This is a genomic window from Sphingomonas sp. Leaf30, assembly GCF_001422525.1.
Lineage (GTDB): Bacteria > Pseudomonadota > Alphaproteobacteria > Sphingomonadales > Sphingomonadaceae > Sphingomonas > Sphingomonas aerolata.
Genome location: NZ_LMKZ01000018.1, coordinates 310,786 through 419,987, shown reverse-complemented (window position 1 = coordinate 419,987; position 109,202 = coordinate 310,786). Strand labels below are relative to the sequence as shown.

The 109,202-nt window shown below is 68.4% G+C and carries 101 protein-coding genes (1 of these 101 running past the window's edge); 59 read left to right on the top strand and 42 right to left on the bottom strand.

The genetic code is table 11. From position 1 onward, the window contains the following. Nucleotides 1-91: 91 nt before the first annotated feature. The 6 genes from ASE89_RS15655 to ASE89_RS15630 all read right to left on the bottom strand — a co-directional run bounded on the left by ASE89_RS15655 (nucleotide 92) and on the right by ASE89_RS15630 (nucleotide 5,920). Nucleotides 92-553, bottom strand: coding sequence for an SUF system Fe-S cluster assembly protein (locus tag ASE89_RS15655; protein WP_031395029.1), 462 nt, complete (start codon nucleotides 551-553; stop codon nucleotides 92-94). Beyond that, nucleotides 550-1,758: a cysteine desulfurase gene (locus tag ASE89_RS15650; RefSeq protein ID WP_197979426.1), complete on the bottom strand. Its 1,209-nt coding sequence runs from the start codon at nucleotides 1,756-1,758 to the stop codon at nucleotides 550-552. Before ASE89_RS15650 ends, ASE89_RS15655 begins: the two co-directional genes overlap by 4 nt. A gap of 2 nt (nucleotides 1,759-1,760) precedes the next feature. Next, a complete protein-coding gene (locus tag ASE89_RS15645) occupies nucleotides 1,761-2,837 on the bottom strand; it encodes a SufD family Fe-S cluster assembly protein (protein WP_056680770.1) in 1,077 nt (358 codons plus the stop codon). Between the two features lie 199 nt (nucleotides 2,838-3,036). Continuing rightward, complete coding sequence (gene sufC / locus ASE89_RS15640) at nucleotides 3,037-3,780, bottom strand: Fe-S cluster assembly ATPase SufC (RefSeq protein WP_056679531.1); 744 nt, start codon at nucleotides 3,778-3,780, stop codon at nucleotides 3,037-3,039. 96 nt (nucleotides 3,781-3,876) lie between these two features. Further along, nucleotides 3,877-5,367 (bottom strand): Fe-S cluster assembly protein SufB, encoded by a 1,491-nt coding sequence (gene sufB / locus ASE89_RS15635; RefSeq protein ID WP_056680768.1) that lies wholly within the window; start codon nucleotides 5,365-5,367, stop codon nucleotides 3,877-3,879. A gap of 124 nt (nucleotides 5,368-5,491) precedes the next feature. Continuing rightward, nucleotides 5,492-5,920: an SUF system Fe-S cluster assembly regulator gene (locus ASE89_RS15630; protein WP_031441060.1), complete on the bottom strand. Its 429-nt coding sequence runs from the start codon at nucleotides 5,918-5,920 to the stop codon at nucleotides 5,492-5,494. Nucleotides 5,921-6,155: 235 nt separating this feature from the next. On the opposite strand from ASE89_RS15630, the gene ASE89_RS15625 reads away from it, so the two are divergent. The 3 genes from ASE89_RS15625 (at nucleotide 6,156) to ASE89_RS15615 (ending at nucleotide 11,003) form a co-directional block, all read left to right on the top strand. Further along, nucleotides 6,156-7,187 (top strand): quinone-dependent dihydroorotate dehydrogenase, encoded by a 1,032-nt coding sequence (locus ASE89_RS15625; RefSeq protein ID WP_056679526.1) that lies wholly within the window; start codon nucleotides 6,156-6,158, stop codon nucleotides 7,185-7,187. Between the two features lie 91 nt (nucleotides 7,188-7,278). After that, the gene (ggt, locus tag ASE89_RS15620) at nucleotides 7,279-9,027 is read left to right on the top strand and encodes a gamma-glutamyltransferase (protein WP_056680765.1); all 1,749 of its coding nucleotides are present in this window, start codon (nucleotides 7,279-7,281) and stop codon (nucleotides 9,025-9,027) included. Between the two features lie 185 nt (nucleotides 9,028-9,212). After that, nucleotides 9,213-11,003: an AMP-dependent synthetase/ligase gene (locus ASE89_RS15615; RefSeq protein WP_056679524.1), complete on the top strand. Its 1,791-nt coding sequence runs from the start codon at nucleotides 9,213-9,215 to the stop codon at nucleotides 11,001-11,003. 35 nt (nucleotides 11,004-11,038) lie between these two features. Here ASE89_RS15615 and ASE89_RS15610 read toward each other — a convergent pair whose 3' ends face one another. After that, nucleotides 11,039-11,524 (bottom strand): hypothetical protein, encoded by a 486-nt coding sequence (locus tag ASE89_RS15610; RefSeq protein WP_056679521.1) that lies wholly within the window; start codon nucleotides 11,522-11,524, stop codon nucleotides 11,039-11,041. Nucleotides 11,525-11,675: 151 nt separating this feature from the next. Continuing rightward, entirely contained in the window at nucleotides 11,676-14,645 is a 2,970-nt protein-coding gene (locus tag ASE89_RS15605; protein ID WP_056679518.1) for a M16 family metallopeptidase, read from the bottom strand. Between the two features lie 153 nt (nucleotides 14,646-14,798). On the opposite strand from ASE89_RS15605, the gene ASE89_RS15600 reads away from it, so the two are divergent. From ASE89_RS15600 to ASE89_RS15545, 12 genes are all read left to right on the top strand, one after another. Continuing rightward, nucleotides 14,799-15,677 (top strand): aspartyl/asparaginyl beta-hydroxylase domain-containing protein, encoded by an 879-nt coding sequence (locus tag ASE89_RS15600; protein WP_082451592.1) that lies wholly within the window; start codon nucleotides 14,799-14,801, stop codon nucleotides 15,675-15,677. 89 nt (nucleotides 15,678-15,766) lie between these two features. After that, nucleotides 15,767-16,339: a NifU family protein gene (locus ASE89_RS15595; RefSeq protein WP_031396534.1), complete on the top strand. Its 573-nt coding sequence runs from the start codon at nucleotides 15,767-15,769 to the stop codon at nucleotides 16,337-16,339. Then, complete coding sequence (locus ASE89_RS15590; protein WP_056679515.1) at nucleotides 16,339-16,938, top strand: malonic semialdehyde reductase; 600 nt, start codon at nucleotides 16,339-16,341, stop codon at nucleotides 16,936-16,938. Before ASE89_RS15595 ends, ASE89_RS15590 begins: the two co-directional genes overlap by 1 nt. Before the next feature lie 39 nt (nucleotides 16,939-16,977). Beyond that, a complete protein-coding gene (gene tsaB / locus ASE89_RS15585; RefSeq protein ID WP_056409152.1) occupies nucleotides 16,978-17,610 on the top strand; it encodes a tRNA (adenosine(37)-N6)-threonylcarbamoyltransferase complex dimerization subunit type 1 TsaB in 633 nt (210 codons plus the stop codon). Further along, complete coding sequence (locus ASE89_RS15580; RefSeq protein WP_056679513.1) at nucleotides 17,610-18,119, top strand: GNAT family N-acetyltransferase; 510 nt, start codon at nucleotides 17,610-17,612, stop codon at nucleotides 18,117-18,119. The genes tsaB and ASE89_RS15580 overlap by 1 nt, the downstream gene beginning before the upstream one ends. A 75-nt stretch (nucleotides 18,120-18,194) precedes the next feature. Beyond that, nucleotides 18,195-18,617 (top strand): Fur family transcriptional regulator, encoded by a 423-nt coding sequence (locus ASE89_RS15575; protein WP_031394622.1) that lies wholly within the window; start codon nucleotides 18,195-18,197, stop codon nucleotides 18,615-18,617. Nucleotides 18,618-18,810: 193 nt separating this feature from the next. Next, nucleotides 18,811-19,335, top strand: a complete 525-nt coding sequence (locus tag ASE89_RS15570) for a lysophospholipid acyltransferase family protein (RefSeq protein WP_236701821.1) — start codon at nucleotides 18,811-18,813, stop codon at nucleotides 19,333-19,335. A 286-nt stretch (nucleotides 19,336-19,621) separates the two neighbouring features. Further along, a complete protein-coding gene (gene miaB / locus ASE89_RS15565) occupies nucleotides 19,622-20,941 on the top strand; it encodes a tRNA (N6-isopentenyl adenosine(37)-C2)-methylthiotransferase MiaB (RefSeq protein WP_082451590.1) in 1,320 nt (439 codons plus the stop codon). Between the two features lie 419 nt (nucleotides 20,942-21,360). Then, nucleotides 21,361-22,365, top strand: a complete 1,005-nt coding sequence (locus ASE89_RS15560) for a PhoH family protein (RefSeq protein WP_056409148.1) — start codon at nucleotides 21,361-21,363, stop codon at nucleotides 22,363-22,365. Nucleotides 22,366-22,488: 123 nt separating this feature from the next. Further along, nucleotides 22,489-22,998 (top strand): rRNA maturation RNase YbeY, encoded by a 510-nt coding sequence (gene ybeY, locus ASE89_RS15555; protein ID WP_031438936.1) that lies wholly within the window; start codon nucleotides 22,489-22,491, stop codon nucleotides 22,996-22,998. Between the two features lie 8 nt (nucleotides 22,999-23,006). Then, nucleotides 23,007-23,906, top strand: a complete 900-nt coding sequence (locus tag ASE89_RS15550) for a hemolysin family protein (RefSeq protein WP_031393856.1) — start codon at nucleotides 23,007-23,009, stop codon at nucleotides 23,904-23,906. Between the two features lie 215 nt (nucleotides 23,907-24,121). Beyond that, complete coding sequence (locus ASE89_RS15545; protein WP_056679508.1) at nucleotides 24,122-25,447, top strand: PQQ-dependent sugar dehydrogenase; 1,326 nt, start codon at nucleotides 24,122-24,124, stop codon at nucleotides 25,445-25,447. A 123-nt stretch (nucleotides 25,448-25,570) separates the two neighbouring features. Here ASE89_RS15545 and ASE89_RS15540 read toward each other — a convergent pair whose 3' ends face one another. Continuing rightward, nucleotides 25,571-25,873, bottom strand: coding sequence for a polyhydroxyalkanoic acid system family protein (locus ASE89_RS15540; RefSeq protein ID WP_031438938.1), 303 nt, complete (start codon nucleotides 25,871-25,873; stop codon nucleotides 25,571-25,573). A 10-nt stretch (nucleotides 25,874-25,883) separates the two neighbouring features. Continuing rightward, complete coding sequence (locus tag ASE89_RS15535; protein ID WP_056680756.1) at nucleotides 25,884-26,303, bottom strand: VOC family protein; 420 nt, start codon at nucleotides 26,301-26,303, stop codon at nucleotides 25,884-25,886. 353 nt (nucleotides 26,304-26,656) lie between these two features. Between ASE89_RS15535 and lnt the strand changes: the two genes are divergently transcribed. Further along, nucleotides 26,657-28,216 (top strand): apolipoprotein N-acyltransferase, encoded by a 1,560-nt coding sequence (gene lnt, locus ASE89_RS15530; protein ID WP_056679505.1) that lies wholly within the window; start codon nucleotides 26,657-26,659, stop codon nucleotides 28,214-28,216. Between the two features lie 72 nt (nucleotides 28,217-28,288). Further along, entirely contained in the window at nucleotides 28,289-29,530 is a 1,242-nt protein-coding gene (gene metK, locus ASE89_RS15525) for a methionine adenosyltransferase (RefSeq protein ID WP_056679503.1), read from the top strand. A gap of 90 nt (nucleotides 29,531-29,620) precedes the next feature. Here the strand turns inward: metK and ASE89_RS15520 are convergent, their stop codons facing one another. The 4 genes from ASE89_RS15520 to ASE89_RS15505 all read right to left on the bottom strand — a co-directional run bounded on the left by ASE89_RS15520 (nucleotide 29,621) and on the right by ASE89_RS15505 (nucleotide 32,657). Further along, nucleotides 29,621-30,733, bottom strand: a complete 1,113-nt coding sequence (locus tag ASE89_RS15520) for an AI-2E family transporter (protein WP_056680752.1) — start codon at nucleotides 30,731-30,733, stop codon at nucleotides 29,621-29,623. Nucleotides 30,734-30,822: 89 nt separating this feature from the next. Beyond that, complete coding sequence (locus ASE89_RS15515) at nucleotides 30,823-31,107, bottom strand: hypothetical protein (protein ID WP_042466252.1); 285 nt, start codon at nucleotides 31,105-31,107, stop codon at nucleotides 30,823-30,825. A 33-nt stretch (nucleotides 31,108-31,140) separates the two neighbouring features. Continuing rightward, entirely contained in the window at nucleotides 31,141-31,809 is a 669-nt protein-coding gene (locus ASE89_RS15510) for a phosphatase PAP2 family protein (protein WP_168427697.1), read from the bottom strand. Nucleotides 31,810-31,811: 2 nt separating this feature from the next. Further along, the gene (locus ASE89_RS15505) at nucleotides 31,812-32,657 is read right to left on the bottom strand and encodes a formate/nitrite transporter family protein (RefSeq protein WP_056679489.1); all 846 of its coding nucleotides are present in this window, start codon (nucleotides 32,655-32,657) and stop codon (nucleotides 31,812-31,814) included. A 65-nt stretch (nucleotides 32,658-32,722) separates the two neighbouring features. On the opposite strand from ASE89_RS15505, the gene trmB reads away from it, so the two are divergent. Further along, the gene (gene trmB / locus ASE89_RS15500; RefSeq protein WP_056679486.1) at nucleotides 32,723-33,403 is read left to right on the top strand and encodes a tRNA (guanosine(46)-N7)-methyltransferase TrmB; all 681 of its coding nucleotides are present in this window, start codon (nucleotides 32,723-32,725) and stop codon (nucleotides 33,401-33,403) included. On the opposite strand, the gene ASE89_RS15495 is transcribed toward trmB, so the two are convergent. After that, nucleotides 33,400-34,488 carry a GNAT family N-acetyltransferase gene (locus tag ASE89_RS15495; RefSeq protein WP_056679480.1) on the bottom strand — a complete coding sequence of 363 codons (1,089 nt, stop codon included), beginning with the start codon at nucleotides 34,486-34,488 and terminating at the stop codon, nucleotides 33,400-33,402. The two genes, trmB and ASE89_RS15495, sit on opposite strands and share 4 nt — an antisense overlap. A gap of 122 nt (nucleotides 34,489-34,610) precedes the next feature. Between ASE89_RS15495 and ASE89_RS15490 the strand changes: the two genes are divergently transcribed. The 4 genes from ASE89_RS15490 to ASE89_RS15475 all read left to right on the top strand — a co-directional run bounded on the left by ASE89_RS15490 (nucleotide 34,611) and on the right by ASE89_RS15475 (nucleotide 37,628). After that, on the top strand, nucleotides 34,611-35,087 hold the full coding sequence (locus ASE89_RS15490; protein WP_031440529.1) for a DUF2721 domain-containing protein: 477 nt from the start codon (nucleotides 34,611-34,613) through the stop codon (nucleotides 35,085-35,087). Then, nucleotides 35,084-35,497, top strand: coding sequence for a DUF4345 domain-containing protein (locus tag ASE89_RS15485; RefSeq protein WP_056679477.1), 414 nt, complete (start codon nucleotides 35,084-35,086; stop codon nucleotides 35,495-35,497). Before ASE89_RS15490 ends, ASE89_RS15485 begins: the two co-directional genes overlap by 4 nt. Before the next feature lie 39 nt (nucleotides 35,498-35,536). After that, nucleotides 35,537-36,733, top strand: coding sequence for a thiolase family protein (locus tag ASE89_RS15480; RefSeq protein ID WP_056679475.1), 1,197 nt, complete (start codon nucleotides 35,537-35,539; stop codon nucleotides 36,731-36,733). Between the two features lie 223 nt (nucleotides 36,734-36,956). Next, the gene (locus ASE89_RS15475; RefSeq protein ID WP_056679474.1) at nucleotides 36,957-37,628 is read left to right on the top strand and encodes a peptidylprolyl isomerase; all 672 of its coding nucleotides are present in this window, start codon (nucleotides 36,957-36,959) and stop codon (nucleotides 37,626-37,628) included. A 19-nt stretch (nucleotides 37,629-37,647) separates the two neighbouring features. Here ASE89_RS15475 and ASE89_RS15470 read toward each other — a convergent pair whose 3' ends face one another. The 3 genes from ASE89_RS15470 to ASE89_RS15460 form a co-directional block, all read right to left on the bottom strand. Next, on the bottom strand, nucleotides 37,648-39,000 hold the full coding sequence (locus ASE89_RS15470; RefSeq protein ID WP_056679473.1) for a dihydrolipoamide acetyltransferase family protein: 1,353 nt from the start codon (nucleotides 38,998-39,000) through the stop codon (nucleotides 37,648-37,650). 103 nt (nucleotides 39,001-39,103) lie between these two features. Next, complete coding sequence (locus ASE89_RS15465) at nucleotides 39,104-40,111, bottom strand: alpha-ketoacid dehydrogenase subunit beta (RefSeq protein WP_031394420.1); 1,008 nt, start codon at nucleotides 40,109-40,111, stop codon at nucleotides 39,104-39,106. 56 nt (nucleotides 40,112-40,167) lie between these two features. Then, nucleotides 40,168-41,475: a thiamine pyrophosphate-dependent enzyme gene (locus ASE89_RS15460; protein ID WP_056680749.1), complete on the bottom strand. Its 1,308-nt coding sequence runs from the start codon at nucleotides 41,473-41,475 to the stop codon at nucleotides 40,168-40,170. Between the two features lie 206 nt (nucleotides 41,476-41,681). Between ASE89_RS15460 and ASE89_RS15455 the strand changes: the two genes are divergently transcribed. After that, entirely contained in the window at nucleotides 41,682-42,029 is a 348-nt protein-coding gene (locus tag ASE89_RS15455) for an MmcQ/YjbR family DNA-binding protein (RefSeq protein WP_056680748.1), read from the top strand. A gap of 12 nt (nucleotides 42,030-42,041) precedes the next feature. Here the strand turns inward: ASE89_RS15455 and ASE89_RS15450 are convergent, their stop codons facing one another. Beyond that, nucleotides 42,042-43,058, bottom strand: a complete 1,017-nt coding sequence (locus ASE89_RS15450; RefSeq protein WP_056679470.1) for a fumarylacetoacetate hydrolase family protein — start codon at nucleotides 43,056-43,058, stop codon at nucleotides 42,042-42,044. 157 nt (nucleotides 43,059-43,215) lie between these two features. On the opposite strand from ASE89_RS15450, the gene gloB reads away from it, so the two are divergent. The 13 genes from gloB (at nucleotide 43,216) to ASE89_RS15385 (ending at nucleotide 60,558) form a co-directional block, all read left to right on the top strand. After that, nucleotides 43,216-43,959, top strand: coding sequence for a hydroxyacylglutathione hydrolase (gene gloB / locus ASE89_RS15445; RefSeq protein WP_443024352.1), 744 nt, complete (start codon nucleotides 43,216-43,218; stop codon nucleotides 43,957-43,959). A gap of 41 nt (nucleotides 43,960-44,000) precedes the next feature. Continuing rightward, nucleotides 44,001-44,417 (top strand): hypothetical protein, encoded by a 417-nt coding sequence (locus ASE89_RS15440; protein ID WP_052380848.1) that lies wholly within the window; start codon nucleotides 44,001-44,003, stop codon nucleotides 44,415-44,417. A 2-nt stretch (nucleotides 44,418-44,419) separates the two neighbouring features. Then, nucleotides 44,420-44,782 carry a hypothetical protein gene (locus tag ASE89_RS15435; RefSeq protein ID WP_056679464.1) on the top strand — a complete coding sequence of 121 codons (363 nt, stop codon included), beginning with the start codon at nucleotides 44,420-44,422 and terminating at the stop codon, nucleotides 44,780-44,782. 135 nt (nucleotides 44,783-44,917) lie between these two features. Then, complete coding sequence (locus ASE89_RS15430; RefSeq protein WP_056679461.1) at nucleotides 44,918-47,095, top strand: TonB-dependent receptor domain-containing protein; 2,178 nt, start codon at nucleotides 44,918-44,920, stop codon at nucleotides 47,093-47,095. A gap of 211 nt (nucleotides 47,096-47,306) precedes the next feature. Further along, nucleotides 47,307-47,930, top strand: coding sequence for a glutathione S-transferase (locus tag ASE89_RS15425; protein ID WP_056679459.1), 624 nt, complete (start codon nucleotides 47,307-47,309; stop codon nucleotides 47,928-47,930). Between the two features lie 149 nt (nucleotides 47,931-48,079). Beyond that, a complete protein-coding gene (locus ASE89_RS15420; protein ID WP_443024351.1) occupies nucleotides 48,080-50,413 on the top strand; it encodes a TonB-dependent receptor in 2,334 nt (777 codons plus the stop codon). Between the two features lie 110 nt (nucleotides 50,414-50,523). Next, nucleotides 50,524-51,642 (top strand): DUF47 family protein, encoded by a 1,119-nt coding sequence (locus ASE89_RS15415; RefSeq protein ID WP_056679450.1) that lies wholly within the window; start codon nucleotides 50,524-50,526, stop codon nucleotides 51,640-51,642. A 195-nt stretch (nucleotides 51,643-51,837) separates the two neighbouring features. Then, the gene (locus ASE89_RS15410; RefSeq protein ID WP_031394897.1) at nucleotides 51,838-52,836 is read left to right on the top strand and encodes an inorganic phosphate transporter; all 999 of its coding nucleotides are present in this window, start codon (nucleotides 51,838-51,840) and stop codon (nucleotides 52,834-52,836) included. A gap of 76 nt (nucleotides 52,837-52,912) precedes the next feature. Continuing rightward, nucleotides 52,913-55,585 (top strand): EAL domain-containing protein, encoded by a 2,673-nt coding sequence (locus ASE89_RS15405; RefSeq protein ID WP_056679447.1) that lies wholly within the window; start codon nucleotides 52,913-52,915, stop codon nucleotides 55,583-55,585. Nucleotides 55,586-55,992: 407 nt separating this feature from the next. Beyond that, a complete protein-coding gene (locus ASE89_RS15400; RefSeq protein WP_434556488.1) occupies nucleotides 55,993-57,879 on the top strand; it encodes a ribonucleoside-diphosphate reductase subunit alpha in 1,887 nt (628 codons plus the stop codon). A gap of 182 nt (nucleotides 57,880-58,061) precedes the next feature. Next, nucleotides 58,062-58,820, top strand: a complete 759-nt coding sequence (locus tag ASE89_RS15395; RefSeq protein ID WP_330219063.1) for a hypothetical protein — start codon at nucleotides 58,062-58,064, stop codon at nucleotides 58,818-58,820. After that, nucleotides 58,817-59,986, top strand: a complete 1,170-nt coding sequence (locus ASE89_RS15390; protein WP_082451588.1) for a M48 family metallopeptidase — start codon at nucleotides 58,817-58,819, stop codon at nucleotides 59,984-59,986. Before ASE89_RS15395 ends, ASE89_RS15390 begins: the two co-directional genes overlap by 4 nt. Then, nucleotides 59,986-60,558, top strand: coding sequence for a hypothetical protein (locus ASE89_RS15385; protein WP_056679436.1), 573 nt, complete (start codon nucleotides 59,986-59,988; stop codon nucleotides 60,556-60,558). Before ASE89_RS15390 ends, ASE89_RS15385 begins: the two co-directional genes overlap by 1 nt. Here the strand turns inward: ASE89_RS15385 and ASE89_RS15380 are convergent. From ASE89_RS15380 to ASE89_RS15360, 5 genes are all read right to left on the bottom strand, one after another. Then, nucleotides 60,555-62,786, bottom strand: coding sequence for a hybrid sensor histidine kinase/response regulator (locus ASE89_RS15380; protein WP_056679433.1), 2,232 nt, complete (start codon nucleotides 62,784-62,786; stop codon nucleotides 60,555-60,557). The two genes, ASE89_RS15385 and ASE89_RS15380, sit on opposite strands and share 4 nt — an antisense overlap. A 127-nt stretch (nucleotides 62,787-62,913) precedes the next feature. Continuing rightward, nucleotides 62,914-64,587, bottom strand: a complete 1,674-nt coding sequence (locus ASE89_RS15375; RefSeq protein ID WP_168427695.1) for a response regulator — start codon at nucleotides 64,585-64,587, stop codon at nucleotides 62,914-62,916. 13 nt (nucleotides 64,588-64,600) lie between these two features. Next, the gene (locus ASE89_RS15370; protein ID WP_056680741.1) at nucleotides 64,601-66,109 is read right to left on the bottom strand and encodes an ATPase domain-containing protein; all 1,509 of its coding nucleotides are present in this window, start codon (nucleotides 66,107-66,109) and stop codon (nucleotides 64,601-64,603) included. A gap of 171 nt (nucleotides 66,110-66,280) precedes the next feature. Continuing rightward, nucleotides 66,281-68,089 carry a DUF885 domain-containing protein gene (locus tag ASE89_RS15365; protein ID WP_056679428.1) on the bottom strand — a complete coding sequence of 603 codons (1,809 nt, stop codon included), beginning with the start codon at nucleotides 68,087-68,089 and terminating at the stop codon, nucleotides 66,281-66,283. Nucleotides 68,090-68,175: 86 nt separating this feature from the next. Continuing rightward, complete coding sequence (locus tag ASE89_RS15360) at nucleotides 68,176-68,379, bottom strand: DUF5818 domain-containing protein (RefSeq protein WP_031440577.1); 204 nt, start codon at nucleotides 68,377-68,379, stop codon at nucleotides 68,176-68,178. 176 nt (nucleotides 68,380-68,555) lie between these two features. On the opposite strand from ASE89_RS15360, the gene nhaA reads away from it, so the two are divergent. Next, entirely contained in the window at nucleotides 68,556-69,944 is a 1,389-nt protein-coding gene (gene nhaA / locus ASE89_RS15355; RefSeq protein ID WP_056679424.1) for a Na+/H+ antiporter NhaA, read from the top strand. A gap of 63 nt (nucleotides 69,945-70,007) precedes the next feature. Next, nucleotides 70,008-70,319: a hypothetical protein gene (locus ASE89_RS15350; RefSeq protein ID WP_042467039.1), complete on the top strand. Its 312-nt coding sequence runs from the start codon at nucleotides 70,008-70,010 to the stop codon at nucleotides 70,317-70,319. A gap of 461 nt (nucleotides 70,320-70,780) precedes the next feature. On the opposite strand, the gene ASE89_RS15345 is transcribed toward ASE89_RS15350, so the two are convergent. Next, complete coding sequence (locus ASE89_RS15345; RefSeq protein WP_031396615.1) at nucleotides 70,781-71,029, bottom strand: DUF2171 domain-containing protein; 249 nt, start codon at nucleotides 71,027-71,029, stop codon at nucleotides 70,781-70,783. Nucleotides 71,030-71,085: 56 nt separating this feature from the next. On the opposite strand from ASE89_RS15345, the gene ASE89_RS15340 reads away from it, so the two are divergent. The 5 genes from ASE89_RS15340 to ASE89_RS15320 all read left to right on the top strand — a co-directional run bounded on the left by ASE89_RS15340 (nucleotide 71,086) and on the right by ASE89_RS15320 (nucleotide 73,412). After that, entirely contained in the window at nucleotides 71,086-71,289 is a 204-nt protein-coding gene (locus ASE89_RS15340) for a hypothetical protein (RefSeq protein ID WP_031396614.1), read from the top strand. Next, the gene (locus ASE89_RS15335; RefSeq protein WP_031396613.1) at nucleotides 71,286-71,549 is read left to right on the top strand and encodes a hypothetical protein; all 264 of its coding nucleotides are present in this window, start codon (nucleotides 71,286-71,288) and stop codon (nucleotides 71,547-71,549) included. The genes ASE89_RS15340 and ASE89_RS15335 overlap by 4 nt, the downstream gene beginning before the upstream one ends. 45 nt (nucleotides 71,550-71,594) lie before the next feature. Next, nucleotides 71,595-72,650 carry a ribonucleotide-diphosphate reductase subunit beta gene (locus ASE89_RS15330; RefSeq protein WP_056409090.1) on the top strand — a complete coding sequence of 352 codons (1,056 nt, stop codon included), beginning with the start codon at nucleotides 71,595-71,597 and terminating at the stop codon, nucleotides 72,648-72,650. A gap of 205 nt (nucleotides 72,651-72,855) precedes the next feature. Further along, nucleotides 72,856-73,170: a type II toxin-antitoxin system RelE/ParE family toxin gene (locus ASE89_RS15325; protein ID WP_056679421.1), complete on the top strand. Its 315-nt coding sequence runs from the start codon at nucleotides 72,856-72,858 to the stop codon at nucleotides 73,168-73,170. Next, complete coding sequence (locus ASE89_RS15320) at nucleotides 73,170-73,412, top strand: helix-turn-helix domain-containing transcriptional regulator (protein ID WP_056679418.1); 243 nt, start codon at nucleotides 73,170-73,172, stop codon at nucleotides 73,410-73,412. Before ASE89_RS15325 ends, ASE89_RS15320 begins: the two co-directional genes overlap by 1 nt. 138 nt (nucleotides 73,413-73,550) lie before the next feature. On the opposite strand, the gene ASE89_RS21295 is transcribed toward ASE89_RS15320, so the two are convergent. The 5 genes from ASE89_RS21295 to ASE89_RS15295 all read right to left on the bottom strand — a co-directional run bounded on the left by ASE89_RS21295 (nucleotide 73,551) and on the right by ASE89_RS15295 (nucleotide 77,841). Further along, the gene (locus ASE89_RS21295) at nucleotides 73,551-74,315 is read right to left on the bottom strand and encodes a thermonuclease family protein (RefSeq protein WP_236701820.1); all 765 of its coding nucleotides are present in this window, start codon (nucleotides 74,313-74,315) and stop codon (nucleotides 73,551-73,553) included. Nucleotides 74,316-74,547: 232 nt separating this feature from the next. After that, nucleotides 74,548-75,213 carry an outer membrane protein gene (locus ASE89_RS15310; protein WP_031394478.1) on the bottom strand — a complete coding sequence of 222 codons (666 nt, stop codon included), beginning with the start codon at nucleotides 75,211-75,213 and terminating at the stop codon, nucleotides 74,548-74,550. Nucleotides 75,214-75,478: 265 nt separating this feature from the next. Continuing rightward, on the bottom strand, nucleotides 75,479-76,102 hold the full coding sequence (locus tag ASE89_RS15305) for a hypothetical protein (protein WP_056679415.1): 624 nt from the start codon (nucleotides 76,100-76,102) through the stop codon (nucleotides 75,479-75,481). 74 nt (nucleotides 76,103-76,176) lie between these two features. Continuing rightward, nucleotides 76,177-76,509 (bottom strand): hypothetical protein, encoded by a 333-nt coding sequence (locus ASE89_RS15300; RefSeq protein WP_056679412.1) that lies wholly within the window; start codon nucleotides 76,507-76,509, stop codon nucleotides 76,177-76,179. A gap of 72 nt (nucleotides 76,510-76,581) precedes the next feature. Further along, nucleotides 76,582-77,841 (bottom strand): multidrug effflux MFS transporter, encoded by a 1,260-nt coding sequence (locus ASE89_RS15295; protein ID WP_056679409.1) that lies wholly within the window; start codon nucleotides 77,839-77,841, stop codon nucleotides 76,582-76,584. 141 nt (nucleotides 77,842-77,982) lie between these two features. On the opposite strand from ASE89_RS15295, the gene ASE89_RS15290 reads away from it, so the two are divergent. Next, a complete protein-coding gene (locus ASE89_RS15290; protein ID WP_056679406.1) occupies nucleotides 77,983-78,939 on the top strand; it encodes an isopenicillin N synthase family dioxygenase in 957 nt (318 codons plus the stop codon). Between the two features lie 274 nt (nucleotides 78,940-79,213). Here ASE89_RS15290 and ASE89_RS15285 read toward each other — a convergent pair whose 3' ends face one another. The 5 genes from ASE89_RS15285 to hflK all read right to left on the bottom strand — a co-directional run bounded on the left by ASE89_RS15285 (nucleotide 79,214) and on the right by hflK (nucleotide 86,306). Beyond that, nucleotides 79,214-80,446: a M20 metallopeptidase family protein gene (locus tag ASE89_RS15285; protein ID WP_056679403.1), complete on the bottom strand. Its 1,233-nt coding sequence runs from the start codon at nucleotides 80,444-80,446 to the stop codon at nucleotides 79,214-79,216. Nucleotides 80,447-80,839: 393 nt separating this feature from the next. Then, nucleotides 80,840-82,489 carry a helicase HerA-like domain-containing protein gene (locus ASE89_RS15280; RefSeq protein ID WP_056679400.1) on the bottom strand — a complete coding sequence of 550 codons (1,650 nt, stop codon included), beginning with the start codon at nucleotides 82,487-82,489 and terminating at the stop codon, nucleotides 80,840-80,842. A 110-nt stretch (nucleotides 82,490-82,599) separates the two neighbouring features. Next, the gene (locus tag ASE89_RS15275; protein WP_031439387.1) at nucleotides 82,600-84,165 is read right to left on the bottom strand and encodes a Do family serine endopeptidase; all 1,566 of its coding nucleotides are present in this window, start codon (nucleotides 84,163-84,165) and stop codon (nucleotides 82,600-82,602) included. 105 nt (nucleotides 84,166-84,270) lie between these two features. Further along, complete coding sequence (hflC, locus tag ASE89_RS15270) at nucleotides 84,271-85,137, bottom strand: protease modulator HflC (RefSeq protein ID WP_037530602.1); 867 nt, start codon at nucleotides 85,135-85,137, stop codon at nucleotides 84,271-84,273. Next, nucleotides 85,134-86,306, bottom strand: a complete 1,173-nt coding sequence (gene hflK / locus ASE89_RS15265; RefSeq protein WP_056679397.1) for a protease modulator HflK — start codon at nucleotides 86,304-86,306, stop codon at nucleotides 85,134-85,136. The genes hflC and hflK overlap by 4 nt, the downstream gene beginning before the upstream one ends. Before the next feature lie 69 nt (nucleotides 86,307-86,375). Between hflK and ASE89_RS15260 the strand changes: the two genes are divergently transcribed. From ASE89_RS15260 to ASE89_RS15245, 4 genes are all read left to right on the top strand, one after another. Continuing rightward, a complete protein-coding gene (locus ASE89_RS15260; protein WP_056680738.1) occupies nucleotides 86,376-87,326 on the top strand; it encodes an Mrp/NBP35 family ATP-binding protein in 951 nt (316 codons plus the stop codon). 140 nt (nucleotides 87,327-87,466) lie between these two features. Then, complete coding sequence (locus tag ASE89_RS15255; RefSeq protein ID WP_056680735.1) at nucleotides 87,467-87,910, top strand: CoA-binding protein; 444 nt, start codon at nucleotides 87,467-87,469, stop codon at nucleotides 87,908-87,910. Nucleotides 87,911-87,986: 76 nt separating this feature from the next. Next, nucleotides 87,987-88,325, top strand: a complete 339-nt coding sequence (locus ASE89_RS15250) for a hypothetical protein (protein ID WP_056679394.1) — start codon at nucleotides 87,987-87,989, stop codon at nucleotides 88,323-88,325. 120 nt (nucleotides 88,326-88,445) lie between these two features. Further along, nucleotides 88,446-88,901 carry a hypothetical protein gene (locus ASE89_RS15245; protein ID WP_156363516.1) on the top strand — a complete coding sequence of 152 codons (456 nt, stop codon included), beginning with the start codon at nucleotides 88,446-88,448 and terminating at the stop codon, nucleotides 88,899-88,901. 121 nt (nucleotides 88,902-89,022) lie between these two features. Here the strand turns inward: ASE89_RS15245 and ASE89_RS15240 are convergent, their stop codons facing one another. Beyond that, on the bottom strand, nucleotides 89,023-90,312 hold the full coding sequence (locus ASE89_RS15240) for a homoserine dehydrogenase (protein WP_056679392.1): 1,290 nt from the start codon (nucleotides 90,310-90,312) through the stop codon (nucleotides 89,023-89,025). 98 nt (nucleotides 90,313-90,410) lie between these two features. Between ASE89_RS15240 and ASE89_RS15235 the strand changes: the two genes are divergently transcribed. Next, on the top strand, nucleotides 90,411-93,158 hold the full coding sequence (locus ASE89_RS15235; protein ID WP_056680729.1) for a [protein-PII] uridylyltransferase: 2,748 nt from the start codon (nucleotides 90,411-90,413) through the stop codon (nucleotides 93,156-93,158). A gap of 163 nt (nucleotides 93,159-93,321) precedes the next feature. On the opposite strand, the gene ASE89_RS15230 is transcribed toward ASE89_RS15235, so the two are convergent. From ASE89_RS15230 to ASE89_RS15215, 4 genes are all read right to left on the bottom strand, one after another. After that, the gene (locus ASE89_RS15230; RefSeq protein ID WP_056679389.1) at nucleotides 93,322-96,141 is read right to left on the bottom strand and encodes a TonB-dependent receptor; all 2,820 of its coding nucleotides are present in this window, start codon (nucleotides 96,139-96,141) and stop codon (nucleotides 93,322-93,324) included. Between the two features lie 333 nt (nucleotides 96,142-96,474). Continuing rightward, nucleotides 96,475-97,005 carry a translation initiation factor IF-3 gene (infC, locus tag ASE89_RS15225; RefSeq protein ID WP_031396176.1) on the bottom strand — a complete coding sequence of 177 codons (531 nt, stop codon included), beginning with the start codon at nucleotides 97,003-97,005 and terminating at the stop codon, nucleotides 96,475-96,477. 99 nt (nucleotides 97,006-97,104) lie between these two features. Beyond that, nucleotides 97,105-99,096: a threonine--tRNA ligase gene (thrS, locus tag ASE89_RS15220; RefSeq protein WP_056679386.1), complete on the bottom strand. Its 1,992-nt coding sequence runs from the start codon at nucleotides 99,094-99,096 to the stop codon at nucleotides 97,105-97,107. 215 nt (nucleotides 99,097-99,311) lie between these two features. Then, nucleotides 99,312-100,127 (bottom strand): LD-carboxypeptidase, encoded by an 816-nt coding sequence (locus ASE89_RS15215; protein WP_056679383.1) that lies wholly within the window; start codon nucleotides 100,125-100,127, stop codon nucleotides 99,312-99,314. A gap of 48 nt (nucleotides 100,128-100,175) precedes the next feature. Here ASE89_RS15215 and ASE89_RS15210 point away from each other — a divergent pair, with 48 nt between their 5' ends. The 7 genes from ASE89_RS15210 (at nucleotide 100,176) to ASE89_RS15180 (ending at nucleotide 105,177) form a co-directional block, all read left to right on the top strand. Then, a complete protein-coding gene (locus tag ASE89_RS15210) occupies nucleotides 100,176-101,600 on the top strand; it encodes a UDP-N-acetylmuramate--L-alanine ligase (RefSeq protein WP_056679380.1) in 1,425 nt (474 codons plus the stop codon). Between the two features lie 35 nt (nucleotides 101,601-101,635). Further along, nucleotides 101,636-101,890, top strand: coding sequence for a DUF6356 family protein (locus ASE89_RS15205; protein WP_031441081.1), 255 nt, complete (start codon nucleotides 101,636-101,638; stop codon nucleotides 101,888-101,890). Nucleotides 101,891-102,303: 413 nt separating this feature from the next. Next, nucleotides 102,304-102,711: a hypothetical protein gene (locus tag ASE89_RS15200; protein WP_056679377.1), complete on the top strand. Its 408-nt coding sequence runs from the start codon at nucleotides 102,304-102,306 to the stop codon at nucleotides 102,709-102,711. Further along, complete coding sequence (locus ASE89_RS15195) at nucleotides 102,708-102,911, top strand: helix-turn-helix transcriptional regulator (protein WP_031394295.1); 204 nt, start codon at nucleotides 102,708-102,710, stop codon at nucleotides 102,909-102,911. Before ASE89_RS15200 ends, ASE89_RS15195 begins: the two co-directional genes overlap by 4 nt. 38 nt (nucleotides 102,912-102,949) lie before the next feature. Then, nucleotides 102,950-103,687 (top strand): alpha/beta fold hydrolase, encoded by a 738-nt coding sequence (locus ASE89_RS15190; RefSeq protein ID WP_031441083.1) that lies wholly within the window; start codon nucleotides 102,950-102,952, stop codon nucleotides 103,685-103,687. After that, nucleotides 103,684-104,481 (top strand): hypothetical protein, encoded by a 798-nt coding sequence (locus ASE89_RS15185; RefSeq protein ID WP_330219062.1) that lies wholly within the window; start codon nucleotides 103,684-103,686, stop codon nucleotides 104,479-104,481. Before ASE89_RS15190 ends, ASE89_RS15185 begins: the two co-directional genes overlap by 4 nt. A 282-nt stretch (nucleotides 104,482-104,763) precedes the next feature. Further along, complete coding sequence (locus ASE89_RS15180) at nucleotides 104,764-105,177, top strand: VOC family protein (RefSeq protein WP_037531709.1); 414 nt, start codon at nucleotides 104,764-104,766, stop codon at nucleotides 105,175-105,177. A 27-nt stretch (nucleotides 105,178-105,204) separates the two neighbouring features. Here ASE89_RS15180 and ASE89_RS15175 read toward each other — a convergent pair whose 3' ends face one another. After that, nucleotides 105,205-105,465, bottom strand: a complete 261-nt coding sequence (locus ASE89_RS15175) for a DUF6894 family protein (RefSeq protein ID WP_056409046.1) — start codon at nucleotides 105,463-105,465, stop codon at nucleotides 105,205-105,207. A gap of 299 nt (nucleotides 105,466-105,764) precedes the next feature. Between ASE89_RS15175 and ASE89_RS15170 the strand changes: the two genes are divergently transcribed. The 3 genes from ASE89_RS15170 (at nucleotide 105,765) to ASE89_RS15160 (ending at nucleotide 108,516) form a co-directional block, all read left to right on the top strand. Next, complete coding sequence (locus ASE89_RS15170; protein WP_235188324.1) at nucleotides 105,765-106,505, top strand: Crp/Fnr family transcriptional regulator; 741 nt, start codon at nucleotides 105,765-105,767, stop codon at nucleotides 106,503-106,505. A 253-nt stretch (nucleotides 106,506-106,758) separates the two neighbouring features. After that, the gene (locus ASE89_RS15165; protein WP_056679374.1) at nucleotides 106,759-108,192 is read left to right on the top strand and encodes a DEAD/DEAH box helicase; all 1,434 of its coding nucleotides are present in this window, start codon (nucleotides 106,759-106,761) and stop codon (nucleotides 108,190-108,192) included. 57 nt (nucleotides 108,193-108,249) lie between these two features. Then, a complete protein-coding gene (locus ASE89_RS15160; RefSeq protein ID WP_056679371.1) occupies nucleotides 108,250-108,516 on the top strand; it encodes a hypothetical protein in 267 nt (88 codons plus the stop codon). A gap of 231 nt (nucleotides 108,517-108,747) precedes the next feature. Here the strand turns inward: ASE89_RS15160 and hslU are convergent, their stop codons facing one another. Further along, nucleotides 108,748-109,202 carry the 3' end of an ATP-dependent protease ATPase subunit HslU gene (gene hslU, locus ASE89_RS15155; RefSeq protein ID WP_031393589.1) on the bottom strand. The gene runs 841 nt beyond the window's last position, so 455 of the gene's 1,296 nt are visible here — the last part of the coding sequence; the start codon falls outside the window, past its right edge; it ends in the stop codon at nucleotides 108,748-108,750.

Below are 109,202 nucleotides of genomic sequence, written 5' to 3'. Positions count from 1 at the left end.
GGGGGGGGGGGGGGGGGGCCGCCCGACCGGATCGCGCGCTCGCGGTGAGGCCCCACCCCCGTCCCCTCCCCTGAAGGGGAGGGGCAAGTCGTCACAGCATGCCCAATTCGAGCTTCGCCTCGTCGGACATCTTCTGCGGATCCCATGCCGGATCCCACACCAGATTTACCTCGGCCACCCCGACACCCGGCACCGCACCGACGCGCATCTCGACCTCCATCGGCATCGATTCCGCGACCGGACAGTTCGGCGTGGTCAGCGTCATCGTGACGACCGCATGCCCGTCCTCGGTCACCTCGACGCCGTAGATCAGCCCCAGGTCATAGATGTTCACCGGGATCTCGGGGTCGTAAATGTCCTTCAGCGCGTCGATGATCGCGTCATAGACCGCGCCACCCGGTTCGCCGGGCGAGTCCACCTGCGGCTTCTGCGCCAGGAACCCGGCAAGATAGTCGCGCTTGCGCTCCGCATCGCCGTCGGTGTCGAGCACGACACGCGCCTTGGGCGGCGACTGCACCGCCTCGACTTCCTCGATCTCGAACCGATCGCTCATCCAAATATCCTCGTTACTCGCGCGATACCGCGCACCAGCGCATCCACGTCTGCAGGGCCGTTATAGACACCGAAGCTCGCCCTGGCCGTCGCCTCCACGCCCAGCATCTCCATCAGCGGCTGAGCGCAGTGATGGCCCGCCCGGATCGCGACGCGCTCTTCGTCCAATATGGTGCCGATGTCGTGCGGATGAACCCCTTCGATCGTGAACGAGACGATCCCGGCCGAGTCCGCAGGCCCGTAGAGCCGCACCGAATTGATCCCCGACAGCGCCTCGCGCGTCGCGGTCACCAGCGCGGTCTCGTGCGCATGGATCGCCGCCAGCCCGATGCTCTCGACATAGTCGATCGCCGCATGCAGCCCGAGCGCGCCGACGATATGCGGCGTCCCCGCCTCGAACCGTCCCGGCGCCGGCGCATAGGTGGTCTTGGCGAACGACACCTTGTCGATCATCGACCCACCACCCTGATAGGGCGGCATCGCCTCGAGCAGCTCGGGCTTTGCCCACAGCACGCCGATCCCGGTCGGGCCGTACAGCTTGTGGCCCGAGAACACGTAGAAATCGCAGCCGATCGCAGACACGTCGACCGCGATCCGCGGCACCGACTGGCAGCCGTCGAGCAGGATCTTCGCACCCACCGAGTGCGCGATTTCCGTCGCACGCTTCGCGTCGAGCACCGAGCCGAGCACGTTCGACACATGGCCGAGCGCGACCAGCTTGTGCGCGGGCGTGATCATCCGCTCCATCGCATCGAGATCGATGCAATGGTCCGCGGTCAGCGGCAGCACGTCGATCGCGACACCGCGCGCCTCGGCGATCATCTGCCACGGCACGATGTTCGAATGATGCTCGAGCATCGACAGCAGGATGCGGTCGCCCGCCTTCAGCTGGGTCCCCGCCCAGCAGGTCGCGACCAGGTTGATCGCCTCGGTCGCGCCGCGCACGAACACGATCTCGTCGGGCGATCCCGCACCGATGAACCGCGCCACCGCCCCCCGCGCCGCCTCGTACGCGACCGTCATGTCGGCCGAGCGCTGGTAAACGCCGCGGTGCACGGTCGCATAGGTCTCGCCATAAGCGCGGGTGATCGCGTCGACCACAGCTTGCGGCTTCTGCGCGGTGGCGGCGGTATCGAGATAGGCCCAGCCGTCGGGGATAGCCGGGAAGTCCGACACCCGGTCGAGCGGGCGCGTTTCGAGCGTCAGGGTCACAGCGCTGCCTCCAGCCACGCATCCGCGTCCGCGACAAACGCATCGCGCACCGTCTCGTCCGCGATCTGCGCGAACGCGTCGCCGACGAACGCGCGCGTCAGCAACGCCTGCGCCTTGGCATGCGGGATGCCGCGGCTCTGCATGTAGAACAGCGCGCGCTGGTCGAGTTCGCCGACCGTCGCACCGTGCGCGCACTTCACGTCGTCGGCGAAGATCTCGAGCTCGGGCTTCAGATTGACCGTCGCGGTCCGTTTGAGCAGCAGCCCGCGCAGCGACTGGACGCCGTCGGTCTTCTGCGCATCGCGCGCCACCTCGACGCGCGCCGCAAGGCTCGCGGTCGACGTATCCGCCGCGACCGCGCGCCAGATCTGCTTGCTCTGCCCGTTCAGCGCGGCATGTCGCACCGACAGCGCGCATTCCTGCCGCTGGTCGCGCCGCGTCAGCAAAGCGCCGCCATATTCGGCAAACGCATCGTCGCCCGACACGGTGATCGCGCCATCGATCCGCGTCCCCGCATCGCCCGCGCCGAGCATCGTCACGATCAGGCTCGCCCCCGCACCGACATCCGCCTCGTCGCGCACCGACACGAAGCCCGCGGTCTGCAGCAACCGCACCGCGCGCGTCAGCTTCGCGCCCGCGCCCAGCGTCATCCGCGTCGACCGGTTCGACCAGCCGGTCCCGACATAGGTCTCGACCACCGACGCCTGAGCGCCGTCCGCGAGCACGATCTCGGCGGGAACATGGTTCTCGCCCCCGGTCGCGATATGGACGATCTGGATCAGCTCGGCCGAAGCGTGCGCCTCGACGCGTAACGACCAGCCATGGCCGGTCGTCCGCGCGCCCAGCACATGCGTGCCACCCTCGAGCGGCGCGATCGCGACATGCCGAAGATCGCTGCGACCTTCATCCAGCACGCCATCGACGAACACCGCCCGCGCGCCCTCAAGCTCGAGGAACCACGCGCCCGCCGGCGCCTCACCCCGCGGCAACCCCGCCGCCGCCGCAATCGCCGCCGGATCACCCCAGCGCCACGACTCCTCGCGCGTGGAGGGAAGCTCCATAACCGCGGCCATCATACGCTCCTCGAGAAGAAGATGGGTTCACGCGGAGGCGCGGAGAAGCGGAGAAGAAGGGAGGCCTTGCCCGCAAGGGCCCTAAACTCCCGGCCCGTAAAGACCCGCGGGAGCACAGCCGAAGCGACACCACCTCCGCGCCTCCGCGCCTCCGCGCGAACCAGACTTCTTCTATCTGCGCCTGCGGCACGAAGGGAGATCATGCGGCGATCCCCACATAGCCTTCGCTCTCGAGCTGCTGCGCGAGTTCCTTGCCGCCCGAGCGGACGATCCGCCCGTCGGCGAGCACATGGACGAAGTCCGGCTCCACATAATCGAGCAGCCGCTGGTAATGCGTGATCAGCAGAACCGCCTTGTCGGGCGCGCGCATGATGCGGTTGATGCCGTCGCCGACGACGCGCAGCGCATCGATGTCGAGGCCGGAATCCGTCTCGTCGAGGATCGCGAACTTCGGGTTGACGATGCCCATCTGCACCATCTCGTTGCGCTTCTTCTCGCCGCCCGAAAAGCCGACATTCACCGGCCGCTTGAGCATGTCGTAATCCATCCCGAGCAGATCCGCCTGCCCACGCGCGAGCTTTAAAAACTCGCCGCCCGACAGCGCCTTCTCGTCCCGCGTCGCGCGCTGCGCGTTCAACGCCTCGCGCAGGAACTGGACGTTCGACACGCCGGGGATCTCGACCGGATACTGGAAGCCGAGGAACACGCCCGCCGCGGCGCGCTCATGCGCCTCGAGCTCGAGCAGGTCGACGCCGTCGAACGTCACCGAGCCAGACGTGACCTCGTACCCAGGCCGCCCGCCGAGCACATAGCCCAGCGTCGACTTGCCCGCGCCGTTCGGCCCCATGATCGCGTGCACCTCGCCCGCATTCACCTCGAGCGAGAGCCCCTTGAGGATTTCCTTGCCGTAGATCTCGGCATGAAGGTTTTCAATTTTCAGCATCGAATTCTGCCCAATTCCAAATCTCTAAATTTCCGCGGCGCGTCCTGCGCCAGCGCTGTCCCGTCATGCCCGCGCCGGCGGGATGACGGGCGGGGATCACCCCACAGACCCTTCCAGCGAAATCCCCAGCAGCTTTTGCGCTTCGACCGCGAACTCCATCGGCAGCTGCTGCAGCACTTCCCGCGCGAAGCCGTTGACGATCAGCGCGACCGCCGCCTCCGCATCCAGCCCGCGCGACATCGCGTAGAACAGCTGGTCCTCGGAGATCTTCGACGTCGTTGCCTCATGCTCGATCTGCGCGGACGGGTTGCGGACCTCGATATACGGCACGGTATGCGCGCCGCACTGGTCGCCGAGCAGCAGGCTGTCGCACTGGGTGAAGTTGCGCACGCCCTCCGCGGTCGGCGCAACACGCACCAGCCCGCGATAGGTGTTGTCCGAGCGCCCCGCCGAAATCCCCTTCGACACGATCGTCGAGCGCGTGTTCTTGCCGAGATGGATCATCTTCGTGCCGGTATCGGCCTGCTGGCGATTGTTCGTCACCGCGACCGAATAGAATTCGCCGACCGAGCCATCGCCCGCCAGCACGCACGACGGATATTTCCACGTGATTGCGCTGCCGGTCTCGACCTGGGTCCAGCTGACCTTCGAATTCTTGCCCTGGCACAGCGCACGCTTGGTGACGAAATTGTAGATCCCGCCGACGCCGTTCTCGTCGCCCGGATACCAGTTCTGCACGGTCGAATATTTGATCTCGGCATCGTCGAGCACGACGAGTTCGACGACCGCCGCATGCAGCTGGTTCTCGTCGCGCATCGGCGCGGTGCAGCCTTCGAGATAGGAGACGTAACTGCCCTTGTCGGCGACGATCAGCGTGCGTTCGAACTGGCCGGTATTCTCGGCATTGATCCGGAAATAGGTCGACAGCTCCATCGGGCAGCGCACGCCCTCGGGGATGTAGACGAACGTGCCGTCGGAGAAGACCGCCGAATTGAGCGTCGCGAAGTAATTGTCACGCTGCGGCACGACCTTGCCGAGCCACTTGCGGACCAAGTCGGGATATTCCTTGATCGCCTCGGAGATCGAGCGGAAGATCACGCCCGCGGCCTCCAATTCCTTGCGGAACGTCGTCGCGACCGAGACGCTGTCGAACACCGCGTCGACCGCGACGCGACGCTTCGGCGTACCGTCCTCGTTCAGCGGATCCTCGACCACGCCCGCGAGCATCTTCTGCTCGCCGATCGGGATGCCGAGCTTTTCGTAAACGCGCAGGATCTCGGGATCGACCTCGTCGAGGCTCCCCAGCTTCGGCTTCGCCTTGGGCTCGGCGTAATAATAGGCGTCCTGGTAATCGATCGGCGGCACGTTGAGCTTCGACCAGTCGGGCGCCTCCATCGTCTGCCACAGCGCGAACGCCTTCAGCCGCCAGTCGAGCATCCAGGCAGGCTCGCCCTTCTTGGCGGAAATGAAGCGCACCGTGTCTTCCGACAGCCCCTTGGGCGCGAATTCCTGTTCGATGTCCGAGGAGAAGCCCCACTCGTACGTCTTGTTCGCGGCGGCATAGGCCTCTGCGTTCCGGGTAGCCATCATTCCATCTCCGCCGCAACGCGGCTCTCTAAAAACTCTGCGATCTCTGCGTCTCTGCGCGAATACGAGATTGTGCGCGCGGAGGCGCAGAGATCGCGGAGAAAGGGGTAAGTCGCTGCACGCGTCATGCGGGCACCGGCGAATTCGGGACTTGCAAAAGGCTGGCGAGCGTCACGCCGGCGAGCGCGCCGCGGACTGCGCCGTTGACCGCGTTCCAGTGCGGCTTCACCTTGCACGTCTGGTCGATGCAGCAATCCTGCGCCGCACCGTCGACGCACGCGGTCAGCGCGATCGGACCCTCGACCGCCTCGATGATGTCGGCGAGCGAGATCGACGCGGGCGGCCGCGACAGGCGAAACCCGCCGCCGGTCCCGCGCGTGCTCTCGATCAGCCCCGCGGCCGACAAGCGGCTGACCAGCTTCTGCACGGTCGGCAGCGGCACGCCGGTCTCCTCGCTCAGCAGCGTCGCGTTCAGCCGTGCGATACCACCGCAATGACGCGCCGCGGCGCTCATCATCACGACCGCATAGTCGGCTAGGCTGGAAAGACGCATGGTGGCCTGTGAGTCCAATCGGACCGATATGATCCGATTGACAAATGGGCTTTGCGACGGGCAGCGTCAACCCGTCCGCCAGTGCTAACGACTCGCAACTGAGTCCACTTCGTCATTCCCGCGGAGGCGGGAATCCACTCTACCTTTTGCCCCTGCGGACGGATGGATTCCCCGCCTGCGCGGGAATGACGGAAGAAGGGTTTGGCCGCTCCAGCCGATCTGGGTAAGAGCGCGCATGGCCTTCTACCACCCGCTTCTCTTCCGCCTCGACGCCGAACGCGCGCATGGCCTGACGATCGCCGCGCTCGCCGCCTGGGGGAAGGCCGGCACGCCGCTCGCCCCATCCGTCCCGCGGCTTGCGAGCAGCGTGGCGGGGATCGCCTTCCCCAACCCGGTCGGCCTCGCCGCCGGCGTCGACAAGGACGGCCGCGCGATCGACGGGTTCTTCGGGCTCGGGCTCGGCAGCGTCGAGATCGGCACGCTCACCCCCCTGCCCCAGCCCGGCAACCCGAAGCCGCGCATCTTCCGCCTCCCCGAAGACCGCGCGGTCATCAACCGCCTCGGCTTCAACAATGGCGGCCTCGACGCGGCGCTCGACCGGGCGAAGGCGCACGGCCGCGGCAAGGGCGTGCTCGGCATCAATGTCGGCGCGAACAAGGACGCGAGCGACCGCACCGCGGATTACGTCCACGGCGTCACCCGCGCCGCGCCGCACGCCGATTACATCACGATCAACATCAGCTCGCCCAACACCCCCGGCCTGCGCGACCTGCAACACGGCGCAGCGCTGCGCGACCTGCTCGCGGCCTGCACCGCCGCCAAGGGCACCACGCCGATCTTCCTCAAGGTCGCGCCCGACCTAGAGCCCGCGGACATCGACGACATCGCCCGCGCCGCGATCGACAACCGGATCGACGCGCTGATCGTCAACAACACGACGATCGGCCGCCCCGGCCTGCGCTCGGCGAACGCGACGGAGACCGGCGGCCTGTCCGGCGCCCCGCTCGCCCCCCTCGCCCGCCAGCGTCTGGCCGACTTCCGCAAGGCAACCGGCGCCGCGATCCCGCTGATCTCGGTCGGCGGCATCGGCAGCGGTGCGGAAGCCTATGCCCGCCTCCGCGCAGGGGCATGCCTCGTCCAGCTCTACACGGCGCTGGTGTATGAAGGCCCCGGCCTCCCCGCACGGATGCTGCGCGAGCTCGACGCGCTGCTGGCCCGCGACGGCTTCGCCACCATCGTCGATGCGATCGGCGTCGACGCCCGCTGACACATTTCGTCATCCCGGCAAAAGCTGGGATGACGGCGAGTTTGCGGCGGACGCCTTGCCACCCACCCGATCCGCGCTAGGTTCGCACGCGATGAAGACTCCCCTCCTCGCGCTCGCGCTCCTCCTCCCCACCGCCACCGCCGAAGCCCGCCGGACCGCCCCCACCCCCGCCCCGGCGAAGGACCAGGGCATGGTCAGCGCCGCCGACCCCCGCGCCGCCGCCGCGGGTGTCGAGATCCTGCGCGCAGGCGGCAGCGCGACCGATGCGGCGATCGCGACGATGCTCGCGCTCAACGTCGTCGAGCCGCAAAGCTCGGGGATCGGCGGCGGCAGCTTCTGGGTCAGCCACGCAGCGAACGGCGGGCTCAGCACGATCGACGCGCGCGAAAAGGCCCCCGCCGCCGCCGATCCACGCTGGTTCTACGCCGCCGACGGCACCCCGCTCAGCCACCGCGACGCGGTCCCCGGCGGTCGCAGCGTCGGCGTCCCCGGCGCGCTGCGCGGCATGGCGCTCGCGCACCGTGCGTCGGGCAGGCTCCCCTGGGCGCGGCTGTTCGACCCCGCGATCCGGCTCGCGACCACCGGCTTCAAGGCGTCGCCGCGGCTCGTCAACGGGATGAAGGCGTATGGCGGCCACATCACGCCTGAAACGCGCACGCTCTTTTCCGCCCCCGACGGATCGCCCGTCGCGATCGGCGCGATGATCAGGAACCCCGCCCAGGCCGCCTTGCTCCAGCGGATCGCCGCGCGTGGCGCCGACAGCTTCTATGTCGGACCCGAGGCACAGAAGATCGTCACCACGGTCAACACAGCCGCGCGCAACCCGTCGAAGATGACGACCGGCGACCTCGCCAGCTATGACGCGAAGACCCGCGCGCCGGTCTGCGTCACCTACCGCGTCCATCGCATCTGCGGCATGGGCCCGCCCTCGTCGGGCGGCATCGCCGTGCTGATGATCCTGAAACAGCTCGAACGCTTCGACATGGCCAAGCTCGGCAAGGACAGTCCGCAGGCGTGGCACCTGTTCGCCGAAAGCTCGCGGCTCGCCTATGCCGACCGCGACCTCTATGTCGGCGATCCCGATTTCGTGTCGGTGCCGGTCAAGGGCATGCTCGACCCCGCCTATCTCGCCTCACGCTCGGCACTGATCCAGCCCACCACGACGATGGCCAGCGTCAGCGCCGGCTCGCCCCCCGGCGCCCCGGCCCGGCAATCCGCCCCGGTCAGCGAAGTCCCCGGCACCACCGACCTCGCGGTCGCCGATGCGCGCGGCAACGTCGTCGAGGTGACGACCACGGTCGAGGGCTATTTCGGCTCGGGGCTGACCGTCGACGGCACCGTGCTCAACAACCAGCTCACCGACTTCGACACCGTCCCCGAAAAGGGCGGCTATCTCGTCGCCAACCGCGTCGAGGGCGGCAAGCGCCCGCGCAGCTCGATGTCGCCGACGATCGTCTACGGCCCCGACGGCAAGGTCCGGCTCGCGGTCGGCGCAGCGGGCGGCTCGACGATCATCGCGCAGGTCGCGAAAGCGATCATCGGCGTCATCGACTGGAAACTGTCCGCGCAGGATTCGATCGCGCTCGGCCTGATCTATGCGCCCGGCCATGTCGCCGCGGTCGAGAAGGGCACCGAGCGCGAGGCGATGATCCCCGCGCTCGAGGCACTGGGCGAGACGGTGCAGGTCACCGCGCTCGGCCTCAAGGCGAACGCGGTCGAGCGCGTGAACGGCCGCTGGGTCGGCGCGGCGGACCCGCGCAGCGAAGGCGTCGGAATCGCGCAGGACGGCACCGTGACGCAGATTCAGCGCGTCGGCGCGCTGCAACGCGCGCCGGAGTAAAGGCGGCGCTCCCCCTTGTTCTCCCGCGAAGGCGGGAGCCCAGTCTGGGTCCCCGCCTTCGCGGGGAAACAGTCTTTGCGGTCCGCGCACAGGCATGACGAGGCCGTGAGACAAGACTATACCGCACCAAAGACCGAGCGGCCCCGCGAGGGGACACAGCTCGCAAGAGCGCCCCAGGAGAGACCATGCCCCGCCAGCTCGAACCCTTTCCCAACCTCGTCACCATGTTCTTCGCGCGCGCCGCGGAGAGGGGCGACTCGCCGTTCCTCTGGACCAAGCAGAGCGGCGCCTGGGTGGCGACCAGCTGGGCGGACGCCGCGCGACAGGTGGCGAGCCTCGCCACGGCGCTCACCGCGATCGGGCTCAAACGCGGCGACCGGGTGATGCTGGTCAGCGAGAATCGCCCCGAATGGTGCCTCAGCGACCTCGCGATCATGGCCGCGGGCTGCGTGACGGTGCCGACCTATGTCACCAACACCGAACGCGATCACCTCCACATCATCGAGAATGCGGGCGCCTGCGCGATCATCGTCTCGACCGCCAAGCTGGCGAAGACGGTGCTCCCCGCGGTCCTGCGCTCGAACCAGGCGCAGATCGTGATCGGGCTGGAGGACATGCGAGTCCCCGCCGCGATCGATTTCCACAACTGGCACGCGCTGATCGCCGCGCACCCGACCACGCCCGAGACTGCGGCGGCGCGCGCGACCTTCACCCGCGACGATCTCGCCTGCATCATCTACACCTCGGGTACCGGTGGCGCCCCGCGCGGCGTGATGCAGCATCACGGCGCGATCCTGCACAATTGCGCAGGCTGCGCCGCCGTCATCTCGGAGGATTTCGGCTGGGACGACGAGGTCTTCCTGTCGTTCCTCCCCTTGAGCCACGCCTATGAACATACCGGCGGCCAGCATTTCCCGATCTCCTTGGGCGGGCAGATCTATTATGCCGAAGGCCTCGAAAAGCTCGCCGCGAACATCGAGGAAACGCGCCCGACGATCATGTTCGTCGTCCCCCGCCTGTTCGAGGTGCTGCGCACGCGCATCTCGAAGACGATCGAGAAACAGGGCGGCGCGTCGGCCTATCTGCTCGCCCGCGCGCTCGACATCGGCGCCAGGCGCTATGCGGGCAAGCTCCGCCTGATCGACCGGCCGGCGCAGGCCGCCGTCGCGACGCTGTTCAAGCCGAAGATCGCCAAGAAGTTCGGCGGCCGGCTGAAGGCGATGATCTCGGGCGGCGCGCCGCTCAATCCGGAGGTCGGGCTGTTCTTCGAATCGATCGGCCTCACCTTCCTCCAGGGCTATGGCCAGACCGAGGCCGCGCCCGTCATCTCGTGCAACCGCCCCAAGGCGGGCGTGCGGATGGACTCGGTCGGCCCGCCGCTCAAGGATACCGAGGTACGGATCGCCGAGGATGGCGAGATCCTGGTCCGCGGCGAGCTCGTCATGCACGGCTATTGGCGCAACGACGCCGAGACCGCGAAGGTGCTGAAGGACGGATGGCTGCACACCGGCGACGTCGGCGAGATCGACGCGCAGGGTCGCATCCGCATCACCGACCGCAAGAAGGACCTGATCATCAACGACAAGGGCGACAATGTCGCCCCGCAGAAGATCGAGGGGATGCTGACGCTCCAGCCCGAGATCGTCCAGGCGATGATCGCCGGCGACAAGCGCCCCTATATGGTCGCGCTGATCGTGCCCGATCCCGAATGGACGCAGCAATGGTGCGCGTCGAACGGCGATGCGTGCAATTTCAGCAGGCTGGCCGAGAACAGCGAGTTCCGGACCGCGCTGGGCCACGCGATCGAACGCGTGAACAAGGACCTGACCGTCACCGAACGCGTCCGCCGCTTCGTGCTGGCGGACGGGCCGTTCACGATCGAGAACGAACAGCTGACGCCCAGCCTCAAGATCCGCCGCCACGTCATCCGCCAGGCTTATGGCGACCGGCTCGACGCGCTCTACCTCAAGGGCTGACGAACGGGGGGGACCCTATTGGGCCCCCCACCTGCTCATGCTGCGCCCAGCGGAAGGTTGCTGCGCTTGCAGACATAGGTCGCCAGCTCCTCGCGCAGCGGCAGCCCGGCGATCGGCCGCAACGGACCGTCATAGGCGATGCTCGTCTCGACCAGCGACCGGCGCGGCGCGACGCCCAGCACGTGGAACAGGCGACGCTCGCAATCGACTTCGGTGCGGGCATAGGCGACGCGGCCGGCATGCTCTTGGCGGATGATTGCGATCACCGTGCCGCCGATCGCCCGGCGCTCACGGAGCAGGAAATAACGCGAGGCGGTATCCGACGGGGTCGGGATCAGGTCGCCCTTGACCGTCAGCGCGGGCGGCGCCGGCGCTGCGATTTCGGTTTCGCCCAGATTGCGCAGCGATACGCCCGCAGTGCTCATCGCATTGTTATCGACCGCATCGGTCGACGGCGCGCCCGAACAGGCGGACACGCCCAACCCGCCGGCAACCGCCAGCGCTAACCACGTCTTCTTCATCAATACACTCCCGGGTATGAATCAGGTTCAAACGCCCGCGGCATGACGATCGATCCGGTGGTGCGGATCGATCCCCGCCGCCCGACGTTGCGCGAGAGAATTTTCTTCGGCGAAGGGCACGCACCGACCGGCACGCGCCCTCCCGGTCCGTTTATTTCGCAGCCGGCTTGGGCGCCGCGGCGGGCACCACCGCCATCGTCCAGTCGCGGTCGGGGCGCAGATATTTCGCCGCGACCGCCTGCAGGTCGGCGGGCGTCGTCGACACCAGATCCTCGGCGATCCGCTTGGTCGCGTCGATCCGTCGCGGATCATAGGTCGCCCCGCCGAGCTGCTGCATCCAGAACTGGTTCCCGGTCGAGGCGCGCATGATATACTGCCCCATCGGCCGCTTGATCCGCTGCAGCTCGTCATCCGCGATCGGCGTCGAGACCAGTTCGGCGGCGATCTTGCGCGCGGTCTCGAAGAAGAACGCGACCTTTTCCGGCGCGACCTGGCCGATCGCGACGAGGCGACCGCCGCTGTTCATCCCGGTCGGCCACTGGCTCTGCACGTTCGGGCTGTAGCTCGCGCCCGCCGCCTGGCGGAGCCGCTCGAACAGCCGGTCGGCGAACACCTGCGCGAGCACGTCGAGGCGACGGCTCTCGGTGATCGCCTCGATCCCGCCGCCGGTCGGCCAAGCGATGACCGCCGCCGCCTGGTTCTGCGGGCCGGTATGCGTGCGCATCACCGGGGTCGCGACATGCGCGGGGAAGCGCACCGGCGCCGCCACCGCGGTCGACGCGGAGCGCGCACTGATCGCACCGAAGCTCTTGGCGACCGCGGCGATCGCCTCCTCGCTCTTCACGTCGCCGAACACCGACACCTCGATCGGTCCGGTCTTGAGCAGCGGCTCCCAGAACTTGCGGAAGTCCTTGGCGTTGAGTGCCTCGACCGACTCGCGCGACGGCGTGCCCCAGCGCGGATCGCCCGCGCGCAACAGCTTCTCCAGATCGCGCGACAGCACGCCGTCGGGCGACGACTCATAGCCCGCAAACGCCGCCAGCGCCGCGACCCGCGCCCGCGCGACCGGGGCCGCATCCCATGCCGGGAAAGCGAGCTTGGCGGCCATCAGCGTCAGCTGGTCGGCATAATCCGCAGGCGAGGTCAGCGCGCCCAGCGTGAACGCATCGTCGTCGATCCCGAAGTCGAGGCCGATACGACGCCCGGCGGTCAGCTGGTCGAGATCGCCCTGGTCGAGCTTGCCGATCCCGCCCGCGACCAGCGCGAGGTCGCCCGCCCAGGCCGGACTCGGCTTGTTCGCCGGGATCGCGCTGTAACCGCGACCGAACCGGACGCGGACATAGACACGGCCGGTCTCGCCCGTATTGGGGAACAGCAGCAGGCGGGTGCCATTGGCATAGGTCACCTGCTCCATGTCGAACGCGGCGATCTTTTCGCGCGACGCCACGACGCCGGGCTTGCCCAGCGGCGGCAGCGCGGCGAACGTCACCGCATTCTGCTGGCGACGCAGCCCCGCGAGACCCGAGACATCGGCCTTCAGCGCGGTCTCGAGCTTGGCCACAGCGGCGGGGTCAGCCGTGATCGTGTTGACCAGCGCGCGCGTCGCGGTGCCCTCGAAGATCCGCTTCGACGCCGCGAGCAGCGTGGCGGGAGTGAACATGCCCTTCGCCTTGGCGTCCTGCAGGATCTTGTACGATGTCTCGGGCCCCGCGACGGTCTCGCGGATGTCGAGCGCACCGACCATGTCGTCGGCCTGACGCGCGCCCGCCTCGACCCGCGCGGTCTCGACCTGGGTACGCATGATCGTGTCGAAATCGGCATATTCGCGGTCGACCTCGGCCTGGCTCGGCGCGTTGGTCTGCGCGTCGGCGATCACCGCGCGCACGTCCTTCAGCGCCGCTTCCCAGTCGGTCCCGATCGGCACGATGTTGACGCTGGTCAGGTTCGCCGACCGCGACACGTCGTCGATCGACACCCCCGCCTGGAGATAGCTGCCGCCGGCGCGCGCGCGCGTCTCGAGCCGCCGGCTGATCAGCCGCGTCGCCAGCACGTCGACCAGCCGCGTCTGGTTCATGATCGCGGTGTCGTCCTTGTACACCCAGGGCCGGACCACGCCGAGCGTGACGACCGCGGGCAGCGACGGCTCGGCGATCGCCTGCGCGGCGGGGGCGGCGGGATCGGGCTTGCCGAAATCGGGCGCCGCGGTGAACGCGCCGACCGGTTTCCAGTCGGCGAAGTTCTTGACGATCAGCCGTCCGAACAGCGCCGGGTCCATGTCGCCCGAAATGATGACGACGGTGTTCTCGGGCCGGTACCAGCGATCGTGGAACGCCTTGATGCTCGCGCCGGTCGCCGCCTCCAGCGTCTTGATGCTGCCGATCGGCGACCGGTCCGCCAGCGGCTGGCCGGCGAAGAAGGTCGATCGGATCGCATCGCCGATCCGCACCTGGGGTCCTGGCTGCTCGCGCTGTTCGGCGAGCACCACCGGGCGCTCGGCGGTGACCGTCGCATCGGTCAGCACCGGCTGCTCCATCATCCCCGACAGGATCTTCAGGCTGTCGTCGAGCCCTGCCTCGCTCGCCGAGGGCAGGTCGAGCTTGTACGTCGTCGAGACCGGCGTGGTCTGCGCATTGGTGTCCGATCCGAACGTCGCGCCGAACCGCTGCCAGACGCGCTTGGCCTCGCCGTCGGGGACGTATTTCGACCCGCGGAACGACAGATGCTCGATGAAATGCGCATAGCCGCGCTCGGCATCGCTCTCGTTCAGCGACCCGGCATCGACCCGGACGCGGACCGACACCTGGCCCGGCGGAACGCCGTTCTTGCGCACGGCAAAGCGCAACCCGTTGGGCAGCGTGCCGAACTTCCACTCGGGGTCGCGGGTGAGGTCGCTGCCCTTGTACAGCCACGCGGTCGTGTCGATGCCGGGCAGCCCCGGCAGCGTCGGTGCCTCGCCGGGCATCGCCACGGTCTGCGGCTGGACGGGTGCCGCAGGAGCCGCCGCGGGCGGTTTGGCGCGGGACGCGGGCCGCGCCCCCGATTGGCCGATGGCAGGGATCGCTAGGCACAGCACGAGCGACAGAAAGACGGGAGCGCCGAGCGCGCGGGGGGTAAACGCCATGCCGTCCTGTAGCGCCCCCGGCCGCCGACCGCCAGCGCCGTGCCCGTCGCGCGCGCCGCGCCATCATTTCGTCCCATAGCCGCGCTATCTCAATCACCTGCAAGCGCGAATACGGGCGCGCGGTACGAGCGAACGACGAAGAGTGGAGTGCGAATGCAAGCCGAAGTCAGGGCGAAGACCGGGACCGCGACGGGTCCGGCAATGTGGCGAAATTCTGGTCGTGATCCCCGCAGCACCCCCCACCGCACCCCCGATCTGACGGTCATTTCGGGCGCGCCCCGACCCGGCGCGCCGCTCGCGGCGGAACCCGGCCGGCCGCTGATCATCCGCGTCGGCAAACATCTGCGCGGCGTGTTCGACCGGCTGATCGCAAGCTCGTCGCTGGTCTCGAACGACCCGGTGCTCGACGTCCGCGACTTCGCCTGGACTCAGCTGCTGCGCGAGCATTGGCGCGATATCCGTGACGAGGCGGTCGCGGTCGCGCTGCGCGGCGAGGCTTCGCCCAGCCTCGCGACGATCTCGCCCGATCACCGCGCGATCGCCGAGATCGACAAGTGGCGCTCGTTCTTCCTCTGGGGCTATGGCTATCCGATCGACGAGAATCTGGTGCGCTGCCCGCGCACGCGCGATCTCGTCGCGCAGATCCCCGGCCTCAACAGCGCCTTCTTCTCGATCCTCGCGCCGGGCACGCACATCCCCGAGCATCGCGGCGTGACCAAGGGGCTGATCACCTGTCACCTCGGCCTGATCGTGCCGCGCGACGGCGACGTCCGGATGCGCGTCCACGACCGCACCGTGCGCTGGTCGGAGGGCGAGACGCTGGTGTTCGACGACACCTACAACCACGCGGTCTGGAACGACACGAGCGGCACGCGCGTCGTCCTGCTCATCCAGTTCGAGCGGCCGCTGCGCAATCCGGGCAAGTGGATCGCCGACGCCTTCCTGAAGGTCGTCCGCCGCTCCGCCTTCGTCCAGGACGCGGTCCGCAACATCGGCGACTGGAACGCCGCGGTGAAACAGCTCGACGTCTGACCCGTGCGCCATGCGACGCGCACCGCTTGTACGATGCGGCAAAGAAGAGTTTGCTTGATCCCTCCGCCCCCCGTCGCCACATGCACCCCATGCTGATCGAAACGGAATCCACCCCGAACCCCGCGACGTTGAAGTTCCTGCCGGGACGCACCGTCATGGAGTCCGGCACCCGCGACTTCGCCACCCCCGAGGAGGCCGAGGCGAGTTCGCTCGCCGACGCGATCTTCCGGCTCGGCGACGTGACCGGCGTGTTCTTCGGTCGCGACTTCGTCTCGGTGACCGCCGCGCCCGGCGTCGCCTGGTCGGATCTGAAGCCCGACGTGCTCGCGATCATGCTCGACCACTTCTCCGCCGCGATGCCGCTGTTCCGCCCCGCGAGCGCTGGCTTCTCGGTGCCGTCCGATGATACCGTGCTGACCGATGACCCCGCCGATGCCGATATCGTCGCACAGATCCGCGACCTGATCGAGACGCGCGTCCGCCCGGCGGTCGCCAATGACGGCGGCGACATCGTCTATCGCGGCTTCGACAAGGGCAAGGTGTTCCTCCAGCTGCAGGGCGCGTGCGCCGGCTGCCCCTCGTCGAGCGCGACGCTCAAGAACGGCATCGAGCAGCTGCTGAAATATTACGTCCCCGAAGTCACCGAAGTGCGCGCCGTCTGATGAGCCTGCGCGGTCCCCAGCCCGACGCCGTCCTCGACGCGGTCTTCCGCGAGGCGCGCAGCTATAACGGCTATACCGACCGCCCGGTCGCGACGGCCGATCTGCACGCGATCTGGGATCTGATGAAATGGGGCCCGACGTCCGCCAACCAGCTGCCCGCGCGGCTGGTCTGGTGCGTCAGCGACGAATCCAAGCAGAAGCTCGCCGACGCGTGCAGCGCGCAGAACCAGCCCAAGATCCTGAACGCCCCCGTCTCGGTGATCATCGGCATGGACACCGACTTCCACGAGCATCTGCCCGAGCTGTTTCCGCACGCCGATGCGAAGTCCTGGTTCACGGGCAGCGCCGAACTGCGCGCGACCTCCGCCTTCCGCAATTCGACGCTGCAGGGCGCCTATTTGATCATCGCCGCGCGGATGCTCGGGCTCGACACCGGACCGATGTCGGGGTTCGACGCGGACAAGGTCGATGCCGCGTTCTTCGCCGACACGCCTGCGGTCCGCACCAACTTCATCGCGACGCTCGGCTATGGCGATCCCGCGACGATCTTCGCCAGGTCGCCACGCCCCGACTTCGCGAAGTTCAACAGCATCGCCTGACATGACGCCCTCTTCCCGGAGGGGAGAGGGACTAAAGATATGCGTACGCTGATCATAGAGACGTCCACCGCCGCCTGCTCGGTCGCGCTCGCCGATGACGGCGTGATCGTCGCGCGGACGCATGACGTCGTCGGACGTGGTCATGCCGAACGGCTCGTTCCGATGATCGCCGCGCTCCCCGGCGGCGGCCGCGCCGACCGCATCCTCGTCGATGTCGGCCCCGGCAGCTTCACCGGCGTCCGCGTCGGCATCGCCGCCGCGCGGGGGCTGGCACTCGGCTGGTCGGCGACGGTCACCGGCTTCTCGTCGCTGCCTTTGGTCGCCGCGGCGGGATTCGACGATCGCTTAACCGATGATATTGCAGTAGTTTTAGAGGGCGGGCATGGCGAGGTCTTCATGCAGTGCTTTGCCGCCGATCTGTCGCCGCGCACCGACATGGTGTCGCTGAAGCCCGACGCGGCGCTCGCGGCGCTTGCGGGGCGGCGCGCGGTCGGCAATGGCGTGCGCTGGCTCGCCGCGCTCGCCGATGATCTCGACCTGACCGAGGCGCTGCCCGATGCAGGCGCCGCGATCCTGTTGCCCGAGACGCTCACCGCGCTGCCGCCCGTCCCGATCTACGGCCGCGCGCCCGATGCGAAGCCCGCCGCGGTCCGTCCGGCGGTGCCGCGCTGATGGCGACCCGCGCCGTGCCCCCGCCCTCCGACGAAGACGCAGCGTCCGCGGTCGTGCTGCGTGCGGGCGACGCGCGCGACCTCGCGATCGTCGACGCGCTGATGGGCGACGCGTTCGACCCAGCGTATGGCGAGGCGTGGACGCGGACCCAGTGCCTCGGTGTGCTCGCACTGCCCGGCATCCAGCTCGTCCTCGCCTTTGTCGATGATCGCCCCGCGGGCTTCGCGATGACGCGGACCGTGCTCGACGAGGCGGAGCTGCTGCTCATCGCGGTCGCGACCGATGCGCGCCGCCGCGGCATCGGTACCGCGCTGGTCGGCGCGGTGATCGCCGACTGCATCGCCGCGAACGTCGCCACGCTGCATCTCGAGGTGCGCGCGGGCAATGAGGCGGTCGAACTCTACACCGCGCACGGTTTCGCCAAGGTCGGCGAACGCCGTGCCTATTACCGCGGCCGGTCGGGGGTGGCGCATGACGCGCACACCTATTCGCGCGCGCTCGGCAGCTGAGGCTTATTGCGAGTCACTATCCCTTTTCGCAACAGCGTTAACCGCCTACATGGAGGTTTACCAAGGGAATGACACATGCCGCGCAAGATCGATCTGGAAGCCCTCTGCAACGAGAAGGGCCTGCGCATTACCGAGCAGCGCCGCGTCATCGCGCGCGTCCTGTCGGAAGCGGATGATCATCCCGATGTCGAGAAGGTCTATGAGCGCGCCTCGGCGATCGACCCCGGCATCTCGATCGCGACCGTCTATCGCACCGTGCGGCTGTTCGAGGAGGCGGGCATCCTCGACCGCCATGATTTCGGCGACGGGCGCGCGCGCTACGAACCCGCACCCGAGGCGCATCACGACCATCTGATCGACGTCGAGAGCGGCAAGGTGATCGAATTCGTCGATCCCGAGCTTGAGCAGCTGCAGAAGGCGATCGCCGAGAAGCTCGGCTTCCGGCTCGTCGACCACCGCATGGAACTCTACGGCGTCGCGCTGACCCGCAAGGACTGATCCGATCGGGCGCAAGCGTCTCGTCGCGCGGCTCGCGGCGCTGCTGATCGCGCTGCTGCTCGCGCTGCCGGTCCACGGGCTGTGGCGGCTGTTCGGCCGGCGATCGCCCTGGCCGCCGCGCTTTCTCGGGCTGGTCGGCCGGATCGTCGGCGCGCGGCGACGGGTCGTCGGCACGCCGCTGCGCCATGACGTGGTGTTCGTCGCCAATCATCTCAGCTGGATCGACATCCTGCTGCTGTCGGGCGCGACCGGCACCGCGTTCATCGCCAAGGCCGAGTTGCGCGGCGTACCGCTGGTCGGCTGGCTCTGCACGTTGAACGCCACCATCTTCGTCAGCCGCGCCGATCGCATGGCGGTGACCGCCCAGATCGCGCAGCTCCGCGACACGCTTGCACGCGACTGGCCCGTCACGCTGTTCCCCGAGGGCACGACCGGCGACGGTGTCACGCTCCTCCCCTTCAAGGCCGCGCTGCTCGCCGCGCTCGACCCGCCCCCGCCCGGCGTCCGCGTCCAGCCGGTCCGCATCGACTATGGCCCCGCCACGCACGAGCTCGCCTGGGTCGGCGACGAACCCGGCCAGCACCACGCCGCCCGCGTCCTGAAACGCCGCGGCAGCTTCGTCGCGACCTTGCACTTCGCCGAGCCGTTCGCCCCCGCCGATTTCGGCAACCGCAAGGCCATCGCCACCGAAGCCCGCCGCCGTATCGAAGCCCTTTAAGACTATGTTTCCCCGCGAACGCGGGGACCCAGCCTGGACTCCCGCCTTCGCGGGAGAACAAGGGGGGCGCGCATTGCCCTCACCCCGCCCCCAACACCACCCCGGCGAAGGCCGGGGTCCAGTTGGCAAGGCCGCAATAACGAAGCGCCGTCCCCGGTCAGCAACGTCCCCCAACTGGACCCCGGCCTCCGCCGGGGAGGTGCAGATCGTGCGTATCGCAGCGTGCTCTCACGAACGAGCAGCAACGCCCCTCCCCCCACGCACACAAATTTGGTACGGCGCGCGCATGACCTCGAAACCCAAGACCTATCACGTCAAGTCGTTCGGCTGCCAGATGAACGTTTATGACGGCGAGCGCATGGCCGAACTGATGGCCGCCGACGGGCTGACCCAGGCCGATGCGGTCGACGCCGACATCGTCGTGCTCAACACCTGCCACATCCGCGAGCGCGCCACCGAAAAAGTCTATTCGGACATCGGCCGCCTGCGCAAGGATCAGCTGCGCAAGACCGGCAAGACGCCGATGATCGCGGTCGCCGGCTGCGTCGCGCAGGCCGAGGGGCAGGAGATCTTCACCCGCGCCAAGGTCGACGTCGTCGTCGGCCCGCAAGCCTATCACAACCTCCCCGACCTGGTCGCAAAGGCCGCGGCGGGCACGCCGTCGCTCGACACCGACATGCCGCTGCTGTCGAAGTTCGGCGCGCTCCCGACCCGCCGCAAGGTCGCGCCGTCGGCGTTCCTGACCGTGCAGGAAGGCTGCGACAAGTTCTGCACCTATTGCGTCGTCCCCTACACCCGCGGCGCCGAGATCAGCCGCCCCTTCGCGGCGATCGTCGACGAGGCGAAGGCGCTGGTCGATGCCGGCGCGCGCGAGATCACGCTGCTCGGCCAGAACGTCAACGCCTGGAGCGAAGACGAGCGCGGCCTCCACGACCTGATCCGCGACCTCGACCGCATCCCAGGCCTCGCGCGGATCCGCTACACGACCAGCCACCCCAACGACATGACGCAGGGCCTGATCGACGCGCACCGCGACGTCGAGAGCCTGATGCCGTTCCTCCACCTCCCCGTGCAGGCGGGCAGCGACCGCGTGCTCAAGGCGATGAACCGCAGCCACAGCCGCGATTCCTATCTCCGCCTGCTCGACCGGGTCCGCGCGGTGCGCCCCGACATCGCGCTGTCGGGCGACTTCATCGTCGGCTTCCCCGGCGAGACCGACGCCGAGTTCGAGGACACGCTGAGCCTCGTCGACGCGGTCGGCTATGCGCAGGCCTACAGCTTCAAATACAGCCCGCGCCCCGGCACCCCCGCCGCCGCAATCGTCGAGCAGGTCCCCGAGGCGGCGATGGACGAGCGCCTCCAGCGCCTCCAGGCCGCGCTCAACCGCGACCAGCACGCCTTCAACGCCGCCACCGTCGGCCGCACCTGCACCGTCCTGCTCGAACGCCCCGGCAAGCTCCCCGGCCAGCTGATCGGCAAGTCGCCCTGGCTGCAATCGGTCCACCTGATCGGCGACCACGCGATCGGCGACCTGGTCGAGGTAACGCTTGCGGCGGCCGGCCCCAACTCGCTGACCGGCATCGAACGCATCGCGCAGGCCGCCTGACGACCACCCATGATTTCCACCCCGGCGAAGGCCGGGGCCCAGTTGGGAGACGGAAATAACGACGGACGATCCCCCGTTACATCGACCTTCCCAACTGGGCCCCGGCCTCCGCCGGGGTGGTATGGTGATCATGGAAATCGCGCCCGCCGCCCACCCGCTGAGGCTTTCAGGCAACGCCCCCGCACCTTCGCACACCACACCAAAACTACCGCTGTCCCCCACCCGAATCCCCTGCCACACTCTCCCTCGATGCACCTTCGCCCACGCGACTCGAATCATCGCCAGCCAGGCGCCCCGGCGCCGCTTGAACGCGCGGCCTCCCATGCTCATCTCTGGTCGAACGCCATCCCAGGCGTGATGCGTGCCGGCCCGACCATACCCAATCACCGATCCGACACGTCTGCCCCCGAAAGGACCGCATGAGCCGTAAACCCGTTCCCGCCCAGTCCGGTGACCGCGCCCGAGTCGAACTGCTGTTCGACAAGCCCCAACTCCTCGTCCGGCTCTTCGGCCAGTACGACCAGAATCTGGTAGCGCTCGAAAACCGCCTCGGCGTGTACATCACCGCGCGCGGCAACAAGATTGGTCTGGAGGGCACCGCGGAACAGGTCGCCAAGGCGCGCGACGTGCTCCACGATCTCTACGCCCGGATCCAGCGCGGCGAGGATGTCGACACCGGCCTCGTCGACGCGTCGATCGCGATGGCCGACGAACCCGTCCTCGAAGGGATCATCCGCGCCGATGCCGGCGGCGGCGCTGCCCCGCCCATCATGATCCGCACGCGCAAGAAGACGATCGTCCCGCGCACCCCGGCCCAGGCGCACTACATGCGCGAACTGACCAACAACGACATGATCTTCGCGCTCGGGCCGGCAGGCACCGGCAAGACCTATGTCGCGGTCGCGCAGGCGGTCCAGCAGCTCATCACCGGCAGCGTCCAGCGCCTGATCCTGTCGCGACCCGCGGTCGAGGCGGGCGAGCGGCTGGGCTTCCTCCCCGGCGACATGAAGGAGAAGGTCGATCCCTATCTCCGCCCCTTGTACGATGCGCTCTACGACTGCCTCCCCGCCGAGCAGGTCGAACGCCGCATCGCGAGCGGTGAGATCGAGGTCGCACCGATCGCCTTCATGCGCGGCCGTACGCTGGCCGACGCGTTCGTGATCCTCGATGAGGCGCAGAACACCACGCCCGCGCAGATGAAGATGTTCCTCACCCGCTTCGGTCAGAACAGCCGGATGGTGATCTGCGGTGATCCCAAGCAGGTCGACATCCCCGGCGGCGTCGCCGCCTCGGGTCTGGCCGATGCGGTCCGCCGGCTGGAGGGGGTCGAGAGCATCTCGATGTGCCGCTTCACCGTCGGTGACGTCGTCCGCCATCCGATCGTCGGCCGCGTCGTCGAAGCCTATGAGGGCAGCGACGCCTGACCCCTGCGCGGCTGTCCCGTACATGCCGGGATAGCCGCCGGGCCATCCGCATACCGTAAGGGGTGCGGAACTTTGCCACCTGTGTAATGATTTCGTCCTGACGTTTCCGCCGGAAGGACCCGCATGCTCGAAATCGCGCTCTCTTCGGAGGCTCCCTGGCCCGACCAGGACTGGGACGGCCTCGCTAAGCGCGCCGCGACCGCGGCGATCGAACGCACCCCGCACGGCCAGCTGCTCACCGGCGCCGCCACGGTCGAGATCTCGTTCCGGCTCGCGTCCGACGACGAGGTCCACACGCTCAACAAGCAATATCGCCAGAAGGACAAGCCGACCAACGTCCTGTCCTTCCCGATGGTGCAGGCCGATCTGCTCGAGACGATCGCGCAGAATTCGGACGATGGCGAGGTGCTGCTCGGCGACATCATCCTCGCGCACGGCGTCTGCGTCGCGGAAGCCGCGGAGCGCGGCATCTCGGTCGAGGATCATGCGATGCATCTGATGGTGCACGGCACGCTGCATCTGCTAGGCTATGATCATATGGACGACGACGAGGCGGAGGGTATGGAGCAGATCGAACGCGACGCGCTCGCCGCGCTCGGGCTCCACGATCCCTATCTCATCACAGAGGACTGACGACCACGATGGCCGATGGCCCCAATGCCGGAAACGGCGATAGTACCGACAGTATCTGGCGCGGGCTGAAAGGCCTGATCTTCGGCGCCCCCGACGAATCGCTGCGCGACCAGCTCGAGGATGCGATCGACCGGCACGAGGGCGATCCCGCCCCCGATGCCAAGGGCGATCTCACCCCGCTCGAACGCCAGATGGTCCGCAACCTGCTGCATTTCAGCGAGCGGGACGCAGGCGACGTCGGCGTGCCGCGCGCCGACATCATCGCGGTCGAGGAGGAGACGTCGTTCGCCGACCTCGTCAAGCTGTTCGCCGAGGCCGGCCACAGCCGCCTGCCGGTCTATCGCGACAATCTCGATACGATCATCGGCATGGTCCATATCAAGGACGTCTTCACGATCCTCGCGACCGGCGCCGAGCATCCGACGACGCTCGCCGGGCTGATCCGCGAGCCGCTCTACGCGCCGATGTCGCGCGGCGCGCTCGATCTGCTCGCCGACATGCGGCAGAAGCACGTCCATCTGACGATCGTGCTCGACGAATATTCAGGCACCGAGGGCCTCGTCACCTTCGAGGACCTGATCGAGGAGATCGTCGGCGATATCGAGGACGAGCATGACGACGCGCCGCAGGTGCTGATGACGCCGATCGACGGCGGCGCCTGGGACGTCGACGCGCGCGCCGAGCTCGAGGACGCCGCCGAACTGATCGACCCGCGGCTCGCCGAGGTCGATGGTGATATCGACACGCTGGGCGGCCTCGCCGCGCTGCTCGCGGGCCACGTCCCGCAGATCGGCGAATGCGTCGATCATCCGAGCGGCTGGAAACTCGAAGTCACCGAAGCCGACGAACGCCGCGTCAACCGCCTCCGCCTCCACCCCCCGGTCGTGCTGGTCGAAGACGACGACTGACACGAAGGGGGCGGTGCGTCGGCCGACACGCCCCGCCCCCCCCCGCCCCCCTTCGTCATTCCCGCGAAGGCGGGAACCCATACTGGCTGACAGTCCGACAGCACGCAGACCCTGCCCCTCTGGATCCCCGCCTCCGCGAGGATGACGAAGCTCGCGGGATACCCAACCGCAATCACGCCATTGCCCCCGCCCGCACTCCCGCCTAACTCTCCTGCATGCGCAAACACATCCTCATCGTGCTCGGGCTGATCATCCTGGTCGGGATCGCCGGGTTCACCTGGCTCGCCTGGCCCGATACCGCCCGGCTCGACGTCAACCAGGTCACCGGCAAGCGGCCCGACATCACCGCGCCGCGGATCCAGATGCTGCCGACGATCGGTGTCGCCAAGGCGGTCGGCTGGCCCAAGGGCGCGATGCCGACCGCGGCGGCGGGGATGAAGGTCCAGCCGTTCGCGGCCGGGCTCGATCATCCGCGCTGGCTCTACCGTCTGCCCAATGGCGACGTGCTGGTCGCCGAGACCAATTCGCCACCGCGTAAAGGTCCCGGCATCGTCACGACCGTGATGAACTTCCTGATGGGCCGCGCGGGTGCGGGCGTGCCCTCGGCCAACCGCATCACGCTGCTGCGCGACGCGGATGGCGACGGCGTGGCGGAGACGCGCTCGGCCTTCATGACCGGGCTCAACTCGCCCTTCGGCATGACGCTGATGGATGGCCAGCTCTATATCGGCAACACCGACGCGCTCGTCCGCGTGCCCTATACCGAGGGCGCGACCCGGATCACCGCCAAGCCCGAGCGTGTCATCCCGCTCAACGGCGGCGGCAATCACTGGGCGCGCAACGTGATTGCCGCCCCCGACGGCAAGACGCTCTATGTCGGCGTCGGCTCGGCGTCGAACATCGCCGAAAACGGCATGGACGCGGAGAAATATCGCGCCAACATCCTTCAGGTCTGGCCGAAGGACAAGAACTGGCGGATCTACGCCGCCGGTCTGCGCAACCCCAATGGCATGGCGATCAACCCCAAGTCGGGCCAGCTCTGGACCGTCGTCAACGAACGCGACATGCTCGGCTCCGACCTCGCGCCCGACTATCTGACCCAGGTCGAGTTCGGCGATCACTTCGGCTGGCCCTGGTATTATTGGGGCGGCTATCCCGACGATCGCGTCGAGCCGAAGAACCCCGCGCTCCAGCAATATGCCAAGCGTCCCGACTATGCGCTCGGACCGCACGTGGCCGCCCTCGGCCTGACCTTCGCGGGCGACGCGAAGCTCGGCGACCGCTTCACCAACGGCGTATTCGTCGGCGAGCACGGCTCGTGGAACCGCAAGCCGCTCTCGGGCTACAAGGTCGTCTACATTCCGTTCGGCGACACCGGCTTCCCGGCGGCGAACGCAAAGCCCGTCGACGTGCTCGGCGGCTTCCTCAACAAGGATGGCGAGGCACAGGGCCGCCCGGTCGGCGTCATCACCGACAAGGCCGGCGCGCTGCTGGTCGCCGACGATGTCGGCAACACGATCTGGCGCGTCAGCACGAAGTAAGTGCCCCCTCCCCCGTCATCCTGACGAAAGTCAGGACCCAGGATCACAAGCGCATCGTGTGTAACCCTGGGTCCTGACGTTCGTCAGGATGACGGGCGGGGCGGCATCAAGCCGCGCAAACCCTCAGCGGAGCAGCTTCGGCCCTTCCTTGCGGATCATGTCCTGCACCTTGCCTGCGAACAGCCCGAGCAGCCCCGGCAGGTCGACGATCGCATGGACAGTGTCCTCGAACACCGTGACCTTGCTGCCGATCACCTGCCCCATCGCGCTCACGGTGAAGTGCAGTGTATCGCCTTCCCAGCGCCGATCGGTCACCGATCCGCCGGGGATCTTCGATCCGATCGTGTCGATGCCGCTGTCGAGCCGCGATCGCACCCCCGCCTTGCCGAGCTTGTGGGGGATATCGACCGAAATGGGATTGGACATTCTTTGATCCTTAGTGTGCGAACAGCATCGCGTCCTGTGCGAACGCCTTGAACTCGAGCGCGTTGCCGCTGGGGTCGCAAAAGAACATCGTCGCCTGCTCGCCGATCTCGCCCTTGAAGCGGACATGCGGCGCGATCCCGAACCGGACCCCGGCCGCCGCGACCCGCTCGGACAGGCTGGTCCAGTCGTCCATCGTCAGCACGACGCCGAAATGCGGCACCGGCACCTGATGCCCGTCGACCGCATTCTCGACCGCGACCGCCTTCGCCGCCGGATCGAGATGCGCGACGATCTGATGCCCGAACAGGTCGAAGTCGATCCAGTGATCGCTCGACCGCCCCTCGGGACAGCCCAGCGTCCCCCCGTAAAAGGCCCGCGCGGCGTCGAGGTCATGGACGGGAAAGGCGAGATGAAAGGGGCGCAGCGTCATGCGCCGCAGGATAGAGCGGATGATCCCCTGCGTCACCCCGCCCCCGCGACGCGATGCCCCCTGCGCGTCCGCCGCTCAAGTACCGCCCCCATTCCTCTCCACCACCCCGGCGAAGGCCGGGGCCCAGTTGGGGGACGGTGGTAACTAAAGGTTGCGCGTCATCACGGCGACCTTCCCAGCTGGACCCCGGCCTTCGCCGGGGTGGTCATGTGTGGGGGTAGATTCAGGAGTTGGTACCGAGGCCAACGAAAGCGCCCACCGCACCAACCCCGGCACCCCCTTCCCTCCCCGCCGCCACGTCAGATGCAGCCTCAGATATTGCCCGCCCCCCGCCGCCACGCCATAGCGCGGGCGTGACCCGCTCTCCCGCCCGCGCCGCCCTCACCTCCCCCGCGCTCGCCAGCCTCCTGCTCGGCGCGATCGCCGCGACGGGGTTTGCGCCGCTCGATCTCTGGCCGCTCGCGCTCGTCGCGGTCGCCGCGTGGCTCGCGCTCGTCCACGACGCAGGCTCGTTCCGCCAGGCGCTGTGGCGCGGCTGGCTGTTCGGGCTCGGGCATTTCACCGTCAACAACAACTGGTTCCAGCACGCGTTCGACTTTCAGGACGCGATGCCGCCGGTGCTCGGCTATTTCGCCGCGGTCGGGCTCGCGCTCTATCTCGCGGTCTTCCCGATGGTCGCCGCGGGCCTCGCCTGGCGGTTCGGACGCCGCGCGACCGCGACGCCCGACCCCGCCTTCGTCCTCGTCTTCGCCGCTGCGTGGATCGCGACCGAGTGGCTGCGCAGCGTGTTGTTCACCGGCTATGCCTGGGATCCGCTCGGGGTGATGTGGCTGCCCGCGATCGGCATCGCGCGGCTGTCCGCCTGGATCGGCACCTATGCGCTGTCGGGCGTGACGATCGTCGCGGCGGGATCGCTGTGGATGCTCAGCCGTCGCCGCGTCGCGATGCCCGCGATCGTCGTGCCCCTGCTCGCGCTCGCCGCGCTGTCGGCGCTGTGGACCGACGCCCCCGCCGCCCCCGCCAACGCCCCGCGCGTCCGCGTCGTCCAGCCCGATATCGGCCAGGAGGATCGCAGCGAATCGGACGGCGAACGCGTGCTGTCCGCGCTGGAAAAGCTGTCGGGCACCCCCGGCGCCACCCCCCGCCTCGTCGTCTGGCCGGAAGGCGTGGTGCGCGACTACCTCGAGGATGGCTATCCCTTCTACGCCTATGACTGGTCGAGCCCGGCCTATCTGCGCCGCCGGATCGCGCGGCTGCTCGGCCCCGACGACATATTGCTGACCGGCGGCACCTCGCTCTCGTTCGATCGCGAGGACCGGATCGCGGGCGCGACCAATTCGGTGTTCGCGATCGATGCACAGGCGCGGCTGCGCGGTCGCTACGACAAGGCGCATCTCGTCCCCTACGGCGAATATCTGCCGATGCCGTGGCTGCTGAAACCGCTCGGGCTCGCGCGGCTCGTCCCCGGCGACATCGACTTCACCTCGGGCAAGGGGCCGGGCAATCTGACGCTCGCGGGCTTCGGGTCGATCGGCATCCAGATCTGCTACGAGATCATCTTCTCAGGGCAGACGGTCGACCGCGCGCATCGCCCGCGGCTGTTGTTCAACCCCTCGAACGACGCCTGGTTCGGCAGCTGGGGCCCGCCGCAGCATCTCGCCCAGGCGCGGATGCGCGCGATCGAGGAGGGGCTGCCGATCGTCCGCGCCACCCCGACCGGCATCTCCGCGATCATCGCCGCGGACGGTCGCCTGCTCGCCACCGTCGCGCACGAGACCGCGGGCGCGGCCGAGCTGCCGATGCCGACCGCGCTGCCCGTGACGCTGTTCGCGCGGCTCGGCAATCTGGCGGCGGGGCTGGTCATGGCGGCGATGATCGCCTTGGCCGTTGCCCTGCGCCGCCGCGAACGCTAGAAGGACATATAAAGCTTTCCTTATATGATGCTCCGCGGTGCCCCACCGCCGGGCCTTTTGCGAAGAGGTTTCATGCGCAAGTCCTTTCTCTTCACCTCCGAGTCGGTCTCCGAAGGCCATCCCGACAAGGTCGCCGACCAGATCAGCGACACGATCGTCGACCTGTTCCTCGCCAAGGATCCCGAGGCACGCATCGCCTGCGAGACGCTGACGACGACGCAGCTCGTCGTCCTCGCCGGCGAAATCCGCTGCCGTGGCGTCTATGAGTTCGGGAAGGTCGAGTGGAAGGACACCGACTACTGGGCCCCCGGAGCGAAGGACGAGATCGAGGCGGCCGTCCGCAACACCGTCAAGGAAATCGGCTACGAGCAGTCGGGCTTCCACTGGAACGAGTTCCGCTTCGAGAACAACCTCCACGGCCAGTCCGCAGAGATCGCGATGGGCGTCGACGAGAGCGGCAACAAGGACGAGGGTGCCGGTGACCAGGGCATCATGTTCGGTTACGCGACCGACGAGACGCCCGGCCTGATGCCTGCGACGCTCTACTACAGCCACAAGATCCTCGAGCGGATGGCCGCCGATCGCCATTCGGGCGCAGCCCCGTTCCTTGAGCCCGACGCCAAGAGCCAGGTGACGCTCGCCTATGAGAACGAGAAGCCGGTCCGCGCGACCGCGCTCGTCGTCTCCACCCAGCACGCACCGGGCTATTCGGAAAAGGGCAAGAACCCCGATCCGGCCAAGTACGCCGAGCTGCGCGACTATGTCATGGGCGTGTTCACCGACGTGCTGCCCGCGGGCTTCATCTCGGACGAGACCGCGATCTATATCAACCCGACCGGCGCGTTCGAGATCGGTGGCCCTGACGGCGACGCCGGCGTCACCGGTCGCAAGATCATCGTCGACACCTACGGCGGCGCAGCCCCGCACGGCGGCGGCGCGTTCTCGGGCAAGGATCCGACCAAGGTCGATCGCTCGGCCGCCTATGTCGCACGCTATCTCGCCAAGAACGTCGTCGCCGCCGGGCTCGCCCGCCGCTGCACGATCCAGCTGAGCTACGCGATCGGCATCGCCGAGCCGCTGTCGGTCTATGTCGACACGCACGGCACCGGCACGGTCGAAGAGGCCAAGCTCGAGGCGGTCCTGCCCAAGCTCGTCCGCCTGACGCCCAAGGGCATCCGCGAGCACCTCAAGCTCAACGCGCCGATCTACAAGAAGACCGCGGCGTACGGCCATTTCGGCCGCGAGCCCGAGGGTGACAGCTTCACCTGGGAGCGCACCGATCTGGTCGACAAGCTGAAGGCCGCAACCGCCTGACGCACCTCGCCCGATAGGTGATACAGAAAAGCCTCCCCCGGACCGTCCGGGGGAGGCTTTTTCATGTCCGCTACGCCGGATCGGAAACGATCAGCCAGGTGCCGACCGGTCGATCCCCGCCGCGTCGCCGACCAGCGGCGCGCTCGCGCGCTGCCGATGCCGCTGCTCGGTCAGGATCTGCCACGACGCCAGGAACAGCGCCGCGACCAGCGGCCCGACGACGATACCGCTGAGGCCGATCAGCTCGATCCCGCCCAGCGTCGTGACCAGCACGACGAAATCGGGGATCCCCGTGTCGCGCCCGACCAGGATCGGCCGCAGGATATTGTCCGCCATGCCGATCACGACGACGCCCGAGATGATTACCACCAGCCCCTGCCAGATCGCGGTGGTCGCGAGCAGATAGACCGCGACCGGAACCCAGACGATCGCCGGCCCGAGCGCAGGGAGCAGCGAGGTCAGCGCCATCAGCAGGCCCCAGAGCAGGGCCGCGGGCAGCCCGACGATCCAGAAGGTTGCCGCACCCAGCCCGCCCTGGACCAATGCGACGATGACCGTGCCCTTGATCGTCGCACGCACGACCGACACGAACTTGTCGACCAGCGCGGCGGTGACCGACCGCTCGAGCGGCAGCGCGTCGCAGATCTTCGGCCCGATCGTCTCGCCGTCGCGCAGCAGGAAGAACATCACGTACAGCGCGATACCGAAGGCGAGCAGGAAGGCGGCGGCGTTGCGCCCGATCGACAGCGCCTGGCTGGCGATCGTCCGCACGCTGTTGCCCATCGTCTGCGACAGCCGCGCCTGGATCCGCTCGATCGAATCGAACCCGGCCTTGTCGAGCAACGTCTGCAGGCGCGTCGGCAATGCATCATGCACCTGGTTGAAATACGCGGCGAAATTGATCTCGCCATTCTGGATGCGGGTATAGACCGTGCCCGCCTGGTCGACGATCATTCCGCCGATGATCATGCTCGGCACGACGACCGCGAACAGGATGATCAGCAGCGTCAGCGCGGCGGCGGTGTTGCGACGCTTCGGCATCCGCTCCAGCAGACGCTGGAACAGCGGCTGGAACAGGATCGCGGCGAGCGCGGCCCACAGCAGCGCCAAGGCGTACGACCAGACGACCACGACGAGCGCGATCGTGATCACCACCAGGAATATCAGGAATCCGCCCGTTTCTAGCCGGCGCCGGTTGATCATCATGCATCCCCCCCAACATCGTCGGTCGGCCCCAGACGCCGCCGACGATACCGCCCCCGCCCGAATCGGCGGGGACGGCATCATTGTACTTAGCGCAGTGCGGCGCTGCCGTTGACGAGGGCCGCCTTCTGCTCGTTCGACATCGCGGCGGCGTTCACGTCCGCGTCGTCGACCGCCTCGCCCTGCTTCTCGCCCTGATCGCGAACCGCCTCGGCGCGATCCTCGAGATTGTCGGCAGCCGCCTCGAGCGCGTCGGCACGGTTCTCCGCGGCGCCTTCGACCTGGCTGCCCAGCTTGTCGTCACCCTTGCCGCCACAGGCTGCGAGCGGAATGGTCAGCGTTGCGAGCATGAGCGCGGTAGCAATGGTCTTCATGTATAAATCCCTCTTGTGAGGCCATCCAAACCGTCACGCAGGCGGAACGGTTCCCTCGACCCCGTTCGGTACCGTCGCGGGGTCGTGATCCGCGGATCTTTCCCTGTTTTCAGTGACATGCTCGACGACCGGCGCGACTCGGTCGAACAGTGCGCTGACCGCCGCCTCGGCGATCCAGCCGACCGCCGCGCCGACGACCAGGTCGGACAGATAATGCTTGCCGTTGACCGGCTGCGCCGCCGCCACCGCGACCGTCGCGAGCGCCGACGGCATCGCCGCGCCGTCGATGTCGCGCGACGCCGCACGCGCGACCGCGACCGCGCCTGCGGTATGACCCGAGGGGAAGGACGTCTGCTTGTGATCGTCGCTGTCGCCCGTCTCGAACCGCGCCTTGCCGGTGTCGAGCGCATGGCCCGGCCGCGTCCGGTCGACCGAATGCTTGATCACCGATTTCGCCGCGGTCGCCGCCAGATGCGAGGCGAGCATTCGCGCACCGCCGCGGATCAGGTCGGGCCGCCGCGCGACCAGCCCGATCACCAGCGTGCCGATCGACGTCGCGATCAGCTGCGGCTGGTCGGCAACCTCGGCGAGAAAGCCGGTCGCCTTCACCACCGGCGCATCGCGGTGTTCGGCCAGCTTGTAGGTCGCCTTGCGGTCGGCCTCGGCGATCTTGGCCGCCGCACTCTTGCTCTTGCCCGTCATCATCAGTCCTTCTGTCGCATTTCGCCGCGCACCTGCGCATGCGCCAGCAGCGCGAACACCCCCGCACCACCGACGAGATTCCCCATGATCGCCGGCAGCAACAGTCCGGCAAAGGTCCGGACCAGATCGACATGCCCGGTGAACAGCAGCAGGAACGCCTCGTCCGATCCGACGATCGAATGGCTGAACCCGCCGATCGCCACCACATAGGTCACCGCGAAGATCACCATGAACGCCTCGCCGCGCGCATTGGGCAGCGACCAGGCGAGGATCGCGATCATGAACCCCGCCGGGATCGCGTTGACGAACGTCGCCCAGGCGCCAAGCTCGGTGATCCGCATCGATACCGCGATCATCGCTTCGCGCAGCTCCGCCCCGCCAAGCACACCGCCCGCGATCGCCGCCGCGGTCAGCGCGGTGCCGAGCAGATTGGCGCCCAGCACGATGCCCCACAGCCGCAACGTTCGCCGCAGCGCCCAGCGCGACGGCTTGGTCACCAGCGGCAGCATCGCGCTGATCGTGCTCTCGGTGAACAATTGCATCCGCCCGAGAATGACGACCAGGAACCCAGCAGGATAGCCGAGCGACACGACCAGCTCGCGCCACGGCGTATCGGGCAGCGCGGCATGAAGCGCGCCCTCGGCGACCAGCGACGCGGTGATCGCCAGCCCCGCCGCGAGCGCGGAGAAGAACAGCGAGACCCCCGGGCGCGCGAGTTCGTCCTCGCCCGCCTCGCGCACCGCGCGGTGAAGATCGCCCGCGTCCGCCGCCTTCAGGTCCTCGACGTCCTGCTCGGGCCCCTCGGGCGCGGACCCGGTGTCCGACGTGGTGGTGCTGTTTTCGGCCATTACGGCCTTGTAACGGACCGCTACGTGCTTTGCTCCCGCGCAATCGACCGCTAGAGCGCGCGGCGATGAACGATCCCGCCACCATTCGCCGCCTCTATGGCCGTCGCCAGGGCCACAAGCTTCGCCAGGGCCAGTCCGCGCTCGTCGAGGAGATGCTGCCGCGGCTCTCGGTTCCCGAGACGGGGATCGTCGACGCCGCCACCCTGTTCGGCGACGACCGTCCGCTGCATGTCGAGATCGGCTTCGGCGCGGGCGAACATCTCGCCGGCCAAGCATCGGCCAATCCGGATGTCGGCTTCATCGGCTGCGAACCGTTCCTCAACGGCGTCGTCGGCGCGCTCGGCCATATCCGCGACGGCGGGCTGACCAATGTCCGGCTCTATATGGGCGACGCGCTCGAGGTGATCGAGCGGCTGCCCGATGCCAGCCTCGACCGGCTCTACCTCCTCCACCCCGATCCCTGGCGCAAGGCGCGGCATGCGAAGCGGCGGATGGTCAATCACGGCCCGCTCGACACGATCGCCGCCAAGCTGAAGCCCGGCGCCGAATTCCGGCTCGGCACCGACGATCCGACCTATTGCTGCTGGTCGATGATGATCATGGACCAGCGCCGCGACTTCACCTGGCAGGCGCGCACCCCGCAGGACTTCCTGACCCGCCCCGACGACTGGCCCGAGACGCGCTATGAGCGGAAAGCCCGGCGCCAGGGCCATGAGGTCTGGTATTTCCGCTATATCCGCGACTAGCGCCCGCCGCTGCGCCGCCACCAGCCGGCCAGCGCGCGACCGGCGAACGCGGGCAGCCCGGGCCTGAGCAACAGCCAGTCGCGGATCGGCGCGCCCTCCGTCGCGCCGATCACCCGTTTGTAGCCGCTGTCGCCCGCGCCCCAGTCGACCCTGGTCGCGCCGCGCGCCATCGCCGCGACCAGGTTGCGCCAGTAGAGCAGCTTGCCCGGCGAATGCTTGGCGAAGCGCGGGTCGTAGCTGTTGGCGATCGCGTAGATCAGCGCCCCCGTGTCGATGTCGAACGAGAAGGCGGCGGGCACGCCGTCGACGCGGAGCAGCGCCGCGCGGAACATCCCCGCCAGCACCGGATCGACCGCCGCCGCCTGCCAGAAGGCGAGATGCCCGTCGGTCGTGAACTTCATGTCGCGGCGGTCGGTCTCCTGCGCGACCCAGCTCGTCTGCTCGACCGCCCCCAGATCGGCGAACCGCGCCGGCCAGTCCGCCCCCGCCAGCGCCTGCCAGTCGAGCGCGCCATGCTCGGCCAGATGCTTTTCGTGAAACCGGTTCTTGCGCAGCGTCGAGTTGCGCGGCCAGCGCTCGCCATCGACGCTCGGCGCAAGGTCGAGCACCCAGGCGTCACCGACATGCCGGTCGATCGCGCACCATCCCGCCGCCCGCGCGCTCGCGATCAGCGCGTCCGCGGCCGGATCGCCGTCCTGGACCGGCCCGATCCGCAGGCCGTTGCACTGCGCAGATAGTCCCCGAAGCGCCGCCGCGCGTGCCGCCTCGCTTGCCCCCATCGCCATGCCGAAACTGCGGAACGGCCAGTAACAGCCCGGCACCGTCGCCAGCCGCAGCCACGCCGGGCCGAGCGCGACGAACGGCAGCGCGATCGCCGCGACGTCGTCCTCCTCGACCACCAGGGTCTTCGCACGGCCGCCATAGGCACTCAGCGCGGCGGCATACCAGCCATAGCGCAGGAACCGGTGGCTCGGCGCCGCGCGCGCGGCGACCGCGTCGATCGCGATGCTCAAGCCCTCGACCACGCTTGCCTGCGCGCTCGGTGGCACCGGCACGCGGTCGGACAGGAGCATCGGTTTCGACATCGCACGCCCCCTAGCAGCAATCCCTTACCAGGTAGTGCAGGATCGCACCGGGCGCCGCGAGGCTTCAGGGCGGGGGCGGGATTGGCTTCCCTCCGGCGCGGTTATTCCGCATGATGATCAGGATGATACCGCTTCCCGCCGTTTCGACGATCGCGCAGACGATCCAGCTGTCGCTCGCCCCCGTCTTCATGCTCGCGGGCATCGGCCAGCTGCTCAACGTGCTCGCCGGTCGCCTCTCGCGCGTCATCGACCGCGCCCGCCAGCTCGAAAAGCTCCATCCCAGCAGCGCGGGGCCCGAACGCATCCGCCATATCTGGGAGTTGCGGCTGCTCGACCGGCGGATGACGATCATCAACGCCTCGCTCTTCCTCGCGGTGTCGAGCGCGATCATGACCTGTATCGTCATCGCGCTGCTGTTCATCGCCGAACTCGCCAAGCTGCACTTCGGGACCTATGTCGCGGTCTCGTTCATCCTCGCGATGATCCTGCTGATCGCCGCCTTTGCCAGCTTCATGATCGAGGTGCGGATCTCGCTGGTCGCCTTCCGCATCCGCCCCGAACTGCTCGACAACCCCGAACTGCTCGACAAGCTGACATGACGCTCGAACACCGCCTGCTGCAGGGCGTCGTCGCGATCGCATGCCTCCTGCCGCTGCTCGTGGGCGGTCAGGGGATCGTCCACGGCCCAGCCCCGTTCGGCCACCTCGCCGACGTGCCGCGCGATCTCGACAGCCATTTCCGCTATATTTCGGGCATCTTCTTCGCGACCGGGCTCGGCTTTCTCAGCTGCATTCCGCATATCGAGACAAAGGGCCCGCGCTTCCGGCTGCTCGGCGGGCTGATCGTGGTCGGCGGCCTCGCGCGGCTCGTCTCGCTGATCGATGTCGGCATGCCGTCGCGCGGACATGTGCTGGGGCTCGGCATGGAAATCCTCGTCGTGCCGCTGCTGATGCTCTGGCAGGCGCGCCTCGCCCGCCGGGCCCTTTCCAACGCCGGACCGAACCCCTAGACGACGCGTGACCATACCCGGTCCTCGAAAGGTCCAAGCATGCGTGAAGCCGCCATCGTCTCGACTGCCCGTACCGCCATCGGCAAAGCCTATCGCGGCGCGTTCAACGCGACCGAGGCACCGGTGCTCGGCGGGCATGTGATGACAGCGGTGGTCGAGCGCGCCGGGATCGACCCCGCGCGCATCGACGAGGTGTTCTGGGGCGTCGGCAACCAATGGGGGACACAGGGCGGCAATGCCGGACGCATGGCGCTCTTCGCCGGCGGCCTGCCCGAATCGGTCCCCGCGGTCACGCTCGACCGCAAATGCGGCTCGGGACTGACCGCGGTCGCGCTCGCTGCCCGCACGATCATCTGTGACGAGGCCGATGTCGCGCTGGCGGGCGGGATGGAATCGATCAGCTACACCGTGACGAAGGACGCGCCGCGCTACGTCAACCAGAGCGTCACCGCGCGCGAGCCCGCCGCCTATATCCCGATGATCGAGACCGCCGAGATCGTCGCGCGCAAATACGGCATAAGCCGCGAGGCGCAGGACGCCTATGCCGCGATGAGCCAGCAGCGCGCCGCAGCGGGCCTCGCGAGCGGCGCGTTCGCCGAGGAGATCGTGCCGATCACCGTCGAGAAGGCGCTGTTCGACAAGCAGGGCAACCACGCCGGAATCGAAAGCGTCACGCTGAGCCAGGACGAGGGGATCCGCGCGGGCACCACCGCGGAGGCGCTCGCCGGGCTCAAGACGGTCTGGCCGGGCGGCGACTTTTCCAGCCCGGGGACCAGCGTCACCGCGGGCAATGCCAGCCAGCTCTCCGACGGCGCGTCCGCACAGCTGCTGATGGACCGCCGGACCGCGGAGGCCGAGGGCAAGGAGATTCTCGGCATCTATCGCGGTTTCCAGTCCGCGGGCTGCGACCCCGCCGAAATGGGCATCGGCCCGGTCTTCGCGATCCCCAAACTGCTCGACCGCGCCGGGCTGACCGTCGCGGACATCGGCCTGTGGGAGCTGAACGAGGCGTTCGCGTCGCAATGCCTCTATTGCCGCGACCATCTCGGCATCGATCCCGAAAAGTACAACGTCAATGGCGGCGCGATCGCGGTCGGCCACCCCTTCGGCATGACCGGCTCGCGCCTCGTCGGCCACGCGCTGATCGAGGGCCGCAAGCGCGGCGTCCGCTATGTCGTCGCCTCGATGTGCACCGCCGGCGGCATGGGCGCCGCCGGCCTGTTCGAGATCGTCTGACGCAACGGGGGCGGGAGGGATGACGCACCCTCCCGTCGCTCCGCACCATCCACCCTGCCCCCTCCCGTCATCCTGACGAAAGTCAGGATCCAGGGTAACCGGCCACAGCGCTCCTGGCTCTGGATCCTGACTTTCGTCAGGATGACGGCGGGTATAGAGGCTCAGCCTGTCCGCGATCGCCGACCCGGCGAAGGCCCCGAATGACAAAGGTCGTGCCCTGCGTATGCGTTTCCTCCTCCTCCCGGCACTAGTGCTGCTGGCCACCCCGGCCTCCGCCGCCCCCCAGAAGCCCACCCCCGCGAAACCCGGCACCGTCCGCGTCCGCCTCACCACCTCCGAAGGCCCGATCACGCTCGCGCTCGACACGCGCCATGCCCCCAAGACCAGCGCGAACTTCCTCGCCTATGTCGATGACGGCCGCTTCGACGGCACCGATTTCTACCGCGCCGCCCGCGGCAAGAAGGCGCCGAAATTCGGCTTCATCCAGGGCGGCATCCGCACCGACGCGCGGCGCATCCTCCCCGCCTTCCCGCTCGAGACGACGACGCAGACCGGCATCCGCCATCTCGACGCGACGATCTCGATGGCGCGCGGCAGCGAGCCCGGCTCGGCGGGCGGCAATTTCTTCATCACCGTGGGCCCGACCCCCGCGATGGACGCGCGCCCGGGTTATCTCGGCTATGCGGCGTTCGGCCATGTCGTCGGCGGCATGGACACGGTTCGCCGCATCCTCGCCAAGCCGACCGGTGGCGGGCTCGACGCGTTCAAGGGCCAGATGATCCTCAACCGTGTCGCGCTGATCAGCGCCAAGCGGCTCGACGGCACGCCCCGCCCGACCAGCGGCCCGCGACCATGGCTGTTGAAGACCCGCCCCACCCCGCCACGGCCGCGCTGACGTCCCACGGTCCGGGACCTCAGTCCGCGAACAGCAGGACCGGCGTCTCGAGATACTTTTTCAGCCCCTGAACGAAGCTCGCCGCGTCCCAGCCATCGACGACGCGGTGGTCGCAGCTGATCGACAGGTTCATCAGCTTCGCGCGGACCACCTCGTCGCCCTTAAACACGGGGCGTTCGACGATCTTGTTCGGCCCGATGATCGCGACCTCGGGCCGGTTGATCACCGGCGTCGTCGCGATCCCGCCGAGCGGCCCGAGCGAGGTGACGGTGATCGTCCCGCCACCCATCTCGTTCGGCGCAAGCTTGCCCGCGCGCGCCGCCTCGGCGAGCCGCGTGATCTCGGTCGCGAGCTGCCAGACGTTGCGATCCTGCGCGTCGCGGATCACGGGAACGGTCAGCCCCGCATCGGTCTGCGCCGCCATGCCCAGATGGATCGCCCCGTGCCGCGTCACCACGCCCGCCTCGTCATCGTAGCGCGCGTTGAGCATCGGAAAATCGGGGATCGTCTTGCAGATCGCGACGATCATCAGCGGCAGCATCGTCAGCTTGGGCCGCCCGCCGCGATTGGCGTTCAGATCCGCACGCATCGCCTCCAGCGCAGTCACGTCGATCTCGTCGACATAGGTGAAATGCGGGATCGCGCGCTTCGACGCGGCCATGTTCTCGGCGATCTTGCGCCGCATGCCGATGACCTTGATCGGCTGGTCCGCGCGCGCCCGGCTCGCCCCCGGCGCCTGATAGCCCTGACCCGCGCCATACCGCAGATACGCGTCGAGATCGGCATGACGGACCCGGTCGGACTCGGTCTTCACCGACGCCAGATCAATCCCCAGATCCCGCGCCCGCGCCCGCACCGCGGGCGACGCCAGCGCGTGCGCCTTGGCAGCGGCGACCTGCTCGTCACTCCCCCCCGGCGAAGGCCGGGGTCCAGTTGGAACGTCTCGAGTGATAGTGGTCCGAGGCTCGTCATCTGCCGCCCCCACCTGGGCTCCGGCCTCCGCCGGGGTGGTGGCGGTCGGCGTATCGACCACCTCCTCAACCCCCGGATTCTCCGCCTCATACTGCTCCGCCGTCTCCGCCTGCGCCGGCGTCAACGGCGCCGCCACGACCTCGCCCCCGGCGTCGACCGCATCCGTCTCGATCACCACCAGCGCGGCCCCGATCGACACCTGATCGCCGACCTCGCCCGCCAGCTCGACGACGACGCCCGAAACGGGCGACTCCATCTCGACCGTCGCCTTGTCGGTCATCATGTCCGCGACCGGCGAATCCTCCTCGACGCGGTCGCCGATCGCGACGTGCCATGCGACGATCTCGGCCTCCGAGATGCCTTCGCCGATATCCGGCAGTTTGAAGGTAAAGCGAGCCATCAGAAAATTCCGTTCGTTTCGAGCGAAGTCGAGAAACTTGTGTGAGGGATTCCGAAGGCTTCTCGACTGCGCTCGAAGCGAACGGGGGTGGGTGAACGCATCATTATGCGTCCTTCATGATCTTCTTGAGGGCCTCGGTGATACGGACCGGCCCCGGGAAATAGGCCCATTCCAGGCTGTGCGGGTACGGCGTGTCGAACCCGGTCACGCGCTCGATCGGTGCCTCGAGATGGTAGAAGCACCGCTCCTGCACCAGCGCCGACAGCTCCGCGCCGAAGCCGCTGGTCCGCGTCGCCTCGTGGACGATCATGCAGCGCCCGGTCTTCTTCACCGACGCCTCGATCGTCTCGATGTCGAGCGGGACGAGCGTACGCAGATCGACGATTTCCGCGTCGATCCCCGTCTCGGCGATCACCGCCGCGCAGACATGCACCATCGTGCCATAGGCGAGGATCGTCAGCGCCTCGCCCGCCCGGACGATCTTCGCCTTGCCCAGCTCGATCTTGTAGTATCCCGTCGGCACTTCGCCAGCCGGGTGCTTCGACCAGTTCTGCGACGGCCGATCCCAATATCCGTCGAACGGCCCGTTATAGATGCGCTTGGGCTCGAAGAAGAGCGTCGGGTCATTGTCCTCGATCGCCGCGATCAGCAGACCCTTCGCGTCATAGGGCGTCGACGGGATGACCGTCTTGATCCCCGACATGTGCGTGAACAGCCCCTCGGGGCTCTGGCTGTGCGTCTGCCCACCGAAGATGCCGCCGCCGAACGGCGATCGCACCGTGATCGGCGAGGTGAACTCGCCGGCCGAGCGATAGCGCAGCCGTGCGGCCTCGGACACGAGCTGGTCGAGCGCGGGATAGATGTAATCCGCGAACTGGATCTCGGGGACGGGACGCAGGCCGTAGGCGCCCATCCCCACCGCGACGCCGATGATCCCGCATTCGGTGATCGGCGTGTCGAACACGCGCGTCTTGCCGTGCTTGGCCTGCAACCCCGCGGTCGCGCGGAACACGCCGCCGAAATAGCCGACATCCTCGCCCATCACGATCACGTCGGGATCGCGCGTCATCATGATGTCCATCGCGGAGTTGATCGCCTGGATCATGTTCATCCGGCTGGTCTCGCCGCCGTCCGCTGCGTCGGACCCGGGTGCCTCGATCATGTCGCTCATGCCTTGCGATCCCATGGACGGCCGCTTGCCGTCTCCTCATCGAGCATCTGCTGACGCTGCTCCTTCAGATGCCAGGGCAGTTCCTCGAACACGCCGTCGAACAGCGATTCGAGCGGCTGATGAAGCCCGTGGCCGAGGATGCCGTTCTTCTCGGCCTCCTTCTGCGCGGCCTTGACCTGCTCGGCGAGCTCCTTGTCCTGCGCGGCGTGGCGCTCATCGTCCCATTCGCCGATCGCGATCAGGTGGTCCTTGAGGCGCTTGATCGGATCGCCGAGCGGCCACGCATTGGGCTCGCCCTCGCTGCGATACTGGCCGGGATCGTCCGAAGTGGAATGGCCCTCCGCGCGATAGGTGAAATGCTCGATCAGCGTCGGCCCCTGGTTGGTCCGCGCCCGCTCGGCCGCCCATTCAGTGGCTGCGTACACGGCCAGCGCATCGTTCCCGTCGACGCGCAGGCCCGCGATGCCGTACCCGACCGCGCGCGCCGCGAACGTCGTCGCCTCGGCGCCCGCGAACCCGGAGAAGCTCGAAATCGCCCACTGGTTGTTGACGACGTTGAAGATCACCGGCGCGCGGTAGACCGCAGCAAAGGTGCACGCCGAATGGAAGTCGCCCTCCGCAGTCGATCCCTCGCCGCACCAGGTCGCCGCGATCCGCGTGTCGCCCTTCGCCGCCGATGCCATCGCCCAGCCCACGGCTTGCGGATATTGCGTCGTGAGGTTGCCCGAGATCGAGAAGAACCCGGCTTCCTTGACCGAATACATGATCGGCAGCTGCTTGCCGCCGAGCCGGTCCGCGGTGTTCGAATAGATCTGGTTCATCATGTCGACGAGGCTCCAGCCCCGTGCGATGAGCAGCCCCTGCTGCCGATAGGAGGGGAAGCACATGTCCTCGTAATCGAGCGCATAGGCCGCCGCGACCGCGACCGCCTCCTCGCCCAGCGCCTTCATGTAGAAGCTCGTCTTGCCCTGACGCTGTGCCCGGAACATGCGCTCGTCGAACGCACGGAGCAGCGCCATGCTGCGCAGCATACGGCGCAGCATATCGGGCGAAAGCTTGGGATCCCACGGCCCGACCGCATGGCCGTCATCGTCCAGCACGCGAACCAGCGTATAGGCGAGATCGGTGAAATCGCTCGCCTTGTCCGCGGTATCGGGGCGCCGCGCCTGCCCCGCGGGCGGCACGTCGACTTCGGCGAAATCGACCGGATCGCCGGGTCGAAACTTCGGTTCGGGCACATGCAGCGTCAATCCGGGTAGATTGCGCAGCGGCTGCGAATCGGCGCGAGGGTGCTCGCTGGCCATCGTCACTCCATCTCCATCGCCCGGCGGCGTACGCGCCGGATCGCTCTTCGCGGCCTTGTTATAAAATTTCAACGGCATTGGCGAGAGGGAGTTTTGCCCGGTTGCCGCATTCGCACCGGCCGCGTGCAACGCCGTGCGATCAATGCGATAGCAGCACCCTGCGGACGCGGGCAGACACGGGCAGACAGGGGGAGGGACAGCGCGACATGCTGCAGGACTGGGACGCCATCGTCGCGATCGGATGCACGCTGCCGGGTGTCGAGCCGGGCACCAGCTACGGCCGGCCCGCACTCAGGTTCCGCGGCAAGACGCTCGCGTCGACCACCGCGCCCGATCCCGGCAGCTTCGTGCTCCATATCGGTCTCGACGAGAAGGAGATCCTGCTCGACACCGACCCCGCGACCTTCTGGCAGACCGATCATTATGACGGCTGGCCGGCGGTGCTGGTCCGCTACTGCACCGGCGCGGGCGAGCGGATCGCGGATCTGCTCGCCCGCGCCTGGTGGGACCGCGCTACCGCGGCTCAGCGCAAGGCCTATGGCGAGCGCCCCTAGCCGGCTCGCGCGCTACTCCACCGTCTGCTCGATCACCCCGAAGATCGGCCGATGCCGGTCGTCCTCCGCCCAGATCCGCACCGTATCGCCCTTTTTCAGGAACGGGGTCACCGCCGCGCCGCCCGCGATTGTCTCGATCGTCCGCACTTCGGCCAGGCAGGAATAGCCGACCCCGCCCTCTGCGATCGGCTTGCCCGGCCCGCCGTCCGCGCCGCGGTTCGACACGGTGCCCGACCCGACGATCGTCCCCGCGCCCAGCTTGCGCGTCTTGGCGGCATGCGCGATCAGCGTGCCGAAATCGAACGTCATGTCCTCGCCCGCCTCGGCGCGGCCAAAGGGCTGGCCGTTCAGGTCGACCATCAGCTTGCGGTGCAGCTTGCCGTCCTGCCACCAGTCGCCAAGCGACTCGGGCGTCACGAACACCGGTGAAAACGCGCTGGCGGGCTTCGACTGGAAAAAGCCGAACCCCTTGCCCAGCTCACCCGGGATCAGGTTGCGCAGCGACACGTCGTTGGTCAGCCCGACCAGCCGCACCGCCGCCAGCGCCTCGTCGCGGCTCGCGCCCATCGCCACGTCACCGGTGACGACGACGACCTCGCCCTCCATGTCACAGCCCCAGCTCTCGTCGGCGAGCGGGATCGGATCGCGCGGCCCGAGAAACCCGTCCGACCCGCCCTGATACATCAGCGGATCGTGCCAGAAGCTGTCGGGCATCTCGGCGGCGCGCGCCTGCCGGACGAGCGCGACATGGTTCACATAGGCCGAGCCGTCCGCCCACTGATAGGCGCGCGGCAAGGGCGACGCCGCGTCATGCTCATGAAACCGCCGCATCGGAATCATCTCGTGCTCGAGATCGGTCGACAGATTCTCGAGCATCGGCGCAAGCCGGTCCCAGTCGTCGAGCGCGGCCTGCAGCGTCGGCGCGATATGCGTCGCATCGGCATACCAGGCGAGGTCGTTCGACACGACGACGAGCCGGCCGTCACGGCCCCGGGCTGGATCTGCGTCCTTCAGGCTGGCCAGTTTCATTGCGGATCCTCTCAATGTTTTCACCACCCTACGCCCGCCCGCCGCCGGAAGTCGAGACCGACGGTCGCACGCGCATCCCGACCGCCCGCTCATGCGTTATCCTTGCATCGCCCCGACCCCCGCGCCACACCGGGCCACCGCCTTCGAAAGCTCCGCCATGCCCCTTGACGCCATGCCCCTCGACATCGTCCGCGTGCCCGTCCTCAGCGACAATTACGCCTGGCTGATCCACGATCCCGACAGCGGCACGACGGTCGCGCTCGACCCGGGCGAGGCGGATCCGGTGATCGCCGCGGCGACCGCGCGAGGCTGGCGGATCGATCAGGTCTGGACGACGCACTGGCATCCCGATCACACCGGCGGCAACGCCGCGATCCGCGCTCAGGGCGCGACCGTCACCGGCCCCGCCGCCGAGGCCGCGAAGATCCCGACGCTCGACCACAGCGTGACCGAGGGCGATACCGTCACGCTCGGCGCGCACGCCGCGCAGGTGATGACCGTGCCCGGGCATACGCAGGGCCATATCGCCTTCCACTTCGCCGACGACGCGGTGATCTTCACCGGCGACACGCTGTTCGCGATGGGCTGCGGCCGGCTGTTCGAGGGCACGCCCGCCGACATGTTCGCCAACATGCAGCGCTACGCCACGCTGCCCGACGAGACGCGCGTCTATTGCGGGCATGAATATACCCAGTCGAACGGCCGCTACGCGCTGGTTGCCGAGCCCGACAATGCCGCGATCCGCGACCGGATGGCCGAGGTCGACGCGGCCCGCGCGCGCGGCGAGGCGACGGTGCCGACGACGATCGGGCTCGAGCGCGCGACCAATCCGTTTCTCCGCGCGACCTCGGCCGCCGAGCTCGGCGAACGCCGCGCGGCAAAGGATGCGTTCAAGGGCTGAATAGGCTATGCCGGGCCCCTCGGGGGCGCAAAGGAAACCGCATGCGCATCATGACACGCTTATCGCTGCTCTGCCTGACGATCGCCGCCACCGCCTGTACGGCGACCCCGCGCGAACAGGCGCAGATCGCGCAGCGCGAAACCGAAACGCAGCGAAAGCTCGCGACCGCGCTCAAGGGGCTGACCCCCGGCGAGCCGACCCTGTGCCTCAACGCCCTCGGCCAGAAGCAGGTGACCAGCTACGGCTCGACCTTCCTCTACCGCGTCAACAACGGCACGATCTACCGGACCGAGACCAATGGCGGGTGCGGCGATCTCGACCGCAACATCCTGATCACGCGGACGCCCTCGGGGCAGCTCTGCCGCGGCGACATCGCCAACACGATCGACCGCGCCAGCCGCTTCCCCAGCGGCAGCTGCAGCTTCGGCGAATTCGTCCCCTATCGGAAGGTTCGGTGAGGATGCCGCGCTCCGGCCGGATCGCCGCCCTCGCCGCGCTCGCACTGACGCTCGTCGCCGGCCGCGACGATCCGCTCGCGGGGCGAATCGCTGGCGCACCGGTCCGTTGCATCGGCATCGGCCTGGTCCAGGGCCCGACGATCCTCGACGCGACCACCATCCTCTATCGCCAGTCGGGCAAGCGGGTCTGGCGCACCGGCCCGGTCGGCCCCTGTCCGCAATTGCGCCCGCTGTCGACGATCATCGTCGACATCTATGGCGGCCAGCTCTGCCGCAACGACCGGTTCCGGCTGATCGAACCCGGCCTGTCGATCCCCTCCCCCTCCTGCCGCTTCACCGACTTCACCCCCTACGACAAACCCTGACGCCCGGCCGTCCCGGATGATATGTTGCATCATGGCAACAACCAGCCATCCAATTTTCCGCAGCTGCGAACATCTTCTTTGATATGATACATCATTCGCGCTAGGCGGCAGCTCCGGGGTTCAAGGAGCGTTTCTATGCGTAAGACTTTCATCGGGATCAGCGCGCTGGCGGTCTTCGCCGCGACCGCCGCGACCGCCCAGACCGACACGCCGCCGACCGGCGCACCGGCCGATACGCCTGCCGCAACCCCGGCCCCGACCCGCACCCCCGCCCCGCGCGCGGCCGCCGAGATCCTCGTCACCGCCCCCGTCCGCCAGAGCGAGACCGATGTCCTCCAAGGCACGTCGATCCTCTCGGGCGCCGAGCTCACCCGCAACCTCCGCCCGACCATCGGCGAGACGCTCGCGCGCCAGCCCGGCGTGTCCGCCACCTCGTTCGGCCCCAGCGCCTCGCGCCCGATCCTGCGCGGCTTCCAGGGCGAGCGCATCCGCGTGCTGACCGACGGGATCGGCTCGATCGACGTCTCGAACACCTCGGTCGATCACGCGGTCATCATCGACCCGCTGCTCGCCGAGCGGATCGAGGTGCTGCGCGGCCCCTCCGCGCTGCTGTTCGGCTCGTCCGCGGTCGGCGGCGTCGTCAACGTCATCGACACGCGCATCCCGCGCACCGTCCCCGAAAACGGCTACCGCGTGAACGGCATCGCGACCTATGGCTCGGCCGCGAACGAGCGCTCGGGCGGCGCCGCCGGTGACGTCGCGGTCGGCCAGCACCTCGTCCTCCACGCCGACGGCTCCTATCTGAAGTCGGGCAACCTGCGCACCGGCGGCAACATCCTGTCGTCGCAGGCGCGCGCCGCCGCGCTCAGCCAGGTCGGCCTGCCGCAGGACACCGACGAGCCGATCGACTTCGCCGGCTCCGCCGCGCTCCGCGGCAAGCTTCCGAATACCCAGTCCGAGACCTGGACCGCGGGTGTCGGCGCGTCGATCATCACCGATGGTGGCAATCTCGGCGTGTCGTACAGCCATTATGACAGCCTCTACGGCGTGCCGATCCGCTATGCGACCGCAGTCGGCCAGGAGCAGGAGGCGCCCCGCCTCGACGTCGTCCAGAACCGCGTCGACCTGCGCGGCGAGATCAACACCGGCGGCGGTTTCCTCGACAAGATCCGCGTCCGCGCGGGCCACGCCACCTATCGCCATTTCGAGCTCGAACCCGATGGCGGCGTCGGCACCGCCTTCTTCAACAACGGCACCGAAGGCCGGATCGAGCTCGTCCAGGCCAATCGCGGCGGCTGGCAGGGCGCGTCGGGCGTGCAATATTTCAACCGCCTGTTCGACGTGAACGGCGACGAGGCCTTCCTGCCGCGCAACGAGACCAACCAGACCGGCCTCTTCACGCTCCAGCAATACAGCGCCGGCGCGTTCCGGGCCGAGGGTGGGCTGCGCTACGAGACGACGTCACTCTCCGCCAAGACGCCGCTCGACGACCTCCGCTTCTTCCGCGGCAGCCGCAGCTTCGACGCGGTCTCGGGCTCGCTCGGCGCCTCCTACGGCGTGACCGACGCGGTCCGCTTGGGCGTCAACCTCTCGCACACCGAGCGCGCGCCGTCCGCCGAGGAGCTGTTCGCGAACGGCGGCCATGCCGGCACCCAGGCCTATGAATTCGGCAGCCCCGACTTCAAGCTCGAGAAGAGCTGGGGCATCGAGGGCACGCTCCACGCGCATGGCGACGGCTTCAGCTTCGACGCGTCGGCCTATTACAACGACTTCTCCAACTATATCTCGGAGAACCAGGTCGCGCAGAGCGTCTGCCAGACCGCCGCCGATCCGTCGGGGCGCGAGGTCGACCTGCCCTGCTTCCAGTATCAGCAGGCCGATGCGCGCTATTACGGGTTCGAGGCCAATGCCTCGGTCCGGCTCGCGCAGATCGGCGGCTATGTGCTGAACGCCGACCTGCTCGGCGATTATGTCCGCGCGACGATCGTCGACAACGGCCCCGTACCCCGCATCCCGCCGATGCGCGTACTCGGCGGGATCGAGGCACAAGGCGACCGCGTCAACGGCCGGCTCGAGGTCGAGCACGTCTTCGACCAGGACCGCATCGCCGCGTTCGAGACGACCACCAACGGCTATACGATGGTCAACGCGACCCTGGGCTTCAACCCGTTCGGCAAGGACAGCAAGACCTCGATCCTGCTCAGCGCGAACAACCTGTTCGACGTCGAAGCCCGCCGCCACGCCAGCTTCCTCAAGGACTTCGCCCCCCTCGCCGGCCGCGACATCCGCGCGACGCTCCGCTTCGGGCTGTAACGGGAGGGGGCCGCTCCCCACCCCCCAGAAAAGGAGCACCACCCCGGCGGAGGCCGGGGCCCAATTGGGGAAGCGGAGTAATCAGCCGCAGCCCGCTGTCACGACCGCCTTCCCATTTGGGCCCCGGCCTGCGCCGGGGTGGAGGCGAGCGTGCGAGGCGAGTGCACGACGCAGGCAAGACGCGCCGCCCCCCGCCCCCTATACCCAACCCATGCTCCCCATCCTCTACAGCTTCCGCCGCTGCCCCTACGCAATCCGCGCCCGCAGCGCGGTCGTCGCCAGCGGTATCGCGGTCGAGCTCCGCGAAATCGTCCTGCGCAACAAGCCCGCCGCGCTGCTCGCCGCCTCGCCGAAAGCCACCGTCCCCGTCCTCGTCCTCCCCGACGGCCGCGTCATCGATCAGAGCCTCGCCATCATGCACTGGGCGCTGGCACTCGCCGATCCGCTCGACTGGCTCGCCGAACACGACACCGAGCTGATCGCGACCAACGACGGCGCGTTCAAGCATCATCTCGACCGCTACAAATATGCCGATCGCCACGGCACCGACCCGCTCGAGCACCGCGCCGCCGCCACCGCGATCCTCGCCGATCTCGACACGCGGCTGGCAGCCACCGGCTACCTCGCCGGCCCCTTCGTCACGCTGACCGACATCGCGATCCTACCGTTCGTCCGCCAGTTCGCGCAGACCGATCGCGGCTGGTTCGACACGCTCCCCCTCCCCGCGCTCCACGACTGGCTGGGCCGCTATCTCGCCTCGCCGCTCTTCGCCGCGGTCATGCCCAAAGTCACGCCGTGGCAGCCGGATGCGCCAACTGTCATTTTTCCAACATGATCCGCGGCTAGCGCGTCGCTGGGGGGGCATTGCGACAGCATGAGCCGCGCGACGGCGATCACGGTCCACGGGGGTGGCCGCGATCGGCGCGCGCGGCTCGTCGGGTGTCCCTTCGGTAAAACCAAGAAGATCATCCAGGGAATATCACCGTGACACGCACCCGTCTGACCACGTCGCTCCTGCGCGGCATCGCACCCGCGACATTGCTGCTCGCCGCCCTGCCCGCCGCCGCCCAGGACACGATCACCGCCCCTGCTGCCGCCCCCGCTGAAGACGGCCTCGGCGAGATCGTCGTCACCGCCGAGCGCCGCTCGGAGAATCTCCAGCGCGTGCCGCTGTCGGTCGGCGTCGCCTCGGGCGATGCGTTGCGCGCGTTCCAGGCGGGTGGCGACGACACGCTGCTGTCGCTGTCGGGCCGCGTCCCCGGCCTCTATGTCGAGACGACCACCGGCCGCATCTTCCCGCGCTTTTACATCCGCGGTCTCGGCAACATCGATTTCTACCTCGGCGCGTCGCAGCCGGTCACGATCATCCAGGACGACGTGATCCTCGAGCATGTCGTGCTGAAGTCGAACCCGGTCTATGACGTCCGCCAGGTCGAGGTGCTGCGCGGCCCGCAGGGCTCGCTGTTCGGTCGCAACACGACCGCGGGCATCATCAAGTTCGACACGATCAAGCCGACCAACGACTTCGACAGCCGCGCCTCGGCCTCGGTCGGCACCTATGGCAGCGTCAGCGTCGACGCGGGCGTCGGTGGCCCGCTGATCAAGGACCTGCTGTCGATCCGCGTCTCGACCTTGCTCCAGCACCGCGAAAACTATGTCGACAACGTCTATGCCGGCGTCACGCAGGACAGCACCGCGACCCCGCGCAAGAACGCGATGGGCGGCTTCGACGACCGCAACGTCCGCGTCCAGCTCGCGCTGACCCCGGGCAACGCCTTCTCGCTCGACCTGTCGGGCCATGCGCGCTGGTATGACGGCACCTCGACGCTGTTCCACCGCGCCGCGCTGAAGAAGGGTTCGAACGACGTCCAGGCCGAACCGCGCAACATCGTCGCGCTCGACGAAGGCAATGACAATCCGCAGAGCTACACCACCTATGGCGGCTCGGTCCGCGCGACCTACGACTTCGGTCCTGCCGCGCTCACCTCGATCACCGCGTACGAGACGACCTCGGGCTTCAGCCGCGGCGACACCGATGGCGGCGCGGGCGCGAACTTCCCCGTCCGCGGCGTGGCGAACGGCTTCGGCCAGTCGCAGGGCCAGATCCGCGATCTCGACCAGTGGTCGCAGGAGCTGCGTCTGTCGGGCACGCAGGGCGGCCGCTTCAACTGGCAGGTCGGCGGCCTGTATTTCGACACGCGCGACATCACCGATTTCTACCAGCGGACGTTCTTCCTGACGACCGCACAGCGCAACCCGAACAACTGGGTCCGCCTCCACGACGTCAACACCTCCTGGGCCGGCTTCGGCCAGGTCAGCTACGAGCTGATGGACCGGCTGACGCTCACCGCCGGCGGCCGCATCACCGAGGACAAGAAGCGCACGCAGCTGCTCAAGCCGGTCCAGAATGTCGCCGGTATCAGCCAGTATCCGGCCGGCTTCCGCACCGACGTCACGCTGAAGGCGACCAAGCCGAGCTGGGACGCGAGCCTCCTCTACCAGGCGAGCCCCGACATCAGCCTCTACTCGCGGATCGCACAGGGCTTCCGCGGACCGACGATCCAGGGCCGCTCGGCGGTGTTCAACTCGGACTTCTCGACCGCCAATTCCGAGACGATCCTGTCGTGGGAGACGGGCATCAAGACCCGCCTGCTCGACAACACGCTCAGCCTCAACGCGACCGTGTTCGGCTACCGCGTCAACGACATCCAGCTCAACGGCAACGATCTCAACGGCAACGGCATCCTGTTCAACGGCAACAAGGCCGAGGCGTACGGCATGGAGGCCGAGGCGAACTGGAAGCCCGTTCCCAACCTCACGCTCGGCGCGGGGCTCAGCCTGCTCCACAGCGCGATTCGCGACAAGACGACCGAGGTGCAGATCTGCGCGCTCAACAACGCGGTCGTCTGCACGCCGTCCGCGGCGGTCCGCCCCGTCCCCGGCGCATTCGGCACGACCTTCCTCGTCAAGATCGACGGCGAGCCTTTGCCCAATGCGCCCGAGTATAATGTCGACCTGACCGCACGCTACGACCAGCCGCTCGGCAATGGCGGTCGCGCGTTCATCGCGGGCGACTTCAACATCCAGGGCTATACGCAGTTCGTGCTCTACAAGACCAAGGAGTTCACCGCGAACGGCAACTTCGAAGGCGGCCTGAAGATCGGCTATGCGGCGCCCGACGACGCCTATGAACTCGCGGTGTTCGCGCGCAACATCACCGGCGAGAAGAACCTGAAGGGCGTGATCGAGAACTACATGGCCGCGGTGTTCAACGAACCGCGGATCATCGGCGTGTCGCTCAGCGGCAAGTTCCGCTGACAAGGCCGGCGTGGCGGCTGAGCCGCCACGCCACCCCCTTGCGGACCGGCTGGCGCTCGCGCACGCTGCGTGTCAGACATCGGGTTTGACCTTGCCCGAGGACCCGACCGATCCGCCAGATCGCTGCCCTGCCCTATCGGATCACCGCCGACGGATCCGCCGAGATCCTGCTCATCACCTCGCGCGAGACGCGGCGCTGGGTGATTCCCAAGGGCAATCCGATTGCCGGCCTCGCCTCGCACGAGGCCGCCGCGCAGGAGGCGTTCGAGGAAGCCGGGATTCGCGGCATCCCCTGCCCCAGCGCGGTCGGCGATTTCTGCTACGACAAGCGGCGCCGCAGCGGGCGTCTCCGGCCGATGATCGTCAGCGTCTATCCGATGCAGGTCGTCGAACAGGTCGCGGACTGGCCCGAGCGGGATCAGCGCGAGACACGGTGGTTTCCGCCTGATAAGGCCGCCGCCGCGGTCGACGAGCCCGAACTCAAGGCTCTGATCCGAGGATTCCGAAAGCCACCGATCCCGGTGGCGTTCGAACAACGCGTGCTGCCGGTGCTGCGGTCACGAATGAGGAGGCGTTTTCCGATGCTGGGCTGGTTCCAGGCACTCATGCCCAAGCAGGGGCGGTTCTTCGAGCTGTTCGACGCGCATGCCGCGACGCTCGTCGCGGGCGCCGACGCGCTCGCCCGGCTGCTCCACGGCGAAGGCTCGATCGAAAGCCAGATCGCCGAGATCGTGCGCCGCGAACACGAGGCCGACGACATCACGCGCGAGGTCCTGCAGGACGTCCGCCGGGTGTTCGTGACGCCGTTCGACCGCAGCGCGATCACCGACCTGATCGGCGTGATGGACGATGCGATCGACCAGATGAACGGCACCGCCAACGCGATCGCGCTGTACGAGGTGACCGAATTCGCGCCCGAGATGCGCGATATGGCGGGGATCATCGTCGAGGCCGCGCGAATCACCGCCGAGGCGATCCCGCTGCTCCGCTCGCTTGGCAGCAACGCCGGCCGCCTCCACGACCTGACCGCCCGGCTTATCCAGATCGAGGGTCACGCCGACGACATCCACGACACCGGCCTGCGCGCGCTCTTCGCCGCGTCGAAGAGCCATGCCGACCCGATGGCCTTCATCATCGGCCGCGAAATCTATTCGAGCCTCGAAAAGATCGTCGACCGCTTCGAAGACGTCGCCAACGAGATCCAGGGACTCGTCATCGACCATGCGTGACGCGTCGTTTCGGCCCGAAGCCTCTCCCGTGACACCCCCCCGGCGAAGGCCGGGGCCCAGTTGGGGGACGGCCATGGCTGAAGGCAGCGCAATGTTACTGCGACCTCTCCAACTGGACCCCGGCCTCCGCCGGGGCGGTAAACTGGTGGGACGCGCCGCGATGACGCCAATGCAGGCTCGGGGGAGCATCCCCGCATGATCCTCTCGCTCCCGGTCCTCATCGGCCTGATCGGCATCGCGCTGCTGTTCGATTTCCTCAACGGCCTGCACGACGCCGCGAACTCGATCGCGACGGTCGTTTCGACGCGCGTATTGAAACCCCAATATGCCGTGCTCTGGGCGGCGTTCTTCAACTTCATCGCCTTCGCCGTCTTCGGCCTCCACGTCGCGCAGACCGTCGGCACCGGCATCGTCCATGCGCAGGTGATCGACGCGCAGGTGATCTTCGCCGCGCTGATCGGCGCGATCGCGTGGAACGTCATCACCTGGGTGCTCGGCATCCCCTCGAGCAGCAGCCATGCGCTGATCGGTGGGCTGCTCGGCGCGGGCGTCGCCAAGATCGGCTTCGGCGCGATCGTCTGGAGCGGCGTGATCAAGACCGTCAGCGCGATCTTCGTCTCGCCCGCGGTCGGGCTGCTGCTCGCGCTGCTGCTCGTCCTGCTCGTCGCCTGGACCAGCCTCAAGCTCACCCCGCTCGGCGTCGACAAGCGCTTCCGCAAGCTCCAGCTGATCTCCGCCGCGCTCTATTCGCTCGGGCACGGCGGCAACGACGCGCAGAAGACGATGGGGATCATCGCGGTGCTGCTCTATTCGCAGGGGCTGCTCGGCGGCGAGTTCCACGTGCCCTTCTGGGTCGTGCTGTCCTGCCAGGCGGCGATGGCGCTCGGCACGCTGTCGGGCGGCTGGCGGATCGTCCACACCATGGGGTCGAAGATCACCCGGCTGACGCCCGCGCAGGGCTTCTGCGCGGAGACCGGCGGCGCGATCACGCTGTTCGCAGCGACCTTCTGGGGTGTGCCGGTCTCGTCGACGCACACCATCACCGGCGCGATCGTCGGCGTCGGCGCCGCGCGACGCCTGTCCGCGGTGCGCTGGAACGTCGCCAGCAACATCATCATCGCCTGGACCGTGACGCTGCCCGCCGCCGCCGCGATCGGGGCGGCGACCTATTGGCTGACCGGGCTATTTATCTGATAAATGCAAACGCTTACGGTCTGTTAAGCATGATCGGAGGGCAATTGCGCAACCGCTGATGCGGTACGCTTGCGGGATGTTCTCGCGCTCTCCCGCCATTTCCCTCCGCGATCATCCCGACGCCACGAGCCTCGTCCTGTTCGGGCTCGTCGAAAGCGACGAGGATGCGTGGAGCGCCGCGCAGCATGTCCGCCTCGCCAAGGTCGGCGCGGTCTGGCCGGTCGCGCTGATCGCGCACCTCGTGGCCGCGGCGATCGTCTTCGGCGTCTCGCTGGCGGCACGGCCGGCGCTGATCGCGGCGGTGGCGGTGCATGCGGGCGTGATCGCTCTGCTGTCCGGCGCGGCCTTTGCGACGGTGCGCAGCAGGACGCTGCGTGAATGGCCGATCCATCGCCGCAACGCGGTGCTCGCGACCTGCGCCGCCGGGCTCTCCGCCGCGCTCCTGTCCTTGCTCTGGGTCACCGTCGAGCTGCCGGGCGGGCCGATCGAGCTCGCCGGGCTGGTCGCGATCGTCGGCGCGATCAGCGTCACCGCGATCACCCTCTATGCCGTGCGCGCCGCGACCCTGGGGTTCGGCATTGGCCTGGCGCTGATGCTGACCTTGCTGTCGGGCGTGGGGATCGCGCCGGTCGTCGCGATCGCCGCCTTTGCCGGTTTTGCCGCGGTCGCCTACCGGATGGCGCGGATCGACTATGCGCTCGCGCTCGATCATGCGGACCAGTCGAGCGAGGGCCGGCTCGCGATGAAGCTGATGGCGGAGTTCGAGAATTACGGCCCCGGCTGGTTCTGGGAAGCCGACCGGCGCGGCCGCATCACCTATATCTCGCCAAAGATGGCGCACGCGCTCCCGCCGCCGTCGGACCCGGAGGAGGGGTGCGACCCGTCGTCCGGGCTGGTCGGCTGCATCCTCACCGACCTGTTCCGCATGGACAGCGACGCGCCCGGCACCGAACGCACGCTCGCCTTCCATTTGTCGTCGCGCACTTCCTTCTCGGACTATTCGGTCTGCGCCGCCGCCGACCCCGCGCCCGAGCGCTGGTGGTCGATGTCGGGCCGACCGGTGATCGACGAGATCGGCCGGTTCCAGGGCTTTATCGGCACCGGCTTCGACCTCACCGAAAAGCGCAAGGCCGATGCCGAGATCAACCGCCTCGCGCTGTTCGACGGGCTGACCGGGCTCGCCAACCGCCAGCGGATGCGGCTGTCGCTCGACAAGACGCTCGCGCAGCAGGCCGGGCCCTACCGGCCGACCGCCTTGTTCCTGATGGATCTCGACCGGTTCAAGGCGGTCAACGACACGCTCGGCCACCAGGCGGGCGACCTGCTGCTCAAACAGGTCGCGCAGCGGCTCACGCGCGTGGTCGGTGACGCAGGGCTGGTCGGCCGGCTCGGCGGCGACGAATTCCAGGTCGTCCTGCCCGGCGTCGACAACCGCGACACGCTCAGCACCCTGTCGCGCGAGCTCATCCTCGCGCTGTCGCAACCCTATTTCATCAGCGGCGCGTCGGTCTCGATCGGCTGTTCGATCGGCATCGCGATCACGCCGCAGCACGGCAAGGATTCGGAGACGCTGATCCGCAATGCCGATCTCGCGCTCTATGCGGCCAAGGCCGATGGCCGCGGCGTCCACCGCTTCTATTCGGACGACATGCTGGCGGGGGCGAAGTCGCGCAAGCAGCTCGAGGACGATCTGCGCATCGCGGTCACCGAAGGCGCGTTCCACCTCTGCTACCAGCCCGTCGTCAGCACCAAGTCGACGCGGATCGTCGGCTATGAGGCGCTGATCCGCTGGAACCACCCGACGCGCGGCCCCGTGTCGCCCGCCGACTTCATCCCGATCGCCGAGGAATGCGGGCTGATCGAGGCGATCGGCACCTGGGTCCTGCGCACCGCGTGCAACGCCGCCGCGCGCTGGCCCGCCGATGTCCGCGTCGCGGTCAACGTCTCGCCGATCCAGTTCGCCAACCCCGCGCTCCCAGCCCTCGTCACCAGCGCGCTCGCCCAGTCCGGGCTGCCCGCCAACCGGCTCGAGCTCGAGATCACCGAGGGCGTCTTCCTCGACGAGAGCGCGTCCTCGGACCAGATGTTCAAGGCGCTCAAAGGAATCGGCGTCCGGCTCGCGCTCGACGATTTCGGCACCGGCTATTCGTCGCTCGGCTATCTGCGCACCGCGCCGTTCGACAAGATCAAGATCGACCAGTCGTTCGTGAAGGGCGCGGCCGAACCCGGCAACCGCAACGCCGCGATCATCAAGGCGATCGTCATGCTCGCCGACACGCTCGGCATGGAGACGACCGCGGAAGGCGTCGAGCTGCAGGACGAGATCGCACTCGTCCGCGATCTCGGCTGCAGCCATATCCAGGGCTATGTCTATGGCCGCCCGGTCCTCAACGAGGTGGTGATGGAACAGCTTGCCACCGCCGCGGGGGTGGCGACCGCCGCCGGGTTCAAGACCAGCCGGGCGCCGCGCGTGCGGATGCTGCGCTCGGCGCGGCTGCTGGTCGAGGACACGCTCGTCGATGTCCGCGTCCGCGACATCTCGACCAGCGGCGCGATGGTCGAGGGGCTGATGGTCCGCGGCGATCCGACCGGCGCCGGCGTCTCGATCGAGCTCGTCGACGGCCAGATGATCGGCGCGCAGATTCGCTGGCTGCGCGACGGCCGCGCCGGGCTCGCCTTCGATCATCCGGTCGATATCGAACGGCTCGGCCCACCGCCGCTGGTCCGCGGGATGCGCCGCGCGGGCTGACCGCGGGCGCGCGCGGCTCGCTCGAAAATATTTCGAAAGGCGCGAAATCCGCTTGCGTATCGCGAACCCGGCGCAGATCCACGCGTCGCGCCGCCGCCGCCGCCTCGCGATACCCCCATCGACCCCGGGCAGGGCCGCAACGGGCCAACTAGCGGCTTGCACCCGCTGCGGGATTGGCACAGTATCTGGGGGCTACTTACAGCGGCAGGCCCTATCTCTGGTAGAACATGGTGCGCCCCTCGGGCTGCCACCCTGATTGTCGACAGGCGTGACCACGCGCTGCCGATCAGTTTTTGTTCTGCTTTTGATCTGCCCGATGATAGCATGGGATATGCTCCCGATTCGAACGATTACAGAATTTTAGGAGCGGTCTTTTGGATTTCAGAGACAGCAGCCGGGATAGCGACATGACGACCGACACCATCGAACAGACCCTCGACACGCCCACAGCAGAGGCCCCCAAGGCGCCGCGTCAGGCGCAGGACAGCCATTCCGTGCGCGCGCAGATCTACCCGGTCGAAGTCGATCACAGCCGCGACGCGCTGCTGACCGAATTCGGCAAGGAGACGCTGAAGGACCGCTATCTGCTCCCGGGCGAGAGCTATCAGGACCTGTTCGTCCGCGTCGCGTCTGCGTACGCCGATGACGCCGGCCATGCGCAGCGTCTCTACGACGCGATCTCGAAGCTCTGGTTCATGCCGGCCACCCCCGTTCTCTCGAACGGCGGCACCGGTCGCGGCCTGCCGATCTCCTGCTATCTCAACTCGGTCCCCGACAGCCTCGGCGGCATCGTCGACACCTGGAACGAGAATGTCTGGCTCGCCTCGCGCGGCGGCGGCATCGGCACCTATTGGGGCAACGTCCGCGGCATCGGCGAGCCGGTCGGCCTCAACGGCAAGACCAGCGGCATCATCCCGTTCGTCCGCGTCATGGATTCGCTGACCCTCGCCATCTCGCAGGGCTCGCTGCGCCGCGGCTCGGCGGCCGTGTACCTCGACGTCTCGCATCCCGAGATCGAGGAATTCCTCGAGATCCGCAAACCCTCGGGCGATTTCAACCGCAAGGCGCTGAACCTCCACCACGGCGTGCTGATCACCGACGCGTTCATGGAGGCCGTGCGCAACGGCGAGGAATGGCATCTGCGGTCGCCGAAGGACCAGGCGATCCGCGCCACCGTCGACGCGCGCTCGCTGTTCCAGAAGCTCGTCGAGACGCGTCTCCAGACCGGCGAGCCCTACATCGTCTTTGCCGATCACGTGAACAAGGCGATGCCCAAGCATCACCGTGAACTGGGCCTCAAGGTCTCGACCTCGAACCTCTGCTCGGAAATCACGCTGCCGACCGGCAAGGATCATCTCGGCAACGAGCGGACCGCGGTCTGCTGCCTGTCGTCGCTGAACCTCGAAACCTGGGATCAGTGGAAGGACGAGAAGGGCCTGATCGAGGACGTGATGCGCTTCCTCGACAACGTGCTCCAGGACTATATCGACCGCCACGAGCCCGGCATGGAGCGCGCCGCCTATTCGGCGGGCCGCGAGCGCTCGGTCGGCCTCGGCGTCATGGGCTTCCACAGCTTCCTCCAGGCGCGCGGCATCCCGTTCGAGGGCGCGATGGCGAAATCGTGGAACCTGCGGATGTTCAAGCACATCAACGCGCAGGCCAACGAAGCCTCGATGCAGCTCGCGATCGAGCGCGGGCCCTGCCCCGACGCCGCCGATGTCGGCGCGATGGAGCGGTTCAGCTGCAAGATGGCGATCGCACCGACCGCGTCGATCAGCATCATCTGCGGCGGCACGTCGGCGTGCATCGAGCCGATCCCGGCGAACATCTACACGCACAAGACGCTCTCGGGCAGCTTCTCGATCAAGAACCCGTATCTCGAGAAGATGCTCGCCGAAAAGTCGAAGAACTCGGACGCGGTGTGGAACTCGATCCTCGAACAGGGCGGGTCGGTCCAGCATCTCGACTTCCTCTCGACCGAGGAAAAGGACTGCTACAAGACCAGCTTCGAGATCGACCAGCGCTGGCTGCTCGAACTCGCCGCGGACCGCACGCCCTATATCGACCAGGCGCAGTCGCTGAACCTGTTCATCCCCGCGGACGTGGAAAAGTGGGACCTGCTGATGCTCCACTTCCGCGCCTGGGAGCTCGGCATCAAGTCGCTCTATTATCTCCGCTCCAAGTCGGTGCAGCGCGCCGGCTTCGCGGGCGGGGTCGAGGCGGACAACACCATCGACCTGCGTCAGATCGACGTGGAATCGAAGGACTATGACGAGTGCCTCGCCTGCCAATAAGCCCCCGACCCATCACCGTGGCGGGCCCGCCCGCCGCCTGATCGAACAGCCTGTCGCGCTTCCCGCGCGACAGGCTGTTTCGTGGGCGCGCGGCCTAGGTCCAAAGCGGGCCGGTCTGCGGCTTGTCGCACCCGTGCGCGCGGCCTAGCCCGGTCGCCGGGACAGCGCGCTGGGGGGCGTCGATGGGGACAAGGCTCGCGACGCGTCTGGCGATCATGCTGCTGGCCCCGGCCCTGACACTCGCGCCCGCCTCACCCGCCGCCGCCCGCCAGAGAAGCGCGCAGAAGACCGGCTTCACGCTGCCCCCCGGCAGCGGCAGGACCATCCTCCTCGTCCGCCCGAGCATACGCGTCGGCGCACGCTCGACCGGCGGGATGTTCGAACCCAATGGCGACTGGACCGACCAGGCCCGCCGCAACATCGAGGCCGCACTCGCCGCGCAGCAACAGGCGCTCGGCAACCGCGTGATCCCCGCCCCCGTTGCAGACGGCGATGCGGCGCGGCTCGTGGCGGACTATGCCGCGCTGTTCGCCGCGGTCTCGCAATCGGTGATCCGCTATCAGTTCTTCGCCGGCGACCGGCTGCCGACCAAGAAGCTGGCGACCGAGGCCGGACGGTTCGACTGGACGCTCGGGCCCGGCATCGCGCGGTTGCCCGGCGCGCGCGACGCCGATTACGCGCTCTTCCTCAGCACCAGCGACGCCTATGGCTCGACCGGGCGCAAGCTGCTGCAGATCGTCGCGATGCTCGGGCCCGGCATCCCGCTCAGCGCGGGCGAACATGCGGGCTATGCCGGGCTGGTCGATCTGCGGACCGGCGACCTGCTCTGGCTCAACGCCGACCGCGCGATGGGCGGCGACCTGCGCACTCCCGAAGGCGCCGCCACGCGCGTCCGGCAGCTGCTCGCCGATTTCCCCGGCAGCACCCCCGCCCCCCGATGACCGTCACCGCGCTCGCCCTCGCCCTGCTCGCCGCCACCGCCCCCGCCCCGCCGCCTTATACGGGCGCCTATCAGCCGCGCGGCGTCGACGAGATCGGCGCCTGGGCCGAGGCGGACGAGGACGAGCGCCAGCTCGCGCTGTCGCCGCTGCTGATCCGCGACGCCGCGCTCGACGCCTATGTCCGCCGCGCGCTCTGCGACACGGTCGGCGCGGCCCGCTGCGCCGGCGTGCGCGTCTATGTCCTGCGCGTGCCGCTGTTCAACGCGAGCATGGCGGCGAACGGGACGATGCGCGTGTTCAGCGGGCTGCTGCTCCGCGCCCGCAGCGAGGCGGAGCTCGGCGCGGTGCTCGGACATGAATTCGGCCATTTCGAACGCCGCCACACGCTTGCACAGTTCCGGGCGCAGCGTACCGGATCCGACCTGCTCGGCTGGGGGGCGGTGCTCGCCGCAATGGCCCCCGATGCCGATCTGCGCCGCCGCTTCGCCACGCTCGGCCGATCGGTCTATGGCGCACTCTATCGCTTCTCGCGCGATCAGGAGCGCGACGCCGACCGGCTCGGGATCGGCTATCTCAACGCCAGCCGCCTCCGCCCGCAGGCCGCCGCGCAGTTGTGGCGCAACGCGATCGCCGAGGCCGGGGCTTCCGCGGTCGCGCGCGGCGCGCACCGCCCGCGGCTCGACCGCATCGGCTTCTACGCCTCGCACCCGCCCGAGGCCGAACGCGCCGCCACGCTGACCGCGCTCGCTTTGCCCGACGCGGCGGACCGCGACGACGGCGCCGACCGCCATGCCGAAGCACTCGCGCCATGGCTGCCGCTGTTCCTCGACGACCAGATCAAGCTCAACGACTTCGGCGCCAGCGCCTATCTGATCGCCGCCTGTGCCGCGCGCGGCTGGACCGCGGCACTGTGGCGCGCACGCGGCGACCTGTACCGCGCCCGCGGCAACCCCCGCGACCTCGTCAACGCCGCGCACTTTTACGCGCAGGCCATCGCGCTCGACCCGGGCCTCGCCGCCGCACAGCGCGGGCTGGGGCTGGCGCTGGTCCGGACCGGTCGCCTTGCGGAGGGACAGGCAGCACTACGCCGCTATCTCGCGCTCGACCCCGCCGCCGGCGATGCGACCATGATCGCCGCCCTGATCGCCGCCCCGGAGGACCGCTGATGCGCTACCCGCTGCTCCCTGCCCTCCTCATGCTCCTGCCCGCACCCGCCGATGCCAACGCCTATCGCGCGCAGGGCAAGCCCGTCCGCGTCGCCCGGACGATGACCGTCACCCCGCCGCGCGACTGGAACCAGCTTTCCGCCCGACCGGGCCGCAAGGCCGAGGTCTGGACGCTCGACGGCGAGCGGCTCAACGCGGTCACCTGGTTCGGCGGGATCGCACCCGGTGAGGCGCTGCTGCGCGAACCCCGGCGGCGCAAGACGCTCCCCCGCTACAGCGACGCGATGCTGCTCGCCGAAATCCCCGAACTACTCGAATCGACCTATCGCAGCGCGGGCGGGATCGCGGATTTCACGCTCACCACCGCGGCGCCCGACCCGTTTCTCGGCCATGCCGGCATCCGCTTCGGCTATGCCTATGTCGACGCCGACGACCTGCCCCGCCGGGGCGAGGCGCGCGCGGCGATCGTCGCGGGGCTGCTCTACATCGTCACCTTCGACGCGCCGCGCACCGACTATTTCGACCGGCTGCTCGGCGACGTCCACCGCCTCACCGACAGCGCCGCGCTCTAGAACGCGCCCGCCGCCAGCACCCGGTCCGCCTCCATCACCGCATGCAGCGCGCGCGCGAGCTCCGCCATCGAATAGGGTTTGTGCAACAGCGCAAAGCCCTGCGCGCCGTCCTTCGAGATCACGTCGCTATAGCCGCTGGTCAGCAGCACGCGCATCGCGGGAAAGTCCCGGCGGACATATTGCGCCAGCGCGACGCCGTTCATCCCCGGCATCACCACGTCCGAAAACATCACGTCGAACGCGTCCGCCTCCCGCGCAAGGATCGCCAGCGCCTCCTCGGCATCGCGCGCGAACACGATCGCGTGCCCCAGATCGGCGAGCGCGGACATCGCGAAGTCGCCGACCGCGGCATTGTCCTCGACCACCAGGATCCGCAGCGACGGCCCCTCGCCACGCGCCTCCGCCGCGATGCCGACGCCCGCCGGCACGCCGGTCGGATCATGCGGCAGGTATAGCGTGAAGGTCGCACCCGCGCCCGGCGTGCTCTCGACGATCACCTCGCCGCCCGACTGTTTCACGAACCCGAACACCTGCGACAGGCCCAGCCCGGTGCCATGGCCGATCGCCTTCGACGTGAAGAACGGCTCGAAAATATGCTCGATATGCGCCGGGTCGATCCCGCTGCCCGTGTCGTGCACGCCGATCGTCACGAAATCGCCGTCGCGCGCGACATGGCCGCGCACCGCCGGGATCCGCGCCGCGCGCCCGACCACGATCCGCAGCGCCCCGCGCCCCGCCATCGCGTCGCGCGCATTGACCGCCAGGTTGACGATCGCGGTCTCGAGCTGGCTCGCATCCGCATGCGTCAGGCACGGCGTGTCGGGCAGGCTCAGCGCGATGTCGATGAACGATCCCGACAGCGTCGCCAGCATGTCGGTCATCCCGCTGACGACGGCGCGGACGTCGAGCACCTCGGGGGTCAGCGACGATCGCCGCGCAAAGGCGAGCAGCTGGTTGGTCAGCTTGGTCGCGCGATCGGCGGTGTCGGCGATCGCGGTGATGTAGCGGTCGCGCCGATCCGCGCTCAAATCGGGACGCCGCAACAGGTCGGTCGATCCGCGGATCACCGTCAGCAGATTGTTGAAATCATGCGCGATACCCCCGGTCAGCTGGCCCAGCGTCTCCATCTTCTGCGCCTGGCGCAGCGCCTCATGCGCCTGGGTCAGCTCCGCGGTCCGCTCCGCCACGCGCTGTTCGAGCGTGTCGTTGACCTCCTGCACCGCCTTGAACAGCTGCGCATTGTCGATCGCGATCGCCGCCTGCGCCGCGACGCCGACCAGCAGCCGCTCGTGCCGCTCGCCGAAACGTCCCGGCTCGGAATGGCCGAACAACAACCCGCCCAGTACCACCCCGGTGCGCGACGTGACCGGCACCGACAGATAGCTGCGCACCGGCAGATGCCCGCGCGGCATCCCGTAATGCGGCGCGCTTTTCCCGTAGCGCGGGTCGGTGCGGATATCGTCCGAGCGGATCACGCCCTCGTTGCGGAAGGTCGGTCCGAACACCGCGGTCGCGCGCGGCCGGCCGAGCTTCTCGAACGCCGCGCGCTCCGCCCCGGCCAGCGTGAACAGGTGCAGCCGCTCGCCGGTCTCGTCCATCAAATTGTGGAAATACGCCCCGAACTCCGCCCCGGTCAGCTTGACCCCCGCATCGGTGACCATCTGGATCAGCGGTTCGAGTTCGAGCTCCGCGACCAGCGCCGCGCCGGTGACGTTCAGCGTCTCGAGGCTGTGCGTTTCCCAGCGCAGGCTGCGCTCGGCGAGCACCGCGTCGGTCGTCTCGATCACCACCGCCAGCACGCCCGCGGGCACCCCGTCCGCGTCGAGCACGGGCGAGTAATTGAGGTCGAGGAACACCGTCTCGGGCTCGCCATGGCGGTACAGCGTCAGCTCCTGCCGCGCATAGCTCCGCGTCTTGCCGGCCATCCCGGCGCGCACCACGCCGTCGTTGAACGTCGCCGCCTCCATCCAGGCCTCGCGCACCGGCATGCCGAGAATCGCGGGGTGCTTGTCCTGCGCGATCGTCGCATAGCGCGCATTGTAGAGCAGGATCCCCTCCTCGCCCCACAGCAGCGCCATCGGCACCGGCGCGCGCAACAGGATCGACACCACGGTCCGCAGATGCGGCGGCCAGCCTTCGATCGGGCCGAGCGGGGTCGCTGACCAGTCGAACGCAGCGATCAGCGCCGCGAGCGGGCCGTCGCCCAGGAATCCATGCCGCTCAGTCACGCTGCCCCACCTTGCCCCCACCCCGGGTCCGAAATCCTGCGTCCCTGATCACCGTACACGCACGGGCCTTACCCCATCCTATACACCGCACCGCCGCCACGAAACGCTGCAATGTCCGTCACCTGCGCTACTGCGTCGACTCCGCCGACAGTGCGTCACCGATCCGCGCCGCGACCTCGCCGATGCGATAGGGCTTCTTCAACACCGTCTCCGCCGCCAGCTCGTCGCCGAACGTCGCGACATCGGCATAGCCGCTCGCGAACAGCAGCGGCATGGCGGGCGCGACCGCGCGGATCCGCCGCGCCAGGTCGACGCCCGACATACCCGGCATCACCACGTCGGTCAGCACCAGGTCGAACGACGCGCGCCCGAATTCGGTCAGCGCCTCGGTCCCGCTCGCCGCTGCGACCACCTGATAGCCGATCTCCTCGATCATCTGCGCGGCGACCCCGCGGACGTCATTGTCGTCGTCGACCACCAGGATCCGCTGCCGCGACCCGGTCGCCTGGGCCAGCCGCTCGATCGCGACCGGATCGGCGACCTCGGTCGTCCGCGGCAGGTACAAGGTGATCACCGTCCCCTCGTTTTCCGCGCTGACGATCCGGACCGTGCCGCCCGACTGACGGGCAAAGCCGTACACCTGCGCGAGCCCCAGGCCCGTGCCCTTGCCCTGCCCCTTGGTGGTGAAGAACGGCTCGAACGCGCGCGCCAGCACCGCGGGCGTCATCCCCGCACCGGTATCGGCGACCTCGATCGCGACATAGGCGCCCGGGTTCAGCTCGGCGGTCAGCGCGTCGGGCACCGCGGCCAGGTTGCGCGTCGCGATCCGCACCACCCCGCCCGACGGCATCGCGTCGCGCGCGTTGATCGCCAGGTTGAGCAGCACGACCTCGAGCTGCGTCGGATCGACCATCGCCCGCCAGACATCGTCCGCCAGGTCGAGCTCGACCGTCACCGCCGCCCCGATCGACCGCGCGAGCAGGTCCGCCATCGACGCGACGACCTGGTTGGGCTCGACCGGCACCGGCGACAGATGCTGGCGCCGCGAAAACGACAGGAGCTGCGCGGTCAGCGTCGCGCCGCGCTCGCCCGCCTGCAACGCCATGCTCGCCAGCCGCCGGATCTTCTCGTCGTCGGTGCGCCGCAGCAACAGGTCGAGCGAGCCGATCACCGCGGTCAGCAGGTTGTTGAAATCATGCGCGATGCCCCCGGTCAGCTGGCCGATCGCCTCCATCTTCTGCGCCTGCACCAGCCGCGCCTCGGCCCGCTCGCGCTCGGCGATCTCCGCGGTCAGCCGGTCGTTCGCCGCCGCCAGTTCGCGCGTCCGCGCCTCGACCTTCGCCTCCAGTGTGTCGGCCAGATCGCGCAGCTCGGCGCGCGCTTTTTCGCGGTCCTCGAAATGCCGCGCCGCCAGCCGCTGGCGTTGCCGCGCGCGCAGCGCCGCGCGCGCCGCGCTGACCAGCGACGCAGGATGCAGCGGGCGTTCGAGCAGGGTCACATTGGCGACCGCCTCGACCTCGCGCGCGCCGCGCCGCGGTTCGCCGCGCTTGCTCAGCAGGATGAACGGAAAGTCGGACCAGGGCGCCTGCGCCGCGATCGCCGCGAGCAGCCGCTCCTGGTCGAGCCGCGACAGCGCGTCGTCGGTCAGGATCGCGCCGGCATGCGTGCCCCCCGCGATCGCCGCGAACAGCGCGGTCCCGTCGGCATCCGGCACCGCGGCGATATCGGCAGAGCGCAGCACCTGCGCGGTCACATCGGCGTCGCGGCCGGTCGGCGCGACCACCAGGAAATCATCGGTCATCATCGCCGGTCGGTCAGGATTCGTCACGGTTCGTCAGCAGGGCGGCGCTGCCCCCATATTCGGGCGTCCCGGTCAGCACGCCGCGAAACCCGGTCAGCTGCGGCCCGACGCGGATCCCGCCGCTGTCGATCCGGAACTCGCGCAAGGTCCCCTCATGCGGACCCATGCGGCGTTTCAGGAACGACATCACCCGCCGGATCGCGCCATCCGCCTCGAAGAACCTGAGCAGCATCACCGAATCCGCAAGATAGGTCAGGTCGACCGGCGACTGCATCGTCCCGATCATCCCGGTCTGCGTCAGCACCAGCAGCCCCAGCACGCCCTGCTGGTTCAGATAGGTCACGACCTCGTGCATCTGCAGCAGCATGTGCTGCTCCTCGGGCATGGCGAGCTGATAGCCCGACAGCGAATCGAGCACGACCACCGTCGCGCCGACCCGCTCGACCTGGTCGCGGATGATCCCGGTCAGCTCGCCCGGCGACAATTCGCCCGGATCGACCTGGCGGAAACACAGCCGCCCCGCCGCGACATGGTCGCTGAGGTCGAGGTCCATCCCCGCCGCGCGGCGCATGAAGACGCGCTCGGTCTCGTCGAAGCTGACGAACAGCGCCTTCTCCCCGCGTTCGAGCGCGGCAAAGACATATTGCAGCGACAGCGTCGTCTTGCCCGATCCCGACGGCCCGATGATCAGCGTCGTCGTCCCGTAATCCAGCCCGCCGCCCGACAGCGTATCCAGCTCCTCGATCCCGCTCGACGCCAGCCGGTCGACAAAACCGGTATCGGGATGCGCGACCGCGGTCAGCCGCGGAAAGATCTGCAGCCCGCCGCGCCGGATCACGAAGTCATGGAAGCCGCCGCGAAACGCGCGCGCGCGCATCTTGTACACCCGCAGCCGCCGCCGCTCGGATCCATAGGGCAGCGCGATCTGTTCGAGCCGGACGACGCCGTGCGCCAGGCTGTGCAGGCTGAGATCGTCCTCGGTCTGCGTCAGGTCGTCGAGGAACAGCGCGGTGCAGCCGCGCTGCGCGAAATAATGCTTGAGCGCGAGCAGCTGCCGGCGGAACCGCAGCGGCCCCTGCGCGAGCAGGCGGATCTCGGACAGGCTGTCGAACACGATCCGCGTCGGCTCGACCTTGCTCACCGCCTCCATCACCATGTTGACCGTCTCGCCGAGTTCGAGATCGGACGAATAGACGATCGATTGTTCGCGATCGACGTCGAGGCTGAGCTCGGGCGGCACCAGCTCGAAGATGTCGACCCCGGTCATGTCCCAGCCATGCGTCCTGGCGACATGGAGCAGCTCGTCACGGCTTTCCGACAGCGTGATGTACAGGCACCGCTCGCCCGCATCGCGCCCGGCGAGCAGGAACTGCAGCCCGAGCGTGGTCTTGCCCGACCCCGGCTCACCCTCGATCAGGTGGACGCGGTTATACGCATAGCCGCCGTCGAGGATGTAGTTCAGCGGGTCGAGGCCGGTCGATACGACGCTCCCGTCGGAGGGTGATGACGGTTCTTGACGCACGCGACATTTCTCCAGGCCAGTCCGGGCGCCGCGCCGGACCATGTCCGGTTCGAGAGCCCCCGCCCAACAACCCCCCGGCAACGCACAAGTTTCCGCTGCGGAATTTTTGCAAAAGTCACCGCGGTCCGGCCGCGTAGGCGGGGGGGCGGCGGGCTGGAGGACTGGGGGGCCTTAAGCCCCCGCCCCCGTCCGGCGCACCACGCGTTCGAGGATCGCGAGCGGCATCGCCCCCTTCAGCAACACCGCATGGAAGTCCTTCGGCGTATATCCCGGCCGCGTCTTCGCCTCGTCGCGCAGGCGGGTCCACACCGTGTGGCCGATCTTGTAGCTGCACGCCTGGCCCGGCCAGACGGTGTAGCGGTCGATCTCGCCCTGGCTGCGGCCGCGCGCGATTCCCGTCGTCGCGATCAGGTAATCGGTCGCCTTTTCGCGGCTCCAGCGTTTCGCGTGCATCCCGCTGTCGACCACCAGCCGCGTCGCGCGGAACAGCAGCGACTGGAGATAGCCGACCTGCCCCAGCGGATCGCCCTCATACATCCCCATCTCGTCGGCGAGCTGTTCGGCGTAGAGCGCCCAGCCCTCCGAATAGCCGCTGAAGAACCCGCGCCGGCGGATCAGCGGGATCTGCTCGCTCTCGAGCGCGAGGCTGACCTGGAGATGATGCCCCGGCACCGCCTCGTGGTGCGTCAGCGTGGCGAGCCCGAATTTGGGCCGGTCGAACGTGTCGCGCAGGTTGATATAGTAGATCGCCGGTCGCGACCCGTCGAGCGAGGCGTTCTGATAATAGCCGCCCGGCGCGCCCGCCTGGATCGTCGGCGGCACGCGGCGCACCTCGACCGGCGCCTTGGGCAGGCTGGCGAACGCCTCGGGCAGCCGCGCCTGCATCGCGACGATCTGCCGGTTGAGATGCGCGAGCAGCGCGTCGCGGCCCGCATCGGTGTTGGGGTAAAGCTGGTCGGGCCGCTTGTTGAGCGCCACCAGCCGCTCGCCGACGGTGCCTTGCGTCATCCCCTGCGTCTTCAGGATGCCGTCGATCCGCGCACCGATCTCGGCGACCTGCGCAAGGCCCAGGCGGTGGATCTCGTCCCCGCTCATCGCCACCGTCGTCGCGGCCTCCGCCGCCGCGGCATAATAGGCGTCGCCATCGGGCAGCCGCCAGCAGCCCGCATCATGCACCGCCTTGGTGCGCAGTTCGGCGACCAGCGCACGCTGCCGTTCGAGCGCGGGGCGGACGTCGCGCTCGACGATCGCGGTCGCGCGCGCGACGCGGTCGTCGGGCAGCCCCGCGGCCTTCAGCTTGGTGGCGAAGCTCGTCACCATCACGCTCTGCGCCGCCGCGCCCTCCATCGCGCTGCCCAGCTGCTTCAGCGTCGTGTCGAGGATATAATCGGGCGCGAACACGCCGCGCGCCGCGTCGCTGCGCTGCTGCTCGCTGCTGTCGTCGATCGCCTTGGGCAGCGCGGACAGCCGCTGCAGATACGCATCCGCCTCGCCCGCATCGCGCACCCGCGTCTGCGATTCGAGGAAATCGGGCACGTCACGATACGGCCCGGTCAGCTGGCTCAGCACATAGGGCGCGAACCGCCCCAGGCTGCTGCCATAGGTGAACCGCTTCGCGCCCGCGACCGCGCGCGTCAGCTGATAGGTCACGATCTCGTGATCGAGCGCGCCGTCGCTCGACAGCCCGCCCGTCCCGAACGCGCGCAGCTCGGCGAGTTCCTTCGTCGCTTGCGCCCGTTCACGCGCGCGTCCCGCCGCCGACTGGTCGTCGAGCCGCGCCTTCAGGCTGCTGCGCGTCCCCGTGTCGAGCCCCAGCCGCGTTGCCTGTTCGGGCGAGTCGTCGAGCCGCGCATAGAAGAACCGGTCGAGCATCGTGCACAGCGCCGCGTCGCGCGATCCCGCCGCGGCGGCCCCTTTGAGGGGGACCGCACCGATGACGGACGCGGCAGCGGCACTCGTTAGAAACCGACGACGATGCATGGACTACTCCCCTGATTCGGGGAGGGGTGTAGCATCCGGGCGGTCTCGATCCACCCCGGGCCCCATGCTATCTGGGACTTACGCGCTCAGACCGGCGAGACGCCGTCCGCATTCACCAGATCGTCACCGACCAGCGTGCCGACCAGCCGCACACGCTTTTCGACCAGGTCGACGGGCGTGCGGTGGAGCTCGAGCTCATAGCGCCCGCCCATGTCGCGGCGCAGGTAGAACGCACCACCGTCACGGATCAGCGTCCCCGTCTCGTCGATCTTGGTTCCGATGGTCGTCATGGCGCGCGGCCTCCTGCCAGCGGCGATACCGCAGGTGACGCGCGACGCAACCCCCGGCGGCGTCGGTCCGCCGGCAGAAGTGTCCCACGCGCCCAAGGGATACGGCAAGGGATACGACAGGCGGTCTGCACCGTTATACCCGCACGCGCGTCCTGCCGACGCGATCCTGGAACATCATGGCCCTCACCCCCCGTCTCTCCGGCAAGCTGGCGGCGCGCGCGCATCATTCGCCCGCCGCCGCCGGTTTCCTCCACCGCCTCGCGCCGTTCTTCGCCGCCGATCAGGTCGTCGGCGGGCCGCTGCTCATCGCCACGATCGTCGCTTTGGTCTGCACCAACCTGCCGATCGCGCATGATTATCAGACGATGTGGGACAGCACGCTCGAAATCCGGCTCGGCAGCTTCCGCGCCGCGCACCCGCTCGCCGACTGGGTGAACGAGGCGCTGCTGCCGCTGTTCTTCCTGATCATCGGCGCGGAGGTGAAGCGCGAATTCACCAAGGGCGCGCTGTCGACCGTGCGCACTGCGATGTTCCCGCTCGCCGGCGCGATCGGCGGGATCCTTGTTCCCGTCGCGGTCTATCTCGCCCTCAACTACGGCACCGAGGCGGCGAGCGGCTGGGGCACCGTCATCACCTCCGACACCGCCTTCGCGCTCGCGATCATCGGCATGTTCGCGACCCGGCTGCCCGTGTCGATCCGCGCGGTGCTGCTGGCGTTCGCGGCGATCGACGATGTCGGCGGGCTGCTCGTCATCGCGGTCGCCTATACCGGCACCCTGGTCCTGCCGATGCTGGTCGTCGCGGCGGTCGCCTATGTCGCGATCTTCGTGCTGCTGCGGCTGAAGCTCGTCTCGCCCATCCCCTATGTACTGCTCGGGCTGATCGTCTGGGCGGGCGTCTATGCCTCGGGCATCCATGCGACGATCGCCGGCGTGATGCTCGGGCTGTTGTCGCCGACCCAGTCGCGGCTGTCCGAACGCCGCTTCGCCGAGCGCGTTCAGGCCCCGATCGACCGCTTCAAGCAGGCGGTCGACGAGGCGGAGTCGGGTGACCCCGAGGAAAACGAGGAAATCCAGCGCAAGGCGCAGCAACAGCTCGGCTATATCCAGGAAATGACCGAGGCGACCGACGAACCCGCCGAACGTCTCGTCCAGATGCTCAACCCCTGGGTGTCCTATGTCGTCCTGCCGCTGTTCGCGCTGTCGGCGGTGCGGATCCATTTCTCGTCGGACCTGCTCGCCGACGCCGCGGGATCGCTGCTCGGGATCGGCGTGTTCGCCGGGCTCGCGTTCGGCAAGCCGCTCGGCTTCGTCACCGCGACCTGGCTGGCGGTCAAGGCGGGCGCTGCCGAACTGCCCGACGCGGTCACCTGGCGGATGGTGCTCGCGATCGGCGCGCTGTCGGGGATCGGCTTCACCATCTCGCTGTTCATCGCCAATCTCGCCTTTCCCGATGCGCAGCGGACCGAGATGGCCTCGCTCGCGGTGCTCGCCGCGTCGCTCGCCTCGGGTGCGCTTGGCTATATCCTGCTCCGCACCGCCGCGGCGCGGACCGAGGCCGGCTGAGTACGGAACCTCCGCCGGGCACCGGGCGCTTCCATGGGGTTCTCGCGTGATGGAGGTATGACGATGACCGAAGCCTATTGGGGCGACACGACGCCGCCCGACATCGACTGGCGGATGAGCGCCGCGCTCGAAAACGTACCCCGCGGCGACACCGACGTCGCCGAGGTGACCAGCCTCGAGACCGCGGTCCGCACCTGGACGACGCTCGATCCCGAGCATCAGCGCGCCGCGACGCTGACGCCCGAGCATGCGCTCCAGATCGGCCCCGAGGGCGCGGTCCGGCACTTCACCGGCGACGCGATCGCAGCACTCGCCGCACTGCTCCCGACCGCAGGGCGCGCGGCCCCGGTCGACGACGACCCCGAAGCCGCCTGAACGCGTCGTTTCGGGGCCCGGACAGCGCCTGTCCGGCCCCGAAACCCGCGGAATTCCGCGGCCCGACGGGGGTCTCGACCACCCGACCGCCTCCCGACGCCCGATCCCGTATCTGGTGTCGAAACGGCCCCGACCACACCATCCCTAGGTGCAAGTCGGATAATTCGCGGCTCTTATCGAAATAAGTGCATAGCGATATCCGGCCCGATCATGTAGATAAATGGCGTCACGCAGCGCCGCCCATCGGCGACGCCGGGCCCAGCTAGGACGGAGACGACATGCGCAGCAAATCGCACTCTGCCGCCGGGCGGACACCGGCCGACGCCACCTGGATTCGGGTATTCTGCACCACAGCCCGCAGCCGTGTGCGTGCGACGCAGAAAGGGCGCCCCGGATCGCTCCGGAACGCCCCTGTCGTGCACTCGGCGCGCCCCCTCCGCTCGGGAGAGGGCGCCGCGCGGTTACTCGCTCTCTTCGAACGTCAGCGCGTTTGCGCCGGTCGCGCTCAGGCGGACCTTGTCACCCTCGATCTCGGCGACGAGGCCGAGCGAGATATAGTGATGCTTGGCGCCCTGCCCGTCCTGCGACTGCGGCGAATCATTCTTGGTCAGCTTGATGCGGTCGCCGTCGACATGATCGACGGTACCGACATGAACGCCGTCCGCGCCGATGACTTCAGCGTGTTCCTTGATCTGGGTTGCGTCGACCATTTTGCGTCTCCTGTGGTGGGTCCGGGTGCAGAACGCGCGTCTCGGGCATTGGTCGCATGACCTATGGCAGCGCCATCATGTTTGTCGTCGCGGCCCTGCTCGGGATCATCGGCGTCGCGATGCTGTTGCGGCTGCGCAGCCCCGATGTCAGCGACAAGCAGGTCTATGCCTTCCGGATGATCGGCATCATGCTCACCTCGGGCGCGATCGTGCTCGCGCTCTCGGCGGGCGCGATGTGGCAATGGACGCTCGAATCGTGAACACGCTCGTCCTGATCCTCGCGGTCGTCGGCATCTGCGCGGCGAACATGATCCTCGGCCGTCACTGGAGCCGGCTCGACCATAATCCCTGGTCGGGCGACTTTCGCGGCGAGACCTTCTGGGGTCCGACGCCCGGCTGGAACCCCGGCGCGCTCGACATCGGCAAGATCCGCCAGCGCGGCCGCGTGCTGATGATCGCCGCACCGATCGCGTCGCTGCTGTTCCTCGTCGTCGTCATCACCAGTTCAAGCCGTTTCTAGCTTCACCAGTTTCCTCAATTTCCTAAATTTGTCCCGGAGTATCCCATGTCCCTCCTCGAAGCCCGCAAGCAGTACAAGCCGTTCGAATACCCCTGGGCGTTCGAATTCTGGAAGCGCCAGCAGCAGCTGCACTGGCTCCCCGAGGAAGTGCCCCTGGGTGAGGATTGCCGCGACTGGGCGCAGAAGCTCAGCGATCATGAGCGCAACCTGCTGACGCAGATCTTCCGCTTCTTCACCCAGGCCGACGTCGAGGTGCAGGATTGCTACCACGAGAAATACGGCCGCGTGTTCAAGCCGACCGAGATCAAGATGATGCTGGCCGCGTTCAGCAACATGGAGACGGTGCACATCGCCGCCTACAGCCATCTGCTCGACACGATCGGCATGCCCGAGAGCGAATATGGCGCCTTCCTCGAATATGCCGAGCTGAAGGACAAGCATGACTACATGCAGAGCTTCGGCGTCGACAATGACGAGGATATTGCGCGCACGCTCGCGATGTTCGGCGGCTTCACCGAGGGCGTCCAGCTCTTCGCCTCGTTCGCGATGCTGATGAACTTCCCGCGCTTCAACAAGATGAAGGGCATGGGCCAGATCGTCACCTGGTCGATCCGCGACGAGAGCCTGCACTGCGAGGGCATCATCAAGATGTTCCACACCTTCTGCGCCGAGCGTCAGTGCCTCACCAAGGCGGTCAAGGACGACATCGCCGATGTCTGCCAGACGACGATCCGCCTCGAGGACAATTTCATCGATCTCGCCTTCGAAATGGGTCCGGTCAACGGCATGACCCCCAAGGAGATCAAGAAGTATATCCGCTTCATCGCCGACTGGCGCATGACGCAGCTCGGCCTGAAGCCGATCTACATGATCGACGAGCACCCGCTCCCCTGGCTCGCCCCGATGCTGAACGGCGTCGAGCACGCCAACTTCTTCGAACAGCGCGCCACCGAATATTCGAAGGCCGCGACCAAGGGCCAGTGGAACGACGTCTGGGACAGCTTCGACAAGCGCCAGACCGCCAAGAAGGGCCCCGCCGCGAACGAGGACCTCGCCGACGGCGGCGACATGTTCTCGCTGGCTGGGGTTGCGGCGGAGTAAGTCGCGCCGCGCGCGGGTTTAGCCACCGCTAAACCCCGCCCCGGCGGCGCGACCGGCCGGCGGCGCCATCAGCGCCGGCCGACGGCATGGGCTTTGCCCATGCCGGCCGATCCGTTCTCGACCGGGTTCAACTTGGGCCTGCCACAATTCTGGGTACGCGTTGCCGGGCTTTCGCCAACGACCCCAGGAACGGCAGCGGCAGGCCATGGACGAACCGCTTCCCATCGAGATCCGTCAAACGGTAAACTTCACCCGCTGGTTCACCGGGCTTCGTGACATACGCGCCAAGGCCCGGATCGCCGTCTGCATCCGCCCTTTGTCGCTCGGCCACTATGGCGACGTCAAATCGCTGGGGGGTGGTATCGGCGAACTGCGCATCGACTATGGCCCGGGCTATCGGATCTACATCACACGCCGCGGCGCAACGCTCGTCCTCCTGCTGACGGGAGGTGACAAATCGCGACAGAGCGACGATATTCGCCGGGCCCGCGCGATCGCCGAGGCTTGGGAGTCCGACTGATGGGCATCGAAACGACCAGATGGAGCCCCACCGCGCATCTCGACAGCGACGCCGCGGTGCTCGCCTATCTCGAAGCAGTCTTCGAAGACGGCGATCCGGCGCTGATCGCTGCCGCGCTGGCCGACGTAGCCCAAGTCCGCGGTATCGCCGATCCGCCCAGCCCTCGGCCGGATATCGCGCTAGATTCGGTCATCCGCACCCTCAAGGCGCTCGGCCTGGAGCTGACCGCAAAGGCAGCCTGATCCGACAGCCCTTCGCACGCTTCCAGCCGTCATAGCCGCGGTCGACCGGCCCGCCGTCGCCGACTTCCAGCTTTTCCCGTGCCTCGACCTGTGGAGCCATAGCGACGACATATCAGCGTTTCAGCCTTGCGGTGAGCCTCAGCACCAGGGCGACCGCTTCCCCCCGCCGTAACGCCGCGCCAGCCCCTCGCGGACCAGCGTGTCGCCCAGCGATCGCCCGTCGCGCTGCACCAGCCGGAGCTTGCGCCCATATTTGTCGACGTCGCGCTTGATCCGCGTCAGCGTGAACGGCCCCGCATTGAGCAGCGCCTGCATCCGCAGCGTCGCGCGGTGGCCCGCGCGCGCCTCCGCCTTGCAGCGCGGCGGGTGCGTTTCGGGGGTGTCGATATCGGCGATGCGGATCTTGGTGCGGTTCATCCAGAAGGTGTCGCCGTCGACCATGCAGTTGACCCGCTTGGCCCGGCCACAGATCGTGAAGCGCGCCGACACCGCCTTCCCCGCCCCCACCGCGCCGGCCCCAGCCCCGGATACAGCCCCAGACCCGGCCCCGACGATCATCCCGCCAGCGGCCCCCGCGGCGGCAGCGGCGGCGGTCGCGGCCGTGCTGCCCAGACCCGCTGCGGACGGCGCGACGTCGGTGGCGGTATCGCGCAGCCGTCCCCAGCCGCCCGGCACGTGGAGCTGCCCCGCAGGCCAGGTGACGCCGAACCCGGTCGGCCATTCGACCTTCAGGCCCGGCGGGACGAGCGGCGACCAGTCGATCTTGCGCAAAGTCGGCACCATCAGCCCGATCAGCACACCGTAGAACACCAGGCGGAGCTGTAGCGCGAGACCCGGACCGCTCCGACGACGGGCGCCACCCGTCCCGCGATTGCCGCTCAGCAACCGCATAAAATCAAACACATACTCCATCGCCTTTCGCGCCTACGCGGCCACGAGTCGATGTCACTCGCGCGTCGACTCACATGCGGCGAAGCGAGTCGGAAATGCGCCAGAACGCATCGGGAACATCAGGAGGACGTCATGGCACCGCCCGACGCCTCTCCACGCGGCCCGGCCGATCCGCGCCGGACACAAAAAAGGGCGGGCTGCGATCGCTCGCACCCCGCCCGATTTCACGTACCTAAGCCAAGGCTCAGAAGTGCGTGACGATACCCAGCATCGGGCGGAAGCTCTGCGCGTCGCCGAAGGTGTTGACCTCGGCGCGGATGCGGAAGCCCGCGTTACCGGTGATGCCCTTCAGGCCGATGCTCTGCGGACCGACTTCGGCGCCGATGCCGTAGGTGATCGCGCTATAGTCGCGGTTCGTGTTGGGAACCGTGTTCGACAGGCCCGAGAAATGGTCGAAGTTGACCCACTGGTAGCCGACCTTGCCGTAGATCAGGCCGCTGTCGCCAGCGCGGAAACCGAAACGGCCTGCTGCGCCATACTGCCAGTCGATGTTGCCATCGATGCCCTTGATCACGTTACCTTCTGCGCCGACGAAGACCGGGCCCAGCGGAACGTTGACGCCCAGGACGCCCTGAACGAGCGAACCCGAGGGCTTGTAGCCGCGACGCAGCGTGCCGTTGGCGTTCAGCGCCTGCGGGATGCCGTGGCCGGCTTCGTTGTCGAACTGCTCCCAACCGCCCATGACGCCGAAATACGGCTCGATCCCGAAGGCCTTCGAGCCGTCCGGTGCAGCGGCTTCGCCGGGCGCTGCGCTGTTGTCGGTGGGGGCAGGAGCCGACATGTCCTGCGCGAACGCCGGAGCGGCGAGGGCGGCTGCTGCGATGGCGACTGCGATGGAAAGCTTACGCATATTCGAATGACCTTCTTGTTTCGTTCTGGGTCCCGCCGCCCCGGACAACCCGTGGCGCGTGACACTCAGGCCCTCCAAACAGGTCGATGACGAAAATGTTGCACCGCCGTTCGTCGATTTCGGGAACAATCGCCGGCTGTGGCAAGATGGCAACGGTTTCTGACGGTCGGATGAACGAACAAGGGCGAAACCGCGGCCATCATGGCGGCTTCGTGGCTTTTCCCGGGCGGCGGCAAGACGCTACGGATACCCGGGTTTCAGCGGCTTAGCGGCGTCTGGGCGCGCTGGTGACGGGCGCGCGCGGCGGCGGGATCACCGGGTCGACCGAGCTGGATTCGATCCGCCAGAGATGCGCCTCGGCGCTCGCGGTCTCGATCCCGTCATTGACGCGGTGCAGCAGAACCATCCCGTCATCGGCAAAGCGCGTCCCGTCGCGGAGCGTCCCCGACACGCGCACCGGCACCGAGATGTGCAGCTGACCCGCCCCCGCATCGACGCTGCCCGGCGCCGCGATGCTCGCGTCATAACGGGCATAGCGCGCAAAGCGGTTCGCGAAGCCCGCCCGGTCGAGCGTCGAGGATTCCCCGTCGCGACACCAGAGCGCGCGCGCCCCAACAAAGTCATGCGCCGCGATCCGCTGATAATAGCGTCGCACCACCGCCGCCGCCGCCTCGGGCAAGGTCTCTGGCGCCGCCGCCGCGATCTTGGTGGTGCCGACGGGATGCCGGCCGGGGCGGCTGTCCGCCGCATAGCGCGCGATGTCCTGTTGCGCGCGCGCCGCCGCCGCGGCGACGTCGAGCTGCTGCTGCTGCTTTGGGTCCGAGCAGCCGCCCAGGCCGCATCCCAGAAGGATCGGCATCACGCCGCCGGTTGCGATCACGATACGCACGCGCGCCTCCTACATCGAAGCGGAGACGCGCGTGTGGGGATCGCTGCCGCACGCGCGTCGGGGGATCGCAGGGATCAGGGCTTCAGCGCGACGTCGTCGGCATCGTCCAGTTCGTCATCGTCGATGCTGCCATCGTCGAGCTCGTCCTGAACGTCGTCCTCGTCGATATCGTCCTCGTCCATCGTCACGGTCGAATCGGTCTGGCCGACCGCTTCCGAATCCATGTCGATGTCGTCGATCGGCTCGTCCTCGTCGTCGTCCGTGCCCAGATCCGGGCTCAGATCGGTGACGATCGCGCCGTCTACGGGGCCGCTGCGCGTCGCCTCGAGGATCTCGGCGCGCTGGCTCTCGTCATAGCCGTACCCGTCGTCGCCCGTGCCCATGCCGGGAACCTGATGTCCGCCCATGCTATCGCTCCTGCTCAGGCCGCGTCGTGCGGTCTCGCGTCAAGGAACGGCGGGCACGCATGCCCGGTTCCGTCACTCGGCCGGTTTGACGACGATCGCAGGCCGGAACAGGCGGCCCCGTTCCGTCAGCGCGACGACTGCCAGCGCCGCGAGCCCCGCGAGCAGGAAGCCGAGCACCAGCGGCACCGTCGTCCCGTCGAACGCCTGGCCGATCACCGCGCCGATCACCGCGCCCGCGGTGACGCTGACGAACCCCTGCACGCTCGAGGCGGTGCCGGCGATCCGCCCCATATTCTCCATCGCCATCGCCGAGAAATTCGACGTCGCCAGCCCGAAACAGCCGAGCGTCAGCGCCTGGAACACCGCAAAGCTCGTGAGCGATTCCCAGTTCGCCTCGATCGCGCCCAGATGCACCAGCGACACCAGGATCAGCCCCGACAGCGCGCAGTGGCTGATCAGCCGCGTGCCGAGCTTCATCACGATCCGCGAATTCATCAGATTGGCCGCCGCCATCGTGACCGAGGTGACCGCGAAGATCAGCGCGAGCAGGTCGGGCTTGGCGAACACGTCCGCCATGATCTGCTGGATCGAGTTGAGATAGCCATAGAGCGACCCCATCAGCGCGGTCGCCGCCAGCGTATAGCCGAGCGACAGCCGGTCGCTAAGCGTCTGCCGCCAGTCCGACAGGATCCGCGCCGGCGTGATCGGCAGGACGTTCTCGGGCGCCAGCGTCTCGGGCATCCGGACCCAGAACCAGGCGAGCACGACCAGCGTCAGGCCTGCGATCACCCAGAAGATCGCGCGCCAGTCGCCGAACTGCAGCACGCTCCAGCCGAAGGTCGGCGCCAGGATCGGCACGATCATGAACACCATGAACGCGATCGACATCACCCGCGCCATCGCCCGCCCGTGATAACAGTCGCGCACCAGCGCGATCGTCGCGACCCGCGCCGCGGCGATCACCGCCCCGCCTGCGACCCGCGCGATCAGCAGCAATGTGAAGCTCCCCGCCAGCGCGCAGGCGACATTGGCGAGCGCATACAGCCCCAGCGACCAGAGCAGCACCGTGCGGCGCCCGAACCGGTCGGCGAGCGGCCCGTGGACGAGCTGCGCGACGCCGAAGCCGATGACGAACGCGGTCACGATATATTGCCGGCTGTTCTCGCTCGCGATCCCCAGCGACTCGCCGATCGCGGGCAGCGCGGGCAGCATCGAATCGATCCCCAGCGCGGTCAGCGACATGAGGGCTGCGACCAGCGCCACGAACTCGACAAAGCCGATCGGCGCGCCGCGCATCGCGGGCGCGTCGGATACTAAGGTTTCTGCGGTCATGATGCGGCGCCCTACCGCGTTATCGCTACCTACGAAACCCGCTATCCACCCTGCCACAGCCACCACGCGAAATCCCGCCAGGCAATTGGCACCGCCCCCCCGCGTCGCTATATCGGCGCTCCCCTATCCGGACATCCTTCCATGCTCGACAGCCCCGCCGCCCAGGTTCCCACACTCAGCCTCGCCGATCAGGCGCGCGACCCCGATGGCTTTGCCGCCGCACTCGGCAACTCGTTCGAACGCTTCGGTTTTGCGATCGTCGCCGATCACGGCATCCCGACCGATCTGATCGACCAGGCCTGGGCCGAGACCAAGGCGCTGTTCGAGCTGCCCGAGGACGAGAAGCGCGGCTATTTCGCGCCCGGCGGCGGCGGCGCGCGCGGCTACACCCCGTTCAAGACCGAGATCGCCAAGGACGCCAAAGTCGTCGACCTCAAGGAATTCTGGCATGTCGGCCGCGAACTCCCCGCCGGCCACCGCTACGAGGCGCAGATGTCGCCGAACGTCTGGCCGACCCGTCCCGAGGGCTTCAAGCCGGTCTTCCTCGATCTGTTCAAGGCGTTCGACACCGCGGGCGACAAGCTGCTCTCCGCGATCGCGCGCCACCTGAAGCTCGCGCCCGACTGGTTCGACTCCGCGGTCAAGGACGGCAACAGCGTCCTGCGCCTGCTCCACTACCCGCCGATCCCCGCCGATGCCGAGGGCGTCCGCGCCGGCGCGCATGAGGACATCAACCTCATCACCCTGCTGCTCGGTGCGGAGGAGGCGGGCCTCGAACTGCTCGACCGCGCGAACGGCCGCTGGCTGTCGATCAAGCCGCCCGAGGGCGCGATGGTCGTCAATGTCGGCGACATGCTCCAGCGGCTGACCAACCACGTCCTGCCCTCGACCACGCACCGCGTCGTCAACCCGCCGCCTGAGCGCCGCGGCCATTCGCGCTACTCGATGCCCTTCTTCCTGCATCCCGCGCCGGATTTCCTGATTCAGACGCTGCCGGCGACGATCACCGCGGAAAACCCCAACCGCTACCCCACCCCGATCACCGCGCACGACTATCTCTACGAACGCCTGGTAGAGATCGGCCTGATCAAGAAGTAACTCCTCTTCTACCACCCCGGCGAAGGCCGGGGCCAAGTTGGGGAACGGCAATAACCGCGGACACCGCTCCGTTATGCCGACCTCTCCACCTGGACCCCGGCCTTCGACGGGGAGGGGCGACACGTGCGCCCGGCCCGCCCCCCGCCACCACCCCGGCGAAGGCCGGGGCCCAGTTGGGGGACGGCAATAACCGCGGACACCGCTCCGTTACGCCGACCTTCCCAACTGGACCCCGGCCTGCGCCGGGGAGGTGCAATGGGGGTTCTTCGCAGCCTCAATCGAACCCGTTCGCCAGAAACCGCTCCGCCACCGCGCAGTGCACCGCGATGCCGTGCGCCATCACCCGCTCGTCGATCGTCATCTTCGTATTGTGCAGCGGCGGATTGGTCCGCGGGTCGCTTCCCTCGGGCGCCGCGCCGATGAACGCCATCGCGCCGGGCAGCTTCTGCAGCACGTAGGAGAAATCCTCCGCCCCCATCATCGGCGGCATCACCTGATAGGCGCCCTCGCCGCCGATCGTGGTCGCCACCGCCTTGATCAGATCGGTCGCGCGCGGATCGTTCACGGTGACGGGATAGCCCTGCTCGATCGTCGGCGTCCCGACCGCACCATGCGCTGCGGCGATCCCCTCGACCATCCGCACGAACGCCCCGCGCAGCTGTTCGCGCGTCCGCTCGGACAGCGTCCGCATCGTCCCCAGCATCTCGACGCTCGACGGAATGACGTTGTGCGCCGACCCCGCATTCAGCTTCGTGATCGACAGCACCGCGGGGTCGGTCACCGCCACCTGTCGCGCGACATAGGTCTGCAGCGCGGTGACGATCTCGCACGCGATCGGCAGCGGATCGAGGCAGTCGTGCGGCATCGCCGCATGCCCGCCGCGCCCGGTGATCGTCGCGCGCAGCGTGTCGGTCGACGCCATCAGCGTCCCCGACCGGCTGACGACATGCCCCATCGGCATGTTGGGCGAGATGTGCAGCGCGAACCCCGCCTCGGGCAGCGGCGCATCGAGCAGCCCGTCGGCGATCATGTGCCGCGCGCCGTGATGCCCCTCCTCGCCCGGCTGGAACATGAATACGACGGTGCCCGGCAGATCGTCCCGCCGCGCGCACAAGGCCTTGGCCGCGCCGACCAGCATCGCGGTATGCGAATCATGCCCGCACGCATGCATCGCGCCGTCGACCTTCGACGCGAACGGCAGCCCCGTCTCCTCCTGCATCGGCAGCGCGTCCATGTCGCCGCGCAGCAGCACGGTCCGCCCATTGCCCCCGGCAGTACCGCCGCCCCGCCCGCCACGCAGGATCGCCACGAACCCGGTCGTGGACGTCCCCTCGCGGATCTCCAGCGGCAGCCCGGCCAGCGCCGCCTTCACCTTGTCCGAGGTACGCGGACAGTGCAGCCCGACTTCGGGATCCGCATGGATCGCGCGCCGCAACTCGATCGCCGCATCGAGGCTTTCCTCACCGATCGCGGCCCAGTCGGTGGTGGATTCGAAATCGAGCGACATGATCGGGTACCTTTGCAAGACATGGTGCACCGGCCCGGCCAACGCCCGGCCCGTGCCGATGCCGCCCTATACCACAGCACCCCACCCCCTCCACCACCCCGCTCCCCCCTTGTGTCCCCGCGAATGCGGGGACCCAGTCTGGGCACCCGCCTTCGCGGGTGAACATGGGGGAGAGAGCTGCCAGTCCCCACACCCCCCCACCACCCCGGCGAAGGCCGGGGCCCAGTTGGGGGACGCCAGTGATGCAGGACAGCGCTCCGTTACAGCGACCTCCCCAACTGGGCCCCGGCCTCCGCCGGGGAGGCGGCTTCAGGGGCTGGGCAGCTTGGGAGGCGGGGCGGCTTCGCAGCGTGGGGCGCTTCGGGTGCGACGACCGTCCCCGTCCCACCCCCATCACCCCCGAAACAACCCCCCCAGCACCCCGCGCAGCACGCTCCCCACAAGTCCACCCCCCGACGCCCCGGCGCGCGACCGCGACCGGCTCCGGCTGCTCGTCCCGAACACCTGTTTCCCGATCTCGTTCGCCACCTGCCGCCCGATCGACGAGCTCGCCGCGCGCGTCGCGGACGACGCCATCTTCGCCCAGGGCGAATCCGCCGCCTCGCGCTCCGCCGCCCGCGCCTCCCGATCCGCCTCACGCTCCGCCGCCCGAGCCTCGCGCGCCGCCTTCGCGTCGAGCTTCGCCTGCGCCACCGCCGCCTTCTCCGCCGCGGTCGTCGCCTTCGCCTCGGCCGCCGCCGCGCTCGCCGCCTCGGTCTTCGCCGCGAGCAGTTCCTCCGCCGACTCCCGATCGACCAAAGTGTCGTATTTCGCCCCGATCGCATCCGTCTCGATCATCACCGCGCGCTCGGCAGGCGTGATCGGCGCGACCCGCGACACCGGCGGCTTGATCAGCGTGCGCGCGACCGGCGTCGGCGACCCGTCCGCCTGCAACAGCGACACCAAGACCTCGCCCACCTTCAGCTCGGTGATCGCGGTCGCGACATCGACCCCCGGATTCGCCCGGAACGTCTCCGCCGCGGAGCGCACCGCCGCCTGGTCGCGCGGCGTGAACGCGCGCAGCGCATGCTGCACCCGGTTGCCGAGCTGCCCCGCGATCGTCTCGGGGATGTCGATCGGGTTCTGCGTGATGAAATACACCCCCACGCCCTTCGACCGGATCAGCCGCACGACCTGCGCGATCGTGTCGAGCAGCGCCTTGGGTGCGGCATCGAACAGCAGATGCGCCTCGTCGAAGAAGAAGCACAGCACCGGCTTGTCGGGATCGCCGATCTCGGGAAGCTGCTCGAACAGTTCGCTCATCAGCCACAACAGGAACGTCGAATAGAGCTTCGGGCTCGCCATCAGCTTGTCCGCGGCGAGGATGTTGACCAGCCCCCGCCCCCGGCCGTCCACGCCGATGAAATCACGCAGTTCGAGCGCGGGCTCACCGAAGAAATGCTCCGCGCCCTGGCTGCGCAACTGGAGCAACGCACGCTGGATCGCACCGATCGACTGTTTCGACACGTTGCCATAGGTCGTCGTCAGCTCGTCCGCCCGCCCCGCGCACTCGCTCAGCATCGCCTGCAGATCGTCGAGATCGATCAGCAGCAGCCCTTCGGTATCCGCGACATGGAAGGCGATCGTCAGCACCCCCTCCTGCACCTCGTTGAGATCCAGCAGCCGCGCGAGCAGCACCGGACCCATCTCGCTGATCGTCGTGCGGATCGGATGCCCCTGCTCGCCAAACAGGTCCCAGAACTGCACCGGCGTGTCGGCATAGGCCCAGCCGTCATCGCCGATCGCCTTGGCGCGCTCGGCAAAGATCGCATGCGTCTTCGCGGTCGGCGATCCCGCCATCGCGAGCCCCGACAGGTCGCCCTTCACGTCGGCGACGAAGCACGGCACGCCGTTCGCCGAAAATCCCTCGATGATTCCCTGCACGGTCACGGTCTTGCCCGTCCCCGTCGCGCCCGCGATCAGCCCGTGCCGGTTCGCGCGTCTGAGCTCGAGCGTCTGCCGCGTACCGTCCGCGCTCGCGCCGATGAAGATGCCGTCGCCCATGCTGCTATGTCCTCGCTGTCGATCCCGATCCTAACCCCGCGCCCGGCAAAGAAAAAGGACCGCCGCTCGGGTGAGCGACGGTCCTTCGGGACACGCGAGTGTCGGGTGGATTACTTGATCTTGACCGGCAGGAACTGCGCCGGCCCGCGCCCGCGCTTGACCTGCAACAGCACCTGCGGGCGCCCGGCGGCCTTGGCCGTCGTGACCGCGCCCTGCAGCTCGGTTGCGCTGCGCACCGGCGTGCCGTTGACCGAGATGATCACGTCGCCGCGCTTGAGCTTGCCGAACGCATCGCTCGTCTGCGCGACGGCCGCGATCACCACGCCCTGCGTGCCCGCCTCGACGCCGACCGCCTGCGCGATCGCCGGGGTCAGCGGCTGGACGCCGATCCCGAGCGCCGCACCCGCGGTGGGTGCCGCGCCGGTCGCTGCGTCATCGTCATCGCCGTCATCGGTGCCGAAGCCCTGCGCGTCACCGCCCAGCGTCGCCGCCAGCTTGTCAGCGCTCGGCCGCGGTACCACGACCACGTTCGCGCTCGTCGGCTTGCCGTTGCGCAGGATGTCGAGCCGCGCGGTCTGGCCGGGCTTCACGTTCGACACGAGGTAGGACAGCGACTGGTCGACCGTGACCACCTGGCCGTTGACCTTGGTCACCACGTCGCCCGCGCGCACGCCGGCGCGCGCCGCGGGCCCGCCCGCGGTGACGTCGTTGATCAGCTCGCCCTGATTCTTGGCGATGCCAAGCGCCGCTGCGGTATCCTCGTCGATCGTGCCACCCCGGCCCAGCGTCACGCCGATATAGCCGCGCTCGATCGTGCCGCCCTTCATGAAGGTCGCGATGATCGGCTTGGCGGTCGCCGCGGGGATCGCGAAACCGATGCCGATATTGCCGCCCGACTGGCTGAAGATCTGCGAATTCACGCCGATCACATTGCCGTTCAGGTCGAACATCGGCCCGCCCGAATTGCCCTGGTTGATCGATGCGTCGGTCTGGATGAAGCGGTCATACGCGCCGCCCTGCCCGGTGACGCGGTTGATCGCCGAGATGATCCCCGCGGTCACCGTGCCGCCCAGCCCGAACGGCTCGCCGATCGCGACGACCCAGTCGCCGACGCGCGCGCCGTTCGAATCGCCGAACTTGACGAAGGGCAGGTTCGGCGCGTCGATCTTCAGCAGCGCCAGGTCCGATTCCTGGTCCTTGCCGATGACCTTGGCGACATATTCCTTCTTGTTGCTCAGCGTCACCGTGATCGAATCGACCGTCGCGCCCTGCGCGCCCGGCGAGATCACGTGATTGTTGGTGACGACATAGCCGTCCGCCGAGATCAGGAAGCCCGAGCCGAGCGACGCACCCTCGCGCTTGACCGGCGGGCCACCCTGCGGACCGCCGCCCATGCCGCCGAACAGCTCGCCGAACGGCGTGCCCGCGAACGGGTTGGCCTGCTGCTTCTGGACGATCGTCTGCTTGGTCGAGATGTTCACGACCGCGGGCTGAAGCCGCGCGACCATGTCGGCAAAGCTCATCGGCGCGCCGGGCTTGGGCACGACCGCCTGGATCGCGCCGGGTTCGTTCTGGGCGACCTGGCCGGTCCCCGAAGCGGTGCCGGGCTGGAGCGCGAGCGTCGCGGTCGCGCCGCCGAGCAGTAGAGCGCTGGTAATGGCGTAGGCGTAACGCACTGGATATTGTCCTCTCGTTTCATCGTCCGAAACCGGGGTTTCATCGCCGATTACGGCTGAACGACGCTTGAATATGAACGGGTGTTCAGAGCAAGCTCACGGGCTTTAACGCCCGCGGCCCTCGAATTCCCGCAGATAGCTGTTGTTCGGCGAAAGAATTATCGACGTCGATCCTTCGGGTGCCGGACCGCCATCTGCCCCGAACGTGTGCCGGTAGGACTGCATCGCCCGGTAGAAGTCGTAGAAGTCGGCATCCTTGCCAAAGCTCTCGGCATAGATCTTCGCCGAATCGGCGTCCGCCTGCGCACGGACGATCTGCGCCTGCTTCTGGCCCTCGGCGCGGATCGTGATCGCCTCCTGCTGGCGTGCGCTCGACATGCGCTTGAGCGCGCTTTCGAGCGGCAGGCCGACGGGCAGGTTCGCCTGCTTGATCCGCACGTCGACGATCTCGACACCGTACTGGCTCGCCACGCGCTGCAACCCGGTCTGGATATTATCCATCAGCTCGGACCGCTCGGGGCTGAGCAGTTCGACGAAGCGCCGCTTGCCCAGCTCGTTGCGCAGCGCCGACCCCAGGATCGGGCGCAGCTGGTCGGGAATGCGTTCCTCGCTGCCGACCGCGTTGCGCATCTTGCGCGGGTCGACGACGCGGTAGCGCGCATAGGCATCGACCTCGAGCCGCAGCTGGTCGGTCGACAGCACCAGCGTGTTGTCCAGCTCGATGTCCTGCACGCGCTTGTCGATCCACACGATGCGGTCGATGAACGGCACGCGTACGATCAGCCCCGCGCCGGTCTGGCCGAACGGCTGGCCGGGCGCATAGGCGTTGACCGTCCGGATCGGCTGGCCGAACCGCAGGATCACCGCCTGCTGCGTTTCCGGCACGATCGCAAAGCTCGCCGCGGCAAGGATCACGAGCACCAGTGCAATCGCGCCCGCGATCAGCGGGTTACGCCAGGTCAGGCCGTTCACTGGGCAGCTCCCGGCTGGGCGGCGGCGGCGGCGGCGGCGGCGGCCGGCGCGGGCGTCGCCGGCTGGGCGGCGCGCGGCGCGACCTCCGGATCGGCGAGCCGCTTGCCGTTGCGCAACGGCAGATAGGGGACGACGCCGCCCGGAGTCTCGACGATCGTCTTGTCGCTCTTGGCCAATACCGCTTCCATGGTCTCGTAATACATCCGTCGACGCGTCACCTCGGGGGCGAGGCGATATTGCTCATAGACCTTGTCGAACGATGCGGCCTCGCCCTGCGCGCGCGCCACGACCTGCTGCGCATAGGAGCGCGACTGGTTGAGGTTGGCGATCGCCTCCTGCTGCGCCGCGGTCACCGCGTTGAAGTCCTCGACGATCTGCGCGGGCGCGGCGGCCTGCTTGATCGCGACGCCCTGGATGCGGACGCCCGACTTATAGTCGTTGAGGATCTGCTGGGTCAGCTCGGCGACGCGCTGCTCGATCACCGTGCGGCCCGTGCCGATCGCCTGCTCCAGCGTCGTCGTCGCGACCACCGCGCGCATCGCGCTCTCGGCCGCGGCGCGCACCGTGGTGTTCGGCTCGGCGAGCTGGAACACGTAATCGCGCGGATCGGCGATGTCCCAGCGCACCGAATAGGCGAGATCGATGATATTCTGGTCGCCGGTCAGCGTCAGGTTCTCGCCGTCGCCGACGGGGAAATTGTCGGTGCGGATATTCTGCACGTCGACCACCTCGACGCTCGCGATCGGCGCGGGCGGGGTCAGGCGGATGCCCGGGTCGAGCGTGCCGGCATATTTGCCGAAATAGGTGACCACGCCGCGCTGCTGCGGCCCGATCTGGTGGAATGACGTGAACAGCAGCCACAGGACCACGATCACCGCGACCGCGATCGCCCACAGCGCGCGCGCATTGGCGCCCGTCGGCAGGCCGCCGAACCCGCCGCCGCTGCTGCCGCCGCCGCCACCGCCGCCCGAGACCCGCGCCTTTTTCAGGAATTCGTCGAGCGCGCTCGGCTTGCCGGTCGGCTTGCGACCGCCGGGGGGCAGCGCCCAGGGATTGCGGGGGCCGCCGCCCTCGCCGGCATTGTCGTCACCCGAGCCGCCCCAGGGGCCCTTTGGCGTTTCGACGGCGAGAATGGGGGGACGCCGGAGCCAGCGCGTAAAGATCGTCATCCAACCTTTATAGGTGTGCCATCGCGGAAAAACAGTGCCAAGCGCCCGCCACGGGCCTATCTGGCGGCGATGATCGACATTGAAGCGGTAAAGGCGGCGATTGCCGCAGTGGCGGGCACGCGCGCCACGGTGCGACTCGAAGGAACGCGGCTCGGCGTGGTGGTCGATGCGACCGGCCTCGACCCGAAGGCGCGCGACGCGCTCGAGGCGACGGTGAAGATGGCCGCGACCGCGCCGGGCGTCGGCGAGGTGCGCGTGGTCATGACCGCCGAACGCACCACCCGCCGGCTGATCGCGGTCGCCAGCGGCAAGGGCGGGGTCGGCAAGTCGACGCTGTCCGCCAACCTCGCCATCGCGCTGTCGAAGGCCGGGCGCCGCGTCGGCCTCGTCGACGCGGACATTTACGGCCCGTCGCAGCCACGGCTGATGGGGGTCGAGGGCACCCGCCCGACCGCCAAGGACAAGGTGCTCGACCCGGTCCCCACCCCCTACGGCGTCCCCCTCCTGTCGATGGGCCAGCTCGTTGATCCAGGTCGCGCGCTCGCCTGGCGCGGACCGATGGCGGCGGGCGCGCTCGGCCAGCTGGTCGAGGCGGACTGGGGCGCGACCGACACGCTCGTGCTCGATCTTCCCCCCGGCACCGGCGACGTCCAGCTGACGATGGTCCAGAAATACCGTCCCGCGGGCGCGATCATCGTCTCGACCCCGCAGGACCTCGCGCTGATCGACGCCCGCCGCGCGATCGACCTGTTCGAGAAAGCCGGGATCCCGATCATCGGGCTGGTCGAGAACATGGCCGGCTATGTCTGCCCGCATTGCGGCGAAAGCTCGGATCCGTTCGGCAACGGCGGCGCCGAGGCGGCGGCGCGTGAGCTCGGCATCGCGTTCCTCGGCCGCGTCCCGCTGACGCTGTCGATCCGCACCGCCTCCGACGCGGGAACGCCCCCCGCGGCCGAGCCCGACGACGTGATCTTTGCCGCCCTCGCCGCTCAGGTCGTCGCATGGATTGGAAAAATGTGAAACGTTTTGGGGCCCGCACCGTTGTGCAGTTACCGGTCGTGCCTGGCGCGTAGAGCTACGGCACGAGCGGACCAGGATTCCAGCCACCCGACCGGTCTATGTACAGACCCGGACGGGTGCTCCCCGAAGAGGACGCCGCGATGCCTCTTACCGCCAATTCCGATATCAAGGCGCTTCTCGAAAACGCGCGCACGATCGCGCTGGTCGGCGCCTCCGACCGCCCCGACCGCCCCTCCTACGGCGTGATGGCGCGGATGCAGGCGCACGGTTATCGCGTCATTCCGGTCAACCCGCAGATCACCGGCGAGCACATCCACGGCGAATTCGTCTTCCGCGAACTCGCCCAGCTCGGCGACCAAATCGACATCGTCGACATCTTCCGCAACTCCGCCGCCGCGGGCGAGGCCGTCGACCAGGCGATCGCAGTCGGCGCGAAAGCGGTGTGGATGCAGCTCGGCGTGGTCAACGAGGCTGCCGCCGCCCGCGCCGAAGCCGCCGGGCTTCAGGTCGTCATGGACCGCTGCCCCGCGATCGAGATCCCCCGGCTCGGCGTCGCCAGGATAGATCGGGATCCGACCGACTGACGCTTGCGGCTCGCCTGCGCGTGCGTCACCCTCGCGACGAGCTTCGTATCGGCCCATCGCGTATCGGGGACAGGTCATGTTCGCCTTGCTTCTGGCTCTCGCTCAGGACCCGCTGCTCGCCAAGGCCAGCGAGCGACTCGCCGCCGAACCCCGCTGCGTCATCGATCCCGCCTCGACCGACATCACCGTCTGCGGCCTGCGCCAGGCGGATCGGTTCCGCGTGCCGTTCGTCGAGCACGACCCCGGCGATCCGCGCCATGAAAGCCTCGCCGCGGAACGCGTCCGGCTGCTCAACGCGCGCACCCCGGTCCAGGACATGGGCCCGTTCCAGGTCGGCGGCGGCATGGCCGGCGTGTCGGTCGGCGTCGGCGCGGCGGGCGTCACCGCCGGCGGCCTCCGCAAACCCGCACCCTGACCCCCGCGCCATCACGCCCCCGCCATCAGCCCCCCGCCATCTGGACAGTGGCAAGACGCCCCGATCGGGTCCATGCTCGGGCGATGCCCATGATCACCGCAAACCGTTGAGGCGCCGTCGATGATTCTCGTCACCCTGCTCGCGCTCGCACAGGCCGGCGCTACACCTGCGGCCAAGCCCGCCGCCACACAGGTATCGTCCGCCCCGACCGAGAAGAGCTGGTCGATCCTCAATCCCCCCGACTGTCCGGTGGTGAAGGAGGGCGACAAGACGATTACCGTCTGCGCGCCCGGCACCCAATCGGGCCCGCGCCTGCCGCTCCCCGACTGGGGCCCGCCCGACCGCCCCGTCGCCGCCAACCCGAACATGACCGCGATCCGCGCGCTGTCGCTCGAGGGCACGCCCTGCGCCGCGACCCAGAGCGGCTGCCAGTCCGGCTTCGGCCCCCCGATCGCCCCGCTCGTCGCCGGCGCCGTCGCGCTCGCCAAAAGCGCCTTCGCCAAGAAACCCGACAAGACCGGCCGCATCGCCATCGACCTGTCCGACCCCGCACCCCCGGCCCCCGCACGGCCGTAACCCACCCCGTCATCCTGACGAACGTCAGGACCCAGAGCCAAGCAGCGCAGCACCCCGCCACCCTGGGTCCCGGGTCAAGCCCGGGATGACGAAGCGGGCGGCCGTCACCCCACCCCCAAAATCACCCCAGAATATGCATCCACAACGGCTGCCCCACCAGGCTCTGCGACCCCCGCAATTTCTCCAGCGCCTGCGCCACCGAGCGTTCCGGCCCCTCATGCGTGACGATCGCGACGAGCACGCTGCCGTCCGCCATCGCGCCGCGCTGGATCAGGCTCTCGATCGAGACGCCCGCGTCGCGCATCGCCGCGGCGATCTCGGCCAGCACGCCGACCCGGTCCGCGACCGTGAAGCGCAGATAGGCGCGCCCGCGCCGTTCGCCGCTGTCCGCGGTCGCCGCCGCGACCAGCGACGCCGCCGGCATCGCATAGGGCGGCCCATATTCGCCGCGCGCAATGTCGATCAGGTCCGCGACCACCGCGCTCGCGGTCGGCCCGTCGCCCGCGCCTGCGCCCTGGAACAGCAGCCGCCCGACGAAATTGCCCTCCGCGACCACGGCGTTCAGCGACCCCGTCACATGCGCGAGCGGATGGTCGACCGGCACCAGATGCGCATGCACGCGCTGGAACAGCCCGTCGGGCCCGTCCTCCGCCAGCCCGAGCAGCCGCACGCGGTAGCCTAAAGCCGCCGCCTCGGCGATATCCGCGCCCAGCAGGTGCCGGATGCCGCTCGCCGCCACCGTGTCGAACGCCGGCCGCGTCCCGAACGCGATCGAGGCGAGGATCGACAGCTTGTGCGCCGCATCCACCCCGTCGATGTCGAAGCTCGGATCCGCCTCGGCAAAGCCCAGCGCCTGCGCCTCGGCGAGGATCTCGGCGAAATCGCGCCCCTCCGCCTCCATCTTGCTCAGGATGAAATTGCACGTCCCGTTGAGGATCCCGTAGACCCGCCCGATCGCATTGGCCGCCGCGCCCTCGCGCAGGCCCTTGATCACCGGGATCCCGCCCGCGACCGCCGCCTCGAACTTCAGCGCGACGCGCGCCGCCTCCGCCGCGGTCGCCAGCTCATAGCCGTGATGCGCGAGCATCGCCTTGTTCGCGGTGACGAACGACTTGCCCGCGGCGAGCGTCGAGCGCGCGAGCGTCAGCGCGGGGCCGTCCGATCCACCGATCAGCTCGACGACGACATCGACGTCCCCCTGCTGCGCCAGCGCGGTCGTGTCGTCGACCCAGGCGAACCGCGTCAGATCAACGCCGCGATCCTTGTAGCGGTCGCGCGCCGACACCGCGACGACCTCGATCGCGCGCCCGGCCCGTCTGGCGATCAGCTCGCGGTTCGCGTCGAGCAGCCGGATGACGCCGCCCCCCACGGTTCCCAGGCCCGCCAGTCCCACGCGCAACGCTTCGCTCATCGTCTTCCTTTCGCCAAACCCGCGCGAAGACCTAGGGTTCGGGAAGGATTCCCGCAATCAAGATGACGAATGGCGCCGCGCGCCCTATCTGGTCCCGCATGACCGGCCGCTTCGATCACCTGCCCAACCGCCGCGCGATCATCGATCGCCGCGCGGTCGCCGACACCATCGCCGCGCTGGACGAGACCGACCCGGTCGCGCTCGGCCGCCAGGCGACGATCCTGCTCAAGGCCGCGCTCGACGCGGGCCGGGTCGAGGTCGCCAAGCGGCTCGCCGAACATCCCAGCCGCGGGCTCGAGGTGTCGAGCGCGCAGGCCTATCTGATCGACCAGCTGCTCCGCCTGCTGTTCGACTTCACCACCACCCGGCTGCACCCCGCGCCCGCGCCCACCCCCGACGACCGGCTGACGCTGATCGCGGTCGGCGGCTATGGCCGCGGCGAGATGGCGCCGCATTCGGATGTCGATATCGGCTTCCTCACGCCCGGCAAGCAGACCCCGCGGGTCGAACGCATCATCGAATCGATGCTCTACACGCTCTGGGATCTCGGCCTGAAACTCGGCCAGTCCAGCCGCTCGCTCGACGAGATGATCCGCCAGGCCAAGGCTGACATCACCGTCCGCACCGCCCTGCTCGAGGCGCGCTACGTCACCGGCGACATGGATCTCTACGAAGAGGCGTCGCGCCGCTTCAAGGTCGAGGTCCAGGCGGATACCGCACGCGCGTTCATCGCCGACAAGCTCGTCGAGCGCGACCTGCGCCACCGCAAGATGGGCGACACGCGCTATGTCGTCGAACCCAACGTCAAGGAGGGCAAGGGCGGCCTGCGCGATCTCCACGCGCTCTTCTGGATCGGCAAATACATCTACGACGTCCAGCGCGCGGCGCAGCTCGTCGATGTCGGGCTGTTCACCAAGGCCGAATATCGCCTCTTCCACCGCGCCGACAATTTCTTCCAGGCGGTGCGCTGCCACCTCCACAGCATCACCGGTCGCGCCGAGGACCGGCTGACCTTCGACGTCCAGCGCGAGATCGCCGACCGGATGCGCTTCTCCGACCGCCCGGGCAAGCCGAAGGTCGAGCGCTTCATGCATTTCTACTTTCTCCAGGCGAAGACCGTCGGCGACCTCACCGGCGTCTTCCTCGCGCATCTCGACGAGAAATTCGCCGCGCGCGGCCGCCGCTTCGGCCTGCCGACGATCCGCCGCAGCCCGCGCCGGCTGAACGGCTTCGTCCTCGACCGCGGCCGGCTGGCGCTGCCCGACGACGATTTCTTCCGTGCAAGTCCGGTCCGGCTGATCGAGATCTTCCAGCTCGCCGACCGCAACGCGCTCGAGATCCACCCGCTCGCGATGCGCGCGGCCGCCCGCGACGTGAAGCTGGTCGACGACATCCGCGACGATCCCACCGCCAACGCGCTGTTCCTCGACGTCCTCAGCTCGCCGCGCGATCCCGAACTCGTCCTGCGCTGGATGAACGAGACCGGCGTGTTCGGTCGGTTCGTGCCCGATTTCGGCCGCGTCGTCGCGCAGATGCAGTTCGACATGTACCACCACTACACCGTCGACGAACACACGATCCGCGCACTCGGCCTGCTCGCGCGGATCGAGAATGGCGCCTTGAAGGACGACCATCCGCTCGCCAGCGCGATCTTCCGCCAGATCGTCTCGCGCCGCGTCCTCTATGTCGCGGTGCTGCTCCACGACATCGCCAAGGGCCGCGGCGGCGATCATTCGATCCTCGGCGCGGAGGTCGCGCAGCGCCTCTGCCCGCGCTTCGGCCTGTCGCCGGCCGAGACCGAGACCGTCGCCTGGCTCGTGCGCTGGCATCTGCTGATGTCCGCGACCGCGTTCAAGCGCGACCTGTCGGACTTCAAGACGATCCTCGATTTCTGCGACGTGGTGCAAAGCCCCGAGCGACTCCGCCTCCTGCTCGTCCTCACCATCGTCGATATCCGCGCGGTCGGCCCGGGCGTCTGGAACGGCTGGAAGCGCCAATTGCTCGGCGACCTCTATGAATCCGCCGAGGAGGTGCTCCGGCTCGGCCACAAGCAGAAGGGCCGCGCCGAACGCATCGCCGCCAAGCACGAGACGCTCCACGCCGATCTCGGCTGGAGCGACGCCGAGTTCGCCGCGTTCGTCCGCCGCATGCCCGAGGCCTATTGGATCGCCGAGCCCGAGGACGTGCTCGTCCACAATGCCCGCTTCCTCGCCGGCACCGGCGACGCGCAGCTCGCGATCGACGCGCATGTCTATCCCGGCCGCGGCGCCACGCTCGTGACGATCTACGCCGCGGATCATCCCGGGCTCTTCTACCGCATCGCCGGCGCGATCCATGTCGCGGGCGGCAACATCATCGACGCGCGGATCCACACCACGCGCGACGGCATGGCGGTCGACAATTTCCTCGTCCAGGATCCGTTCGGCCGCCCGTTCGACGGCAGCGAACAGCTCGCCCGGCTGAAGACCGCGATCGAGGATGCGCTCGCCAACCGCGGCAAGCTCGCCGACCGCCTCGTCGCCAAGCCGCTCCCGCGCGCGCGCGCCGAGGCGTTCGACATCGTCCCCAACGCGATGATCGACAACCGCGCCTCGAACCGCTTCACCGTGGTCGAGGTCAACGCCCGCGACGGCCCCGCCCTGCTCAACCGGCTCGCCCAGGCGCTCTTCCAGTCGAAGGTGACGATCCACTCCGCGCATGTCGCCACCTATGGCGAACGCGCGGTCGACACCTTCTACATCACCGACCTCACCGGCGACCGCATCACCGCCCCCGCCCGGCTGAAGACCCTCGAACGCCGCCTGCTCGCGGCGGCCGCCGGCAAGGAACTAGACCTCGCCGCCTAACTTCGCCCGTCATCCTGACGAAAGTCAGGATCCAGAGCCACGATCGTCCCGCTGAGTTATCCTGGATCCTGACTTTCGTCAGGATGACGGACGTGAACGAAGCCCCCCAAACGCAAAAGGCCGGCCCGCGAACGGACCGGCCTCCCCTACCCTCCAAACGCAATCAGAACCGCGTGCGCACCGTCAGCCCATAGGTCCGCGGCTCGGCGAGGTACGAGGTGAAGATCTGGTTCCCCACCCCGCCGAACGCCTTCACCTGGTCGAGATTGCCCGCGCCCTGGAACGGCGCGTTGAAGCCGACCTGCTGGTAATCGGTGTCGAGCAGGTTCTGCGCCCACAATTCGACCGCCCATTTCTGCGCCGGCCCGCGGATGCCGATCCGCGCGTTCATCAGGAAGAAGCCGTCCTGCGCCTTCTCGGTGAACAGGTCCGACCCGGTATTATAGTCGCTGGTCATGCGGCCATCGATGTAGAACAGCCCGGTGATCCCCGACGACCCCAGCTCGGGCGTCCACGTCCCCGACGCGGTGACCGTGTGCTTGGGCGCGTTCGACAGCGTGTTGCCCGACAGCAGGAACAGCGCGGGGTCGAGGGCCTCGCCCGTCTCCGACCCGACCAGGTTGTTCTTGAAGGTCGTGTCGACATAGGTGTAGCCGAGCGACACCGCGACGTCGCGGACCGGGAACAGCCCCGCCTCGAGCTCGACGCCCTGCGACCGCACGCCGTATTTCACGTCGCCGGTGCACGCGCCCGTCGCCGCACTCGCATCGCGATCCGCGCCGTTCAGGCTGGTGTCGCACGAGCTGATGTTCTGGACGATGAAGTTGGTGCCGTTGAACGTGTTCAGCTGGAAGTTCTTGAACTCCTGGCGGAAGCCCGCGACGTTGAAGGTGAACTGCGCGGAGGTGAACTTCAGCCCCAGCTCATAGGAATTGACCGTCTCGGGATCGAACCGCAGCCGGCTCGCGCTGGCATTGGTCGGCGACGAGAAGACGTTCGCGGTCAGGTCCGACCGGTCGAGATTATAGCCGCCCGCCTTGTAGCCGCGCGAATAGGACGCATAGAGCAGCGTGTCGGTACGCGGCTTGTACGACACGATCCCCGTGCCGCTGAACTCGCCTTCCTTGAACCCGTCGTTCAGATCGAGCCCGTTCAGCGCCGAGGTCGAATTGCCCGTGCAGGTCAGCGTGACGATGCCGCCGACCAGCGTCTTCAGGCTGGCGGGCACCGCCGCGCTCGCCAGCAGCGGGCTCAGCGCGGCCTGCTGCGCGGGGCAGACGGTGTTGTTGTTGTTGAAATCGGCGTGGAAATCCTTCTGCTCATGCGTGTAGCGAAGCCCGCCGGTGATCGACAGCTTGTCGGTGACCTTGAAGATGTTGTGCGTGAAGAACGCGTAATTCTCGCTGTCCTGATAATAGGTCGACCGCTGGTCGCCCAGATTGTTGAGCGTGCTCAGCCGGTCGATGCCGCTCAGGATGGTACCGGTCAGCGCGCCGAAGGCGGGCTGCGTGCCCGGAACCTGTCCCGACAGGACCGCACGTCCCGTCGCGCTGAGGCAGCCCGGATTGGCCGGATTGCGCAGCGCCGCCGCCGGGTTGACCGTCGCGACGATCCGGCACGCGGCGAACGCGCCATATTGCGTCCCGAACTTCAGATTGTCCGCAACGACCAGGTCTTCCTTCGAATAATAGCCGCCGACCAGCCAGTCGAGCTTGTCGTCGAACAGCGACCCGTTCAGCCGGACTTCCTGGCTGAAGGTGTGGAACTGGCGATAGCTGTTGCCGTCGTCCGCACGATAACCGATGTCGAGATTGCCGTAGTCGATGTCGGCCGCGCCGCCCGACTTGTACTCGCGATACGCGGTGATCGAGGTCAGCTGCGCAAAGCCCAGGTTCGCGTCGATCTGGCCCGAGCCGCCATAATCCTTGGTGATGTTCGAATAGGCGCGGCCCAGCGTGTTGGCGATGCGGCGGTTATACGGGTCGCCTTGGCTCGGGAACACCGCACCCATGCTCTGCATGACCTGCTGGATGCGGTTGCCCGCCGGGTTGATCGCGAAGTCGCCCGCGACGCCCGGCGTCGGGTCGATCTTCTCGCGCGTGTCGATATAGACCGCGCCGCAGCACTTTTCGTCACGCCGCGTGTAATCGCCGATCAGCCGCACCGACACGTCGGCGCTCGGCTCGAACAGCAGCTGCCCGCGCACGAAATAGCGGTTGCGGTCGTTATAATCGGTCTGGTTGATGACGTCGTAATAATAGCCGTCGCGCTTGCCGAACACGCCGTCGAGCCGGAACGCCAGCTTGTCCTTGATGATCGGCCCGGTCAGCCCGCCCGCGATGCGGATATTGTTGTAATTGCCATAGGTCGCGTCGCCATAGCCGCCGAACTGGTAGGAGGGCAGCTTGGTCAGGATGTTGATCGTGCCCGCCGATGCGTTGCGCCCGGCCAGCGTCCCCTGCGGCCCGCGCAGCACCTCGATCCGGTCGACTTCGCCCAGATCGTTCAGACCCGAACCCGTGCGGCTGCGATAGACGCCGTCGATGAACACCGCGACCGAGCTTTCAAGGCCGGGATTGTCGCCGACCGTGCCGATGCCACGGATACGCGCCGAGGCGTTCGCCTCCGAGCCGGTCGACGAGATCAGCAGCGACGGCGCAAGCTGGGTCATCTGGCGGATGTCGGTCGCGCCCGAATTCTGGAGCGCGGCCTGGCCGACCGCGGACACCGCGATCGGCACGTTCGACAGCCGCTCGGAGCGGCGCGTCGCGGTGATGACGATGTCGCCCGCATTGATCGGCTGGGGATTCGCGTTCTCGGCAACCGGCTGCTGCTGCGCATCGACCGACGCGGCGGCGGTACCCGATGTATTTGAGGGTACGGTCTGCGCCTCGGGCTGCGTCGTCGGGACATCCTGTGCGAAGGCCGGCGCCGCGATCGCGATCGTCGCGGCGGCAGACAACAGATATGCGGTCATGCGCATGGGCATCTCTCCTGGCGGCTTCGAATTATTTCGAATTTCCGGTTTGGTCAGGAGGTAATTGGAATTTTCATGCAGCGTCCACCGATTTCCGTATGCGGAAGTAACTTTCCGGTCGCTGTGTCGCACTTCCGCAACACCGAGCAATAACACCGCGTGATAGCCCCGAAATCGATGCATCGCGCACGGGCGGTTCGACCGCGGCGGTTGACGCTACGGAACGGGTCATGGTGACCTGCACCCCAACGCAAACGGCCCACCGCCCCGGACAGGGGGCGATGGGCCGGTCGCTATCGTCGTATCGCGCCCGCATCGCGGGGCCGCGTCGTCACGCCGTTACTTGGGCGCGAGCACCATCAGCATCTGACGGCCTTCCATGCGCGGATACGCCTCGATCTTGGCGATCTCCGCGACGTCGTCCTGCACGCGCTTCAACAGGTTCATGCCCAGCTGGCCATGGCTCAGCTCGCGGCCACGGAAGCGCAGCGTGATCTTGACCTTGTCGCCTTCGCCGATGAAGTCGTTCACCTTCTTCATCTTCGTGTCGTAATCATGGTCGTCGATGTTCGGACGCATCTTGATCTCCTTGATCTCCTGCGTCTTCTGCGACTTGCGTGCGAGGTTCGCCTTCTTCTGCGCCTCGTACTTGAACTTGCCGACATCGAGGAACTTGGCGACGGGCGGATCGGCGTTGGGCGAGACCTCAACCAGGTCCAGACCATGCTCGGCCGCCTGCTCGATCGCTTCGCGCGTGTACATCACGCCCAGATTCTCGCCCTCGTGATCGATCACGCGGACCTTCTGGCTTTGGATGAATTCGTTGAATCGCGGGCCGTTCATCGCGGGCGTCTGCATGGGCCGGCGCATCGTGGGAGGACGTATGGGGGTTGCTCCTGTTGTTTCTGACGAAGTATTTGGGCCGGCTTATAGCGCAGAAAGCTCTGCGCGGAAAGCCGGCCTCGTCCATCACATATCGGGAGCGCGCGCCTCGATCGCAAGGCGTGCCACCGCCTCGTCGAGCGACAGCATCTCCTGCCCCTGGCTGCCCAGCCGCCGAATCGCGACCGTCGCCTCGTCCGCCTCGCGCTTGCCGACCACGAACAGCACCGGCACCTTGGCCAGGCTGTGCTCGCGCACCTTGTAGTTGATCTTCTCGTTGCGCAGGTCGGTCTCGACCCGGATCCCCGCCTTGCGCAGCGCGGCGACCACACTGTGCGCATAGTCGTCCGCATCCGACACGATCGTCGCGACCACTACCTGCACCGGCGCCAGCCAGAGCGGGAAGCGCCCGGCATGATGCTCGATCAGGATGCCGATGAACCGCTCGAACGTGCCCAGAATCGCGCGGTGGAGCATCACCGGCCGATGCCGCTCGCCATCCGCGCCCACATAGGACGCGTCGAGTCGCTCGGGCAGCACGCGGTCCGACTGGATCGTGCCGACCTGCCACGTCCGCCCGATCGCATCGGTCAGGTGGAATTCGAGCTTCGGCGCATAGAAGGCCCCCTCGCCCGGCAGCTCCTCGAAATTCGCCTTGATCGTGTCGGGCAGCGTCGACTGCATCACCGCCTCGCGCAGCTCGGCCTCCGCCTTGTCCCACATCGCATCGTCGCCGAACCGCTTCTCGGGGCGCAGCGCGAGCTTCACCGCATAATCCTCGAAGCCCAGATGCTTGTACACGCTGTCGAGCAGCTCGCAGAACTTGCGCACCTCCTCGACCAGCTGGTCCTCGCGGACGAAGATATGCGCGTCGTCCTGCGTGAACTGCCGCACGCGCATGATGCCGTGCAGCGCGCCATGCGGCTCGTTGCGGTGGCAGCAGCCGAACTCGGCCATCCGGATCGGCAGGTCGCGGTACGACTTGATCCCCTGCTTGAAGATCAGGACGTGCGCCGGGCAGTTCATCGGCTTGAGCGCCATCAGGTCGCCCTCGCCCGACAGGACCGCGCCCTCGTCTTCCACATTGGGGATCTCGTCGGGCACCACGAACATGTTCTCGCGATACTTGCCCCAGTGGCCCGACTGCTCCCACTGCTTGGCGTCCATCAGCTGCGGCGTCTTCACCTCGGCATAGTCCGCCGCATCGAGCCGCCGACGCATATACGCCTCCAGCTGGCGCCACAGCACGAAGCCGTTGGGATGCCAGAACACCGACCCCTGCGCCTCGGACTGGAGGTGGAACAGGTCCATCTCCTGCCCGATTTTCCGATGATCGCGCTTGGCGGCTTCCTCCAGCCGGAACAGATGCTGGTCGAGCTGCTTCTTGTTGAGCCAGCCGGTGCCGTAGATCCGGCTGAGCATCGCGTTCTTCTGGTCGCCGCGCCAATAGGCGCCGCTCACGCGCGTCAGCTTGAACGCCGCGGGATCGAGCTTGCCGGTCGAAACCATGTGCGGCCCGCGGCACATGTCGAGCCACTCGCCCTGGCGATAGATGGTCAGCTCCTCGCCCTCGGGCAGCTCGGCGGCCCATTCGGCCTTGAACGTCTCGCCCTGCTCGGTCCACCGGTCGATCAACTGCTGGCGCGACCAGACCTCGCGCAGGAACGGCTCGTTCCGCGCGATGATCGCCCGCATCTCCGCCTCGATCGCCGGCAGGTCCTCGTCGGTGAACGGCCGGTCCTTCGGCGCGAAGTCGTAATAGAAGCCGTCATCGGTCGCCGGCCCGAAGGTGATCTGCGTGCCCGGAAACAAATGCTGCACGGCCTCCGCCATCACATGCGCCAGGTCATGCCGCACCAGCTCGAGCGCATCCGCCTCGTCGCGCGCGGTGACGAGCGCCAGCTGCGTATCCCCCTCGAACGGCCGGCTCAGATCCCGCACCTGCCCATCGATCCGCGCCGCCAGCGCCGCCTTGGCAAGCCCCGGCCCGATCGCCGCGGCAACATCCGCGGGCGTAGTCCCGGGCGCAACCTCGCGGACGGAACCGTCGGGAAGCGTAATGCGGAACATGGCAGACATGAGGAACTTTCTCGTGATGGAAGAGCGGCGCTTATGCCGTCGCCCAGCCGATATAGGCAACCCGCCACGCACCGACACCCCACGAACCGCCCCCATGTTCCCCGGCGAAGGCCGGGGCCCAGTTGGGAAACGCCGCCAACAAAGGACCGCGCCCAGTTACGCCGACCTCACCATCTGGACCCCGGCCTCCGCCGGGGTGGAAGCCATCTGCCCCCTCACCCCACCCCGAACGGCACCACATGGTTTCCCTGCGTGTGCCCCACCTCGGCCCGCCCCAGATACGGCACCCCCATGTCCCGCGCCCAGCGCACCATCATGTAATCCAGCGTCTCCCCCCAGGCCGGCTCGTTCGCCTGCACCGCGGTCACCGCCCCGAGCCTGAGCCCGGCAATCCCCTTCAGCTGCGTCGCGTTCGCCACCTTGAACAGCATCCGGTCGATCGCATACATCGGCTCCGACACCTCCTCGACGATCAGCACGTGATCGGTCAGATCCGGCAGCCACGGCGTCCCGATCAGCGACGTCAGGATCGACAGGTTGAACGCCGCCGAGGGCTGCCCCCCGAGCCCCGGCTCGAGTCCGCTGCGATCCCCCCGCGCCATCCACCCGAGCGACCGCGCCACCGTCACCTCGCCGTCATGCCGGTTGATGTCGCTCACCATCGGCCCGTGCGCCACCCGCCCGATCCGCCGCGCGTAAAGCGCCCCCAGCAGGAACCCGACATCCGAATAGCCCAGATACGTCTTGTGCCGCGCCGCGCGCCCCAGCTCGGGCATCACCATCTGCAGGATCCGGTTCGCGCCATAGCCCCCGCGCAGGAACCAGATCGCGTCGAACGCCGGATCATTGGCGTATTCCAGAAACGCCGCCGCGCGCGCGAAGTCCGATCCCGCGAAATGCCCGTCGGTCGCGGTGCACTGCGGATGGAATACCAGCTCGACCTCGGGAAACGCGCGCGCCGCATAGGCGGTGACCACGGGGATCGCCGAAGGGTTGGTCCGGCTCGACGCGGCGAGAACACCGATGCGCATGGTTCGTCCTGTCTTGCCCCGTTACGCAACCGCCGATAGCGCGAGCTTATGGATATCACCAACCCCTCCGACCAGACCGCCGCCGACCAGCCCGCCTATTTCTTCATCGGCATCGGCGGGTCGGGCATGATGCCGCTCGCGATGATCCTCGCGGGCCGCGGCGCGAGCGTCGCGGGCTCGGACCGCAATCTCGACCAGGGCCGCGTCCCCGCCAAGTTCGACGATCTCGCCGCAAAGGGCGTCGCGCTCTTCCCGCAGGACGGCAGCGGCATCGTCTCCGCGGACCAGCACGTCGTCGCCTCCGCCGCGATCGAGGCCAATGTCCCCGACATGATCGCCGCCGCCGCGCTCGGCTGCCCGCGCGCCACCCGCGCCGAGCTGCTCGCCTCCTTGTTCAACGACAGCCGCCTGCCGATCGGCGTGGCGGGCACCAGCGGCAAGTCGACCGTCACCGGCATGATCGGCTGGATCCTCCACACCGCCGGCCGCGACCCGACCGTGATGAACGGCGCGGTGATGAAGAATTTCGCCACCCCCGACGCCCCCTTCGCGAGTGCCTTAGTCGGCGAGGGCGACACCTTCGTCAGCGAAGTCGACGAAAGCGACGGCTCGATCGCGCATTACGCGCCCAAGATCGCCGTGCTCAACAATGTCAGCCTCGACCACAAGTCGCTCGACGAACTCCGCGCGCTCTTCGGCGCCTTCATCGCCAAGGCCGAGACCGCGGTCGTCAACGCCAACGACCCCGACGCCGCAGCGCTCGCCGCCCGCCTCCCGCGCGGCCAGGTCACCACCTTCGCGATCGACGCCTCCGCCGACCTCCGCGCCGAGAACCTCGCCCCCGAACCCTTCGCGATAGCGTTCGACCTCGTCTCGCGCGGCGTCCGCACGCGCGTGAAGCTCGCCGTCCCCGGCCGCCACAACGTCGCGAACGCGCTCGCCGCGATCGGCGCGGCGATGGCCGCCGACGTGTCACTCCCCGACGCGGTCAGGGCGCTCGCGAGCTTCACCGGCCTGCGCCGCCGGTTCGATCTGGTCGGCGAGGCGAACGGCGTCGCGGTGATCGACGATTTCGGCCACAACCCCGACAAGATCGCCGCCACGCTCGACACGCTCCACGCCTTTCCCGGCCGCCTGCTGATCCTGTTCCAGCCGCACGGCTATGGCCCCTTGAAGGTCATGGGCACCGAGCTCGTCGCCACCTTCGTCGCGAGGCTGGCCCCCGAAGACCTGCTCGTCCTCCCCGACCCGGCCTATTATGGCGGCACCGTCACCCGCGAGGTCACCAGCGCCGACATCGTCGCCCGGATCGCCGCGGAAGGCCGCGACGCCCGCCACATCCCCAACCGCGCCGACGCCGCCGCCTGCCTCGTGGCCGAGGCCCGCCCCGGCGACCGCATCGTCGTGATGGGCGCGCGCGACGACACGCTCAGCCTGCTCGCGGCGACCATGGTCGAATCCCTCGCCGGCTGATAGGATAAGCGCGCCCCCCGTCCGGAGACCCGCCGATGTTCCGCCGCCTCTTCCTCGACCATCCCGCCACCGTCGGCGAAAGCTATGCCGAGCATTTCGGCGTCGCCAGCCGGTTCGGCGTGACGATGATCGCCGGCGGCCTCGGCGCGCTCGTCCACGCGGTCATCCCCGCCTTGTGCAAGACCAGCGGCAGCGACACCGTCCGCGAACTCCACCGCCAGATGGTCGCCAAACGCGGCGCGGTGGCGGCCGACCAGACCCAGATGAAGACGGTAGAATTCATCATCTGACCCCAGCGCAAGCTGCCCCGTCCCCCCGCGAAAGCGGGGGCCCAGGACGAAGGCGGTAAGCGCCGCCCTCTCCCACCCGTCATCCTGACGAAAGTCAGGACCCAGAGCCAAGCAGCGCTGCGCCCCGTGACCCTGGATCCTGGGTCAAGCCCAGGATGACGGCGGTGAAGTGCAGCCCCCCACCCGTCCTCCCGACGGCGGGGAAGCGCCGCCCCCCTCCCCCCGTCATCCTGACGAAAGTCAGGATCCAGAGCCAAGCAGCACCGAGCCCTGCCACCCTGGACTCCCGCCTACGTGGGAGAGCGGACAGTCGCGATCGCATCCCCTCAACCCCGCCCCCGCTGTAAAGCCACCTTGACTCCCACACCCCTAGATGACAAGTTTCCTTTACCGACTCGAAAGGACGCTTGACCATGCACAAGAGCCCCGCGCTGCGCCGCTACAACGCCACCGTTCTCGGTCTCAGCCTCGCGTACATGGGCACGCTGTTCGGCGTGGTGGCGCTGTTCCGCAGCCATCCGCCGACCGGCCCGCTCGCCTATCTCCTCGCGGTGCTGCCCGCGCTCCCGCTGCTCGGCGTCTTCCTCGTCTGGGGCCGCTATCTGCGCGACGAGCCCGACGAATATATCCGCACGATGAACGTCCGCCAGACGCTGATCGCCACCGTCTTCATGCTCTGCGCGACGACGATCTGGGGCTTTGTCGAAAGCTTCGGCCTCGCCCCGCACCTCCCGGCCTATTCGGCGGGTGTACTCTGGTTTGCCGGCCTGATGCTCGGCGGGTGCCTCAACATCGCCGCGGTTCGCGCAGGCGCCGCATGAAGAACCGCCTGAAAGTCCTGCGCGCCGAACGCGACTGGAGCCAGGGCGACCTCGCCGACCGCCTCGACGTCTCGCGCCAGAGCGTCAACGCGATCGAGACCGGCCGCTACGACCCCTCGCTCCCGCTCGCCTTCCGCATCGCCGAGCTGTTCGGCCTCGCGATCGAGGACATCTTCACCAGCCCCTCTGCACCAGCCTGACCTAGCCCCACCCGCCCGCTTTGGCTAAAGCCCCGCGCATGACCGACACCACCACCCCCGCGCCGGACCGCCCCCGCCTCGCCTATCACCACACGACCGGCACCGGCCCGACGATCGTCTTCCTGTCGGGCTATGGCTCGGACATGACGGGCACCAAGGCGGTCACGCTCGAGGCCTGGGCGAAATCGCAGGGCCGCGCCTATCTCCGCTTCGACTATGGCGGCTGCGGCCGGAGCGAGGGCGCGTTCGAGGATCAGACGCTCGTCGACTGGCGCGACGACGTGATCGCGATGCTCGAGGCCTTGGCGGACGGCCCCGCGGTGCTCGTCGGCTCGTCGCTCGGCGGCTGGCTGATGCTGCTCGTCGCGAAGGCCCGCCCCGATCTGGTCGCAGCGCTCGTCGGCATCGCCCCCGCCCCCGACTTCACCGACTGGGGCTTCACCCCTGAGGAAAAGCTGACGCTGCTCAGCGCGGGCCGGCTCGAACGCGCCAACGACTACGGCCCCGAACCCACCATCTACACCCGCGGCTTCTGGGCGTCGGGCGAGGCGAACCGGCTGATGTTCGGCTGGATCGAGATCCGCTGCCCGGTCCGCCTGATCCAGGGCCAGCGCGACAAGGCGGTGCCGTGGCTGCGCACCACCCGGCTCGCCGAGCTGCTTCGTTCAGCCGATGTGCAGACACTGCTCGTCAAGGACGGCGATCACCGCCTGTCACGCGATTCCGACATCGCGCTGATCATCCGCGCGGTCGAGGATGTGATCGCCCGCTTATGATCCTGATGCTGCTCGCCCCCGCGCTGCTCCTGTCCCAGGCCGCCAGCCCCGCCACAAAGCCTGCCGCGCGCCCTGCTGCCAAGCCTGCCGCGGGCCCCGCCGACGATGCCACGCGGCTCCAGCGCTGCATCGCGACGATCGCCACCGATCCGGTCGCCGCGCGTGCCGAGGCGGGCCGCTGGCGGATGGCGGGCGGCGGCGCCGCGGCGCGCGACTGTGGCGGGCTCGCCTTTGCCGCGGAAAAGAACTGGGCCGCCGCCGCCGCCGAATTCGAGAGCGCGGCGCGCGACGCGCAGCTCGCGCACGACGATCGCGCCGCGACCTACTGGGCGCAGGGCGGCAATGCCTGGCTCGCCGCGGGCGACGCGACCAAGGCGCGCACCGCGCTCGATTCGGCGCTCACCGCGGGGACGCTGACCGGGCTCCAGCTCGGCGAGGCGCGGCTCGATCATGCGCGGGCGCTCGTCGCGGCGGACGATCTCGCCTCGGCGCGCACCGATATCGATCTCGCACTGACCACCGCGGGCGACGATCCGCTCGCCTGGCTGCTGTCCGCAACGCTCGCACGGCGGATGGGCAATCTGCCCCGCGCACGCGGCGACATCGCCGAGGCGCTCAAGCGCTCCCCCGACGACGCCTCGGTCCAGCTCGAGGCGGGCAACATCGCCGCGCGCGACGGCGACGAGACCCGCGCCCGCGCCGCCTGGGCCGAAGCCGCGCGCCTCGCCCCCGACACCCCCACCGCCCGCAACGCCATCGCCGCGCTCCGCCAGTTCGACCCGCCCAAACCCTGATCCGCCGGGAGAGGCGCACCCGCGCCACCGTCATTCCCGCGAAGGCGGGAACCCAGACTGGCAACCCTCACGGCCCGGCCACCCCCGCCCGCCCCTCTGGATCCCCGCCTCCGCGGGGATGACGGACGTGAGAGACGAGCACGACGCCACCCGCCCAAACGTCATTCCCGCGCAGGCGGGAACCCAGACTGGCAATCCTCACGGCCCGGCCACCACCCGCCCCTCTGGAACCCCGCCGGGGCGCCGCCTATCTACCGGCGATCCAACCCGAAAAGGCCGTCCATGAAATATCTGCACACGATGATCCGGGTCACCGATCCGGCCAAGACGATCGCGTTCTTCGAGCTGCTCGGGCTGAAGGAGGCCCGCCGCCTCGAAAACGAGCAGGGTCGCTTCACGCTGATCTTCCTCTCCGCGCCCGGTGACGAGAGCGCCGAGGTCGAGCTGACGCACAACTGGGATCCGGAAGAGTATGGCGAAGGCCGCAATTTCGGCCATCTCGCCTACCGCGTCGACAATATCTACGAGACCTGCCAGCGGCTCCAGGACGCCGGCGTGACGATCAATCGGCCGCCGCGCGACGGCCACATGGCGTTCGTCCGCACCCCCGACAACATCTCGATCGAGCTGTTGCAGGACGGCCGGCTCGACCCCGCCGAGCCCTGGGCGTCGATGCCCAACACCGGCCACTGGTAAGACAGACGGCCCGCCCGCCGCCGCGCGTCAGGCGCGGCGGCGGGCCGGCATCGTCCCGGCCGCCATCGCCTCGGCACAGTCGGCGACGTGGACCGTCGCACCGCAACCCTCGATGATCTCGATCCGCATCGTCAGGTCGACACAGCCCTGGCGGATGTCCTCCGCCAGCATCTCGCGCATCGCCACGATCGCATGCTCGATCGCCGCCGCGCGGTGCGCGAGTTCGATCCCCTCGTGATCCTCGATCACTTCGCCGCGCAGGGCGATCTGAAATCTGTATCGCGGCATCAGCGACATCCTGTGCGTTCGACGCGACGGCCGGGGCGACCGGCGGCGGCCGCGCCCAGTGTTCGCCCCTGTTTCTCGCAAGGCGTCTACGCCCCTGCGCGACGATCGGTTCCGCGCCACCCGTACAGCGCGAGGCACCCGACATTTTCTTACAATAACCGACAATTTCCGAAATGCGCGTCTAACCTATGTTTGAGCGAGACTATAACGCCTGTGATAGTGCAGGGCGCCTCGGGGCAAGCTATGCTTAACCCGGCGACTGAGAGTTCGATATGCTCCCGCCCGAGCGGAGCCTGCATGTGGATTACCCCATCGTCGTCACCGATCATCTGATTGCCAAGCTCGCGACCCGGGTCGAGCTGAGCGCGGCGGATCGCGTGGCGATCGCGGCGCTGCCGTGCAAGCTGCGCACGATCGACCAGTCGACCTATATGCTGCGCGAGGGGCAACGCCCGCTGCGCTGCGCGTTCGTGATCGACGGCTTCGCCTATCGCCAGAAGCTCACCCCCGACGGCGAACGCGAGATCGTCTCGATCCTGATGCCCGGCGACTTCATCGATCTCCAGAACCTGTTCCTCGAGGAATCGGATCACGACGTCCAGGCGCTGACCCGGATCACCGTCGCCGAGATCCCGATCCCCGCGCTGCGCGAGATCGTCGCGGTCTCGCCGAAGATCGCCACCGCCTTGTGGATCGAGGCGCTGGTCGAGGCGTCGATCCACCGCGAATGGCTGCTCAATGTCGGCCGCCGCAACGCCAAGATGCGGCTCGCGCACCTGCTCTGCGAATTCTCCGCCCGGCTGCGCGCCTCCTCGCTCAGCGACGCGGACGGCAGCTACGAACTGCCGATGACGCAGGAACAGATGGGCGATGCGCTCGGCCTGACCCCGGTCCATGTCAACCGCGTGCTCCGCGCGCTCGAGACCGACGGGCTGATCACGCGCCGCAAGCGGCAGATCGGCGTCGTCGACTGGTGCGCGCTGCGCGACGCCGCCGAATTCAACGAACGCTATCTCCACCTGACCCAGACGCGCAGCTGAGGACGGGGCCTGAGGACGGGGCCTGAGGACGGGACCAGAGCCGCCCCGACCCGGCCACTCTTGACTTTTCGGCCGGTCGCGCGCATCTGACCGCCATCGAGGTGTCATGCAGCGTGATCGGACCTGAACAAGGTCCAGGCTCCGCCTCGGTCGTTTCAAACGGGCTTCCCTTTTCACGCGGGGTGTCAAAACACCACGCCCCTCGCGCGTCCTCCTGTGGATTCGCGAGCCCGGCACATTTGAGAGACTTTTCATGTCCTTTTCCAACCTCGGCCTCGCCGAGCCCCTCGTCCGCGCGCTGGAAGCCAAGGGCTATACCGAGCCGACGCCGATCCAGGCCCAGTCGATCCCGATCCTGCTCGAGGGCGGCGATCTGCTCGGCATCGCGCAGACCGGCACCGGCAAGACCGCCGCGTTCGTGCTCCCCTCGATCCAGCGCCTGACCGAGACGCAGAAGCGCGTCCTGCCGACGCATTGCCGCATGCTGGTGCTCGCGCCGACGCGCGAACTCGCCAGCCAGATCGCCGACAGCGCACGCGCCTACGGCCAGTTCAGCAAGATGTCGGTGACCACCGTCTTCGGCGGCACCAGCATCAACAAGAACCGCCAGGACCTCAGCCGCGGCGTCGACATCCTCGTCGCCACGCCGGGCCGCCTGATCGACCTGATCGAGCAGGGCTTCTGCAACCTGTCGATGATCGAGATCCTCGTGCTCGACGAAGCCGACCAGATGATGGACCTCGGCTTCATCCACGCGCTGAAGAAGATCGTCCGCATGCTGCCGAAGAAGCGCCAGACGCTCTTCTTCTCGGCGACGATGCCGACCGCGATCCGCGATCTCGCCTCGCAGTTCCTGCTCGATCCGAAGACCGTCTCGGTCAAGCCCGCCGCGACCACCGCGGAGCGCGTCGACCAGTATGTCACCTTCTGCAACCAGTCGGAAAAGCAGGCGCTGCTGACGATCACGCTGGGCGATCCCGCGATCGACCGCGCGCTCGTCTTCACGCGCACCAAGCATGGCGCCGACCGCGTCGTGAAGCTGCTCGCGGGTAACGGCATCGCCTCGAACGCGATCCACGGCAACAAGAGCCAGGGCCAGCGCGAGCGCGCGCTCGGCGAGTTCAAGCAGGGCAAGGTCAAGGTCCTGATCGCGACCGACATCGCCGCACGCGGCATCGACGTCTCGGGCGTCAGCCACGTCATCAACTTCGAGCTGCCCAACGTCGCCGAGCAGTATGTCCACCGCATCGGCCGCACCGCGCGTGCGGGCGCCAGCGGCATCGCCGTCGCGTTCTGCGCGGATGACGAGAAGGCCTATCTGCGCGACATCGAGCGGATCACCCGCCAGAAGGTGACGGTCCGCCCGCTGCCCGACGATTTCGTCAACCTGTCGAACCAGATCAAGCAGACGCGCGTCAAGACGATGGGCGCCGATCCCGAAGTCCGGATCGACCGTCCGCGCGATCCCGCGCGTCCCCGCGCCACCCACGCGCCCCGCGCGACCGGCACCACCGGCCGCAACTATGCGGGCGCGAGCCGTGGCGGTCAGGGTGGCGGCGGCCAGGGTGGCGGCGGCGGTCGTCCCCAGGGCGGCGGTCGTCCCGGCGGCCAGGGCGGTGGTCGCCCGGCCGGTGGCGGTCGCCCCGGCGGCCAGGGCCGCGGCGCCGGCCCGAGCTCGGCACGCTAAGGCCCCATGTCTTTGCCTCGCGGGTTTGCTATAGGCAGACCTGCGAGGAGAAGACTGATGGACGTCTCGAATACCCCGATCGCCGAACGCATCGCCCGTGTCCTGGCAGGCCAGCGGATCAGCGCCAATGCCGGCGGCGACGCCGCCTCCGCGTCGCGCCTGATCGACGACGCCTGGACCGACTATCTCCCCGACGCGCGCGCGGTCCTGCGCACCTTGCGCGAACCCGACCAGACCATGGCCGCCGCCGGCGACCCCGCCATCTGGGAAACCATGGTCCTCGCCGCGCTGAAGGCCGCGCGACCGCAGACGGTGGTGCTGTAGCGCCCGCCCCTCACTCCCCCTCGTCATCCTGACGAAAGTCAGGATCCAGAGCCAAAAGCGACCCCGCCCGTAACCCTGGATCCTGGGTCAAGCCCAGGATGACGAAGAGGGCAGGAACCGCCCCCCCACCCGTTCGCCCTGAGCGAAGTCGAAGGGCCGGCCGCAGTGCTTCGACTACGCTCAGCACGAACGGACCGGGGGCGCGTACCTCACCCCCCGCTCACCCCCAGACTAAAGCACGAACCGGCTGAGATCCGTATTCCGCGCAATCTCCTTCAGCTGGCTGTCGACATACGCCCCGTCGATCACCACGCTCGACCCGCCGCGATCCTCGGCATTGTAGCTGACGTCCTCGAGCAGCTTCTCCATCACCGTCTGCAACCGCCGCGCGCCGATATTCTCGACCTCGGCATTCACCTCCGCGGCGATCCGCGCGACCGCGGCGATGCCGTCCTCGGTGAAGCGGATCTCGACGCCTTCCGTCGCGATCAGCGCCTTGTACTGCAGCGGCAGCGACGCCTTGGTGTCCGACAGGATCGCGACGAAATCCCCCTCGGTCAGGCCCTTCAGCTCGACCCGGATCGGCAGACGCCCCTGCAATTCGGGCAGCAGGTCGCTCGGCTTGGCGACATGGAACGCCCCGCTCGCGATGAACAGGATATGGTCGGTCTTCATCGGCCCGTATT

Excerpts from the sequence above, each read along its gene's own strand:
- ASE89_RS15655 (WP_031395029.1), bottom strand. The coding sequence starts at position 553 with ATGAGCGATCGGTTCGAGATCGAGGAAGTCGAGGCGGTGCAGTCGCCG.
- ASE89_RS15645 (WP_056680770.1), bottom strand. The coding sequence starts at position 2,837 with ATGGCCGCGGTTATGGAGCTTCCCTCCACGCGCGAGGAGTCGTGGCGC.
- sufC (WP_056679531.1), bottom strand. The coding sequence starts at position 3,780 with ATGCTGAAAATTGAAAACCTTCATGCCGAGATCTACGGCAAGGAAATC.
- sufB (WP_056680768.1), bottom strand. The coding sequence starts at position 5,367 with ATGGCTACCCGGAACGCAGAGGCCTATGCCGCCGCGAACAAGACGTAC.
- ASE89_RS15630 (WP_031441060.1), bottom strand. The coding sequence starts at position 5,920 with ATGCGTCTTTCCAGCCTAGCCGACTATGCGGTCGTGATGATGAGCGCC.
- ASE89_RS15625 (WP_056679526.1), top strand. The coding sequence starts at position 6,156 with ATGGCCTTCTACCACCCGCTTCTCTTCCGCCTCGACGCCGAACGCGCG.
- ggt (WP_056680765.1), top strand. The coding sequence starts at position 7,279 with ATGAAGACTCCCCTCCTCGCGCTCGCGCTCCTCCTCCCCACCGCCACC.
- ASE89_RS15615 (WP_056679524.1), top strand. The coding sequence starts at position 9,213 with ATGCCCCGCCAGCTCGAACCCTTTCCCAACCTCGTCACCATGTTCTTC.
- ASE89_RS15610 (WP_056679521.1), bottom strand. The coding sequence starts at position 11,524 with ATGAAGAAGACGTGGTTAGCGCTGGCGGTTGCCGGCGGGTTGGGCGTG.
- ASE89_RS15605 (WP_056679518.1), bottom strand. The coding sequence starts at position 14,645 with ATGGCGTTTACCCCCCGCGCGCTCGGCGCTCCCGTCTTTCTGTCGCTC.
- ASE89_RS15600 (WP_082451592.1), top strand. The coding sequence starts at position 14,799 with ATGCAAGCCGAAGTCAGGGCGAAGACCGGGACCGCGACGGGTCCGGCA.
- ASE89_RS15595 (WP_031396534.1), top strand. The coding sequence starts at position 15,767 with ATGCTGATCGAAACGGAATCCACCCCGAACCCCGCGACGTTGAAGTTC.
- ASE89_RS15590 (WP_056679515.1), top strand. The coding sequence starts at position 16,339 with ATGAGCCTGCGCGGTCCCCAGCCCGACGCCGTCCTCGACGCGGTCTTC.
- tsaB (WP_056409152.1), top strand. The coding sequence starts at position 16,978 with ATGCGTACGCTGATCATAGAGACGTCCACCGCCGCCTGCTCGGTCGCG.
- ASE89_RS15580 (WP_056679513.1), top strand. The coding sequence starts at position 17,610 with ATGGCGACCCGCGCCGTGCCCCCGCCCTCCGACGAAGACGCAGCGTCC.
- ASE89_RS15575 (WP_031394622.1), top strand. The coding sequence starts at position 18,195 with ATGCCGCGCAAGATCGATCTGGAAGCCCTCTGCAACGAGAAGGGCCTG.
- miaB (WP_082451590.1), top strand. The coding sequence starts at position 19,622 with ATGACCTCGAAACCCAAGACCTATCACGTCAAGTCGTTCGGCTGCCAG.
- ASE89_RS15560 (WP_056409148.1), top strand. The coding sequence starts at position 21,361 with ATGAGCCGTAAACCCGTTCCCGCCCAGTCCGGTGACCGCGCCCGAGTC.
- ybeY (WP_031438936.1), top strand. The coding sequence starts at position 22,489 with ATGCTCGAAATCGCGCTCTCTTCGGAGGCTCCCTGGCCCGACCAGGAC.
- ASE89_RS15550 (WP_031393856.1), top strand. The coding sequence starts at position 23,007 with ATGGCCGATGGCCCCAATGCCGGAAACGGCGATAGTACCGACAGTATC.
- ASE89_RS15545 (WP_056679508.1), top strand. The coding sequence starts at position 24,122 with ATGCGCAAACACATCCTCATCGTGCTCGGGCTGATCATCCTGGTCGGG.
- ASE89_RS15540 (WP_031438938.1), bottom strand. The coding sequence starts at position 25,873 with ATGTCCAATCCCATTTCGGTCGATATCCCCCACAAGCTCGGCAAGGCG.
- ASE89_RS15535 (WP_056680756.1), bottom strand. The coding sequence starts at position 26,303 with ATGACGCTGCGCCCCTTTCATCTCGCCTTTCCCGTCCATGACCTCGAC.
- metK (WP_056679503.1), top strand. The coding sequence starts at position 28,289 with ATGCGCAAGTCCTTTCTCTTCACCTCCGAGTCGGTCTCCGAAGGCCAT.
- ASE89_RS15520 (WP_056680752.1), bottom strand. The coding sequence starts at position 30,733 with ATGATCAACCGGCGCCGGCTAGAAACGGGCGGATTCCTGATATTCCTG.
- ASE89_RS15515 (WP_042466252.1), bottom strand. The coding sequence starts at position 31,107 with ATGAAGACCATTGCTACCGCGCTCATGCTCGCAACGCTGACCATTCCG.
- ASE89_RS15510 (WP_168427697.1), bottom strand. The coding sequence starts at position 31,809 with ATGACGGGCAAGAGCAAGAGTGCGGCGGCCAAGATCGCCGAGGCCGAC.
- ASE89_RS15505 (WP_056679489.1), bottom strand. The coding sequence starts at position 32,657 with ATGGCCGAAAACAGCACCACCACGTCGGACACCGGGTCCGCGCCCGAG.
- trmB (WP_056679486.1), top strand. The coding sequence starts at position 32,723 with ATGAACGATCCCGCCACCATTCGCCGCCTCTATGGCCGTCGCCAGGGC.
- ASE89_RS15495 (WP_056679480.1), bottom strand. The coding sequence starts at position 34,488 with ATGTCGAAACCGATGCTCCTGTCCGACCGCGTGCCGGTGCCACCGAGC.
- ASE89_RS15490 (WP_031440529.1), top strand. The coding sequence starts at position 34,611 with ATGATACCGCTTCCCGCCGTTTCGACGATCGCGCAGACGATCCAGCTG.
- ASE89_RS15485 (WP_056679477.1), top strand. The coding sequence starts at position 35,084 with ATGACGCTCGAACACCGCCTGCTGCAGGGCGTCGTCGCGATCGCATGC.
- ASE89_RS15480 (WP_056679475.1), top strand. The coding sequence starts at position 35,537 with ATGCGTGAAGCCGCCATCGTCTCGACTGCCCGTACCGCCATCGGCAAA.
- ASE89_RS15475 (WP_056679474.1), top strand. The coding sequence starts at position 36,957 with ATGCGTTTCCTCCTCCTCCCGGCACTAGTGCTGCTGGCCACCCCGGCC.
- ASE89_RS15470 (WP_056679473.1), bottom strand. The coding sequence starts at position 39,000 with ATGGCTCGCTTTACCTTCAAACTGCCGGATATCGGCGAAGGCATCTCG.
- ASE89_RS15465 (WP_031394420.1), bottom strand. The coding sequence starts at position 40,111 with ATGAACATGATCCAGGCGATCAACTCCGCGATGGACATCATGATGACG.
- ASE89_RS15460 (WP_056680749.1), bottom strand. The coding sequence starts at position 41,475 with ATGGCCAGCGAGCACCCTCGCGCCGATTCGCAGCCGCTGCGCAATCTA.
- ASE89_RS15455 (WP_056680748.1), top strand. The coding sequence starts at position 41,682 with ATGCTGCAGGACTGGGACGCCATCGTCGCGATCGGATGCACGCTGCCG.
- ASE89_RS15450 (WP_056679470.1), bottom strand. The coding sequence starts at position 43,058 with ATGAAACTGGCCAGCCTGAAGGACGCAGATCCAGCCCGGGGCCGTGAC.
- gloB (WP_443024352.1), top strand. The coding sequence starts at position 43,216 with ATGCCCCTTGACGCCATGCCCCTCGACATCGTCCGCGTGCCCGTCCTC.
- ASE89_RS15440 (WP_052380848.1), top strand. The coding sequence starts at position 44,001 with ATGCGCATCATGACACGCTTATCGCTGCTCTGCCTGACGATCGCCGCC.
- ASE89_RS15435 (WP_056679464.1), top strand. The coding sequence starts at position 44,420 with ATGCCGCGCTCCGGCCGGATCGCCGCCCTCGCCGCGCTCGCACTGACG.
- ASE89_RS15430 (WP_056679461.1), top strand. The coding sequence starts at position 44,918 with ATGCGTAAGACTTTCATCGGGATCAGCGCGCTGGCGGTCTTCGCCGCG.
- ASE89_RS15425 (WP_056679459.1), top strand. The coding sequence starts at position 47,307 with ATGCTCCCCATCCTCTACAGCTTCCGCCGCTGCCCCTACGCAATCCGC.
- ASE89_RS15410 (WP_031394897.1), top strand. The coding sequence starts at position 51,838 with ATGATCCTCTCGCTCCCGGTCCTCATCGGCCTGATCGGCATCGCGCTG.
- ASE89_RS15405 (WP_056679447.1), top strand. The coding sequence starts at position 52,913 with ATGTTCTCGCGCTCTCCCGCCATTTCCCTCCGCGATCATCCCGACGCC.
- ASE89_RS15400 (WP_434556488.1), top strand. The coding sequence starts at position 55,993 with ATGACGACCGACACCATCGAACAGACCCTCGACACGCCCACAGCAGAG.
- ASE89_RS15395 (WP_330219063.1), top strand. The coding sequence starts at position 58,062 with ATGGGGACAAGGCTCGCGACGCGTCTGGCGATCATGCTGCTGGCCCCG.
- ASE89_RS15390 (WP_082451588.1), top strand. The coding sequence starts at position 58,817 with ATGACCGTCACCGCGCTCGCCCTCGCCCTGCTCGCCGCCACCGCCCCC.
- ASE89_RS15385 (WP_056679436.1), top strand. The coding sequence starts at position 59,986 with ATGCGCTACCCGCTGCTCCCTGCCCTCCTCATGCTCCTGCCCGCACCC.
- ASE89_RS15375 (WP_168427695.1), bottom strand. The coding sequence starts at position 64,587 with ATGACCGATGATTTCCTGGTGGTCGCGCCGACCGGCCGCGACGCCGAT.
- ASE89_RS15365 (WP_056679428.1), bottom strand. The coding sequence starts at position 68,089 with ATGCATCGTCGTCGGTTTCTAACGAGTGCCGCTGCCGCGTCCGTCATC.
- ASE89_RS15360 (WP_031440577.1), bottom strand. The coding sequence starts at position 68,379 with ATGACGACCATCGGAACCAAGATCGACGAGACGGGGACGCTGATCCGT.
- nhaA (WP_056679424.1), top strand. The coding sequence starts at position 68,556 with ATGGCCCTCACCCCCCGTCTCTCCGGCAAGCTGGCGGCGCGCGCGCAT.
- ASE89_RS15350 (WP_042467039.1), top strand. The coding sequence starts at position 70,008 with ATGACCGAAGCCTATTGGGGCGACACGACGCCGCCCGACATCGACTGG.
- ASE89_RS15345 (WP_031396615.1), bottom strand. The coding sequence starts at position 71,029 with ATGGTCGACGCAACCCAGATCAAGGAACACGCTGAAGTCATCGGCGCG.
- ASE89_RS15340 (WP_031396614.1), top strand. The coding sequence starts at position 71,086 with ATGACCTATGGCAGCGCCATCATGTTTGTCGTCGCGGCCCTGCTCGGG.
- ASE89_RS15330 (WP_056409090.1), top strand. The coding sequence starts at position 71,595 with ATGTCCCTCCTCGAAGCCCGCAAGCAGTACAAGCCGTTCGAATACCCC.
- ASE89_RS15325 (WP_056679421.1), top strand. The coding sequence starts at position 72,856 with ATGGACGAACCGCTTCCCATCGAGATCCGTCAAACGGTAAACTTCACC.
- ASE89_RS15320 (WP_056679418.1), top strand. The coding sequence starts at position 73,170 with ATGGGCATCGAAACGACCAGATGGAGCCCCACCGCGCATCTCGACAGC.
- ASE89_RS15310 (WP_031394478.1), bottom strand. The coding sequence starts at position 75,213 with ATGCGTAAGCTTTCCATCGCAGTCGCCATCGCAGCAGCCGCCCTCGCC.
- ASE89_RS15300 (WP_056679412.1), bottom strand. The coding sequence starts at position 76,509 with ATGGGCGGACATCAGGTTCCCGGCATGGGCACGGGCGACGACGGGTAC.
- ASE89_RS15295 (WP_056679409.1), bottom strand. The coding sequence starts at position 77,841 with ATGACCGCAGAAACCTTAGTATCCGACGCGCCCGCGATGCGCGGCGCG.
- ASE89_RS15290 (WP_056679406.1), top strand. The coding sequence starts at position 77,983 with ATGCTCGACAGCCCCGCCGCCCAGGTTCCCACACTCAGCCTCGCCGAT.
- ASE89_RS15285 (WP_056679403.1), bottom strand. The coding sequence starts at position 80,446 with ATGTCGCTCGATTTCGAATCCACCACCGACTGGGCCGCGATCGGTGAG.
- ASE89_RS15280 (WP_056679400.1), bottom strand. The coding sequence starts at position 82,489 with ATGGGCGACGGCATCTTCATCGGCGCGAGCGCGGACGGTACGCGGCAG.
- hflK (WP_056679397.1), bottom strand. The coding sequence starts at position 86,306 with ATGACGATCTTTACGCGCTGGCTCCGGCGTCCCCCCATTCTCGCCGTC.
- ASE89_RS15260 (WP_056680738.1), top strand. The coding sequence starts at position 86,376 with ATGATCGACATTGAAGCGGTAAAGGCGGCGATTGCCGCAGTGGCGGGC.
- ASE89_RS15255 (WP_056680735.1), top strand. The coding sequence starts at position 87,467 with ATGCCTCTTACCGCCAATTCCGATATCAAGGCGCTTCTCGAAAACGCG.
- ASE89_RS15250 (WP_056679394.1), top strand. The coding sequence starts at position 87,987 with ATGTTCGCCTTGCTTCTGGCTCTCGCTCAGGACCCGCTGCTCGCCAAG.
- ASE89_RS15245 (WP_156363516.1), top strand. The coding sequence starts at position 88,446 with ATGATTCTCGTCACCCTGCTCGCGCTCGCACAGGCCGGCGCTACACCT.
- ASE89_RS15240 (WP_056679392.1), bottom strand. The coding sequence starts at position 90,312 with ATGAGCGAAGCGTTGCGCGTGGGACTGGCGGGCCTGGGAACCGTGGGG.
- ASE89_RS15235 (WP_056680729.1), top strand. The coding sequence starts at position 90,411 with ATGACCGGCCGCTTCGATCACCTGCCCAACCGCCGCGCGATCATCGAT.
- ASE89_RS15230 (WP_056679389.1), bottom strand. The coding sequence starts at position 96,141 with ATGCGCATGACCGCATATCTGTTGTCTGCCGCCGCGACGATCGCGATC.
- infC (WP_031396176.1), bottom strand. The coding sequence starts at position 97,005 with ATGCGCCGGCCCATGCAGACGCCCGCGATGAACGGCCCGCGATTCAAC.
- thrS (WP_056679386.1), bottom strand. The coding sequence starts at position 99,096 with ATGTCTGCCATGTTCCGCATTACGCTTCCCGACGGTTCCGTCCGCGAG.
- ASE89_RS15215 (WP_056679383.1), bottom strand. The coding sequence starts at position 100,127 with ATGCGCATCGGTGTTCTCGCCGCGTCGAGCCGGACCAACCCTTCGGCG.
- ASE89_RS15210 (WP_056679380.1), top strand. The coding sequence starts at position 100,176 with ATGGATATCACCAACCCCTCCGACCAGACCGCCGCCGACCAGCCCGCC.
- ASE89_RS15205 (WP_031441081.1), top strand. The coding sequence starts at position 101,636 with ATGTTCCGCCGCCTCTTCCTCGACCATCCCGCCACCGTCGGCGAAAGC.
- ASE89_RS15200 (WP_056679377.1), top strand. The coding sequence starts at position 102,304 with ATGCACAAGAGCCCCGCGCTGCGCCGCTACAACGCCACCGTTCTCGGT.
- ASE89_RS15195 (WP_031394295.1), top strand. The coding sequence starts at position 102,708 with ATGAAGAACCGCCTGAAAGTCCTGCGCGCCGAACGCGACTGGAGCCAG.
- ASE89_RS15190 (WP_031441083.1), top strand. The coding sequence starts at position 102,950 with ATGACCGACACCACCACCCCCGCGCCGGACCGCCCCCGCCTCGCCTAT.
- ASE89_RS15185 (WP_330219062.1), top strand. The coding sequence starts at position 103,684 with ATGATCCTGATGCTGCTCGCCCCCGCGCTGCTCCTGTCCCAGGCCGCC.
- ASE89_RS15180 (WP_037531709.1), top strand. The coding sequence starts at position 104,764 with ATGAAATATCTGCACACGATGATCCGGGTCACCGATCCGGCCAAGACG.
- ASE89_RS15175 (WP_056409046.1), bottom strand. The coding sequence starts at position 105,465 with ATGCCGCGATACAGATTTCAGATCGCCCTGCGCGGCGAAGTGATCGAG.
- ASE89_RS15165 (WP_056679374.1), top strand. The coding sequence starts at position 106,759 with ATGTCCTTTTCCAACCTCGGCCTCGCCGAGCCCCTCGTCCGCGCGCTG.
- ASE89_RS15160 (WP_056679371.1), top strand. The coding sequence starts at position 108,250 with ATGGACGTCTCGAATACCCCGATCGCCGAACGCATCGCCCGTGTCCTG.